The sequence below is a fragment of the Shewanella sp. BC20 genome (assembly GCF_003129585.1).
In the GTDB taxonomy this organism is placed as follows: Bacteria; Pseudomonadota; Gammaproteobacteria; order Enterobacterales; family Shewanellaceae; genus Shewanella; species Shewanella seohaensis.
The window spans coordinates 56142-152608 of sequence record NZ_NHRI01000013.1; the positions used below are offsets into that span (position 1 = coordinate 56142).

83 protein-coding genes and 4 tRNA genes (1 of these 87 only partly in view) are annotated in these 96467 nt (G+C 49.3%); 33 read left to right on the plus strand and 54 right to left on the minus strand.

The genetic code is table 11. The annotated features are described in order from the left end of the window. On the plus strand, positions 1-1052 hold the 3' portion of the coding sequence (locus CBX96_RS14060; protein ID WP_109287108.1) for an aminotransferase class V-fold PLP-dependent enzyme. It extends 73 nt beyond the left edge of the window; the window shows 1052 of its 1125 coding nt (coding positions 74-1125); its start codon lies off the left edge, out of view; it ends in the stop codon at positions 1050-1052. 136 nt (positions 1053-1188) lie between these two features. Here the strand turns inward: CBX96_RS14060 and CBX96_RS14065 are convergent, their stop codons facing one another. Further along, entirely contained in the window at positions 1189-1512 is a 324-nt protein-coding gene (locus CBX96_RS14065) for a YceK/YidQ family lipoprotein (protein ID WP_011621102.1), read from the minus strand. Positions 1513-1696: 184 nt separating this feature from the next. Next, a complete protein-coding gene (locus CBX96_RS14070) occupies positions 1697-2899 on the minus strand; it encodes a dicarboxylate/amino acid:cation symporter (protein WP_109287109.1) in 1203 nt (400 codons plus the stop codon). A gap of 404 nt (positions 2900-3303) precedes the next feature. Between CBX96_RS14070 and CBX96_RS21580 the strand changes: the two genes are divergently transcribed. Beyond that, positions 3304-3483, plus strand: coding sequence for a hypothetical protein (locus CBX96_RS21580; protein ID WP_181382208.1), 180 nt, complete (start codon positions 3304-3306; stop codon positions 3481-3483). A 128-nt stretch (positions 3484-3611) separates the two neighbouring features. On the opposite strand, the gene CBX96_RS14080 is transcribed toward CBX96_RS21580, so the two are convergent. Both CBX96_RS14080 and glnA read right to left on the minus strand, forming a co-directional pair. After that, complete coding sequence (locus CBX96_RS14080) at positions 3612-5849, minus strand: TonB-dependent receptor (RefSeq protein ID WP_109287110.1); 2238 nt, start codon at positions 5847-5849, stop codon at positions 3612-3614. 403 nt (positions 5850-6252) lie between these two features. Next, positions 6253-7662: a glutamate--ammonia ligase gene (gene glnA / locus CBX96_RS14085; protein ID WP_011715534.1), complete on the minus strand. Its 1410-nt coding sequence runs from the start codon at positions 7660-7662 to the stop codon at positions 6253-6255. 986 nt (positions 7663-8648) lie between these two features. Here glnA and typA point away from each other — a divergent pair. Next, positions 8649-10460 carry a translational GTPase TypA gene (gene typA / locus CBX96_RS14090; protein WP_011715535.1) on the plus strand — a complete coding sequence of 604 codons (1812 nt, stop codon included), beginning with the start codon at positions 8649-8651 and terminating at the stop codon, positions 10458-10460. A gap of 365 nt (positions 10461-10825) precedes the next feature. Here typA and CBX96_RS14100 read toward each other — a convergent pair whose 3' ends face one another. Continuing rightward, positions 10826-11833: an AraC family transcriptional regulator gene (locus CBX96_RS14100; RefSeq protein ID WP_109287112.1), complete on the minus strand. Its 1008-nt coding sequence runs from the start codon at positions 11831-11833 to the stop codon at positions 10826-10828. A gap of 138 nt (positions 11834-11971) precedes the next feature. On the opposite strand from CBX96_RS14100, the gene CBX96_RS14105 reads away from it, so the two are divergent. The 4 genes from CBX96_RS14105 to katG all read left to right on the plus strand — a co-directional run bounded on the left by CBX96_RS14105 (position 11972) and on the right by katG (position 16895). After that, entirely contained in the window at positions 11972-12733 is a 762-nt protein-coding gene (locus CBX96_RS14105; RefSeq protein ID WP_109287113.1) for an SDR family NAD(P)-dependent oxidoreductase, read from the plus strand. Positions 12734-12780: 47 nt separating this feature from the next. Beyond that, positions 12781-13287 carry a 2,4'-dihydroxyacetophenone dioxygenase family protein gene (locus CBX96_RS14110; RefSeq protein WP_109287114.1) on the plus strand — a complete coding sequence of 169 codons (507 nt, stop codon included), beginning with the start codon at positions 12781-12783 and terminating at the stop codon, positions 13285-13287. 9 nt (positions 13288-13296) lie between these two features. After that, positions 13297-14358, plus strand: a complete 1062-nt coding sequence (locus CBX96_RS14115; protein ID WP_109287115.1) for a zinc-binding dehydrogenase — start codon at positions 13297-13299, stop codon at positions 14356-14358. A 350-nt stretch (positions 14359-14708) separates the two neighbouring features. Next, complete coding sequence (katG, locus tag CBX96_RS14120; RefSeq protein ID WP_109287116.1) at positions 14709-16895, plus strand: catalase/peroxidase HPI; 2187 nt, start codon at positions 14709-14711, stop codon at positions 16893-16895. Between the two features lie 113 nt (positions 16896-17008). Here katG and CBX96_RS14125 read toward each other — a convergent pair whose 3' ends face one another. From CBX96_RS14125 to CBX96_RS14140, 4 genes are all read right to left on the minus strand, one after another. Then, positions 17009-18223, minus strand: a complete 1215-nt coding sequence (locus CBX96_RS14125) for a 4Fe-4S binding protein (protein ID WP_109287117.1) — start codon at positions 18221-18223, stop codon at positions 17009-17011. Between the two features lie 208 nt (positions 18224-18431). Further along, entirely contained in the window at positions 18432-20165 is a 1734-nt protein-coding gene (locus CBX96_RS14130; RefSeq protein ID WP_109287118.1) for a diguanylate cyclase, read from the minus strand. A gap of 245 nt (positions 20166-20410) precedes the next feature. After that, positions 20411-21064, minus strand: a complete 654-nt coding sequence (locus CBX96_RS14135; protein WP_011627465.1) for a DUF2959 domain-containing protein — start codon at positions 21062-21064, stop codon at positions 20411-20413. 29 nt (positions 21065-21093) lie between these two features. Further along, positions 21094-21315, minus strand: a complete 222-nt coding sequence (locus tag CBX96_RS14140; protein WP_011627464.1) for a hypothetical protein — start codon at positions 21313-21315, stop codon at positions 21094-21096. Between the two features lie 81 nt (positions 21316-21396). Between CBX96_RS14140 and CBX96_RS14145 the strand changes: the two genes are divergently transcribed. From CBX96_RS14145 to azoR, 6 genes are all read left to right on the plus strand, one after another. Continuing rightward, a complete protein-coding gene (locus CBX96_RS14145) occupies positions 21397-22410 on the plus strand; it encodes a virulence factor BrkB family protein (RefSeq protein WP_109287119.1) in 1014 nt (337 codons plus the stop codon). Between the two features lie 62 nt (positions 22411-22472). Then, complete coding sequence (locus tag CBX96_RS14150) at positions 22473-23429, plus strand: alpha/beta fold hydrolase (RefSeq protein WP_109287120.1); 957 nt, start codon at positions 22473-22475, stop codon at positions 23427-23429. Continuing rightward, positions 23426-24028, plus strand: coding sequence for a hypothetical protein (locus CBX96_RS14155; protein WP_109287121.1), 603 nt, complete (start codon positions 23426-23428; stop codon positions 24026-24028). Before CBX96_RS14150 ends, CBX96_RS14155 begins: the two co-directional genes overlap by 4 nt. Positions 24029-24043: 15 nt before the next feature. Beyond that, entirely contained in the window at positions 24044-24481 is a 438-nt protein-coding gene (gene dtd / locus CBX96_RS14160; protein ID WP_109287122.1) for a D-aminoacyl-tRNA deacylase, read from the plus strand. 39 nt (positions 24482-24520) lie between these two features. Then, positions 24521-24958 carry a thioesterase domain-containing protein gene (locus tag CBX96_RS14165; RefSeq protein ID WP_039978581.1) on the plus strand — a complete coding sequence of 146 codons (438 nt, stop codon included), beginning with the start codon at positions 24521-24523 and terminating at the stop codon, positions 24956-24958. Positions 24959-25091: 133 nt separating this feature from the next. Continuing rightward, a complete protein-coding gene (azoR, locus tag CBX96_RS14170; protein WP_109287123.1) occupies positions 25092-25688 on the plus strand; it encodes an FMN-dependent NADH-azoreductase in 597 nt (198 codons plus the stop codon). 60 nt (positions 25689-25748) lie between these two features. Here the strand turns inward: azoR and CBX96_RS14175 are convergent, their stop codons facing one another. The 3 genes from CBX96_RS14175 to CBX96_RS14185 form a co-directional block, all read right to left on the minus strand. Continuing rightward, positions 25749-25913, minus strand: coding sequence for a hypothetical protein (locus CBX96_RS14175; RefSeq protein WP_258294665.1), 165 nt, complete (start codon positions 25911-25913; stop codon positions 25749-25751). 36 nt (positions 25914-25949) lie between these two features. Further along, positions 25950-26273 (minus strand): rhodanese-like domain-containing protein, encoded by a 324-nt coding sequence (locus CBX96_RS14180; RefSeq protein WP_109287125.1) that lies wholly within the window; start codon positions 26271-26273, stop codon positions 25950-25952. Between the two features lie 95 nt (positions 26274-26368). Then, the gene (locus CBX96_RS14185) at positions 26369-26944 is read right to left on the minus strand and encodes a helix-turn-helix domain-containing protein (protein ID WP_109287126.1); all 576 of its coding nucleotides are present in this window, start codon (positions 26942-26944) and stop codon (positions 26369-26371) included. 127 nt (positions 26945-27071) lie between these two features. Here CBX96_RS14185 and CBX96_RS14190 point away from each other — a divergent pair, with 127 nt between their 5' ends. Further along, positions 27072-28259 carry a benzoate/H(+) symporter BenE family transporter gene (locus tag CBX96_RS14190; RefSeq protein WP_109287170.1) on the plus strand — a complete coding sequence of 396 codons (1188 nt, stop codon included), beginning with the start codon at positions 27072-27074 and terminating at the stop codon, positions 28257-28259. Positions 28260-28316: 57 nt separating this feature from the next. On the opposite strand, the gene CBX96_RS14195 is transcribed toward CBX96_RS14190, so the two are convergent. Next, the gene (locus CBX96_RS14195; RefSeq protein WP_109287171.1) at positions 28317-28772 is read right to left on the minus strand and encodes a GNAT family N-acetyltransferase; all 456 of its coding nucleotides are present in this window, start codon (positions 28770-28772) and stop codon (positions 28317-28319) included. A gap of 1109 nt (positions 28773-29881) precedes the next feature. Here CBX96_RS14195 and CBX96_RS14210 point away from each other — a divergent pair. Then, positions 29882-30682, plus strand: a complete 801-nt coding sequence (locus CBX96_RS14210; RefSeq protein WP_109287128.1) for a hypothetical protein — start codon at positions 29882-29884, stop codon at positions 30680-30682. A 340-nt stretch (positions 30683-31022) separates the two neighbouring features. On the opposite strand, the gene CBX96_RS14215 is transcribed toward CBX96_RS14210, so the two are convergent. The 23 genes from CBX96_RS14215 to recG all read right to left on the minus strand — a co-directional run bounded on the left by CBX96_RS14215 (position 31023) and on the right by recG (position 53572). Next, the gene (locus tag CBX96_RS14215) at positions 31023-31322 is read right to left on the minus strand and encodes a type II toxin-antitoxin system RelE/ParE family toxin (RefSeq protein ID WP_109287129.1); all 300 of its coding nucleotides are present in this window, start codon (positions 31320-31322) and stop codon (positions 31023-31025) included. 8 nt (positions 31323-31330) lie between these two features. Continuing rightward, the gene (locus CBX96_RS14220) at positions 31331-31573 is read right to left on the minus strand and encodes a type II toxin-antitoxin system Phd/YefM family antitoxin (RefSeq protein WP_011621139.1); all 243 of its coding nucleotides are present in this window, start codon (positions 31571-31573) and stop codon (positions 31331-31333) included. Positions 31574-31766: 193 nt separating this feature from the next. Then, a complete protein-coding gene (locus tag CBX96_RS14225) occupies positions 31767-32510 on the minus strand; it encodes a hypothetical protein (RefSeq protein WP_109287130.1) in 744 nt (247 codons plus the stop codon). Between the two features lie 10 nt (positions 32511-32520). Beyond that, the gene (locus tag CBX96_RS14230; RefSeq protein WP_109287131.1) at positions 32521-33774 is read right to left on the minus strand and encodes a beta-ketoacyl-ACP synthase; all 1254 of its coding nucleotides are present in this window, start codon (positions 33772-33774) and stop codon (positions 32521-32523) included. Next, positions 33775-34500 carry a 3-ketoacyl-ACP reductase FabG2 gene (locus tag CBX96_RS14235; protein ID WP_109287132.1) on the minus strand — a complete coding sequence of 242 codons (726 nt, stop codon included), beginning with the start codon at positions 34498-34500 and terminating at the stop codon, positions 33775-33777. It lies immediately after the preceding gene. Positions 34501-34625: 125 nt separating this feature from the next. Then, positions 34626-35165 (minus strand): hotdog family protein, encoded by a 540-nt coding sequence (locus tag CBX96_RS14240; protein ID WP_109287133.1) that lies wholly within the window; start codon positions 35163-35165, stop codon positions 34626-34628. 5 nt (positions 35166-35170) lie between these two features. After that, positions 35171-36388, minus strand: coding sequence for a beta-ketoacyl-[acyl-carrier-protein] synthase family protein (locus CBX96_RS14245; RefSeq protein ID WP_109287134.1), 1218 nt, complete (start codon positions 36386-36388; stop codon positions 35171-35173). Between the two features lie 98 nt (positions 36389-36486). Beyond that, complete coding sequence (locus CBX96_RS14250) at positions 36487-37227, minus strand: DUF3261 domain-containing protein (RefSeq protein WP_109287135.1); 741 nt, start codon at positions 37225-37227, stop codon at positions 36487-36489. A gap of 4 nt (positions 37228-37231) precedes the next feature. Continuing rightward, positions 37232-38539, minus strand: coding sequence for an NAD(P)/FAD-dependent oxidoreductase (locus CBX96_RS14255; RefSeq protein ID WP_109287136.1), 1308 nt, complete (start codon positions 38537-38539; stop codon positions 37232-37234). Then, the gene (locus tag CBX96_RS14260) at positions 38540-41062 is read right to left on the minus strand and encodes an MMPL family transporter (protein WP_109287137.1); all 2523 of its coding nucleotides are present in this window, start codon (positions 41060-41062) and stop codon (positions 38540-38542) included. Between the two features lie 9 nt (positions 41063-41071). Next, positions 41072-41890 (minus strand): outer membrane lipoprotein carrier protein LolA, encoded by an 819-nt coding sequence (locus CBX96_RS14265; RefSeq protein ID WP_109287138.1) that lies wholly within the window; start codon positions 41888-41890, stop codon positions 41072-41074. After that, a complete protein-coding gene (locus CBX96_RS14270; protein WP_011621149.1) occupies positions 41887-42321 on the minus strand; it encodes a thioesterase family protein in 435 nt (144 codons plus the stop codon). Before CBX96_RS14270 ends, CBX96_RS14265 begins: the two co-directional genes overlap by 4 nt. Further along, on the minus strand, positions 42318-43883 hold the full coding sequence (gene hutH, locus CBX96_RS14275) for a histidine ammonia-lyase (RefSeq protein ID WP_109287139.1): 1566 nt from the start codon (positions 43881-43883) through the stop codon (positions 42318-42320). The genes CBX96_RS14270 and hutH overlap by 4 nt, the downstream gene beginning before the upstream one ends. Continuing rightward, a complete protein-coding gene (locus CBX96_RS14280) occupies positions 43880-45700 on the minus strand; it encodes a glycosyltransferase (RefSeq protein WP_109287172.1) in 1821 nt (606 codons plus the stop codon). The genes hutH and CBX96_RS14280 overlap by 4 nt, the downstream gene beginning before the upstream one ends. Before the next feature lie 8 nt (positions 45701-45708). After that, positions 45709-46083, minus strand: coding sequence for a thioester dehydrase (locus tag CBX96_RS14285; RefSeq protein WP_109287140.1), 375 nt, complete (start codon positions 46081-46083; stop codon positions 45709-45711). After that, positions 46076-47440: an AMP-binding protein gene (locus CBX96_RS14290; protein WP_109287141.1), complete on the minus strand. Its 1365-nt coding sequence runs from the start codon at positions 47438-47440 to the stop codon at positions 46076-46078. The genes CBX96_RS14285 and CBX96_RS14290 overlap by 8 nt, the downstream gene beginning before the upstream one ends. Continuing rightward, entirely contained in the window at positions 47437-47985 is a 549-nt protein-coding gene (locus tag CBX96_RS14295; protein ID WP_109287142.1) for a hypothetical protein, read from the minus strand. The genes CBX96_RS14290 and CBX96_RS14295 overlap by 4 nt, the downstream gene beginning before the upstream one ends. Further along, positions 47985-48233 carry an acyl carrier protein gene (locus CBX96_RS14300; RefSeq protein ID WP_011621155.1) on the minus strand — a complete coding sequence of 83 codons (249 nt, stop codon included), beginning with the start codon at positions 48231-48233 and terminating at the stop codon, positions 47985-47987. Before CBX96_RS14300 ends, CBX96_RS14295 begins: the two co-directional genes overlap by 1 nt. A 9-nt stretch (positions 48234-48242) precedes the next feature. Continuing rightward, the gene (locus tag CBX96_RS14305) at positions 48243-48497 is read right to left on the minus strand and encodes a phosphopantetheine-binding protein (protein ID WP_011621156.1); all 255 of its coding nucleotides are present in this window, start codon (positions 48495-48497) and stop codon (positions 48243-48245) included. After that, positions 48484-49332: a 1-acyl-sn-glycerol-3-phosphate acyltransferase gene (locus tag CBX96_RS14310; protein WP_109287143.1), complete on the minus strand. Its 849-nt coding sequence runs from the start codon at positions 49330-49332 to the stop codon at positions 48484-48486. Before CBX96_RS14310 ends, CBX96_RS14305 begins: the two co-directional genes overlap by 14 nt. Continuing rightward, the gene (locus CBX96_RS14315; protein ID WP_109287144.1) at positions 49325-50062 is read right to left on the minus strand and encodes a beta-ketoacyl synthase chain length factor; all 738 of its coding nucleotides are present in this window, start codon (positions 50060-50062) and stop codon (positions 49325-49327) included. The genes CBX96_RS14310 and CBX96_RS14315 overlap by 8 nt, the downstream gene beginning before the upstream one ends. 359 nt (positions 50063-50421) lie before the next feature. After that, the gene (locus CBX96_RS14320) at positions 50422-51318 is read right to left on the minus strand and encodes a DUF3014 domain-containing protein (protein ID WP_109287145.1); all 897 of its coding nucleotides are present in this window, start codon (positions 51316-51318) and stop codon (positions 50422-50424) included. Positions 51319-51496: 178 nt separating this feature from the next. Next, entirely contained in the window at positions 51497-53572 is a 2076-nt protein-coding gene (gene recG, locus CBX96_RS14325; protein ID WP_109287146.1) for an ATP-dependent DNA helicase RecG, read from the minus strand. Positions 53573-53964: 392 nt separating this feature from the next. Between recG and CBX96_RS14330 the strand changes: the two genes are divergently transcribed. The 3 genes from CBX96_RS14330 to CBX96_RS14340 all read left to right on the plus strand — a co-directional run bounded on the left by CBX96_RS14330 (position 53965) and on the right by CBX96_RS14340 (position 57353). Beyond that, entirely contained in the window at positions 53965-54990 is a 1026-nt protein-coding gene (locus tag CBX96_RS14330; protein ID WP_109287147.1) for an ABC transporter substrate-binding protein, read from the plus strand. Between the two features lie 10 nt (positions 54991-55000). After that, positions 55001-56824 carry a GGDEF domain-containing protein gene (locus tag CBX96_RS14335; RefSeq protein WP_181382209.1) on the plus strand — a complete coding sequence of 608 codons (1824 nt, stop codon included), beginning with the start codon at positions 55001-55003 and terminating at the stop codon, positions 56822-56824. Between the two features lie 115 nt (positions 56825-56939). Continuing rightward, complete coding sequence (locus CBX96_RS14340) at positions 56940-57353, plus strand: YkgJ family cysteine cluster protein (RefSeq protein WP_011621163.1); 414 nt, start codon at positions 56940-56942, stop codon at positions 57351-57353. Here CBX96_RS14340 and CBX96_RS14345 read toward each other — a convergent pair. Beyond that, positions 57316-58155 carry an ABC transporter substrate-binding protein gene (locus tag CBX96_RS14345; RefSeq protein ID WP_109287173.1) on the minus strand — a complete coding sequence of 280 codons (840 nt, stop codon included), beginning with the start codon at positions 58153-58155 and terminating at the stop codon, positions 57316-57318. The genes CBX96_RS14340 and CBX96_RS14345 overlap by 38 nt on opposite strands. Positions 58156-58325: 170 nt before the next feature. Between CBX96_RS14345 and CBX96_RS14350 the strand changes: the two genes are divergently transcribed. Then, entirely contained in the window at positions 58326-59642 is a 1317-nt protein-coding gene (locus CBX96_RS14350) for a hemolysin family protein (protein ID WP_109287149.1), read from the plus strand. Between the two features lie 57 nt (positions 59643-59699). On the opposite strand, the gene ilvY is transcribed toward CBX96_RS14350, so the two are convergent. Next, entirely contained in the window at positions 59700-60572 is an 873-nt protein-coding gene (gene ilvY, locus CBX96_RS14355; protein ID WP_109287150.1) for an HTH-type transcriptional activator IlvY, read from the minus strand. A 196-nt stretch (positions 60573-60768) separates the two neighbouring features. On the opposite strand from ilvY, the gene ilvC reads away from it, so the two are divergent. The 7 genes from ilvC to CBX96_RS14395 all read left to right on the plus strand — a co-directional run bounded on the left by ilvC (position 60769) and on the right by CBX96_RS14395 (position 69916). Beyond that, the gene (ilvC, locus tag CBX96_RS14360; RefSeq protein ID WP_011621167.1) at positions 60769-62247 is read left to right on the plus strand and encodes a ketol-acid reductoisomerase; all 1479 of its coding nucleotides are present in this window, start codon (positions 60769-60771) and stop codon (positions 62245-62247) included. Positions 62248-62837: 590 nt separating this feature from the next. Then, on the plus strand, positions 62838-64511 hold the full coding sequence (gene ilvG, locus CBX96_RS14370; RefSeq protein ID WP_181382210.1) for an acetolactate synthase 2 catalytic subunit: 1674 nt from the start codon (positions 62838-62840) through the stop codon (positions 64509-64511). After that, positions 64508-64768, plus strand: a complete 261-nt coding sequence (ilvM, locus tag CBX96_RS14375) for an acetolactate synthase 2 small subunit (protein WP_011621169.1) — start codon at positions 64508-64510, stop codon at positions 64766-64768. Before ilvG ends, ilvM begins: the two co-directional genes overlap by 4 nt. Positions 64769-64848: 80 nt before the next feature. Next, the gene (ilvD, locus tag CBX96_RS14380) at positions 64849-66708 is read left to right on the plus strand and encodes a dihydroxy-acid dehydratase (RefSeq protein WP_109287152.1); all 1860 of its coding nucleotides are present in this window, start codon (positions 64849-64851) and stop codon (positions 66706-66708) included. Position 66709: 1 nt separating this feature from the next. Then, positions 66710-68353 (plus strand): threonine ammonia-lyase, biosynthetic, encoded by a 1644-nt coding sequence (ilvA, locus tag CBX96_RS14385; protein WP_109287153.1) that lies wholly within the window; start codon positions 66710-66712, stop codon positions 68351-68353. A gap of 134 nt (positions 68354-68487) precedes the next feature. Beyond that, the gene (locus CBX96_RS14390) at positions 68488-69621 is read left to right on the plus strand and encodes an alanine--glyoxylate aminotransferase family protein (RefSeq protein WP_088212618.1); all 1134 of its coding nucleotides are present in this window, start codon (positions 68488-68490) and stop codon (positions 69619-69621) included. 34 nt (positions 69622-69655) lie between these two features. Beyond that, the gene (locus CBX96_RS14395; RefSeq protein ID WP_239000481.1) at positions 69656-69916 is read left to right on the plus strand and encodes a hypothetical protein; all 261 of its coding nucleotides are present in this window, start codon (positions 69656-69658) and stop codon (positions 69914-69916) included. Positions 69917-70431: 515 nt separating this feature from the next. Here CBX96_RS14395 and CBX96_RS14405 read toward each other — a convergent pair. Then, complete coding sequence (locus tag CBX96_RS14405; protein WP_109287155.1) at positions 70432-71226, minus strand: hypothetical protein; 795 nt, start codon at positions 71224-71226, stop codon at positions 70432-70434. 204 nt (positions 71227-71430) lie between these two features. Next, positions 71431-71580 (minus strand): hypothetical protein, encoded by a 150-nt coding sequence (locus tag CBX96_RS21585; protein ID WP_181382211.1) that lies wholly within the window; start codon positions 71578-71580, stop codon positions 71431-71433. Between the two features lie 813 nt (positions 71581-72393). On the opposite strand from CBX96_RS21585, the gene CBX96_RS14410 reads away from it, so the two are divergent. After that, complete coding sequence (locus CBX96_RS14410) at positions 72394-72915, plus strand: DUF3592 domain-containing protein (RefSeq protein ID WP_258294680.1); 522 nt, start codon at positions 72394-72396, stop codon at positions 72913-72915. 102 nt (positions 72916-73017) lie between these two features. Here CBX96_RS14410 and CBX96_RS14415 read toward each other — a convergent pair whose 3' ends face one another. The 3 genes from CBX96_RS14415 to CBX96_RS14425 all read right to left on the minus strand — a co-directional run bounded on the left by CBX96_RS14415 (position 73018) and on the right by CBX96_RS14425 (position 76070). Further along, positions 73018-73791 carry a phosphatase PAP2 family protein gene (locus tag CBX96_RS14415; protein ID WP_109287174.1) on the minus strand — a complete coding sequence of 258 codons (774 nt, stop codon included), beginning with the start codon at positions 73789-73791 and terminating at the stop codon, positions 73018-73020. 117 nt (positions 73792-73908) lie between these two features. Beyond that, on the minus strand, positions 73909-75381 hold the full coding sequence (gene creD / locus CBX96_RS14420; RefSeq protein WP_109287157.1) for a cell envelope integrity protein CreD: 1473 nt from the start codon (positions 75379-75381) through the stop codon (positions 73909-73911). A gap of 161 nt (positions 75382-75542) precedes the next feature. Continuing rightward, the gene (locus CBX96_RS14425; RefSeq protein ID WP_109287158.1) at positions 75543-76070 is read right to left on the minus strand and encodes a hypothetical protein; all 528 of its coding nucleotides are present in this window, start codon (positions 76068-76070) and stop codon (positions 75543-75545) included. Between the two features lie 236 nt (positions 76071-76306). On the opposite strand from CBX96_RS14425, the gene CBX96_RS14430 reads away from it, so the two are divergent. Beyond that, complete coding sequence (locus CBX96_RS14430) at positions 76307-77473, plus strand: winged helix-turn-helix domain-containing protein (protein WP_109287159.1); 1167 nt, start codon at positions 76307-76309, stop codon at positions 77471-77473. Here the strand turns inward: CBX96_RS14430 and CBX96_RS14435 are convergent. The 3 genes from CBX96_RS14435 to CBX96_RS14445 all read right to left on the minus strand — a co-directional run bounded on the left by CBX96_RS14435 (position 77470) and on the right by CBX96_RS14445 (position 78577). Beyond that, the gene (locus CBX96_RS14435; RefSeq protein WP_109287160.1) at positions 77470-77835 is read right to left on the minus strand and encodes a hypothetical protein; all 366 of its coding nucleotides are present in this window, start codon (positions 77833-77835) and stop codon (positions 77470-77472) included. The genes CBX96_RS14430 and CBX96_RS14435 overlap by 4 nt on opposite strands. A 59-nt stretch (positions 77836-77894) precedes the next feature. Continuing rightward, complete coding sequence (locus CBX96_RS14440; RefSeq protein ID WP_109287161.1) at positions 77895-78227, minus strand: hypothetical protein; 333 nt, start codon at positions 78225-78227, stop codon at positions 77895-77897. Positions 78228-78322: 95 nt separating this feature from the next. Next, the gene (locus tag CBX96_RS14445) at positions 78323-78577 is read right to left on the minus strand and encodes an accessory factor UbiK family protein (RefSeq protein ID WP_011621181.1); all 255 of its coding nucleotides are present in this window, start codon (positions 78575-78577) and stop codon (positions 78323-78325) included. 215 nt (positions 78578-78792) lie between these two features. On the opposite strand from CBX96_RS14445, the gene rep reads away from it, so the two are divergent. Next, the gene (gene rep, locus CBX96_RS14450; RefSeq protein ID WP_109287162.1) at positions 78793-80808 is read left to right on the plus strand and encodes a DNA helicase Rep; all 2016 of its coding nucleotides are present in this window, start codon (positions 78793-78795) and stop codon (positions 80806-80808) included. Between the two features lie 29 nt (positions 80809-80837). Here rep and CBX96_RS14455 read toward each other — a convergent pair whose 3' ends face one another. Further along, positions 80838-83468: a diguanylate cyclase domain-containing protein gene (locus CBX96_RS14455; protein WP_109287163.1), complete on the minus strand. Its 2631-nt coding sequence runs from the start codon at positions 83466-83468 to the stop codon at positions 80838-80840. 208 nt (positions 83469-83676) lie between these two features. On the opposite strand from CBX96_RS14455, the gene CBX96_RS14460 reads away from it, so the two are divergent. The 4 genes from CBX96_RS14460 to CBX96_RS14475 all read left to right on the plus strand — a co-directional run bounded on the left by CBX96_RS14460 (position 83677) and on the right by CBX96_RS14475 (position 84103). After that, positions 83677-83753, plus strand: a tRNA-Arg gene (locus tag CBX96_RS14460). A gap of 52 nt (positions 83754-83805) precedes the next feature. Next, positions 83806-83881: transfer RNA gene (locus tag CBX96_RS14465), tRNA-His, on the plus strand. A gap of 15 nt (positions 83882-83896) precedes the next feature. Next, positions 83897-83973: transfer RNA gene (locus CBX96_RS14470), tRNA-Pro, on the plus strand. Between the two features lie 53 nt (positions 83974-84026). After that, a tRNA-Pro gene (locus CBX96_RS14475) sits at positions 84027-84103 on the plus strand. Between the two features lie 193 nt (positions 84104-84296). Here CBX96_RS14475 and CBX96_RS14480 read toward each other — a convergent pair. The 7 genes from CBX96_RS14480 to CBX96_RS14510 form a co-directional block, all read right to left on the minus strand. Beyond that, on the minus strand, positions 84297-86216 hold the full coding sequence (locus CBX96_RS14480) for an EAL domain-containing protein (RefSeq protein WP_109287164.1): 1920 nt from the start codon (positions 86214-86216) through the stop codon (positions 84297-84299). 8 nt (positions 86217-86224) lie between these two features. Continuing rightward, positions 86225-86932 carry a transglutaminase-like cysteine peptidase gene (locus CBX96_RS14485; protein WP_109287165.1) on the minus strand — a complete coding sequence of 236 codons (708 nt, stop codon included), beginning with the start codon at positions 86930-86932 and terminating at the stop codon, positions 86225-86227. A gap of 18 nt (positions 86933-86950) precedes the next feature. Beyond that, a complete protein-coding gene (locus CBX96_RS14490; RefSeq protein ID WP_109287166.1) occupies positions 86951-87559 on the minus strand; it encodes an OmpA family protein in 609 nt (202 codons plus the stop codon). After that, positions 87556-88971 carry a TolC family outer membrane protein gene (locus CBX96_RS14495; protein ID WP_109287167.1) on the minus strand — a complete coding sequence of 472 codons (1416 nt, stop codon included), beginning with the start codon at positions 88969-88971 and terminating at the stop codon, positions 87556-87558. The genes CBX96_RS14490 and CBX96_RS14495 overlap by 4 nt, the downstream gene beginning before the upstream one ends. A 26-nt stretch (positions 88972-88997) precedes the next feature. Continuing rightward, positions 88998-90380: an HlyD family type I secretion periplasmic adaptor subunit gene (locus CBX96_RS14500; protein WP_086904749.1), complete on the minus strand. Its 1383-nt coding sequence runs from the start codon at positions 90378-90380 to the stop codon at positions 88998-89000. Beyond that, positions 90377-92554, minus strand: coding sequence for a type I secretion system permease/ATPase (locus CBX96_RS14505; RefSeq protein WP_109287168.1), 2178 nt, complete (start codon positions 92552-92554; stop codon positions 90377-90379). The genes CBX96_RS14500 and CBX96_RS14505 overlap by 4 nt, the downstream gene beginning before the upstream one ends. Positions 92555-92643: 89 nt before the next feature. Then, positions 92644-96467: type I secretion C-terminal target domain-containing protein (locus CBX96_RS14510; protein ID WP_146194346.1), on the minus strand; the 3824-nt coding region annotated here is incomplete at its 5' end.

Below are 96467 nucleotides of genomic sequence, written 5' to 3' on the forward strand. Positions count from 1 at the left end.
CACTTAAATCGACCGAGCAAGCATTTAAGCAGGCATTTTTTGCGCCTTGGCAGGATTCTGGCCGCGAGCCTTGGGGCCAATGGTTGGGCGTCATCGATAACTTTACCGCGGCGCTGGCGAGCCTATTTAATGGTCTGCCGCAGGACTTTTGCCCGCAGGTGAATCTATCGAGCGCTTTGACCAAAATTGTGATGTCCCTTGATAGATTAACGCGAGATGGCGGCGCCGTGGTGCTGATGAGCGAGATTGATTTTCCCAGCATGGGGTTTGCCCTGAAAAAGGCATTGCCCACAAGCTGTGAGCTGCGCTTTATTCCCAAGGGCTTAGATGTCACCGACCCCAATGTGTGGGACGCGCATATTTGTGCCGATGTCGATGTAGTCTTTGTCAGCCATGCCTATTCTAATACTGGTCAGCAGGCGCCATTGGCGCAGATCATTCCCCTTGCCCGTGAGCGCGGCTGCTTGAGTTTCGTGGATGTAGCGCAATCGGCTGGGATTTTACCGCTGGATTTAGCCAAGCTACAGCCGGACTTTATGATTGGTTCGAGTGTGAAATGGTTATGCTCAGGCCCGGGAGCCGCGTATCTGTGGGTCAATCCGGCTATTCTGCCCCAGTGTCAGCCGCAGGATGTGGGTTGGTTTAGCCATGAAAATCCCTTCGAGTTTGATATCCATGATTTCCGCTATCATCCTTTGGCGCTGCGGTTTTGGGGCGGTACGCCTTCTATCGCGCCCTATGCGATTGCCGCCCACAGCATTGAATATTTTGCCAATATTGGCTCACAGGCGATGCGTGAACATAACTTGCGGTTGATGGAAAGTGTCGTCCAGACATTGGAATGTGAGTTGGTCTCGCCACGGGAAGCCGATAAGCGCAGTGGCACCTTGATCCTGCAATTTAGCGAGCGCCAAGCAACCATCATGGCGGCGTTGGCGGAGGCGAATATCAGTGTCGATGCCCGCAGTTTAGGAATACGCGTATCGCCACATATCTATAACGATGAGGCCGATATCGCGAAATTGCTTGAGGTAATAAAAGCCCATCGTTAATAGATTGAACAGGGCTTGCTCGAAGCGGCTACGAATGGGGTGCGCTAAGGCGACCTAGTTGCACCCTATGCCGATATGACATTACCCCTTAGCCTCACGGGTTGAGGCTAAGGTCATTTATGGCTGGCGAATATGTTTAAATACTGTAGTTATAGCGGCAGAACATAGACCGTGGGGTGCGAAGCTCAGGATTGCTTGGGGTGATCGCCAAATCGACGGGTAGCATCACTGCATCGACTACCAGTGAGCCGCCCATATCCACCAGTGTCAGTGGGACAGTAAACAGTAACAGAGGCGGAGCGGATATCGCGGATATCACCACACACTCCTCGCCATTATCGACAGCTGTTTGCACACTCGAAAAAGAGTGACCCCAGGTTGAATCTGCTCCCATTCTCGATGTTACCGCTGCGCATCCACTAAGATACCCGCATACAACTAACCAAGCCAACCAACGCATAACCACTCCATTGTTTATGTTTGAAAAACCGCATCGCTTCCATGTGGCTGACTCGTTTGATCGACTTCGCGTTCTGGTACTGCGGTAGCATAGCGGATTTTACTCGGCACAAATGTGCTCTGTTTCAATGGTTTGGCATTCTAGTCAGATAAGTTTCGTTGTCAATTATTCGGCAACTATAGCTCTATGGCTCAAGCCTTTTGCGATTGAGGCGTTCAACAATCTGGCTGGCATTGAGATCGTGGACGACGTTTATCACGGTGGAAGGTGCGTCGGTAATGGCGCCTATCACCACTAGAATGGGGATGGTTTCCATAGGTAACCCTAAGGTGGTGACGATAAAAATCTCCCCGAGGAAGGCGCCGCCCGGCACGCCACCAATGATGAAGGCGGACAGGACGGAGATGAGTATGGTCACCATAAACACATCGACCGTGAAATCTAACCCGAGCAGAGAGTAGATAAACACAATCTTCAGTGCGGTGATAATGGATGCGCCGCCCTTATTCAAATTCACCAGCAGCGGCAGGCTGATATCGGCGATTTCGGGTTTTATCCCCATCTTCAGCGCCGCCCTTAAGGTGACTGGCAGAGTCGCGAGGGATGAAGTCGTGCCTAATGCTGTCACTGCGGGTTCGAGGGCGTGGCGCCAAAATTGTCTAATCCCGTGCATGCCGCCGCCAAGCCAGGCATAGAAGGTGGAGCCGACGGTGAGGTAGATAAAACAGGCTACTAAAAATAATCCCACGGCGCGGGCAAAGGTCACCACAAGCTGCGGATCTTGACTCGCCATGGTGGAGGCAAAGTAAGCGCCAAGGCCGACGGGGGCGGCAAGCATAATAATGGCGACTATCTTCATGATGACGGTATTAAAACTGTCGAGCAGTGCCGAGACTTTACGGCCATCTTCACCCGATTGACCTATAGCGATTCCGGCAATCACCGACATGATGATAAGCGCCAAGATATTGGATTTGGAGAGTAATCCAGAAAAGTCATTGGTGGTCAGCAGCGCCACAAAATCCATCTTCCCCGAGGTGTCGCTAACGGTTTGATTAAGATCGAGGGTCACGCCTTGGGCTGGATCAAACATCAGTGACAGTAAGGTGATGCCGACGGCGGGAATAATCGCCATCAGAATCGAGACGCCCATAATCGACACTAAAATCGCCCCAAGCTTTTTTAAGTCCGTCATGCGGGCTATCGATGAGGTTACGCTGATCGCCACTAAGGGCACGATAATCATAAACAACAGATTTAAAAAGATTTGCCCTAGGGGCTTGAGCTTGAGCGCTAAGGATGGCCAATAGATGCCGATCATGCCGCCAAGTAATAATGCACTGAGCAGCACAATAGAGTCTTGATAGGGTTTGAGTTTTTGCCACATAGCTAAGCGCCTATTGTTATTTTTATCATTGTGTTGGTGAGTCATTAGGAGCGCCCAAATGAGAGGAGTCAATCATGCAGCATGGACATGCTCAAGCTAGCGAGTCATTCGCATAAGCGCAAGAAGGGATTGGAAATAAACTCTTTTTGGGTTTGGGGTTACGGGTAACAAGCGTGCTTGAGTCTATTCTGCATCTGATTTCGGACGATGTGACTCTTGTTAACATGATAGCTTCTGTTTAGGTGTATTAGCCGCACGGCGAGGGCACGTCAGTAGAAAGGTGTATTTACCTAGTTAGGCTCGTTTGTAACGTTGTGCCTCGTTCGTTTATTGATTAGCTTACGCAGTCTGGGTTTTATGCAAACACCCAAGGCCAAAATTACTAGTTAATCAGGATGAATCAAATGCTAAAAAAATGGATTGCGATACTGTTACCCGTTGCCGTATTAGGTTTGAGTGGCTGCGCCTCGGTCAGTGATACTGATACCGATTCGACGGTAGCAAGCAGCGCCGAGAAGAAAGTCAGCAAAAAAGATTGTAACAAAGTCATGACCACGGGTTCGCGCCTTGGTCGTTGCAGATAATCAGCTTGATCCTGCATGCATCAGCATAAAAAACGGTCCACTTGGGGACCGTTTTTTGTTTGTGGCATTTGCTCAACCCGCCTTAAGGGAAGGCTGAACACAAGTGATTGATGCCTTTTAGGCTGTGATCACCAACTCAGTTGATAATTGAGCGCAAAGGTGCGACCGCGGCCATGGTAGTCGAACATAGACTCAGGACCGTAGGTCGGACTGTAGAAGTACACCGCTCTTTGGCCCCACAGGGTGCTGTAGTCTTTATCGAGCAGGTTTTCGATGCCGTAGCTCAAGGTACCGACGGGTAAATCGATAGAGCCCAGTAAATCCAGCGTCGTATAGCTATCAAGCTCACTCGCTAGGCCATCGTTGGTTTTGAAGCGATAGTCAGATTCGGCGCTGAAACTGTGCTCAGCCTGTAAACGGATCTTCTGTGTGTCGCCGCGCCAGCCAATAAAGGCGGTGGCCTTAGAGGGCGAGGCATAAGTGACGGTTTCATCGATCCAGTTATTCTCATCCTTCACTTCACTGCGCACCAGATGCAGGTTGGTGCCGACTTGCCAGTCGGAGCTGATATCAAAGTTCAGTTGTGCCTCTAGGCCATAGCTGCGCTTATCTTGGTCTTTGACATTGATGGTCAGATCTTTGCTGTTGACCTCAATGACCTTGTCAGACACGGCATAATAGACGCTGGCTTGCGCCTGCCAACGGTCTGCAAGATAACGCCATCCCAGCTCCATGGAGTCGGTCTTGATCCCATCAAGGCGCGTATCATTGATATTGATGCTGTTTTGCAGCTGTAAGTAACCGTCGGCATCGGCCTTGTAGGTGCCGCGGCCATAGTATTTCGATAGGTCTGGCAGTTCAAAGCCTTGGGAATAGGCAAGCCAGAGTTGTTGGTCTTGGCTTAATTTAGCCACCAAGCCGAGATTGACTAACCCAATGTTATAGTCGGTGCTGCCGCCTTTAATGGCATCGGCTCCCTTGGCCTTGCCAGAGGCGATCGCCACCTGTTGGTTATAACCGATAAAATCATCAACGCTGTTTTCCATGTGTTGATAACGATAGCCTGCGTTTAGCACCAAAAAGCTATTCATCTCCCAACTGCTTTGGACAAATGCGGCAATGGATTCGACCGAAAAGTCGACATAACGGCCGGTAGTGAACAGCTCGCGCATCACTAAGCCGCCGTGTTGGTTGGCGGCATCGAGATCGAAGCTCATTTGGCTCGAATCAAAACTTTCTTTATCCCAATCCAGTCCCCAAGTGAGAGTGAGGCTATCGACGGGCTTGGATTCCACGACTGCCTTCAAGCCATAAATGCTGGTGTTTTGGGCCGATGCTGAGAAGTTGTAGACGCCGATGGTTTCATTGACATAGGGGAACGGGTGGAAATCCAGATTCTCTTTGCGATAAAAGCCTTGTAAATACAGGGTTTGACCAAGAAACCCATTCTGGGAGTAGGACAGATTCAGCAAAGTGCGCTCGGTGGCGGGGCTGCGGTCAGCGTCTAATCCCTTACGGGTTTCGAGCACTGAGGCATCGCCAGTGACGCCGGAGAAGTTCTCACCCATGTACAGACCATGTTCATCGTCTGAACCGTTGCGATAGTATTGCGCCATGGCACTGAGGTTGGCGTCATTGGCAAGCTGCCAATCCATATTCGCCATCAAATCATAACCTTGGGTGTACTGCATTCCGGTTTGGGTAATGTCCAGCATCACAGGGTTGCTGCTGCCATCAAACCATTGACCGTTTTCCTGCCAAGCGGCACTAAAGCGCCCCATAAGCGAATCACTGCCTCCGGTCACCGCCAGCGCGGTGCGGTAATCTAAATCATCACTGCTATTAAAGCCGGATTTGAATCCCGCTTCGGCTTCGAAGGTATCACTGCTGTCAGCTGCTTTTTTAGTGACAATATTAATGGCACCGCCCAGTGCGCCACCGCCATAGATAGCCGACGCGCCAGCGAGCACTTCGATGCGGGCAATATTGAATGGATCGATACTGTCGAGCTGACGGCTGATACTGCGGGAGGTGTTCATCGACACGCCATCGATTAAGACCACCATGGCGCGACCGCGAATATTCTGGCCAAAGTTGGTGCGCCCTTGGCTGGACACATCCATCGACGGCACTAAGGCGGCGAGCATTTCCTTAATACCTTTGCCGCTATCGGTTTGCTCGCGAATGCTGGCTTCATCAATGATCCACACAGTGCTGGAGAGATCGCTGATTTGGGTCGGTGAGCGGGTGGCGGAGACCACCATGCGCTCCATATCGTTTTCAGCGGCTGTTGCCACATTAATAAGCCCCAGTTGGCAGATAACTGCGGCGGCGACTAGGCTTATCGGCCCCATAGACTTAGGCATAGTATTCTCCATCAAAAACAACAGGTACATGAGAAGCCAAAAGGACAGCACTGTGGTGCCTTTCCTCGCGACCCAGAAAGCGTTTTTAATGGTTTGAATTCAATGCGCTAACTGAATATGAATGGAGAGTATTCCGTGTTTGGCTCCAAAAAAGACGCATTATTATAGTTGTAATCGAGAATCGTTCTTAATTGAATTTACAAAGCCTTTACTTTTTTATGCACCCAAAATCACGAGGCAACAACAAATGGACAGATAACAAAGAGGTCGGAGTGTATGTGTGTAGAGGTGTTGAATAGGCAGGGGAATACTTGGGAGTCACAGAGCGATAGAAACAAAAAAGCCCCGACAGAAGACCGTCGGGGCTGTTAGATGTTGTGCAGCTAATCGATGCCGTTAGCCATTACAGGCTGTAGTACATCTCGAACTCTAATGGGTGAGTTGTACGGCTTACACGCTCAGCTTCTGCAGATTTCAGTGCAATGTAAGACTGGATGAAATCTTCGCTGAATACACCGCCGCGAGTTAAGAACTCGTGGTCAGCTTGCAGGTTTTCAAGCGCGTTTTCTAATGAAGTCGCTACTTGTGGGATTTCAGCCGCTTCTTCAGCTGGCAGATCGTACAAGTCTTTATCCATAGCTTCGCCTGGATGGATCTTGTTTTGGATACCATCGATACCCGCCATCAGCAGTGCTGCGAAACCTAAGTATGGGTTTGCATGTGGATCTGGGAAGCGAGTTTCGATACGACGGCCTTTAGGGCTTGGTACCACAGGAATACGGATTGAAGCGCTGCGGTTACGTGCTGAGTAAGCTAACATCACTGGCGCTTCGAAGTGTGGTACTAAACGCTTGTAAGAGTTAGTGCTTGGGTTAGTGAAAGCGTTCAGCGCGCGAGCGTGCTTGATGATACCACCGATGTAGTACAGTGCAGTTTCACTTAAACCAGCGTATTTGTCGCCTGCGAACAGGTTCACACCGTCTTTAGACAGAGATTGGTGAACGTGCATACCGCTACCGTTGTCGCCAACGATTGGCTTAGGCATGAAAGTCGCAGTCTTACCGTAGGCGTGAGCCATGTTGTGTACTACGTACTTCAGAATTTGGATTTCGTCCGCTTTCTTAGTCAGAGTGTTGAAGCGAGTTGCGATTTCGTTTTGACCCGCAGTCGCCACTTCGTGGTGGTGAGCTTCAACCACTTGGCCCATTTCTTCGAGCACTAAACACATAGCGCTACGTAAGTCTTGTGATGAGTCAACAGGAGCTACTGGGAAGTAACCGCCTTTCACGAATGGACGGTGACCAGTGTTGCCACCTTCGTAGCTAGTGCCAGAGTTCCATGCCGCTTCTTTAGCGTCGATTTTCACGAAACAACCAGACATGTCAGTACCGAAACGTACATCGTCGAACAGGAAGAATTCTGGTTCTGGTCCAACTAATACAGTGTCAGCGATACCGGTAGAGCGTAAGTATTCTTCCGCTTTTTTGGCGATAGAACGTGGGTCGCGGTCATAACCAGTCATAGTGCCTGGCTCGAGAATGTCACAGCGGATCAGGGCAGTGGTTTCTTCGGTGAATGGGTCTAATACAAACGTGGTTGGGTCTGGCATCAGCACCATGTCTGATTCGTTAATGCCTTTCCAGCCAGCGATTGACGAACCGTCAAACATTTTGCCGTCTTCGAAGAAATCAGCGTCTACCTGATGAGCAGGGATAGATACGTGCTGCTCTTTACCTTTGGTGTCGGTAAAACGTAAATCAACAAACTTAACTTCTAATTCTTCAAGTTGCTTTAAAACTGATTCAACTGACATTCTCAAGTCTCCGGTAGGGTAAAGGGATGTCCCTTCTATAATCTTTTAACTCAAGTCGCGCTTGAGCCAAACTTACAAGCTATATAGCGATATCTATGCCAACAATTTAAGGTGTTGATAATCAAAGGCTATATATTTTAGTGCACAACAATTCACTTCGTGTTGCACTATATTGGTGCGTTTGCATGTGGCATTTTGGTGCATTAATCCATTTTGGTGCGCACCGTCACAACACCATTTTAGTGCAAGCAACTTGAGTGCAATCTCGCAACGCCTATTTATCCCGAACTCGTCGGCCCATTAAGCACAGAGGCAAGCCGGATTAATATCTCAATTCTGGCTTTTGACAAGATTCGAAACCAAACAAAGCACAACGAATTTAGCACATTAGTGTGGCGAGAGAACCGTGCAAGCTCACTATTTCAATCGCCCGCAATAATGTCACAAAACTGTGGCAACCTAAGCTGTTTTTCGCGGGGCGGTTATGGCTGGTTATATTGAATAGTGCTTAATTATCAGATCATTAAGAGCGTTGTTCGCAATGTGGAATAGAGTTTGTTGAAACTGAGGCCAAAGGAATCCGCAGAAACCGCTAACTGATGCCTGCTGCGCTTATTTTTATGGCCCACTCTGGCGCATCACGGCTTGATGGCGTGGATTGACTATACTTATGGCGGCTTTGGGCCGAGCGACAAAAGTACTACTGAGTGAAAAACAGTGAATTCAGCTGCTTAGCTTGGTTGATGACAAGATAAACTGGTGAATCGCCTGCGCATTAACGGTGCATTTAGGCTATTTGACTCGGGCAAGAGAGTACCTTTTGAGCACAGTGCTCAAAAAATTGTTTTATAAGTGTTCAAAAATAATCCTGTGCGGCGAGGCCGCTCTGGAGTAGAATGTCACGCTTTTTTATGGCGACTCAACGTAGATTGCTATAACGAATATTGAAATATCCCTATTTTTGTTTGATGGTAAGAGGTTTATCCGTGCTAGAGAATTTACGTAACATCGCCATTATTGCGCACGTTGACCATGGCAAAACGACCCTGGTTGACAAGCTGCTGTCGCAATCAGGAACCCTTGCAACCCGGGGAGAAGCTACTGAGCGGGTGATGGACTCCAACGATCTTGAAAAGGAACGTGGGATCACGATTCTGGCAAAGAATACTGCCATCAAGTGGAACGACTACCGCATTAACATCGTAGACACCCCAGGCCACGCCGACTTCGGTGGTGAGGTTGAGCGCGTACTGTCAATGGTGGACTCAGTATTACTGCTGGTTGACGCCGTTGACGGTCCAATGCCACAGACTCGCTTCGTAACCAAGAAAGCGTTCGCACAAGGCTTAAAGCCAATCGTTGTTATCAACAAGATTGACCGTCCTGGTGCTCGCCCTGATTGGGTTATCGACCAAGTATTCGACCTGTTCGACAACTTAGGTGCGACTGACGAGCAATTAGATTTCCCAGTTGTTTACGCTTCTGCGTTAAACGGCTTCGCAACGTTAGATCCGGATGAAGTTGGCACTGATATGACGCCACTGTTCCAAACTATCGTTGAAAAAGTATCTTCACCTGCAGCTGACGCTGAAGGTCCATTCCAGATGCAAATTTCTCAGCTCGATTACAACTCTTACGTGGGTGTTATCGGTGTTGGCCGCATCAAGCGTGGTAGCATCAAGACTAACCAACAAGTGACCGTGATCGGTGCTGATGGTAAGACTCGTAACGGTAAAATGGGCCAAGTATTAGGTTACATGGGCTTAGAGCGTACCGAAGTTGACGTAGCAAATGCTGGCGACATCGTGGCTATTACCGGTTTAGGCGAGCTGAAAATTTCTGACACTGTGTGTGCTGCAGGTAATGTTGAAGCGCTGCCACCACTGTCAGTTGACGAACCAACACTGACCATGACTTTCCAAGTCAACACTTCACCTTTCGCAGGTAAAGAAGGTAAGTACGTGACTTCACGTAACATTCTTGAGCGTCTGCAACAGGAATTAGTGCACAACGTGGCACTGCGTGTTGAAGAAACTGACAGCCCAGACCGTTTCGCGGTATCTGGCCGTGGTGAATTACACTTATCTATCCTGATCGAAAACATGCGTCGTGAAGGTTACGAATTAGCAGTTTCTCGCCCAGAAGTTATCTTAAAAACCATCGATGGCGAACTGTGTGAGCCATACGAGACCCTGACCGTTGACGTTGAAGAAGAACATCAAGGTACAGTTATCGAGAAGTTGGGTGTACGTAAGGCTGAGATGAAAGACATGCAGCTTGACGGTAAAGGCCGCGTGCGCGTTGACTTTATCATTCCAAGCCGTGGCTTAATCGGTTTCCAAACTGAGTTCTTAACTGCAACTTCTGGTACTGGTCTGATTTACCACTCATTCGATCACTACGGTCCGCACAAAGGTGGCGATATCGGTCAACGCGCTAACGGCGTATTGATCTCTAACGCGACTGGTAAGGCGCTGACATTCGCACTGTTCGGTCTGCAGGACCGCGGTCGTCTGTTTATCGGCCACGCTGCCGAAGTTTACGAAGGTCAAGTAGTGGGTATCCACTCACGTTCTAACGACCTGACAGTTAACTGTCTGAAAGGTAAGCAGCTGACTAACATGCGTGCTTCTGGTACTGATGAAGCTCAAGTACTGACTACGCCAATCACCTTAACTCTTGAGCAAGCGCTTGAGTTTATCGATGATGACGAATTAGTTGAAGTAACACCTAAGAGCATCCGTGTTCGTAAGAAACACTTAACTGAAAACGACCGTAAGCGCGCTAGCCGCGGCTAATGGTGGTTGTGTGGTCGCGATAAAGCGACTGCCCAGTGAATGAATAAGGCCCCGCTAAGGCAACTTAGCGGGGCTTTTTTATGCTGTATTTGAGCGGAGTTGTTAGGATTTTCTTTCTAGCGCGTGGCGCAAAATGGCAACGCCGCAGATGGTGCTTGAGATCAGTAAAATAAACTCTCGATAATAATTCTCTGTGGATATGGTTGAAGAATAGGCGGCACCAGCGAGTAAATAACCCACATTAAATAGCCCTAGCATAATTAAAATGGGGCCAAGAATTAGCCCGAACCAAAACCAAAAATCCTTTCGCTTGTGCATATGTTTTCCTAACAATTTAAGTAACTTAACAGCCTACACTACGAGCTTCAATCCTCAATTTGTCCCTTACGATATTGCTGCTGCCATTGCTTAGGGGAAAATCCTGTCCAAGTTTTAAAGTGGCGACTAAATACGGCGACTTCGGCATACCCGAGTTGCAGTGCGAGTTCGGTGATGGTTTGCGTGCCATAACTGAGTTGCTGCTGGGCGATGTTTTGCCGAACATCCTGTAGCAATTGTCGATAGCTTTGCCCCGTCTCTTTCAGCCTCGTTTGTAGGGTGCGTTCGTGTAAACCTAGCGCCGTCGATACCCGTTCGATACAACACTCTCCCGTGGGGAGCAACCGATGGATTAAGTCCCGTGCTTGGTCGGCAAGGTTGTCGGGGTAGCGGCTCTGTAAATATTGCAGGTGTGACTGGAGGTGGCGGTTAAGTGCCTCTTCATCGTGATAGTTACGCCCCAAGAGCTGTGAGGTTTTGAGCACCACGCCATCAAAGGCTTCACGAAAACGCACTGGCTGGATAAAGCGTTGTGGCTCTGGGCCGCTAGGTTTGTTCTGGCACAAATACAAAGGAATGTTGCTGATATTCATATTGAGCAGGCTCGAGACAAACATAGCCAGCTGCGCCACGCTCATTTGCATCAGTTGTTCTATGCCGCTAGGGCTGTGGACATTGATCGACAGCGCCAGTCGTACAATGTCAGTCTGTGGCTGTAGCTGCAATGACACCCCTGAGGCGTGTAAATACAGATAGTCATTCACTCGGGCAAGGGCATCGGCCACTGTGGCCGTGTGCGACACCAACATCGGCAGATCCCCAAGTACATGCAAGGTCTGTCGCTGTGCCAACATTAAGCCAAACAAGGGCTGCTGGCAGCGCTGGGCGGCAATTTCCAATAATTCGGCTAAGCGTGGATAGGCGATATAGGTGTTGGGATCGCGAAACTGCGCCTGCCGCAGCCCGGCTTGCTGGATCATTTCGATGGGGTTTTGCCCCAATTCTAGGACTAATTGCTCAAATTGAGCGACGGCACCACTTCGGACTAGGTACATGGGACGCTTAGTTCACTTTGTAATAAGACTCGTAAAATATCAAATTTGGCTCGTAAAAAGTCAAGATGCTGAGTAATTAAGCGTCTAAATTAACATCGTCTTAATAATTAAATGAATAAATACAAACAGAGGACAGCTATGCGTTTATTACATAAAACCGCCGTGGTGACGGGGGCTGCCGGGGGCATAGGGCAGGCCATTATTCGCAAACTGCTCGCCGAAGGGGCTAGGGTTGTTGCCGCCGATTTGTCCGTCGATGCGCTCAAGGTGTTTAACGATGTTCCCTGCGACAAGCTCGCGACTTTTAGTGTCGATGTGACTGATTACAGCCAAGTGGAGGCCATGGTCAAGCAGGCAGCTAAGCAGTTTGGTCAGCTCGATATTTTGATCAATAACGCCGGCATCGGTTTGGCTAAGCCGCTGTTACAGCATGATCCTATTAATGATTTTGAACCTGTCACCAATGTGAACCAAAAAGGCGTGTACCACGGCATTCTCGCCGGTGGCCGTCAATTCCAAGCCCAAGGTACTCGGGGCGTGATTTTAAATACCTCGTCAGTTTACGCGCAGCTCGCCTCAGAAATGACCTTCACCTACAACGTCAGTAAAGCGGCCGTCGACATGATGACCAAATGCGCCGCGCTGGAGTATGCACCGCTTGGTGTGCGGGTCTGCGCCGTGGCGCCGGGCCGTGTCGATACGCCTATGCTGCGCCAATACGAAGCGCTCGGGCTGTGGGAACACATTCGTAAAGAACAAATGCGTCAAGAATTTACCCAACCGAATGAGATTGCCGATGTGGTGGCATTTCTCGTCAGTGACGAGGCCAACTGCATCAATGGCTGCACAGTGAACGCCTCCGACGGCTTTGAAAACTTTAAATATCCACTGCTGGGGTAGTGGTAGCTCGACCCAACAACACAATAACAACAATGAGGAATGCAAACATGGCTCTACCAGAAGTGATTAATCATCAAGACTTTTTATTAACCATCAACACCAATGAAGAACAGATCATCAAAGATGCTTTACCGGGCGTTGATGTGTACCCGTTATTTTTAGACCCTGAAAACGGGGTTTGGGTGATCCGCGCTAAGTTTAAGCCGGGTATTACCTTACCTAAGCATTTCCACACGGGTGTGGTGCATTTCTATACCTTAGCGGGTCGCTGGAACTACCTTGAATACCCAGACCAACCGCAAACCGCGGGTAGCTACTTGTATGAGCCAGGCGGTTCTATCCACACTTTCCATTGCCCAGCGGATTCTGATGGAGCCGATGGGGTGATGGTGATTACTGGGGTGAACGTTAACTTCGATGCCGATGGTAACTTCATGTTTATTATGGATGCAGGCTGGATTGAGCAGGCGCTCTTGGCGGCAGCAAAAGCGCAGGGAATTAAGCCGCGTTACATCAAACCCGGTGCCTTAGCCCGCATGAGCGATGCAGAATAGGAGCCCGCTATGAGCATGATGAATGCCATTGTGATGCAGGATGGCGACGTCAGCCTGCAACGGGTCGAGCAACCTAAGCCGCAGGCGGGCCAAGTGTTAGTGCGTAGCCTCGCCTGTGGGATTTGTGGCTCGGACATTCATATCACTCGTCACTACAGCGAAGTGTTTGATTTTTATCGTAAGCTTGGGGTAATGCCCGAAGGTGTTGATAATCATGCCGCCGTGATGCTCGGCCATGAGTTTTGTGCCGAAATTGTCGAGTTTGGTCCACAGACTCATCAAGCCTTAGCGCTTGGCACTCGGGTGACGTCTGTTCCCATTCTGATGAGCCAAAATGGTGCGGGAGTGGGAGTCACTCCTGGGGTGAATGGGGCCTATTCTGAATATTTCATTCTCGATGAAGCCCTATTGATGCCTGTGCCTGAACATTTACCGCCGGAGGCCGTGGCACTGACTGAACCCTTAGCCGTGGGATTGCATGCGGTGAATCGGGGCGATTTGCAGGCCGAGGATGTGGCACTGGTTGTCGGCTGCGGTCCTATTGGTCTGGCGGTGATCTCTGCACTGCACTTACAAGGCGTGACAAAGATAGTGGCGGCGGATTTACAGGGCGATAAATTGCAATTAGCCCGTGAATTTGGGGCGACTCACACAGTGAACCCCAGTGAGCAGGACGAAGTCGCCTTCGCCGCCGAGATTGCTGCGGGTAAGCGATTGGTGATATTCGAATGTGTCGGTATCCATAGGCTTATCGAAGGCTTTGTGCAGCGTGCACCCGCCAAGGCGACGATAGTGGTGACCGGCATTCACACTGCCAATGCCAATATCAATTACGCCTATGCCACGGTCAAAGAATTGGATATGCGCTTCTCCTACTATTATCAGCCGGCGGAATTTGCCGCCTGTTTAGCGGAATTAGCCCAAGGTACTATTCCTTGGCGTAAGCTGCTCACGGGTAAAGTGGGGATGGATGGTGTATCGGGGGCATTCAAGCAATTAATGCAACCGAATCCACACATTAAAGTCGTGATAGAGCCTTGGCGAAGTGGCGAGCTTGAGACGCTCAGCTAATTGCTCGACACTTAATCAAATAAAGCCGCACATTAATGTGCGGTTTTTTTGTTCATTGTTAGCGTTTTTGATATCCTCAATTGGCTAATTTTTAATCCTGCATAGGCTCACAAAATAGCGACTTTTAGCCGATTTCGATTGTGTTTTAGCGAATGTAGCCTAGGGTTAATTGTTAGGCCAATCCCTAGTGATGGCATTGTCTTTGTTACCAAATTTGTTTTTTCTGCTGTCACAAGATTGCCAATAAGCCTTGGCAAACTGTGAAGGCTCTCGTTTCGACCGTAGTGTGTCTAGCAAGAGTTTTAGGGCGCGCTACTCCCGTTAGTGCAAGCTAAGTAAAGGAATATTCAATGGACAAGACTCAAAGCTCCCAAGGTAAATGCCCCGTGATGCATGGGGCAAATTCAGCGGTCGCCAGCAACAATATGGATTGGTGGCCTAAGGCACTTAACCTCGATATTTTGCATCAGCACGATAAGAAGACGGATCCTATGGATCCTAAGTTTAACTATCGCGAAGCCTTCAACAGCTTAGATCTCGCCGCGGTGAAGCGCGACCTCAATGCCTTAATGACCGACAGCCAAGATTGGTGGCCCGCCGACTGGGGACACTATGGCGGTCTGATGATCCGTATGGCATGGCACTCGGCCGGGACCTATAGAGTCGCCGATGGCCGTGGCGGCGCGGGGACGGGCAATCAACGCTTTGCTCCACTCAATAGCTGGCCCGATAACGCTAACTTAGACAAGGCGCGCCGTTTACTCTGGCCGATTAAGAAAAAATACGGCAATAAACTCTCATGGGCGGATTTGATGATCCTCGCGGGCAATGTGGCCTATGAGTCTATGGGCTTAAAAACCTATGGTTTTGCCGGTGGCCGTGAGGATATTTGGCACCCAGAGAAGGACATTTATTGGGGCTCTGAAAAACAATGGTTAGCGCCGACGGAAAATCCCAACAGCCGTTATTCGGGCGAGCGTGACCTTGAAAACCCATTGGCCGCCGTGATGATGGGACTGATCTATGTGAATCCAGAAGGGGTCGATGGCAAACCCGATCCTCTGCGAACCGCCCAAGATGTGCGTGTCACCTTTGCGCGAATGGCGATGAATGATGAAGAGACAGTGGCCTTAACCGCGGGTGGCCACACTGTGGGTAAGTGTCACGGTAATGGCAAGGCACAGGATCTTGGCCCAGAGCCTGAGGGTGAAGATCTTGAGGCTCAAGGTTTGGGCTGGCTCAACAAAAAAGGCCCAGGCATTGGCGCAAATGCCGTGACCAGTGGCCTCGAAGGCGCTTGGACGACTCATCCCACGCAATGGGATAACGGTTATTTTCACCTACTGTTAAATTACGATTGGGAATTGAAAAAGAGCCCTGCGGGTGCCTCGCAGTGGGAACCGATTAATATCAAAGAGGAAGATAAAGTCGTCTCTGTGGGCGATCCCAATCGCAAGTTTAATCCCATCATGACGGATGCGGATATGGCGATGAAGATGGACCCCGAGTATCGCAAAATCTCCGAGAAGCTTTATCAGGACCCCGCCTATTTCTCCGAGGTTTTTGCCCGCGCTTGGTTTAAGTTAACCCATCGTGATCTGGGTCCTAAGAGCCGCTACTTGGGGCCAGAAGTGCCAAATGAAGATTTGCTTTGGCAAGACCCGATCCCAAGCGTGGATTATCGCTTAGATGCCAGTGAGATTGTCGACCTGAAGGCGAAATTATTAGCCTCGGGACTCAGCGTATCCGAGTTAGTGGCAACGGCGTGGGACAGTGCCCGCACCTTCCGTGGCTCGGATTTCCGTGGTGGCGCCAATGGCGCGCGGATCCGCTTAGCACCGCAAAAGGATTGGCAGGCTAACGAACCCGAGCGGCTGCAAAAGGTGCTTAAAGTATTGACCGAGCTGCAGGCAGGCCTGAGTAAAAAAGTCAGCATCGCCGACTTAATCGTGCTGGGCGGCGCTGCTGCGATTGAAAAGGCCGCCCACGAGGCGGGAGTGAAAGTGACTGTGCCCTTTATTCCCGGCCGTGGCGATGCGACGCAGGACATGACCGATGTGGAATCCTTTGCCGTGCTTGAGCCCTTGCACGATGCGTATCGTAACTGGCAGAAAAAGGATTATGTGGTTCAGCCCGAGGAGATGATGCTCGATCGTACTCAATTGATGGGGTTAACCGCCCATGAGATGACAGTACTGGTTGGCGGAATGCGAGTGTTAGGCACTAACTATGGCGGCACGCATCATGGCGTGTTTACCGACAAAGTGGGTGTGTTAACCAATGATTTCTTCGTGAATCTGACCGACATGGCCTACAACTGGAAGCCTGCTGGCAGCAATCTTTATCAGATAGTCGAACGCAAAACTGGCGCAGTGAAGTGGACCGCTACCCGCGTCGATCTGGTGTTTGGTTCTAACTCGATTTTGCGTGCCTATGCCGAGGTCTATGCGCAGGATGATGCCAAAGAGAAGTTTGTACATGACTTTGTGGCCGCTTGGACTAAGGTGATGAATGCCGATAGGTTCGATTTGGCTTAGTCACTAGCGCTTAAACTAGGGCGTGTTGACGTTTCGAGACGGGACATTGTCAAAATAAAAGGTGCAGTCAAAGCTGCACCTTTTTTATGCCTACCTATATGTAAATCAAATCGTTAATGGCCGACTCGGTCAATCACTTGGATAAGCTCCATGCGGATACTGTCCGGTGTTTGGCTATGCCAGAATCCGGCTAAATAGGCGCCGAGTGGCAGGGCAAAAAGTGCCAATAATAACAAGACTAACAAGCCCTTATGGCTAACGCTGTGGCCAGATTTTAGGCTAAAACCGAGCGCCGCCGATTTAGGACAGGCGGCGACGCAGCGCATACAGGCTTGGCACTCGTCGCTGCGAACCGTGGTTTTGGTGTGCACTATGATGTTGGCTGGGCAGGCACGGGTACATTTGTCGCACTTCATGCCTTTAGCTTCGATCAGGCAATGTTGAGTATTGCGGCGGATCTTGAGTGGGCTGGCAAAACTTAAGATCCCAAGCATGGCGCCATAGGGACACAAGTAGCGGCAAAATCCTTGGCGACGCCACGCCGCTAAGGCGAGGATAAGCGCAAAGCAGGCTAAGGTGATGAGGCCTGGCGTGACAAAAAACAGCGCCATCTTAAGGTCGGCAATCTTGTGGTAGTTGCCCTGTAGATAATAGGGAATCGATTCACTAGGCATACCGATAACGATGTAAAACAGCCCCAGCAGCAATAAGTATTTCAGCATCCGCAGTGGCCAGTCTAACCATGCGGGCGGCGCCAGTTCGGCCTTGATAAAGCGCTTGCGTAAGGCGTAGAGATATTCGCCGGCAAGCCCTAATGGGCAGGCCCAGCCACAAAAGGCGCGTTTGCAGAGTAGGCCCGTTAGTAGCACGGCGGCGAGCATGACGGCTGCGGCGGGATGTGTTTGGTCCCACAGGTTGAGCGTCACTATGGCTTTTAGCTCAATGCCACCCGCGATTGGTAAGAAGGCATCGACAACATCTGGGCGCATCAACCAAGGCACTATGCCTTGTTTAAGCTGGATAGCATTGACGCAGTATTGGATCGCGACGATAAACAGTGAGAGCGCGAGCAGATGTTGGCAGCCTTCACGCAGGGTGTTGATTTTTATCTCGCCCTTTAATTCCTCTGGGGCAAACTTGTTGGCAATCAGGCACAGCGGTAAGGCAATGGCGAGGGCGAGCGCCAAAGGCCAGTAGAGGCTAATTGCCATGGCGCCAACACTCAGGAGTAAGGTGGCCACCGCTCCCCATTTTTTACCGCTCCAATAGCTTAGGGATGCGATATACATCAGGGCCAACATCAGGGTGAGAGATTCAATAAAAGTCATGTTAATACTGCAAATAGAATACACGTATTCAGTCTGAGTCGAGCTGACGGGATAAGTTTTTGAGCTAAAAGCGAAATTGTGCGGCAGATCCGATATTTACAGTATGCCGTGATAAAAGCGAGCGATAGCTCACAAAGCCGCTGGTTTACCCTATAGACCGAGTGAGCTTTGTAGAGTAGGTCATCTTGTAAGCCTTAGCTGCACAGGGTCAGTTAATACCTTCTTGCATCTCCAACAGATTGATTTTGCAGGATTGCACATTGTTACGGCCCTGATGTTTGGCGCGATACAGGGCATCGTCCGCCCGTTTGATTGTGTGTTCTAGGGGAAGGGCAAAATCAACGGCCGCTACACCAAGACTGAGGGTGACAGTAAAGACTTCTTGCGTCTCTGCCGTGAAGTTTAACGCGGCGACGGCGGTGCGGATCCGCTCGGCGCATTGGTGTGCTTCGGTGAGGGACACGTCATGCAGCAACATAATAAATTCTTCACCACCATAACGCGCCACAAGATCGCACTTACGCGCATGCTGTTTGAGTGTGGTGGCAATATCGATAATGACCTGATCGCCCATCAGGTGACCGTATTGGTCGTTGACCCGTTTGAAGAGGTCGATATCACAGATAATCACCGCCATCGGCTGTTTGGCAATGCTGGCCTGCATGTAGACCCGCTGCGCTTCTTTGTGGAAATGCCCCCGATTAAATAGCTGGGTGAGCGAATCTGTCGCTGCTTGATGCTTAAGCTCCTCCTGCGAGGCTTTGATTTCTTCGAGCAAACGAATGCGGTAGGCGATGATGAGGGCAAGCACTAGCGCCTCGAGCATAATGCCCACGCCAACACCGTGACTGGATAAATAATTAAACTCGGCGCGCCCTTTGTAAAACATCACGGCGAGACCACTAAAACCGACAAACAGGCTGTGGCCGAGAAGAAAATATTTAGCGATGGGATGCCGTTTTATCACCAGCGAAATCGTGACCGAGAGGGTCGTAAACATCATCAAGGCGGCTAAGCTGCTGGAGTAATGCAACGCGCCAGTGATGTTGACTACCCCATAACAAAACTCGGCCACTAACAGGGCGAGCACAAACACGAGGGCGTAATGCTCAAACCGATAATGTTGCCGGGTCTCGAAAATATCCATCATAAATAAAATCAAAAAGATGGGCATAGTCATCAGGGTGAGGTGCCAATACAGGCTCGCCGAGCCATAAAACTCGAATACTTCGGCGACCAGCCCGTAGGAGAGTGCAATCCAGATCCCGCCCGAGATTAAGTAGCAGGCGTAAAACAGATTGTCCCGCTGGCGGGAATACATAAATAACAATAGGTTGTAGATAATCAGCGCCAGTAGCATGCCCACCATAACCGCAATATCGGTAAAGCTACCCAGCAGCGCCCGTTGTGAGTGTTCCTTGTTGTATAAATCGATAGAAAACCATTGGTGAGAAAAGGATACGCTCTCGACGTATAAGGTTTTCTGTTGCAGTGGCGCGAGCGTGACCTCAAACACCGCAGCGCCGCCATAGAGCCAGCCATAGGTGCTGGGGTCGTCAAGATCCAGTATTCGCCGCTGCGTTTCTTGACCATCGACCATCTCGTACAGGCCAACCTGACGGTTGTGATAGGCGTAAGGATGGTGCAGATACAGGGTTTGCGGGTTATCACTGGTGTTAACTAAGGGGATTTTGGCCCAAGTTTTGATGGCCGCCGTGCCGAGGGATACGCTATTGGGGGAGTCGATAAAGGGCTGTTGAATCACTTCGGCAAAGGGCATGTTCTCCGAGGTATCGATAAAATACCCCATACGAAACTGAGTAAAACTGGCCGTATTCTCCTGCCATTCAATCTGGGTCGGCAGCGCTTTGGCCGTGAATGTCACCCAGGTGAGCAGCAAGGCCCCCAATGTGATTAAACGTATCCATGTCCCACGGCCCATACAGATTCTCTTTATTAACGTTGAGCTAACAAGTATGCCATAAAGTATCAGTGGCGTGCCGATAATGAAAAAAAATCAGCGAGGTTAGGGGATGTTATCGGGTTAAATAAAGCGGGATCAGATGGCGATGGATAAGAGTGGAAGTCGTAGTAAAGCAAGCGGTAAACAGCAGGCGTAATGAAAGGTTTAAGAGGGGATCGACCTTGCCAGCCTTTGGGGCTGACAAGGCAAGATGACGGCGAGCGTTAACCTTTCGAGTTTTCGAGGGCCTCGATAAACTTGGTCGACTCGTTGATCGACTTGTTCATCTCTTTGATAAGCCCAGAGATATCTGTCTGTAGGCTCGCAAATTCCCCTTTAATAGCGCCAATCGCTTGAGCATTCAAGTTATGCTTTAAATACAGCATGTTGTCTTTCATGGCGGTGAGAATGGGCGGCATTTTAGATTCGGCGCGGCGCATAGTTTTCATCAGTTGCTCGTAGGAACGGCGGGTTTCCTTGAGCTTGGTTTCACTGTTGCGGCGCAGACTGGCTTTGCTGATCTCGCCGATTTCGGCTTGCCATTCATCGAATAGCGCCTCGGCGACATCTTCGACTTTATTGATGCGATTACTCACGTCATCGGCGGCAGTTTGGGCTGACTCGTATTCATCTTTGGCCTTGTTGTAGGCCTTTTCGAGGTTGCCACCATCGTGGTTGAGCAGGGCTTGCATCTCCTCGAGTGCTGAACTGAACTCTTTTTGGGCATCCTCTTGGGATTCTTTTGCGGCCTTCACTCTGTCGACCATGATGTCGCGCTTGTGGTAGCCCACTTTTTCCATGGCGCCGTAATAGGCACTCTGGCAGCCCGTCAGCAATAGCGTTGCCGCCATCAGGCTTGAGGTGATCAATCTTTTCATTGGGTATTCCGTCACTGAGTCAAATGAAGTTAGTCGGCCTTAAAACGCGCCGCATCGATAATGCTCCAGAGGTGAAAGATAGCACCTATTACAGCAGGGACCACTAACCACCAGAGGGCATAGCCAACCACAGTGACCACGAAAAACAGCAATGCAGCCAAAATTCGTCCCTGAACCAGTTGACCTAGGCCGGGAAAGAACAGACTAGCGATAGCGGCGATAACATTGCCCGCAGATCCTTGTTGTGACATCAATTCACTCCTTAGACTTGTAAATTAAGTGTTTATTGTACGAAGATAACGAGTCAATACCAACAGAATCAAGAGAAACCCGTGACTAAGAAGATAGAACTGGCACAAATTCAAGTCTTATTCCTCGGGATCTGGCGCTTCCTGCTGCATTTACGTCAGCGTTTAGTGGAAGATCAAATCAATATTCGCGCCGGCCACTTAGCCTATGTCACCCTGTTATCCCTTGTGCCTATGGTGGCTGTGACTATGTCTATGCTGTCGGCTTTCCCTGTGTTTAAGGGGATCCGTGGCCAAATCGAAGCCTTCGTGTACGAGAATTTTCTGCCAGCGGCGGGCGATACGGTACAAGTCTATATCAATGAATTTGTTGGCAATGCCTCTAAGGGCACGGCCGTGGGGATCGCCGCTCTCGTGGTGGTAGCGATTATGTTGATCTCTGCTATCGATAAGTCGCTGAATAATATCTGGCGTACTAAGGAAAAGCGTTCTGTGGTCGTGGCCTTTTCCATGTATTGGATGGTGATTACCTTAGGTCCAGTGCTGGTGGGCGCGAGTCTAGTAGCTACCTCCTATGTTGTGTCGTTAAAACTGTTTGAGGGCGATACCTTATCTGGGGTTATGCCGCTATTTATCGAGCGTTTGCCTATGCTGTTTTCGGTGGCGGCATTCTTATTGCTCTATATGGTGGTGCCGAATCAGAAGGTGAAGTTTTGGCACGCACTATTAGGCGCGGTAGTGGCGGCCTTGCTATTCGAGCTGGGAAAAAAAGGTTTTGCCCTGTATGTGACTAAATTCCCAAGTTATGAGGCCATTTACGGCGCATTGGCGACCATTCCTATTCTGTTCGTTTGGGTCTATTTATCTTGGATGATAGTGCTGCTGGGCGCCGAAATTACCGCGGCCATGCCTGAGTATTTGGACTATGAGTCCAGCAGCGATGTTAATGAAACCAATCTCGATGGTGAGCCCTTAGCGGCGCAGGATACACCCGCCGTGGAGCCCGAAACTCCATCTGCCCAATCAAGCCAAGAGGTTGATACGAAGAGTGAACTTGCCGCAAACGCGCCGCAATCGACTACACTGGATAAGCCGTAGCTAAGTTGTAGCCATAGCTAAGTTGTCATCCACCAAGACATTCAGCGAGCCTTATCCCACCTATGATCACTGACGCCCATCAGCTTGCCCCTTTTATCTGCCGTGATTGGCTGATGATGGGCAATGGGCAGCAGTTGCATCTTGCTCAATATGGTAATCCGCAGGGGATTCCGCTGCTGTATTTGCATGGTGGCCCTGGTGCGGGCGCTAGTACAAGTGAACTGAGTTTATTTAACCCCGAGCACTACTGGATTTTACTGCTAGATCAACGTGGTGCGGGGCAATCGCTGCCTGCTGGCGAGTTAGAACATAATCATTTAAATGGACTTATCAGCGATATTGAGGCGATTCGCATTCATTTAGGCATAGAGCGTTGGTGCTTAGCGGGGGGATCATTTGGCGCCACCTTAGCCTTAATTTACAGTGGGTCATTTCCCCATCGAGTGATTGCCCAAGTGCTGTGGGCGGTGTTTATTCCCTCCAAGGCGGGTATTGAATGGCTCTATGCACCCTCGGGCGCAGCGCAGTTATCTCCACAGGCATACCGTGAATTTGCTGCACCTTCTATTGGAGTGGCGGATTTATTTACGCACTACCAGCAAGGATTGAACGCCCAAGATGAAGCAACACGTCATGAATTTGCCCGTCGCTGGATCCAATGGGAATTAACCCTAGCGGGCGTACCAACTGGCCTACCTAAGCGGCTTGCTGCGCCGCTATTGGCATTGGCTCAAATCGAGCAGCACTATGCACAAAATGATTACTTCAATATGTTCAGCGTATTACAGCGGGTGACATCGCAAGTCACAGCGCGTACCCTGCTATTACAAGGCACGCAGGATGCCGTCTGTCCGGCACGTTTATTAGCCGCATTTTTGGCAAAAATCGACAACCCTAGGATACAAATTCATACCATTGTCGATGGTGGGCATTCGCTGAATAGTGACATACTCTCACTTGCCGTCACACTCGAGATCCAAGCCATGTGGACTTGGATAAAGCGACAGGAGCTAGCATGAAATTAGCCGTTATCATTGCCACCATTTTAGGATTAACGGCCTGCGCGGCCACCTCATCTCCTACCCCGGAGTCTCAATCCTCATCTTCAGTGGTCGAGTCCTCTGAGGTGCGCGCTCCTGTGGCACCTAAAGTGGTGCAATTGGCGGGAATGACCAACGAGGCCGCCGCCGATACCTTGTATCAGGCCTTGCTCAATGCCAACTATTTAGCCACCAAAGTCGGGGCGGATAAGGTTGCGGTGCAATTTGGCAATAATGATTTTATGCTCGAACCCAGTATGAATGCTGCGGGAATTGACCGTATTCTGATGAACCGTTTTTATGCGGTGCATCCGCAGTTGCAGGCCAATCCTGAGTTGCCTGCGGTGATTGGCGAGCTGAATGCCAAGCTCAATTTTGCTAAATTCGTGCTACGTGAGCAGGGCGCGGTGATCCAAATTCAGGGCACTGTGACCTTTGCTGATAAGGTCGAAATCGAGGAACTTCGCCGCTTTATGCTGTGGACCGATGGCGGCTTGGCTGAAATCGCTAAGTCCTTGCCGGAGGGAATTGAGCAGTATTTGCGTCCCATCCCCTTGATGCCCCTCGTTAAGTCTTAATTTAAAGGAAAAGTTGTGATCGCGTTAATTCAAAGAGTCAGCCGCGCCAGCGTGGTGGTGGATAATCAAACCATAGGTGCAATCGATAAGGGCTTGTTAGTTTTACTTGGGGTTGAGCGGGAAGATAACCGCGAAAAGATGGAAAAATTAGCCACTAAGGTGATGAGTTATCGAGTGTTTTCCGATGAAAATGGCAAGATGAACCTCAACTTAACTCAGGCGGGTGGCTCGCTTTTAGTGGTGTCGCAATTTACCTTGGCCGCCGACACTGGCCGTGGCCTGCGCCCGAGCTTTTCGGGGGCGGGTACGCCTGAGCAAGCGCTTGGCCTGTATGAAGACTTTGTCGCCTTTTGCCGCGCGCAGGGCGTGACCACAGAAACGGGGCAATTTGGCGCCGACATGAAGGTCGAGCTAGTCAACGATGGCCCTGTGACCTTCAATTTACAGGTATAACCTACAGGACAGTGTGCCAACTGCAGTAAGGACATGCACATGGATGAATTATTAAATCAATTGCGCCAGACCTGGCACAGCACCATTCCCGTCAGCGAGTTTATGCAGATAGCGCCAGTTTCCTTTGTCGAAGGGGAGCTGCGCGTGAGTGCGCCACTGGCGCCGAATATCAACCTGCACAACACTATGTTTGCGGGCAGTATTTATACCCTTATGACCCTCACAGGCTGGGGCATGGTGTGGCTGCAACAGCAACTTCAACGGGTGGATGGCGATATAGTGTTAGCCGATGCCCATATCCGTTACATGGCGCCCGTGACCTGTGCGCCCGAGGTCAAAGTGCGTTGGCCTGAAACGGATTTAAGCCCGCTGCAACGGGGGCGTAAAGCCAAAGTCAAACTCGAAGTACAACTTTTTTGTGACGACAAACTCTGCGCCCAATTCGATGGTTTGTATGTCAGTGTGCCTAAAATGTAAAACCTTTCTAAAAAATCGAAATCAATCTCAAATTTTATCCGCTTTTTTTCTTTTTTATGGGCTAATAAACTAAGCCCATAGAGTCGAGAGCAAGTTGAAAGACTCTCAAGAATTTCAATTTTCGGAGCAGATTATGTCTAAAGTCCTAGTGTTAAAATCCAGTATTCTTGGCGGTTATTCACAATCTGCCTTGTTAGTTGACCACCTGATCGGTAAATGGGAAGACCAAGGCGCGACCATCACAGTTCGCGATTTAGCGGGTAAAGATGTGTTGCCAATGGTTGATGGTGAAATTGCCTCTGGCCTACGTGGCGGCGCTGAGTTAACCGCACGTCAGCAAGAGATGCTCGACCTGTCTAACGCCTTAGTTGAAGAGTTAAAAGCAAACGACACTATCGTGATCACTGCGCCTATGTACAACTTCAACATTCCAACTCAGCTGAAAAACTGGATTGATTTTGTGGCCCGTGCAGGTGTGACTTTCACTTATACCGAAAACGGTCCTAAAGGCTTAGTGGAAGGTAAACGCGCCGTGTTGATCACCACCCGTGGTGGTGCTCATAAAGATGGTCCAACGGATCACATTGTACCTTTCTTAAAAACCTTCCTCGGTTTTATCGGTATCACCGACGTGGAAGTGGTTTATGGCGAAGCGCTGAACATGGGTCCAGAAGCTAACCAAAAAGGGATCAGCGAAGCTAAAGCCAGTATCGATAAGTTAGCGGTTTAATTGTAGAAAGCATAAAAATGCCAGCTTAACAGCTGGCATTTTTGTTTACGCAGAATGCGATTATTCGCAAAGCTTGCAGCCAAGGGACATAGCGCTGGTTTCGATATAACGCACCTTAGTACTTGCTTGGCCACGGTTGCGACTCACGCTGTAGCGGGTTTCGCGAACCTCTTTGGGCAGGGGCAGTTGTTCGCCGCTAGTTGGGCGCGGGCACTTTGTTGTCATCTGCACCTCTTCACGCATCGTTGTTTGGCTTAGGCCTTAGCTTGGCTGGCAGCACACTAAATCTTTTAGCGAGCCACCATTGACCACACATTCAAAACCATTGGCCCTTAAAATATCGCAGCCCTTTTGGGCACGAATGCCTGCGCCGCAGTAAAGTACAAAGGGATGCTGTTTATTTTCGACCTGATGCAACCATTGGTCGAGTGTTGGCAGCGGTATGTTAATGGCCTGAGGCAAATGACCCGAGGCAAACTCCTCCGGTGAGCGCACATCGATAACGCGCGCACCTTGATCAATCAATTGCCAACATTTTTCACCGTTGCTGCTGCCAGATAATTTAGCCAGTAAAGATTGAAACATAGCTTTGCCTCTATGATTAGAAAATTTTAAATAAGTTTATTCTAATGAATTGTCGGGCGCAAGCGGCAATCTGTTGGGCGCTTGGCTTGTCGGCGTTATTCGGTGGCAGGCGCTTCCCTGTAGTAATGGATAAGATCATGAAACACCACGGGGTGATCGCTCAAGTTACGGTAACCGTGGGGTTTATCGGCGGCAAAGCGCACGGCCTCGCCCTGCTGTAATGGCTGCCACTGGCCATCGACTAACACTTCCATGGTGCCGCTCAGTACAATCACATGCTCGGTCACGCCCGCCTCATGGGGCTCGGAAAGGCGTTCATAGTGCGGCAATAGAGTGAGTTCAAACATCTCAAAACCAAAGCGTGGCTCAAAGGGAAATAGCGACGCCACTAACATGCCGTCGGTTGCAGGCTTTTGGCGTAATGCATCGGCGTTACGAAAGACCGCGCCTTGGCTCTCGGGCGTTGGCTCCAGAAAAGTTGAGAGTGAGATATTAAAACCGCTAGCGATTTTCCACAGGGTAGCAATGGTGGGGCTAGATTCGCCGCGCTCAATCTGGCCTATCATGGCCTTGCTTACGCCTGTCTCGAGTGCCGCTTTATCTAAACTCCAACCATTTTGGCTGCGCAGCTGTTTTAGGGTCGCGGCAAGATAGCTGTTGATGGTCTGCATTAGGTTATGACGCTTAAAAAATTATTTGTACGTTATAACGCACAGGTGCTATCTTGTCCATCTCGTGCGTTATAGCGCACAAGTAATTAATGATGAGATGAGCAAGGCAAAGGTAGGAGTAGGGATGATGTGGCGCGAAGCTTTGGGACTATCAAAAATATCGGCGGGCTTTATTGCTGTGCTGGTGGGCTACAGCAGTTCGGCGGTGATTATCCTGCAGGCGGCGGACGCTGTGGGCGCGACATCGGCACAAATGAGTTCATGGCTGTGGGCCTTAGGTGTTGGCATGGGGCTCACCAGTATTGGCCTGTCTCTCTACTATAAAAATCCGGTGCTTACGGCATGGTCGACCCCCGGGGCCGCATTGATGGTTAGCAGCCTTGCGGGATTAAGTATCCACGAAGCCGTTGGTGCCTTCCTGATCAGCTCTTTGTTGATCACCCTATGCGGCTTGGCGGGCTGGATGGATAAGCTTATTCGTATCATGCCGCAGTCAGTCGCTTCGGCCATGTTAGCAGGGATTTTACTGCAGTTTGGTTTAGGGCTGTTTCAAGCCATGCAGACTCAGCTGAGTCTAATCCTCTTGATGCTATTGGTATTTGTTGTGCTTAAGCCCTGGGCACCGCGCTACATTATGCTACTTACCCTCGTTGCGGGGATAGGGATGAGTTACCAATTGGATTTATTGCAACTCGATAAGCTTGAGCTGCAATTCGCTGCCCCAGTATGGATCGCGCCTGCGTTTTCTGTCACCAGCGTAGTGGGCGTGGCGCTGCCCTTATTTATGGTGACTATGGCTTCGCAGAATATGCCTGGAGTGGCCGCGCTCCACGGCCATGGTTATCGACCGCCTATCTCGCCATTAATTACCGTGACGGGTCTGATGGGCGTATTGTTTGCACACTTTGGTGGCTTTGCTTTTAACTTATCTGCCATTACAGCGGCGATTTGCATGGGTAAAGAAGCTGATCCAAATCCTGCGACCCGTTACTGGGCGGCTGTGTGGGGCGGTGTGTTTTACTTTATCACTGGCTTACTCGGCGCCACAGTCGTGGGGCTCTTCGCCGCGTTTCCGAAGGAGTTGGTACTCGCGATTGCAGGATTAGCCCTGCTTGGCACCATAGGTAACAGTCTGACAGCTGCGCTTGCGGATAACGACGAGCGAGAAGTGGCGGTGATTACGTTTCTTGTCACCGCATCGGGTGTGAGTGTATTGGGGATTGGCAGCGCCTTCTGGGGATTATTACTCGGATTTTTAATGCATTACTGGCACAAGCATCGCGCCTTAACCACAACTAAACAGGCAAAAGCTTAGCTGTGGCTAGGTCTAGACTGAGGTTTGCTACCTTAGTGAATTGATGTGTGCAGAGGCCTAGAGCCTTTTGGTCATAAACAGGCTATTGGGGTCGAGCACGTAATCGGCAAAGGGGCCGCACAGCTCGAAACCAAATTTAGCATACAGGTTACGAGCTGGCTGGAAAAAGGCCATTGAGCCTGTTTCTAAACTGAGGCGCTGCACACCTGCGGCTTTGGCATCATTGATCAAGTGCTGCAATACCTTAGAAGCTATTCCCTGTTGTTTGTAGGTGGCGGCGGTGCGCATCGATTTGATCTCCGCATGCTCGGCATCTAACCATTTTAGTGCACCGCAGCCTGCCAGATTGCGGCCATCCCACAGTGTCCAAAAGCGAATATTGGGTTGGCGCAGGCCATCAAGGTCTAATGCGTGCACACTCTCCGGTGGCGAGGTTGCCCGCATATCTTCAAGGTGCTCAGTTAAAAGTGCTGCAATTTCAGGCCCTTTTAGATCATCTAGTATTATTTTCATCATTGCTCTCAAGATTAAAATTCCCTGTGTTGTCACTTATCCATCATAGCGTTAACGTGCTTGGTTGTTTTTAGGGTTAAAACGCTGCGGTGACTAAGCAAAGGGTAGGCCAACATTTAGGGAAGAGGCTGATATCAGTCTTTATAGCAAGATAAATAACCTATTGTTTTATTTTGTTTTCTTTTCTATGGGCCTAGTAAATGCTAGAAAAGTCGCCCCTAGATCTTTCCCAACTTAGTTTGGATTTTTAGATGAAATCAAAGTCGTGGGGCTTCACCCCCTGATTTTTAATCAAGAGTCGACCAAGGAGGACTGCTCGTCTTATCAAAAACGTCCATGTCAAACTACCAGCTCGATATCCCTATCTCGCGCTCAAAACGGCCGTTGGTCTTCGCCCTTGGATGCTCCAAGACGCCCCTAACGGAGTTGAAAGCCCCTTGGGCATTCAGCGTCCTTATGCTATCGCGTCAGACGCTCGTCCCTGATTCGACTGACGCTATCTCGGCCTCCATGCCTCGCTCACGCAACGATCGCTAATGCCCTGCGGCAACTCCGAGGGGATGGTGTATTCCTTAGGCTCAGGTGTTATTGGTCAAATGTTGAATGAAAAAAGTTATGCCTGTCCGATCATATTCTTATTCTGGCTTTAGCCCGTCTCAGAAAAGTTATGCCTGTCCGATCTTATTTGGGGCTTCACCCCACACCTGACCAAGGAGGACTGCTCGTCCTATCCTCCTTGGATGCTCCAAGACGCCCCTAACGGAGTTGAAAACCCCTTGTGCAATTAGCGTCCTTACGCTATCGCGTCAGACGCTCGTCCCTGATTCGACTGACGCTATCTCGGCATCCATGCCTCGCTCACGCAACGAACGCAAATGCCCTGCGGCAACTCCGAGGGGGTGGTGTATTCCTTAGGCTTAGGTGTTATTGGTTAATGGTTAATGGTAATGAAGTAAAAGTTATGTCCGATCTTTTTGTTATGAATCTCGTTAAAGCAATTTTAGTCAGTACAGATTGTAGACAAACCCAAAGTGCATTATGTTGTTGATTTAAAATGGATGGCTTAAGCAAATAACAGGCTTATTTGACGTAGGAGATAGTTAAGAAATATGAATCTTAATAGGTACTGGTTCGGGGGCGTTGTAATCATTCCTTATGCCTACATGATGCTTTTAAAGCCTTGGATTGATGGAAGGGGGGACTGGCAGTATGTTCAAGCTGTATGGATGGATTGGCAGAGTCTAAATACTGGCGTTTTTGCTTTGATTGCAAGCTTCACTGCACTGTATGTAACCTCATACCGGCAGCGGCAGGAGGATGAAAAGAATAAAAGGCTTGCAAAAGCATTGCTAGTAAACATAGCTGAAAATGTCTATGAGTTTTGCCTACTTAATGCCTCTATTTTGCTGAATGCACGAGAAAGTGGTGATGAAGATAAGGGATATAGCACAGATAAATATGCATCAAAAGCATCTAGGGAATTACTCGAAGATTTAAGGTTCTCACTGAAATATCTTGATGATAAAAATACAGATTTATTATCTGATTTAATTGGTCAAATTACGAACGCAACATTCAAAATAAACCAACTCTACCGTCCTAACAAGTATGCACAAAAATCTCTTGCGAAAACTTGGCCAGAGGATATTGATCACGCTTTTAAAGAGCTCGGTTATCTATTGATCATCGTAGATAAACTGTTTCAGTTTGTACGTGGTGAAATCGGCATTTTAACGATGCCTATTCCTAATGAACACGAAAAAATAAGTGCCCTACGCGATCTAACAGACATGCATTCCGTTGCAGATGAGATGCTGAGGAGACGAATTAAGAATGAAGAAATATCTAGTAAAATGAAGCAGTATTTGGACGGAATAAAAGTACTAGAAGGGACAAAACCAAAAATTTGAGTTAACAGGCTAGTTCTAAGTTATTGTCGTTATTTTTAATTCATTAAATTTTATATTGAGAATTTAGATCTGGTCTTTTAAAGCTACAGATTACGCTGATGCCTAAAAGGCAAACCATGGTGATTGACGAGACGACCGTCCGCCCCATGGACGGGGCGGTCGAGCATCCAGGGATGGACTTGCTGTGTGTCGTTGAGTCAATACCATGGTTTGCCTCACTCCTTGGTGTGTTATCTGGCCAGCATCATGATTAGCCTCACTCCGCGGCATATCGTCGAGCCAGTACCGTAGTTGGCCTCACGCCTACTGCAAATACTTCAGATCTATGAAAGAGGTGGGGCTATTTCAGATGATTTTGGGGTAGCTGTGGTTGACCTAACAGGGCAACGATAAGGATAAAGTCGTCTTCTTTGGTGAAGTAGGCTGTGTGTTTACCGATAGAAAAGTAGAAACCGTTGGGGTAAATATCGTTGCAGCTTCTGCTTAATCCGGGGTTATTGGCTAACATTTGCAAACCGGAGATAAGGCTTTCTTTATATTTGTGCCACTGCGACTCAGAAAAGTGTTGAAGAGTGTAGTCTTTAATCTGTTGTAGGTGAGTCTGAGCTAACCTACTCAGTTTATAGCGTTTATTATTCATGTGAGTGGCTACAGGGCGTTAAGAAAATCTTCACCATCAACCACATTGCCCTTCGCTAAATCTTCTTTGGCTGCGTTGAAACAGTGCTTCAGATAGTCGGCTTTCATCGCCTCAAGCTGTTCGTAATCGTGGATAGACATGACCACAACCGCATCTTTACTGTTTTTGCTGATCTTGATGGGTTCGCGTTGAGCGTTTAGTAGCAACTCACCAAAATTTCGTTTGGCGTCATTAGCGGTTAAGGTTTGCATGAGTTAAGCCCCGTTTTGGAAATACAGTGGCAGTATAGTTTATTGAGCGAAATGGTCAAAATGATTAAATCGTGCGATTTGTGCTAATGATGGGCTATCTTGATTCGCTGGATGATGACTTGCCTACAAATGAGATCAAAAAGCCGAGATGATTCTCGGCTTGTTATTAAGGCTTTTACTAACTCAAAAGCGATTAGTAGTACTTCTTCAAATAGCTTTCAGCATAGCTTTTCAGCTTTTTGTTTGGGTTGTTGTTGGCAATGTTTTCAATCACTTCACGATATTGGGTATTACCCGATGCGGCGAGGGCCTTGGCCATATTGGCGTAGGTGTCGATGGCTAACTTGTCGTTGCGCATAAGGCGTGGATTTTTCAGCTCAACGCTAAGGCGCTCTAACAGAAAGTCATCGTAGTTTTGATCATCCATCATACGTTTGGCTGCTAGGCGCATTAGCTCTAAATCATTGCTTTTAAAAGCGTTAGCATAGGCATTGTTTTTAGGACTTTGTTCGGCCACATATTGGCTTTTATCCGCTAAAATGGCGTTCCATGTTTTGTATTGGTCAAGATTTTCAAGTGCTTGGGTAGCGTACTTCTTTAGCTTCTTATGGTAGCTGCCATTGACTATGTTGCTGATGGTCGCGCTGTATTTGTCATTGCCCGAGTAACCTAAGCCTTTGACTAACCAAGCGCTGTAGTCGATGGCGTTTTTCTCGGTGGCGAGGGGCAGGGATTCGATTAGTTTGGCCTCTAACACATCGTAAATGGCGGGATCGGATAATCCGGCAATCGTCAGAGCCTCGATGGCTTGTTTTTGCTTAAATTGATTGTCGCCTTTAAAAATTTCTTGATAGGTTTCAACCGTATAATCCTGCGCCCACACCGGCGAGGCCAGTAAACTGATACCGAGTAAAATGCTTGCAACTAATGGTTTCATTGATATGTCCTTATGTCGTTTTCCAGCGTTTAAAAATCAGTGAGGTGTTGATGCCGCCAAAGGCGAAGTTATTGCTCATCACATAGTCGGTGTCGAGCGTACGTGGCTCGCCGCGAATGTAATCGAGCGTGGCACATTCTGGGTCGATATTGTCGAGATTAAGCGTAGGGGCAAACCAGCCCGCATTCATCATTTCGATACTCACCCAAGCCTCTAGCGCACCGCAGGCGCCTAAGGTATGGCCGGTGTAGCTTTTAAGGGATGAAATCGGCATATCCGCACCGAATACCGCGTGGGTCGCATGGCTTTCGGCAATATCACCGCGGTCGGTGGCGGTGCCGTGGGCATTGACATAACCAATGGCGTCGGGCGTAAGCGCCGCATCCTTAAGGGCTAAACGAATGGCGATTTCCATGGTCTCGCTATTGGGCTGAGTCACATGCTGGCCATCGGAGTTAGTGCCAAAGCCGACGATCTCGGCGTAAATCTTCGCGCCGCGCGCTTTGGCGTGTTCTAACTCTTCAAGTACTAGCGTACAAGCGCCTTCGCCAATCACTAAGCCATCCCGCTGGGCATCAAAAGGGCGTGGCGATAATTCTGGCGTCGTGTTTTTCGTGCTGGTCGCAAACAGCGTATCAAAGACTACGGCCTCCGTGGGGCAGAGTTCTTCGCCGCCACCCGCGAGCATTAAGGTTTGCCGACCATATTTAATCGCTTCATAGGCGTAACCTATGCCTTGGCTACCTGAGGTGCAGGCGCTGCTGGTGGTGTGAATGCGCCCTTTAAGGCCAAAGAAAACCCCCACGTTTACCGCTGTGGTGTGGGCCATCATGCGGATATAACTAGTGGCGGTAACGCCTGACATATCGCCAGTTTTCAGCATATCGCCAAAGGCGACCAGCGGATCGGTACTGCCGGTAGAAGAACCATAGGCAATGCCCATCTCTCCCGAGGTGACGATAGGGTCGTCCAAGAGTCCTGCATCCATCAGTGCAAGCTCGCTGGCGCGAGTCGCCATAATCGAGACGCGCCCCATGGAGCGGATCTTTTTGCGGGAATAGTGGCTAGGCACCTCAAAGTCAGTAATGGGCGCAGCAAGGCGGGTGTTTAGTCCGTCGTATTTATCCCATTCGGCCATCGTCACGACACAGTTTTTTTGTGCCTTAAGGCTGCTTGCGATACTCGGCCAGTCATGGCCTAGGGCACTGATGCCACCGATACCAGTAACGACGACTCGTCTGCCTAGGGGATTACGCTGCGTCATTTAGATCATGCCTCCATTCACCGAAATCACTTGGCGCGTGATATAGGCAGCATCGTCCGACATTAAAAAGGCGGCTAAGGCGGCGATTTCATTGGGTTTACCCATGCGGCGCATCGGCACTAACTGCTCGACCATATCCTTAGGAATATCCGCCACCATATCGGTTTCGATTAAGCCTGGGGCGATACAGTTTACGGTAATCTTACGTTTGGCCAGCTCTAAGGACAGCGCCTTAGTGGCGCCAATCAGCCCAGCTTTAGAGGCGCTGTAATTGACCTGACCACGGTTGCCCGCGATACCTGAAACGGAAGCCAAGGTGATGATACGGCCACCCTTGCGGCCTTGTACCATAGGCATAACGCAGGGATGAATCACATTGTAAAAACCATCGAGGTTAGTGTGGATCACGCTGTCCCACTCGGTTTCGCTCATCGCTGGGAAGGCATTGTCACGGTTGATGCCCGCATTGAGTATCACGCCATAATAGGCGCCATTGGATTCGATATCGGCCTCAATGGCGGCTTTTACGGCGGCGCGGTCGGCAACATCAAACTTTAATAGACTGACGTTCACCCCAAGAGCGCTAAGTTCTGCGGCGCTGGCATCGGCTGCGGCCTGATTGCTGTGATAATGCAGGGCGATATCGTAGCCCGCTGCGGCCAGTTTAAGGGCGATGGCTTTGCCAATACCGCGGCTCGAACCTGTGACTAATACTCTGTTATTCATCTTTATTTCTCCACCCGTGATGCTTGATGATGAGTTGTTTATGCATCAAAGGGCTAAATCTTTTTGTAGTGCGACTGACGTTGCGTCGGTTTTAAGCTTGGCGCTTGTGAGCGCTAGGCCAGACATTAAGCCTGACTGGAGGCGATATACGCTTGAGTGTCCTGGGGTTGGAACACGTTCACATTGGCCTCGGCCACGAGTTGTGGTGTTTGCTCCGATCCTGCCTCGGGCAACAGATAAATCTGGCAATCGAATACCGCCAGTCCCGACTCTTCTTGATAGAGGCGTTTAACCTGAGTGCGGTAGCGGCGGTTGAGCTCGTACTGCGCTGTGTGTAAGGCTAATTTACGCGATCCCAATAAAAAACCCACTCGGATTTTATCGTGGCGCAGTTTGGCCTCTACACCGGCGAGGGCAGCGATGCTCTGCGCCATGTATTCTATGCCCACATAATTGGGAACGGCCTGACGTTGCTCGTCAAAATAAGCACACTGAGGAGTGATCTGCACTTCAGTTTCGAGTGCATCCTGCTGATGGTGAATAATCTTATCAATCAAGATCATCGGCGCGCGGTGCGGAATAAAATCGGCAATATTCTGCTCGGCTAATTGTTGCAGCCACATCGGCTCGGCGGGTGCCATTGCAGTGTCAGTAGAACTGGACATAAAACTTAAGCCCCTTTACGGCAAAAAATCAGGCTGGCATTGCTGCCCCCAAAGGCGAAGGAGTTGCTCATCACATAGTTAAGCTTGCCATGTTCGGCGCATTGCTTGGGCGCGACTAAGGCTATGCTGGGATCCTGTGGATCTGGCTGCCCATCATACCTATGGGGAGGCAGGGCAAGATGGTGATTATGGGGTGAGAGCAGTAAATAACAAAATGCGGCTTCAATCGCGCCCGCGGCACCTAAAGTATGGCCAACCAGCGGTTTGGTTGAGCTTGCGGGTGGTGGCGTGTCGCCAAATACCGAGAGTACGGCGCGGCTTTCCATCGCATCATTTTTAGGCGTTGCTGTGCCATGTAGGTTTATATAATCAATCTGTTGCGCCGAAATCTGTGCATCATCAAGCGCGGCCTGCATGGCGGCAATTGCTCCCGCACCTTCGGGGTGCGGCGCCGACATATGGTGTGCATCGCTCGACTCGCCAATGCCTGCAAGCAAAACGCAGGCTTCATTTGCTGTGTTGTCTGTCGCCAAGGTCAGAGTAAATAGCGCGGCGCCTTCACCGATATTGATGCCATCGCGATTGGCGCTGAAGGGATTGCAATGTCCCTTGGAAACCGATTCTAAGGCATGAAATCCGTTGACTGTCAGTTGGCACAGGCTGTCGATACCGCCGACGATCACCATATCGCACAGCTTGGCCTCGAGTAGGCGTTTGGCGCTGGCAAATACCTTGGCGCTGGAGGAGCAGGCGGTCGAAATAGTGTAGCAAGGGCCTTGGAGCTCAAATAAATGGCGTAAAAAATCGCTGGTGCTGCCGAGTTCCTGCTGGAAATAATGATAATCGGCGGGGAAGTGGCCGTGTTGATTGCGATAGGCCAAAGCGGCTTCGCCCTTCGAAATCCCCGAGGTGCTGGTGCCTAAGACCACGCCGATGCGGTAGGCGCCAAACTCACCTTTGGCTTTCTCTACGGCATCGCGAATTTGCAGTGCGGCAGCAAGGAGTAACTGATTATTGCGACAATCGAATTGTGCCAGCGCGGCAGGAATGGTCGGTAACGACTCAGTGACGGGCGCAACCAGTGTCGACTCCCCAAATAGCAGAGTATCACTGGTTTGCATGGCACTGGTATCGCCTGCAATCAAGCGGGCTAACACCTGCTCGGGCGTTTGCCCTAACGGGGTACACAATCCAATTTGTGTAATGGCGACTCTGTTGTTCATTGCTGCTTGCTATACCTATGACCTTTGATGTGAGCAAGGCTAAAGGCTCATATCGATTGGCTGTTAACGGGTGCCTCTATGGCATGGTCAAAAGACGATTAAATGGGTTGTATCTCTAACTCAAACTTTGCCTGTGGCATGGTCAAATTAATGTGTGCCTGCCAAGGGGCACCGTCGGTCTGTTGTTGATAACGAATTTGTATCACTTGAGTCTGGCTATCGCTGCGACTGATAAGCGTATCTTGGCTATAAAACTGGCGACAGGGAATTGCGTCACACAGTCCTGTCACTAACTCGCCGCCCTCTAAATGGCTTTTAATACTCTGCTCCGGCCAATAGATGAGTTGCATCATCGCCATCAGATATTCGGCCTTAAACTCGTCCCCTAGCAAGAGACTCTGTTCACTGCTGAGTGTATTCCCATCGTAAACCAAGGTAAACAATGCCTGACCTAGGGGCGCGAGCCCGACCAGTGTCATCCGTTCCCCTTCGAGTTCGAGCTGGGTGAGTAGCTCGTGGGTGTTATCGCCCACCTTAATGCTCACCTTCTGACTAAAGGACTGGGGTGAGGATACCCCAGCTTTGCTGTCGTTTTGCTGACTCTGGCTTTGAGTCTGGCTTTGGGGCGCATTTGCCTGCGGCTTGGTGAGCGGTTTCTCGACCGCTGGGCCAAAATCATGGGGGAGTGGCGCTAAGCAGTAACGCATATCTTTCGCCAAACCGACACAGGTTTGCCGATAGAGCAGCTCGCTGCATCCCATCAAGCCTAGGCTGATCAGGAGCAAGCAAAACGTCGCAATGGCTTTGGGGCGACCGTTGGCGTTAAGGCTTAAGCGCATCGAATTACACCTCGGCTAATTCGCTAATAGCGGGCTCGGCGCTGAGTTCGGCTTCCTGCCGACATAGCTCGACCACCATATTCAGGCGTCGCTCGGAATCTTTTACAAAGGGATTTTGCACATCCCAAGCATAGCCCGCCAAAATCGAGCAGATCATCTGTTTGATTTTAGGATTCGGATTTTCGTAAAAAATCACATCTTGGAAGCGCCCATCGTACCAAGCCTGCACATAAGTGCGGAAGGTGTTCACCCCTTGCATTAACGGCGCCGAGTACTCGGCGGGCCAATCTACCGTATCGCCATCAAGCTGTTTAAGCACGCATTTCGCCGCCATCGATGCCGATTGCATGGCAATCGTCACGCCCGATGAGAATACCGGATCGAGAAACTCGCCCGCGTTGCCCAGCAGGGCAAACTTGTCGGTGGCGAGGCGCGATACGTTGGCAGAATAGCCCTTGAGTGTCGCACAGGGCTGGGCGACCTTGGCATTGGCCAGCAATGCTTTCAGGCCGGGTTCTTCTTTAACTATGGTCAGAAGCTGCTGCTCTAAATCGCCTTCTAGGCGCGCGAGTAATTGCGGCTCTGCCACGACGCCGAGCGAGCAACGGCCGTTGCTGAAAGGAATTAACCAGTACCAAATATCCTGATGCTGCGGATGTACGCTAATTAAAATCTTATTCCGGTCGAAGTTGGGATCGCTGATGTTATCTTCCACATGGGTGAAGATAGCGCTGCGGGTCGGCAGCGACGACGGCGTTTCGAGGTCGAGTAGTCGTGGTAGTACTCGGCCAAAACCACTGGCATCGAGCACATATTGCGCCTCAACTTGGTACAGCTCACCTTGATCGTTACGCACGCTTAAGCGCGGGTTGGCGCTTAAATCGATTGCCTCAACGGTTTCACCGTAACGGATTTCCACCCCAAAGCTTGCTGCGGTATCGGCGAGCAATTTGTCGAAGTTTGCCCGTTGCACTTGGAAGGTTGTGCCCGGCCCTGGGGTAAATTTGTCGGTAAAGTCGAAGGTGGTATACACCCCATCGCGACGGAATGCCGCGCCATTTTTATATTGGAATCCCGCCGCATTCAGCGCCTCTAACATGCCCGCTTCTTCAATAAATTGCATGCAGCAGGGCAGTAGACTCTCGCCGATAGAAAAGCGTGGAAAGTGTTGTTTTTCTAGCACTAATACCCGTTTGCCTTGCTTATGCAATAGGCTAGCGGCAATCGAGCCCGAGGGGCCTGCGCCAATAATGGCCACATCGACGGAAAGGGAGTGAGACTGTGCGGAACTTGCTGCAGTGGATGTGGACATTTAAATAACATTCCTTGTAGGTATCGAGACCTTGTTGGTGGTTAAAACCTGACTGGTGGTCAAAATCAATGGCGAAAGTACAAAGGTAAACCCTATGCCGAGGGACAGGGTTAATCCAAAATAATGAATAGCTTGGGTTTGGCTAAAGGCGAGTAAGCCAAAGGCCAATAGGGTCGAGCAGGCGGACATAAACACCGCCATCATCACTGCCTTGCCATGTTGCGCAGCGGAGGCAAAGAACAAACTGTAATCTATCCCAATCCCGAAGACTAAAATCAGCGCCAGCGCATGAAACAAGCTTAAGGGCGAGCCGACTAAGCCTAAAATGGCCAAGGTGAGTAAGGCGGCCAGCGCGGGTACGGCGACCACAAGGGCGGCTCTTTTAACGCCAAAGCTCAGGCTAAATAGTAAGAGGGCGATAACGAGTGCTAGCCCCAATAACTTCAGGGTAAGCAGGCGATAATGTCCCATCACGGTGGAAATATCCGCGACTTTATCAATAAGCTGCACCTGCGGATCCTCGGCAAAGCGCGCCTTGAGGGCCGCAATATCTTCAATACCACCAAGCAGCACTATAGCGCCATGGCTATCATTCCCTAGGTTGGCATTATCTAGACTGGTCGCTGACTCTGTTGAGTGCTCAAGCTGTGCGAATCCCTGCGGTGCAAGCCAGAGTGGGGCTAGCTGTTTGCCTAGGCCCAGTTCGAAAAAATCCGCCGGGGTGATATAGCTATCCTTGGCGGCAAGATAGGCGGCAGAAAGCTCGGGTGCTAGGCCGTCATCTAGGCCAATGCTGTTTAGCACTGTGGTTAATTGCGACTGGTAAATCTTGCTCTGCAATTGATACGCCGTATCCTGCTTTTGCTTGCTTGGCAGATAACGGCTGAGGCTGACATAGTCGCCCAGCTCTTGCTGCTTAATGGCGGCATCGAGCTGCGGACTGAGGGCTTCGAGTCGTTGCAGTAAGGCTTCTTCGCTGGAGGCGCGCACCAATAAAAACTGGTTATCGGTACCACCACTGAGGAGTTTTCTGAGCTTATCTTCAGGCTCTGTCACGCTCGCAGGGCTTTGTTGTAAATGGCGAATATCGTCATCCACCTTAAGTTGGCTGATACCCAGCAGACAAACACCTACGAGCAGTAAGGTGAATAGACTCAATCCCCATGGCGACACCAGTTTGTTTGAGAATCCGGTGAGTTTCGCAAGATAAGCCTGTGCGAGGGTTAACGGGCGTTCTCCCGAAGGCAACTTGCTGCCCGCCAATAATGGATAGGCGAGCACTAACGTTAGGTAGGCGCCGAGTAAGCCCGAGGCGCAGAAAATCGCTACCTGCTGCATGCCGGGAAACGGCGCTAAACCGATACCGACATAGGCCAAGGCGCTAGTGATAAAGGCGAGTGACACTGTGGGGAAGATATAGGCCACGGTCGCCTGCGCGCTACGCTCATTATCACTTAACCGCTCGCAGTAAAAATGGAAACTGTAGTCTATGGCAATCCCTATCAGGCTAGTGCCAAAGACGAGAGTGAGTAAATGCAGTTCTCCGAACACGCTTAAGGTAAAGGTCACCGCCAGCAGCAGGCCGCTACCTATGGTCACCATCGCCAGCAAGAGTGGCATCACGGAGCGAAACGCCAGCCAAACCAATAACACTACGCCAAGCAAAGACGCGAGACCGAGAACAGAGATTTCACTCTTCGCGGTATTGGTGGCTTCTATGGCATGGAATAGTGCGCCCGCCTGTAACACTTTAACGCTGGTGTATTGGGCGCTGACGGCATTCAGCGCTTGAGTGAGTGCCGCTTGCTGGCGTAACTGCGCATTAGGGTTAAAGGCGCTTTCGGTGCCTTTTGCCATCACAATGGCGGCCACGCCTTCACTGCTATTAACACCTTGTTTGGTATCAACACCTTGGTTGGGATGTGCAAGTAAAATCCCTTGGCTAGCGCTCAGCTTCGAACTAGGCGCAAGGGCGAGCAAATTGTCGGGAAACAACAGCAAAGGATCTTGGGTCAAGAGTTGGCTATTGGCATAACTAAAGGCGTTGTAGAGCTGCTGAGTGGCCGAGGCGATTAAGTGCTCGAGGCCATCATGGCTTAAGGCATCGGTTTGCTCTGGGGTGAGCAGTTTAAAGCGATAGGGGAAATAAAATTGTCCAAGGGCTTCACCCATCTGTAGATCGGCGCTGCGAATATCGGTAAAAGCGGTATGTTGAGTCTTAAGCTGCTCCATCAGGAGTGTTGCCGCCGCAATCGCTTGAGGTTCGTCCTCGGCAATCAGAGCGAGATACACTTGATCGGCGAGTGTCGACTCCACTTGTTCGAGGGCGCGCGCCGTGAGTGCATCCTGCTGCAGATGGGGCAACATGGCGAGAATATCGCTTTGTACCTTAGCCCCATTTTGCCACAGTTGTAGCGTCCACAGGCTTGCCGCCAGCATCAAACACAACCAAATAGCGAAGCGCCATTTAGTCGAGGTTTGCATCAGGCTATGGCCAATACGCGTGGCAATCTTGGGCGCCATGATTCTGCCTTACTCCCTTGAACCCGCGTCTTTAGGAATCGTCTGGCTGATGGCATATTGGGCTAACTCAGCCTCACTCAGAGGACCTTGGCGCAGCTCGCTAAAATCGATACGGGTGATATCCTGCGGACTCACACTCGGATTGGCGCTGAGTAGCACTAAGGCGTGTAGAGTATCACTGCCTTCGAGCACCATGTGGGCGATGGCCTTCTTCATCAGCGGATCTTTTGGGGTTAATCCCAACTGCCAGTTTGCGCCGCCTGAACTTGAGTCTTGTTGTTGCGACTTGCCTTGCGCCAACGGTTCTTGGGCTAAAAAGTGCAGTTCGAAGTTTGCACTTAAACCTGAAATATCGCCGCCCAGCATGGCATTCACTAGACTCGGTAATAAATCCCCCATGGCCGCCGCGCTTGCCGAAGCATCGGCTTGGCTGATTTGCACTCGCCCTTGGCTATCTTTTTGGATCAGTTGCTTATCTTTTAAAATTAGCAGGGATTCGAAGGGGCTAAGTTGTTGCCAGATCAGCCCTTGTACCTTGTCGAACACAAACTGGCCTTGGCTCACGAGGGGCTTTTTCAGCACTTTAAGCTGGCGCGATTGCACAAAGTGGCCGCGCACCGTCTCGCCAAGATTGAGCTTTTGGCTAAGGGCGAGCAATGCAGCGTTATCTGTGCCTTGGGCAAATAGCGTTTGATATTGGTTCGAACTTGTGAGGTTCGAATCGGTGAGGCTCTGCGCCTGTACCGAGCCAAACAGCAGTGTGCAGCTTAAGAGTAGGTTTTGGCAGAACCCTAGCCACCACTTAGCTCGTGCGAGGAAGGCAATCATTCGCTATCCGCCTTTGCCAGCAGCGGGGCGATTTTGCTGCGAAATATCTCTGGCGTCACAAAGCACATTTCTTGGCTCGTCATATCCACCGCCGCCTGAATGGTATAGCCCTTGGTAATTCGCTCACCGGTTGCCGTATCACGGATTTGATAATTGATTTTTAGACGATTTTCCCACTCGACCAACTCGGCGCGCACGGTAATGTTTTGCTCGAAGGTGCTGGCTTTAACGTATTTGATCTGCAAATCAATAATCGGCCAAGCGTAGTTCGAGGCCTGCATTTGGCGATAGTTGTAGCCTAACTCGTCGAGTAATTTGCAGCGGGCAATCTCGAAATAACGCAGGTAATTACCATGCCAAGTGATCCCCATAGAATCCACATCGTGGAAGGGGATCTGCATGTCCATTTCTATGCTGAGCAAGGCTTTCATCGGCACACTTCCCATTCGCCCGCTTGGATTTTCGCAACGGTTTGGCGCAGCACGGCTTCGAGCGGTCTGTCTTCGACTAATGGCTCAAAATCGGCGCGCACTTGGGCGAGTGTGGTCGCCAGCGAAGGGGTCAGCGAAGCTTCGTCTAACTCATTCTGTTTGATACGCAGACCAATGCCTTGAGTCATGGCGAGTAGGGCTGCTGCGGCGACTTGTTCTGTCAGCTGTAATACGCGCATACAGTCACGGGCGGCGATAGTGCCCATGCTGACTTTGTCCTGGTTATGGCATTCGGTTGAGCGAGAGAAAACGCTCGCGGGCATAGTGTGCTTGAGCGCCTCTGCCGTCCAAGCTGATACGCCGATTTGCACCGCCTTAAAGCCATGGTTGATGGCGCGGCGTGGCCCAGTTGAACCCGAAAGGTTAGCGGGTAAACCGTTGTTAAACTTAGGGTCCATCACTAATGCCATTTGGCGGTCGATGAGATCGGCGATGTTGGCCACAGTGTTTTTCAAGGAGTCCATTGCAAAGGCAATGTGTCCACCGTAGAAATGGCCGCCGTGGAGAATATGCTCGCCTTCACCATCGACTATGGGGTTATCGTTGGCGCTGTTAACTTCGGTTTCGATAAATTGGCGCATAAAGGGCAGTGCATCCTGCAATACGCCAATGATGTGCGGCGCGCAGCGGATGGAATATCTGTCCTGCAGACGATCTGAATTGCGGGGATGAACATGGTGGTTCAAATCTTCCCTAATCCAAGCCGCGATTTGGTTTTGCCCCGGATGGGGTTTGGCGGCAAACAGAATATCGTCGAAATGGTTCGAGTTACCTTTGAGGGTTAAGGACGCCATGGCGGTAATGCGGCTGGCTAAACGCGCTAAATATTGTGCGCGATCAAAGGCTAAACAGGCTAATGCCGTCATCACCGCCGTGCCATTCATCAGGGCTAAACCCTCCTTGGGGCGCAGCACATGGGGCGTGATGTTCAGCTCGCGGTAAACTTCTTGGGTGGCTCTGCGCTCACCGTTATAAATCACTTCGCGCTCGCCAACTAGCACGGCGGCCAAGTAAGACAATGGCGTTAAGTCACCGCTGGCACCAACCGAACCTTCCTCTGGGATCACTGGCACTATATTGAGATTAAGCAAGGTTTCGATGCGCTTTAATAGCTCATAGGTCACGCCGGATTTACCAATGGCGAGGGAATTTAAACGGCAAGCCATCACGGCACGCGCCTGCATCACGCTCAATACTTCACCGAGGCCACAGCCATGGAAGCGGGATAAGTGCAGTGGTAACTCATGGACTAAGTCGAGACTCACGTTGACAGTGCAAGAGTCGCCATAGCCAGTGGTGACGCCGTAAACCACACCTTCTTCGTGAAGCAGGCTATCGATAAAGCGGGCGCCCTTTTGGATATACGCTTGGTAATCGGCATCATCACAGAGTTTGACTTTAGCACCCTTAGCAACGGCGACGACTTGCTCTAATGTGAGTAACTGACGGCCAAATTCGATTGGCGACTCAGCGGTTGTCGTGTGAGTAACTGCGTGGCTCATAAATGCTCTGTCCTGTCTGTAGTGCGCTCCTGCTCCGGGAGTGCTGCTGTCGTTTGTGGGGCGGGTGTCGCGCGGTTGACCTTGCTATCGTCCCGCCAAAAATCAAAAAAGTTAAACCACTGCAAAGGCTCACGCCTTGCGTAGTGTTCGAGGCGTGAGCTGTAGTTATGCACCGCCTGTTGTAGTCTTTCCATTCGCCCAGCACGTGGCCCTTTGAGGCTGTTGCTAAAGTGCTCTAAATGCACGCGATATCGCCCTTGTTCGCGCAGGCAGAACATCAAGTACACCGGGCAATCCAAGAGACCGGCCAGAATAAATGGCCCCTGCGGGAAGGCTGCCTCTTCACCCATAAATGGCGCGTATACCACGCGTCCTTGGGAGTGGGATGAGGTTCTATCGCCAGCAATCACCACTAACTCACCGTCTTCAATCTTTTGCTGCAGCAGCATAGAGGTGGCGGGGTTAAGCTCGGTCACTTGGATCAAATTCAGCGTGCTATCGGGGTTTAATTGCTTGAGTACATTATTAAAGTTTTCGGCATGGCTAGTTAACACCATGACATTCACTTTGACCTTACGCTGGTGGATTGAAATCGCGCGGCACAGTTCGAGATTGCCCAAGTGAGAAACCAATAACACCGCGCCTTTGCCGCTTTCTAGTTGATCAGCCAGCACTTGGCGGTCGGGAAAATCCACTTGGCTTAATTTAATGCGGTCGCACCAGGCATCGATTCTATCGAGCGCGGCATTACCAAAGGCGAGAAAGTGGTTCAGGCTATCGCGCCAGCCAACGGGCTGATTCAATTGGGGGTGTTGCGGCTCGAGGCGTTGCACGCGGCGCAGAAAATCTAACGAGGCCTCGCGGCTGACTTTGCCCGTTAGGAAGAAATAGCAAATCACTGGATACATAATGGCGCGGCACAGCCAATGGCCGCCGAAACGGTAGCTTTCGACCAACAGTTTTATGCCCCAATAACTGCCGCGCTCCTTCATCCCCGACCAATGGGTTGAGGCTTTATCGTTTTGGGGTGATTGAGCCTTCTGTTTACGGCGCAGCAGTTGTGGAAGGCGTTTTAACATGCCGAAAAATAATCGGGTATGCAGCTTAGTTATGCGCACATTGTCGGCCACACCTTGAAAGTGGCTGACGCCGTTTTCGGGATAAATGACTTTAGTGGGGTGAAACAGGATTTCCACCCCTTGCCAGTAGAGTTTGACTAGGATTTCGATATCAAAATCCATCCGCTCCGTGAGGGCGTGCTGGCTCAATAGACGCTCGGTGGCGGCTAAGGGATACACCCTAAATCCGCACATAGAATCTTGAATATCAAAGCTTAAGGTTTCGACCCATACCCAAAAGTGGGTGAGGTAACGGCCATAGAGTCGTCCCTTGGGGACGGACTCGTCGTACTCGGGCTTGCCCGAGATCAGCGCATCCGGCTTGGCCTGCGCCTTGGCGAGCATGGCGGGAATATCGCTCAAATTATGCTGGCCATCGGCATCGACCTGTAGCACATGGGTAAAGCCATCGCGATAGGCGCGGCGAAGCCCTGTCATCACAGCCGCACCCTTACCGCGGTTGTAAGGGTGTTGCAGCAGGGTCACCCAATCGTGTTGCTCCGCCAAGGATTGCAGCAGATAACGGGTCTCATCGTTGCTGCCATCGTCAATCAAATAGCAGGGCTGATTGAGGGCGGCGAGCTCGGCTAAGGTCTGGGCGATCGCAGCGCTATGATTGTAATTAGGGATCACCAGCGCCAACTTGATTGGCGCCGTGCCCATTAAATCACTCGGCGGGACTAACTTGGTGTCGCTCATACCGTCGCTCACAGGGATGCTCCATCATCTTGCTGACGAGCAAAGCTGATTCGCCCGGAGGCATAGCGGTGGTCGCCATCGCTGTAGGCAAAGGTTAACTTCTCTTTGGCGGCATTATGGCTAATGACTAAGGTGACTTCCTGCCCTGGCAGAATAAGCTGTTGAAACTTTAACACTTCTAAATTAGCAACCGCAGCGTTGTAACCAAAATGCTCGCAACCTAAGCGCACGGCCCAATCCAGTTGGGTCACGCCGGGGAGCACGGCTTGCTCGGGAAAATGGCCGTTAAAATATTCGAGATCGGCGGCGACAAAGAGGCGCAGTTCAATACTTTCTGGGCCGATCTCTGATGCGAGGATCGGCGGTAAACTCGACTTAATCATGGTCAAATAACTCAACTAGCTGGGCGACGACGCGCTTGCCCTGAGTGTTTAACGGTAAGGTTTCGGGGTAACGCCAGCGGCGCGGTAAGGTCACGCGCTCGAACTGAGTCAGTAGATGCGCTTTTAACGCGTTGTTGATACTCAGTTTTCCCTGTTCTTGGTGCACACTTCTGCCTAATGGCGACAGGGTGATCACCGCCCCTAACTGGGATTTAAACTGGGGTAATACGACTAAGGCGGCCTGCTCGACATAGGCGTGGCTACAGAGCAAGGTCTCCATTTGCGCCAGCGAAAGACGTTTTTCTTCAATCTTAACGATGCGGTCGAGTCTTCCCTTGAGCCTGAATTGGCCATTGGCCGTCGGCTCAATTTTATCTTCACAACGTAACCATTGATCGTCGGCCAAGTAGGGTGACTTAAGCAGCAGGGCGCCATCGTCAGCGTCTTGGTCTATGGTAATTTGTTCAAACACTTGCCATGGTTCGTCGGCCTCCTGTTGGCGACGATAGGCGATACCGCCAGTTTCGGTGCTGCCGAATATCTCTATGGGTAAATGGCCATAGCACTGGGCAACACCTTGGGCGGCGGTGAAACTTAACGGCCCGCCGGAGCTAAAAACTAAGCTAGGTGATCGCAGTTGGCGTTCGTGCTCTAGTGCCTTAGGCAAACGAGATAATTGCGCTGGGCTACTGATGAGGCACAGATTCGGTAACAGTGCGGTGTAGTAGCTTAAGGTCTCTGGGTATTCGATCTGCTCGCTTAAAAAAGGGCGACTGGCGGCTAATGGCCAGAGGATCTTAAACAACAAGCCGTAGATATGCTGATGGGAAACGGTCGAGACCACACTGCAATGGGGCAAATGCTCGGCGAAGGTGTGCTCAAGCACTGTCACCTCGGCATCGAGCTGCCTTAGGCTCTTGCGAATCGCCTTGGGCTCACCACTGCTGCCCGAGGTAAAGAGCACTAGTTCACCGAAGGTGTCGCTCTCTGGCCAAGGTTTGGTGGGCAGACTCAGCTCTTTATTCAGCAGGATAAAGGCGTGACTCTCGCACAGCGGCTTGTCTGACAATATGCCTTCAAACTGATGGGTCAGTTCACTCAGAGTGCCAGTTTGGGTGTTGGGCGGCAGAATAATTTCCTTGCCCGCCAAGAGTGCGGCACATAAACCCACGGCAAACAGATCGCTGGTATCACTCGCCAGTAACCATTTTTGTTCAGGCGCTTGGCGCAGCTGCTCGTAAAAATGCGCAACCTGATTGGTAAACAGGGCACCTGTGACTATGTCATGGTGATTAAAGCTGATCAGTTGTTGGGCGAATGGCCCTTGGGTTAACCAGTTTTTGAGTAGTTGTGTCATGTATTCTTCAACCAAAAGCTGCGATATAACCATTCCCCACCGAGGAGCAGTCCCATGAGTACGTATGCAATCAAACCGTTATACAAGGTCCAAGTTGCTAGGCTGGTAAACACGGCGGTATAGGCCGCCACAGTGCCGTTTAGGATAAATAAGCCACACCAAAGCAGGGTGACTTTTTTAAGATAACCTATGGCTTCATCCGGCAAGTCGGGCTCTTTGAGCCGTGCGAGCCGTTCAATCATGCTCGGGCCTTGGTATAGCGAGTAGCTAAACAGGGCTAGCATGGTGAGGTTTATCACCACGGGGTAATACAAGAGCCAGTCGCTGCGTTTGGCGACAAAACTGCCCGCCGTGAGCGCAATCCCAACAAGCAAAGGCAAAACTAAGGTTTTAACCTTTTGCTTTTGCAGCATTAAACGCACTACCAACAAGAGGCATAGCACTAGGGCTATTGTGCCTGCTGGCAGATAATTCAGTCCTAAATACACGGCGACTGGATAAGCAATCAGCGCGAGTGCGGTTAGTACTTGTAGCAGGACACGCATTAGTCTTTAACTAGGCCTTCAATGGCGTTAACGACATCGTTGACTGTGCGCACAGATTTAAACTCGTCGGGCTGAATTTTCTTGCCCGTGAGCTGCTGCAGCTTAATCACTAAGTCGACGGCATCGATGCTATCCAGATCTAACTCTTGATAGAGATTCGCCTCTGGCGTAATCGCATCAGCATCGATTTCAAACTCATCCACCAAAATCGTGGTCAACATAGCGAGGATTTGTTCGCGGTTTTGCATCTTCCTCTCCTATGGACGTTGTGATTCGATGAAGTTAGCTAGGCTGGCGACGCTGTAAAAATGCGCCTTAGTGCTATCCGAGTTCGCTTCGATTTTCACATCAAATTTTTTCTTGATGGCTAAACCAAGCTCGAGCGCGTCGATCGAGTCGAGTCCGAGTCCCTCACCAAATAGCGGTGCATCTGTATCGATATCATCAATACTGACGTCTTCTAAGTCGAGGCAGTCGATGATCAACTGTTTAATTTCGTTATGTAAAGTCATAATTATTTTCGAGTTGTTGTTGATAATATTGTTCAAGGTCCCGGGTTAATTGCCGAGCCATTTTCGCATGCTCACCCAAAGGGGCTTGGTAGCCTTGGTGAGAAATTGTGTTGCCGATTTCGACGGCCATACCCATGGTTTGCCTTGGGATCTCATACCAAGGTTGTTCCTTTGTCAAACCACGCACATTAGTGCGCAAAACCACAGGTAAAATATCGGCTTGGGTGCGGATGGCGATATTGGCAGCACCGCGGGCAAATTCGTTAATGCTGGCGCCAAATACGGTGCGCGTGCCTTCGGGAAAGATAATAAGATTCGTGCCGCGGGCGAGCACTTCGCGGCAATCTTCGAGCATGAGTTCGGCGCCGCGATTGGGGATATATCCCGCGCAGGAGACGACGCCACGTAAGAAGGGATTGCGCCATAGGCCCTGTTTAACGATACAGCCCGCATTGGGCATCAAGCTGATTAATACCACCACATCGACTAGGCTCGGATGATTGGCAATCACTATCACGCCCTTGGCATTTCGCAGCAGCTCGGCATTATGGGTGCTGACTCGGATAACTCCCGCCCAAGTCAACATGGCCACAAAGCCTTTAAACATAGTGTGCACGGCTTTTTGCACGCGGATAATCCGCGCCTCGGGCGTGCCCGGCCAAAAACGCAGCAGAGGCAAGATGGTTAACGAGCTTAACAGTCCACCGAGACCAAAGGCGATGTAGCAACTGACGCCGCCGAGCCAACGGGGAATATAGTTGATTCCCGCGCGGCGTTTTTCAGGCAGCGTATAAGCGACATTAAATTCGGCATTGTGTGGCACTGGATTAGGCATGCGTTAGGCTCCAGTGCCAGTGTGACAAGCAGCCGTCAATATCCTGTGAGGTTGCCAGCGCATGAATCAACATGCCATAGGATAGCGGCGTGGCGTTTTGTTGCTGCTCTGCTGTCAGTTGGCTTAGGGTGAGGGTGACGGTTGCACTCTCATCTGTAGGCGCTAGGGTCAATCCTAGGGCTAAGGGCAACTCAAACTCTTGAGTAAATTCATCATAGACTGGTGGGACGGGATCGTCGCCAAACACCAACAACAGTGGCTCGGGCGATTGGTGCAGCTGGGCGAACGCTTCTACCATGGCTTGGGAAAGGGTTTCTGTGCCCGCGGCAATCGAGGTCGAAGGGGCGGTGTTATTGGCTAAAATGCCAAAAATACCACTGCCAGTGTTATGCACCGACTGACTAAAACCTAAGGGGGAAAGCGGTTGTTTTTCAATAATATCTTCGAGCAGGCCAATGGTGCGGTGCAGCTCGCCGTGGCGAGAAGCAAATATCGAGCGACAGTTAGACGCGGCCTCACATTGGAAGCTGACATCCAGCATCATCTTGGTTAAACGGCTAAAACGTCTGCGCTGCATGGCGGGGACTTGGGAAAGGGCTGGGGAAATCCCCTCGAGGTCATTTTCTTTGCTTGTGTCAGCCGAGTGCTTGCACCAAGTTTGCCAGTCATCACGCTGTGGATACTTTGGCGCCCATGCGCCCCAAGAAAGGATGCTGAATCTGAGTTGCACTACTTTGCCTCGACACTATTTAAAGCTGTCTTAGTTATCCCTAACTAAGCGAAAATTTTAATGAATTGATTGGCTTATCGCTATTTTCTCGCTGGATTGACGAGCACAATTCCCCCGTTTATTGAGTGGCTTATTCTACACTAAGTCCTTAGTTTTAATGAAGCCATTTGCATTGTGATGGTTAACAAAATGCAATCAAGTTCGAATTTATCACCCAAGAGTAACATTCGTTGCAGCTGAGGTATTGGGAGGATAGAGGATAAAACCTTGGACTGAACCTGAGTTGAACAAGTCTATAGGTAGTATTTTTAAGATACAAAAAAGGCGCACTAGGCGCCTTTTTAGACAAGCTTGGAGCATTATTGGGCGAGTTGGTTTTCCAATTTACGCAGCGCCGCTTTGACTTTACGGGTGTTTTCAGGCCCCATGCGGATCATCAGTTTTTGCGCGCTCGGCAAGGCCTCTAAATTAGGATCCACAAAGCGGTAGTTCACGCTGATTGAACTGAGCTCAATAGGCTCTTCGATGATAGGGGCGGCCAGCATGATTTTAATGGCTTGCAGCATTCGGTCATTGAACTTGGCGTTGCTGTAACCTAACTCGGCAAAGGCCTCATCAAACAGCGGTGTGAGCTGTTTGTAAGTGTGCATTAAGCTTGCTTCATCCATGCTGGCAAGTACAGTCGCGTAGGCATCGTATCTGTGGTAACTCTCTGGATTTAAATACACTTTGCTAGTGATTTCAGACACAGTGAATAGCTTTTCTGGGCCTTTGACTGGGCTGACTTTGCGGGCGAGATCGCCTTGGGCCAAGTTGTCCACGAACACCACAAACTGACGGGCCAAATCTTGGTTCACTAAAGAGGAACCGACCACGTTGTTATTGATGATCGCTAGCGCTTTTTGATGCACAAAGGCATCGCTCTCAGGCAGGCTAGGGACGACTTCTTCAGGAATCGCAGGCTCGGTTGGCGTGACGACGGTTTCGGTTTCCGGCGTGGTCACCGCTGGTGCTTCATTTTCCACCGGCGCAGTTTCAGGCTCTGTGCTTGTCTCAAGCGTCATAGGTTCAGATGAAGGCGGCTCAGGCAGCACTATCGGCGCATTGGGGATGAGCTTGGGTGAGTCATCTTTAGTGTAGTAATAATAACCTCCCGCAGAGAGCAGCACGACGAGCACAATCGCAATCAAAGCAAAGCGATTACTGCTTGAAGAGGTTTCTTGAGGTGTAATTCTATCATCTTGATTAACTTGCATTTTACATCCTTCGCTTAAGTGTCAAGGTAACGGGGTGAATACATGCAGCTAACATTTAAAGTGCAAGTGCCAACGAGTTGTCGGTGGCAGGTTCATTGTGCAAGTTTCCACGCGCTTGTCCATAGTGGTGAGCTGAACAGGCTGAATTTATTTTACCTTGAAGGGGTTAGCTTAAGGTTTAGGCCTGAACGTATTGTTGCCTGTGTCCAAGCCAGCGATGAATAATGGCATCGACCGATTCTGGTGCCTGTGACATCACATGGCTCGCCAGTTTTTGGATATGTGGGATAAGCGCCTGATCGCGGACAAGGTCGGCGATTTTCAGCTCGGCCAGTCCCGTTTGCTTAGTGCCCAGTACTTCGCCCGGCCCACGGATCTCTAAGTCTTTCTGTGCAATCACAAAACCATCATTACTTTGCCTGAGCACATTTAACCGCTGGCTCGCGGTTTGGCTCAATGGCGCCTTGTAGAGTAACACACAATGGCTCGCCACGGCACCGCGCCCTACGCGGCCCCGCAGCTGGTGCAACTGTGCAAGGCCCAGTCGCTCGGGGTTTTCGATAATCATCAAGCTGGAGTTGGGGACGTCGACGCCGACTTCAATCACTGTGGTTGCCACCAAGAGATGTATGCTTCCCGCCTTGAAGTCGGCCATAATTTGTTGCTTTTCAGCACTTTTCATCCGGCCGTGGACTAAACCTATGCTCAGTTCCGGCAGCGCTTGGCGCAATTCTTCGGCGGTATCTTCCGCCGCTTGGCACTCAAGGACTTCGGATTCTTCAATTAGAGTACAGACCCAATAGGCTTGGCGTTTATCAGTGACTACGCTGTTGCGGACGCGCTCGAGCACTTCATTGCGACGCGAATCGGGAATGGCGACTGTGGTCACGGGCGTGCGGCCGGGTGGCAACTCATCGATAATCGAGGTGTCCAAATCGGCGTAGGCTGTCATGGCTAAGGTTCGCGGGATTGGGGTTGCTGTCATAATCAACTGGTGAGGATGAAAACCTTGGTTGATGCCTTTTTCCCTGAGTCCCATCCGTTGGTGAACCCCAAACCTGTGCTGCTCGTCAATGATGATCAAGGCTAGTTTGTTAAAGGTTACCTGTTGCTGGAAGATGGCGTGGGTACCAATCACCATTTGCGCCGCGCCCGATTCAATATCGGCTAAGGATTGCGCCCGCGCCTTGCCTTTAAGTTTGCCTGCTAGCCATCCGACTTTTAATCCCAGAGGCTCAAACCAGGCTGCAAAGTTTGCTGCATGCTGCTCGGCGAGTAATTCGGTAGGCGCCATCATAGCCACTTGGTAGCCATTTTCGATGGCCTGCAGCGCGGCGAGGGCGGCGACTAAGGTTTTACCCGAACCCACATCCCCTTGAACTAAGCGCATCATGGGGTGCGGTTGCTCTAAATCTTTACCTATCTCGGCGACGACCCGCTGCTGGGCGCCCGTCGGTTTAAAGGGCAATGAGGCGAGAAAGGGATTCAATAGCTGGCCGCTGGCGTGCATGGTCACGGCGGCGTCGAGATTGCTGCGCTGCCTGAGTCGGAGCATGCTGAGGTTATGGGCGAGCAGTTCTTCTTGCACCAGCCGTTGCTGCGCCGGATGTTGGCCGAGCTCTAAGTCAAATTGTGATATTCCAGCGTGGGGGCGATGTAGGGTTTGCAGCGCTTGTTTTAAGCTCATGCTGTTGGGCTGCAAATTGGTGGGTAATAACTCGGTCAAACCGCCGTCTTCTAATAATTCGAGGGCTTGCTCGGTGAGCTTGATCCAACTCGCCTGTTTGAGTCCTTCGGTAGTGGGATAAATCGGCGTAAGGGTATCGCTTAAATGAATCTCTTCACCGGGATACACAATTTTGTACTCGGGATGGACGATTTCTGCCTGATGATTACCACGGCGAATTTCACCGTAGGCGCGGATCATTAAACCATTTTGCATTGCATTGCGTTGCGCCATCGAAAAGTTAAAAAAGCGCAGGCTCATGCTGCCGGTATTATCCCGCACATTGCACACCAGCATGCGTTTGCGGCCTTGAATGATTTGCGTCGACTGGATTTCGGCTTCAATGGTGCCGTAATTTCCCGGCATTAAGGCGGCAATAGGATAAATTTGAGTGCGGTCTTCGTAGCGCAGGGGTAAGTGAAACAGCAGATCTTGTACTGTTGTGATGCCGAGCTTTGCGAGTTTTTCCGCCACCCTTTTGGCGACGCCTTTGAGGTCGGTGATCGGAACAAGATCCAATTGCTGCAAGTCGTTAGCGCTCAATCACTGTGAATTTATACATATACTAACAGAGTATAAGCGTAAGGCAATCTTGGGCTTGACGCTGGCCAAAGGATAAATGGCGATGGGTTAACTGGTGGGGAGGCGTTACACCAAAAGAATGAACTTATCCGTTAACATTTAAGTTATCTTATTAAAATTAAAATGAATATCCTATAATTGGTTGCGCTGAACTTAGGCAAAAATAAATATTCTTAGTTACCAAGTTCACTTTTTATTATTTTGTGGTTTAATCAAATAATTGGTTACCAGCGACATGCTTTGGTAATTATGCGGTAACAAGGTTGTGAATCGAAATAATAAAGTGACCTCCAGTGACGGAACACATTTGGGGAAACACCGTCGAGGAGAACTCGCTTTTGCGTCTATGGTATTTGAGTTGTTTATTTATAGGCCTGCTGTGTTCCACATCGCCTGCATGGGCCAAATTAGAAGTGGCTTTTTTTAACCCTGGCGCCGCAACGGATAGCTTTTGGGGTGATGTCGATAAATTAATGCAAGTGGCTGCCACTCAGCTGGATATTAATTTAAAAATAACCCATTCAGACCGTAATCATTTTAAAATGATTAACCAATTAGAGGTATTATTAAGCTCTACCTCATCCATCCCTAGCCATATTATTTTGGTAAATGAGAAGCAGTCAGCAATAAAAATGTTGCAGTTGCTCTACCACTATCCCATATATGTGCAGCTGATATTGAATGATATTTCAGTGGCCGAGCGAGAAACCTTATTAGCGGATCCACATTGGCAAACCTATTTATTACCAGCCATTATTCCCGATAATTACGCGATTGGTGCCGAAACGGCCAAAACCCTATTAAGTGGTTTAAAGGATGAAAACGCGAAGGTTTTATTAATTTCGGGAGATAAGTCGACGCCCGCCTCAGTACTGCGCACCCAAGGCGCCAATGACTACTTTTTTATGCAGCACAATGCCACTGTGACTCAAACCGTCTATGGCCAGTGGAGCCAAGATATTGCCTACGGGCAAACCTTAACTTTGCTTTCCCGCTATCACGATTTAAATCTGATTTGGACGGCCAGCGATAATATGGCTATTGGAGTACTAAAAGCCTTGCGGGAAAAAGGACTTCAGCCCGGGCGTGATGTGTTGGTGAGTTCAGTGAATACCTCCGCAGAGATTTTACAGCTTCGCCAATCACAGCAGGTCACTACATTGGGCGGCGGGCACTTTTTAGCGGGCGCATTGGGGTTAGTGCAGCTGAAGCATTATCAAGCAACCTCGCAATATTATCCCTATGCGGACATACAACTTTTTAGTGTCCTTAATCCGGATTCGGAGTTTTATCGGCTGTTAGTCGCTAGGGATTGGGCGGGGATTTTTAAGACACAGATTTTGGATAAGTTGCCACAATCATAAATAGGTATCCATGAAGCATCGTAATCATTCCATCAGTCACAGAATGACGCTCACAATTATTGGGGTGAGTTCGTTTTTTGCTGTCCTGACTATGTTGGTACAGTTGATATGGAACTATCAGGAGAGCATAGATAAAACCACGGCGGATATTCGTGAATACTCCGAATCTATCTTACCCAGCGTGGCTAAGTCGCTGTGGGATGTTGACCATAGTCTGTTATCGGATTTGCTGTCTGGCCTTGGGATGATGCCCATGGTGGCGAGCGTGAATTTAGAAAGTATCGACGGCGTTGCCATGCAATTGGGTAAGTCGATTCATTTGGATAATCGTCGGCAAACCCTGTTTCACTATCCCATTAACTATCAAGATCAGCAGATTGGCATGCTGACGGTCGGTTTAGATACGGACACGCTCTATTACGAGTTGTGGCAGCAATTGATCATCATAGTATTAGGCAACGGGCTGAAAACGCTGCTGATGATTTACTTGATCCTCTCTTTGGTGCGCTTATTAGTCACCAATCGCCTCTCGGCGCTGGAGCGGTTTGCCAATCAAATTAACCTGCACTCCCTCCCTAAGCTCAATGTGCCCATGAGTGTGATGCAAAGCCCCGATGAGATTGGCCATGTCGCCCAATCGCTACAGGCCATGTATCAACGCATCCGTAATGATTTGGCAATCAATAAACGCCAGCAACGGGCGCTGCAACAACAGCAAAACCAGTTAGCGAAACTGGTGGATGAGCGGACTCAAGAACTCAATTGGCAATCCAAGGCAAACCAGCTGTTAGCCGAGATGTCATTGCAATTTTTAACGACAGACACCTCTCGATTAGATGAATACTTGGCCGATGTCTGTGGCCGCATTGGTTGCCTATTTGATGTTGAACGGGTGAGCATTATTGAATTTACCCAGCAGCACGCCCGTTATCGGAGTTTTTGGAGCTGCGAGTCGCAGGCGGGCAAGGTCCAAGATATTTCCATCGACAGTGTGGCTGTGTTGGCACAAAAATTTACCTCAGAGTCGACCTTAGTCATTGAGTCAGTTGCTGAACTGGCGGATGAATCGCCAAAGGAATATCAAGCCTTGTGCTCGGTCGGCATCTGTTCAATTGCCGCCTATGCGATTAAAAATAGCAATCAACTCTTGGGGTTACTCTCGTTTTCTATGGTCAGTCGTCCATTAAACTGGAACGTGCAAAAGAAGGTAATGCTGACGCAATTTGCCGCGGCACTGAACGAATTATTACTGCGTGAGGAAAAAGAGCGACAGATGCTCAGCCTGCAACAGGCTTTAGTGTCGGTGAATGCTCAGCTGCGGGTGATGGCCGACACCGATGAATTAACAGGATTAAGCAACCGCCGCCCCTTCACTCAAACCCTAGAAACCTTGCTCCAGCAAGACACTCCCTTCGGCCTGCTCATGTTGGATGTCGATTACTTTAAGAGCTACAACGATACCTACGGCCACCTTGAGGGCGATGCGGCGCTTAAGCGAGTGGCGCTGGGGTTAACTCAGAGCGATATCTTGCCACAGGAGAGTTTGCTTGCCCGTATTGGTGGTGAGGAGTTCGCGATTGTTCTGCAACAGATTTCACCAATTCAATTGGAGGCGATAGCCAACCAGCTCTGCTACCAAGTGGCCGCCTTGGAGATCCCCCATAAAAGCTCCCCAAAGGGCAAGATCACCCTCAGTATTGGTGGGGTGTATTTTCCTAAGGAGAGCCAGGATAGCTTAACGTTGTCGGAGGTACTGCGCCGTACCGATATTTGTCTGTATCGCGCTAAAGATCAGGGGCGCAATACCGTGGTGATTGATTCGAACCATAAGTGACTGTTAATTGAGGCACGGCACCACAGCTTGTCTTGAGCACGGCGCGGCGCCGATTTATTTCTGCTTTTGGCCTGCTATAATTGCCGCCCTTTAATTTCTAACTCTAGGTTCTGGCGTGTCAAAACGGGGCAAAAATACGGCAAGTGCAGTGTCGATTTTCAATATCGATGATTTGTCCACTTGGCAAAAATATCGTAAAGGCTTGTGTGATAGCTGCCATGCAACCTGCTGTACCCTGCCCGTTGAAGTCACAGTGAGCGACTTAGTGCGCATGGCCTTAGTGGACGAGTTTGAAGCCGAGGGCGATCTCAAGGCCATCGCTAAACGTCTGCAAAAAGCGCGCATCATCGACAACTTCAACCACAAAACCGCCATTTTTACCTTGGCTCGCATGGCGAACGATGATTGCCTGTACCTCGACAGTAAAACCCGTCGCTGCACCATTTATCATCAACGCCCCGAAACTTGCCGCAATCATCCGCAAATCGGCCCTAAAGCGAATCACTGCCCTTATCGTCCCCGTGAGTAAGCTTTTGAATATGGAATTGGTACAGGGCTTCGAGTTGATGGCTGTCTCGCATCGCTTGCACCTGCCGATTAAATTCACGCGCAATCAAGTCTTTATTGATTGAACGTTTTGAGATCAGCATATAAAAAGGCTCCTGCTGCGTATTGGGTGACACCTTAGAGGTGAGCGTCTTAGGCAGTTCGCCCGACTGGGTTAAAGCGAGGCTGCCAGCTAAAATTTCCTTACGTGCTAGAAAGAATTTGCATCTGCGTTTAAGCAGCATTTCCGGCAAATGCTGTAGAGCGCGAATTTCATTGATGGGCGTTTCTTTGCGCCAGCCAAAGTTGTCGTAATTGAAGCCTTTAATGCCGCAAACCGTGCCAAAATCAGCCAACTGATTGATATCATTTATATGAAATTGCGGGTCTAGTTCTGCTTTCAAATAAAAATAACTGGGGGTGAGGTAATAATAAGCAATAGATGGGATATAATCAGTCGCCCTTTGTCGGTTGAGCGATGCGCTCATTGCGGCATCTATGCTGCCATTTTGAACGTCCTTCAAACAGCGTAACCAAGGCAAAGCCTGTACTTCATAATCAATTCCAATGGGTTTAAAGGTGCGTTCTAGCAGGTCGATATCGTAGCCGCTAAGCGTGGAAGTCTTAATGCCATCTTGCCGAATAAAATAATTAAACGGTGGATATTCAGTCTCTTCGACACAAAAGCGTAACCTTAATGGGGAAAGCTCGTCGGCACCATAGGCAGCAGGCGAGAGCAGAATCACGCATAATAAGGCGATTAGCGGATATAATAAACGCATCATACTTTTTAAGCGCAGTGGCGATTTTTTAAAGTGTAGCAAAGGGCTTAGCGACCGCAGGGTTCTTTATTGCCACAGGCTAGAGCCGCTTTATTGGGAAAAATTCAACTGATCCGCGAAAATCACTGCGCGGGTTGGTGCAAGTAAGTCTAGTGTGAAACAAAAGGTGTTACATGAGTCTCTTAGATAACGTGATGATTATATTGTGCTTAATTGCCGCGAGTTGTTTCTTTTCCATGTCAGAAATTGCTTTGGCCGCATCACGGAAAATCCGTTTACGTCAGTTAGCCGATGAAGGCGATGTCAGAGCTGAAAAGGTGCTGCATTTACAGTCGTATCCCGGCAGCTTTTTTACTGTGGTGCAAATTGGCCTGAATGCCGTTGCCATCATGGGCGGTATTGTGGGTGAATCTGCATTTCGTCCGTATTTTTATCAATTCCTTTCACCTTGGTTAGCCGATCCTTGGTTGGGTCAGGTGAGCTTTTTGATGTCGTTTTTACTCGTTACCAGTGCCTTTATTTTGGTGGCCGATTTAATGCCTAAGCGTATTGCGATGGCGATGCCTGAGCAAGTTGCCTTGGCTGTCGTTGGCCCTATGAGTTTCTGTATCGCGATCCTTCGTCCATTGGTGTGGTTTTTCAATGGCATGGCTAGCGCGATTTTTAAGTTGCTGCAAATCCCCACGGCTAGAAATGATGAAATTACTTCCGATGATATTTACGCGGTAATGAACGCGGGGGCAGAAGCCGGTGTACTCGATAGGGGAGAGCAACAGATGATGGAGAACGTGTTTGAAATGCAAACCGTTTCAGTCACTTCTGCGATGACGGCCCGTGAGAGCTTAGTGTATTTCCTGCTGCAAGACAGCGAGGAGGATATCAAACGTAAGATTGCCGAAGATCCTCACACTAAGTTTTTAGTCTGTGATGGCCAATTGGATATGGTCAAAGGTTTTGTAGATGCGAAGGAACTGCTGATCCGTGTGATTAACGGTGAAAAAATTACCTTAAAAGACAACAGTCTTGTGCATACCTCGCTGATTATTCCTGATACCTTAAGCCTGTCCGAGGCGATGGAATACTTCAAAAACAGCCGCGCCGATTTCGCGGTGGTGATGAACGAATATGCCTTGGTTGTAGGGATTGTCACCACCAACGATCTGCAACGGGCTGTGATGGGGGCTTGGTCGCTACACGAGAGCGAAGAGCAGATTATCGCTCGCGACGGCAATTCTTGGTTAGTCGATGGGGTCACGCCGATTACCGATGTGATGCGCGCCTTCGATATTGAGGAATTCCCTCACAGTCAAAATTATGAAACCATCGCCGGTTTTATGATGTACATGCTGCGTAAAATTCCTAAGCGCACCGACTTTGTTAACTATGCCGGTTACAAGTTTGAAGTGGTGGATATCGACGCCTACAAGGTCGATCAACTGCTGGTAACTCGTATCGATGGCAACGATAAGTTGATGTCGCCAGATACCTAATCTTATCAAAATTATAAAAACGGGACTCAGTCCCGTTTTTTATATCGCTACTAAAATTTAGATCGCTTCTAAAAACGCATTCACTATTGGATCGTCTAAGCGTTTGACCTTGCAACAACAACCCAGCTCAAAAGGGGCAATACCCACGGGGGAGGCTAATAGCTGGATCCTATCCCGCACCGGACTGTTATTGATCACTACCTCTGGGGTGATGCTCACGCCACACCCGAGCGCCACCATGGATGCAATCGCTTCCTGCCCCGACACCTGCGCATAAATATTGGGGCTTATTCCCATCTGTTTGAACCAATTATCGGCGCGGCGGCGCCCAGGGCCATGGTCGGGAATGATAAAGGGCACCCGCGACCAGTCGATGGGGGCTTGGCTTATCTGTTGCTGCACCGCGCAGCGCATGGTTGGCGCGATTAAGGACAAAGGCACATCGTCAATCTTGGCGAAATGCAAGGTGGCAGGAAAGGGATCCGGCAGCGCGGCAATGGCAATGTCGGCGCGATTTTGTTGCACTTCGGCCAGTGCATTGGCGGCATCCCCTGTGGTGAGGGCAATCTCAACAAAGGGATGTTCCTGCCGAAAACGTTCCAGCAATTGCGGTAAATGGCTGTAGGCGGCAGTTACTGAGCAATAGAGATTTAAGGTGCCGCGCAGCACGTCCTGTTTGAGATCGATACTGTGCCGCAGGTTGCGCCAATGGTGCAGGGTTTGCTCGGCGAACAATTTAAACTCGCGCCCCGCGAGGGTTAAGGTCACGCTGCGATTATCCCGTTCGAATAATTTGGCGTTCACTTCTTCTTCGAGCCGCTGCAAGGCGCGACTTAAGGTCGAGGGACTGACGTGCATCTGCTCCGCCGTCTTGGCGAAGTGCAAACTGTCACATAAGTGCAGGTACAATTTGAGGGTGCGTATGTCCATAACCTCGTCCTATTGGCCGCTTATCAAGGCTGTTGTAACCGAAAATGACATTGCATAAAACGCAATGTGAGGTTTCGAATATATCATTTTAAGCAACGATAGCCATAGGTTATAGTGATTTCAATCACAACCAATCATTAACAATAGGTTGATATTGGTTGAGTCCCAAATTCCCGACTTAAAGGTGGTATCTCAGATGGCTAACTATTTTAACTCTCTGAATTTACGTCAACAATTAGAACAGCTTGGCCAATGCCGTTTTATGGATCGCTCCGAGTTTAGCGATGGCTGCAATTACATCAAAGATTGGAATATTGTTATTTTAGGTTGTGGTGCTCAGGGTCTTAACCAAGGTCTGAACATGCGTGACTCTGGGCTGAATATTGCCTACGCCCTGCGCCCAGAAGCCATTGCCCAGAAACGTGCCTCATGGCAAAAAGCCACCGACAACGGCTTTAAAGTGGGCACCTTTGAAGAGCTGATCCCAACGGCGGATTTGGTGTTGAACTTAACGCCCGATAAGCAGCACTCCAATGTGGTTAGCGCTGTGATGCCGCTGATGAAACAGGGCGCAACGCTGTCTTATTCCCACGGTTTTAACATCGTTGAAGAAGGCATGCAGATCCGCCCCGATATTACAGTTGTGATGGTAGCGCCTAAGTGCCCAGGCACCGAAGTGCGTGAAGAATACAAGCGTGGTTTTGGTGTACCAACACTGATTGCCGTGCACCCAGAAAACGACCCTAATGGCGATGGTTTAGAGATTGCCAAAGCCTATGCGAGTGCCACAGGCGGTGACCGCGCTGGCGTGTTGCAATCTTCCTTTATCGCCGAAGTAAAATCGGATCTGATGGGCGAACAAACCATTCTGTGCGGTATGTTGCAGACGGGCGCTATCTTAGGTTACGACAAGATGGTGGCCGATGGTGTTGAACCTGGCTATGCCGCTAAGTTAATCCAACAAGGTTGGGAAACCGTGACCGAGGCGCTTAAGCACGGCGGTATCACCAACATGATGGACAGACTGTCTAATCCAGCCAAGATTAAAGCGTTTGAAATTGCAGAAGATTTAAAAGAAATCCTGCAACCCTTATTCGAAAAACATATGGATGACATCATCAGCGGCGAGTTCTCCCGCACTATGATGCAAGACTGGGCCAATGACGACGCTAACCTACTGCGTTGGCGCGCAGAAACCGCCGAAACGGGCTTCGAAAATGCCCCAGTTTCGAGCGAGCATATCGACGAGCAAACCTATTTCGACAAGGGGATTTTCCTGGTTGCGATGATTAAAGCCGGTGTCGAATTAGCCTTCGATACTATGGTGTCGGCGGGTATTGTTGAAGAGTCAGCCTATTACGAATCACTGCACGAAACGCCGCTGATCGCTAACACCATCGCCCGTAAACGTCTTTACGAGATGAACGTGGTGATCTCGGATACCGCAGAATACGGTTGTTATCTGTTCAACCATGCTGCAGTACCTATGCTGCGTGACTATGTCAATGCCATGTCGCCAGAGTATTTAGGTGCGGGTCTGAAGGACAGTTCTAACAACGTCGATAACCTGCAGTTAATCGCCATCAATGATGCGATTCGCCACACCTCAGTTGAGTATATCGGTGCGGAACTTCGTGGTTATATGACTGATATGAAAAGTATTGTTGGAGCTTAATTGATAAAGGCCTGGCCCCTAAGGATGTGGGGCTCGGCGTGACAAATTTATTCCTGCTTCGTAGGTTGTCGAGCGGGCAAAACCGACATGGGTTAGTTGGCGATAAGGTTCACTAACGCGCGTTTGTTAACGTTTCACTTTGTTGTTTTGCATTGTCTCGGCAGGGAAGCTGAATTTTTTTGACATTAGATATTTTTTTATTGTGTTTGGCTGTCGCTTTATGGTAAAGCTAATAACTCGCGGCGGGACAAGGTTCCCAAGGCAAGCATCGCTCAGGCTTAAAAGTGAGTAGCGATAAGAATTTCAGCGATACACATACAGAACACCGATTAGGAACCCATATTGATGTTTAACCAAGCTGCCAAGCTCATTCTCGTGATTATTACCGTAGTGATTATTAAATCACAGCGGGGGCGGCGCATGGCAAACTGGTAGACCTAAAAGGTTAAAAGTTTCGAAAGAACCCCCCGCTCCGAAAGGACCGGGGGGTTCTTCGTTTTCAGGCCCTAGGTTTTGGAAATGAGGTTTCGAAATAGCACAAATTACGAGTCGATTTTCGGCATTTCAGGATTAAGGTAGCGAGAGAAAGTATGGAACCAGGGCAGATGATTAGAGGCGCAGACGCAGTCATAAAAGTGTTGGCAGCACATGGTGTTACCACAGTATTTGGTTACCCAGGTGGTGCCATTATGCCAATCTACGATGCCCTCTATGGAAGCCCTGTCGAACATCTCTTAAGCCGCCACGAACAAGGCGCCGCCTTTGCCGCCGTAGGTTACGCCAGAGCCAGTGGTAAAACCGGTGTGTGCTTTGCGACATCTGGCCCAGGTGCCACTAACCTAATCACTTCGCTTGCCGATGCGCTTTTAGATTCTGTACCTGTTGTCGCTATCACGGGTCAGGTCTCTACCGCCGTGATTGGCACAGATGCGTTTCAAGAAATCGATGTATTGGGCATGTCCTTAAGCTGCACTAAGCACAGCTTTATGGTGACGGATGTAAACGATCTTATCCCGACCCTGTATCAAGCTTTTGAAATCGCGGCATCGGGTCGCCCTGGCCCAGTGCTGGTGGATATCCCTAAGGATATCCAAATCGCTCACCTTGAATATCGCACTCCCTTGCTGGCGGTGACCAATGAGCCACAGGCGAGCGCCAGTGAGATTGAAGCGGCCCGCGCCCTGTTAGCAGAGGCTAAGCAGCCTATGCTGTACGTGGGTGGCGGTGTGGGTATGGCGGGCGCGGTCGATCAACTGCGGGAGTTTATCAAAGCCACGGGTATGCCATCGGTCGCCACGTTAAAGGGCTTAGGCAGCATCGCCCACGGCACCCCGGGTTATTTAGGCATGTTGGGTATGCACGGCGGAAAGGCGGCCAACCTCGCGGTGCAGGATTGCGATTTATTAGTGGTTGCTGGAGCGCGCTTCGATGACCGAGTGACAGGCCGTTTAGCGACTTTTGCCAACAAGGCTAAAGTCATCCATTTGGATATAGACGCCGCCGAGCTAGGCAAATTGCGCCAGCCAGATGTGGCCATCGCCGGTGATTTACGCCAGATTTTCCCCGCCCTTGCTATGGCGCTGAACATCAGCCCTTGGCAAACAGAGGTTGAACATCTTGCCCGTAAACATCAATGGGATTATCAACATCCCGGCAGTTTAATTTATGCCCCCGCTATGCTGCGCCGTTTAGCCAATAAGCTGCCCGAAGACAGCGTAGTGTGCTGCGATGTGGGCCAGCATCAAATGTGGGTCGCCCAGCACATGTGGTTCCGCCGCCCTGAAGATCATTTATCCAGCGCAGGTTTAGGCACTATGGGCTTTGGTTTACCCGCCGCCATCGGCGCCCAAGTGGCTCGTCCCGATGCAACTGTGGTCACAGTGTCTGGCGATGGTTCTTTTATGATGAACGTGCAGGAGCTGACCACCATCAAGCGCCGCAAATTACCAGTGAAGATCCTGCTGATCGACAACCAAAAATTGGGGATGGTGAAGCAGTGGCAACAGCTATTTTTTGAAGAGCGCTACAGCGAAACCGATCTGTCAGACAACCCCGATTTTGTGCAACTCGCCTCGGCCTTCGATATCCCCGGCCGCACGATTTTCTCTTCCGACGAAGTGGAAGAGGCCTTAACCGAAATGTTAGCGGCTAAGGGACCCTATTTGTTACACGTAGCAATCGACGATGCTTTTAACGTTTGGCCACTGGTGCCCCCAGGCGCATCAAATAGCGATATGATGGACGAAATGGAGAAACAAACATGATCCACTCCCTAGAATTAACGGTTCAACAACGCCCAGAAGTGATAGAGCGTGTTCTACGTGTGACTCGTCACCGTGGTTTTACGGTCACCCAAATGCAAATGAGGATGAACGACGATGCGAGTCTATCGCTGGATATGGAAGTGGACAGCGAGCGAGCCATCGAGCTGCTCAGCAATCAACTGAATAAATTGATTGATGTCACTCAATGCAAGGTCTTGTTACCGCTAAACTTGCAACAACAAAAAGTACACGCATAAGCATCCAGTGGCTGCGGACATTAGCGCTGCAGCAAGGCCCTTAGGGCACGATTTTCGATTTGAGATAAGGGATAGAGTCAATGCCAAAGTTACGCTCAGCAACCAGTACCGAAGGCCGCAATATGGCGGGTGCCCGTGCGCTATGGCGCGCCACAGGGGTGAAAGACAATGATTTTGGTAAGCCGATTATTGCAATTGCCAACTCCTTTACTCAGTTTGTTCCCGGCCATGTGCACTTAAAAGATATGGGCTCTCTGGTGGCGAGCGCCATCGAAGAGGCGGGCGGTATTGCCAAGGAATTCAACACCATCGCCGTCGATGATGGTATCGCCATGGGCCACGGTGGCATGCTCTACAGTCTGCCTTCGCGGGAGCTTATCGCCGATAGCGTCGAGTATATGGTCAATGCCCACTGCGCCGATGCGCTGGTTTGTATCTCTAACTGCGACAAAATCACCCCCGGCATGTTGATGGCGGCGCTGCGCCTCAATATCCCTGTGGTATTTGTGTCGGGCGGGCCGATGGAAGCGGGTAAAACTAAGCTGTCGGACAAGCTTATTAAGCTCGACTTAGTCGATGCCATGGTGGCCGCGGCCGACTCGAGTGTAAGCGATGAAGATAGCGCTAAAATCGAACGTAGCGCTTGCCCTACATGTGGCTCCTGTTCGGGCATGTTTACCGCTAACTCGATGAACTGTTTAACCGAAGCTTTAGGCCTGTCGCTGCCGGGCAACGGCTCCATGCTCGCGACCCATAGCGACCGCCGCGAACTGTTTTTAGAAGCGGGCCGCCGCGTGATGGCGCTGACCAAACGTTACTACGAACAAGATGATGCCTCTGCACTGCCGCGCAACATTGCCAGCTTTAAAGCCTTTGAAAACGCCATGGCGCTAGATATCGCCATGGGCGGTTCGTCTAATACTGTGTTGCACTTATTGGCAGCTGCGCAGGAGGCTGACGTGGCATTCACTATGGACGACATCGACCGTATGTCGCGCCAAGTGCCGCACCTTTGTAAAGTGGCGCCGTCGACCGCTAAATACCATATGGAAGATGTGCACCGCGCCGGTGGCGTGATGGGTATCTTAGGCGAGTTAGACCGCGCCGGACTACTGCATACCGATGTGCCACATGTTGCTGCCGATGCGGGCGGCAATCTCAAGTCGGTGCTCGCCAAGTACGATGTCATGCAAACCCAAGATGACAAAGTAAAACAATTCTTTATGGCAGGACCTGCGGGCATTCCCACCACTAAAGCCTTTAGCCAAGACTGCCGCTGGCCATCGCTGGACGATGACAGGCGAGAAGGTTGTATCCGTAGCCGCGAGTTTGCCTTCAGCCAAGAGGGCGGTCTGGCCGTGTTATCGGGCAATCTGGCCGACAATGGCTGTATCGTTAAAACTGCCGGTGTGGATGAGTCTAACCTGACCTTTATCGGCAGTGCTCGGGTGTACGAAAGCCAAGATGATGCAGTCGCTGGCATTTTAGGTGGCGAAGTGGTGGCGGGCGATGTGGTCGTCATCCGTTACGAAGGGCCAAAAGGTGGTCCGGGTATGCAAGAAATGTTGTACCCCACCAGTTACTTAAAATCCCGCGGCTTAGGCAAGGCTTGCGCGCTGATCACCGACGGCCGCTTCTCAGGTGGAACCTCTGGTTTATCCATCGGCCATGTGTCGCCTGAGGCGGCGGCGGGCGGCACGATTGCCTTGATTGAAAACGGCGATCGCATTGAAATCGATATTCCCAAGCGCAGTATCAAGCTTGCGGTGAGTGATGCCGAGTTAGCGGCGCGCCGTGAAACCATGCTCGCCCGTGGACCAATGGCGTGGAAACCACTTTCGCGTCAGCGTTATGTGTCGATGGCACTTAAAGCCTACGCCATGCTTGCCACCAGTGCCGACAAGGGCGCGGTGCGCGATCGCAGTAAGTTGGAGGACTGATATGTTATCTCTCGCAGCATCGCAAACGGAGCAGGCTGAGGCGCAGGCCTCTCAGTCGAAGCCGGCCACTTCTGCCTTAGAAAAGAGTCAGCTTGCGCAAAGCTACCTGCAAAAAATCCTGCTGTCGTCGGTTTATGACGTTGCGAAAGTGACGCCACTCTCCAGCCTTAATAAACTCTCGGCGCGTTTGGGCTGCCAAGTATTTTTAAAGCGTGAGGATATGCAACCTGTGCATTCCTTCAAGCTGCGCGGCGCCTATAACCGCATCGCCCAGTTGAGCCAAGCCGAATGTCAACGCGGCGTGGTGTGTGCCTCGGCGGGTAACCATGCCCAAGGCGTGGCCATGTCGGCGGCCAGTCGTGGTGTGGATGCGGTGATTGTGATGCCCGAAACTACGCCGGATATTAAAGTCGATGCGGTGCGCCGTTTGGGCGGCAATGTGGTGTTGCACGGCCAAGCCTTCGACCAAGCCAATGGTTTTGCGATGGCAATGGCGCAGCAGGAAGGTCGGGTGTATATCGCCCCCTTCGATGACGAAGCCGTTATCGCAGGCCAAGGCACAATCGCCCAAGAAATGTTGCAACAGCAGCGCGACCTTGAAGTGGTATTTGTGCCCGTGGGCGGTGGTGGCTTAATTGCCGGGATTGCTGCTTATTACAAGGCGGTGATGCCACAGGTCAAAATCGTTGGGGTTGAACCTGAAGATGCGGCCTGCTTAAAAGCGGCGATGGAGGCGGGCGAGCCTGTCACGCTGGCGCAAGTTGGCTTGTTTGCCGATGGTGTTGCGGTTAAACGTATCGGCACTGAGCCATTTCGCTTAGCTAAGTGGTTTGTGGATGAAGTGGTGACGGTAACGTCCGACGAAATCTGCGCCGCCGTTAAAGATATTTTTGAAGATACCCGCGCCATTGCCGAACCCGCAGGCGCTTTATCCTTGGCTGGGCTAAAAAAATATGTCAGCACCAATACCACTGGCGAGAGTGGTAAGGGGGAGAAAGTCGCGGCGATTTTAAGTGGCGCAAATGTGAACTTCCACAGCCTGCGGTATGTGTCGGAGCGTTGCGAGTTAGGTGAGCAAAAAGAAGCCGTGCTGGCGGTTAAAGTGCCCGAGCGTCCCGGCAGCTTTCTGCGTTTTTGTGAGTTGCTCGAAAAGCGGGTGATGACCGAATTTAATTATCGCTTTAGCAGTCGCGATATGGCGGTGGTATTTGCGGGTATTCGTTTGACCAAAGGCCATGGCGAATTAGAGCAGATCATCAATACCTTAGAAGATAACGGCTTTGAGGTGCAGGACTTATCCGGTGATGAAACCGCGAAATTACATGTGCGTTATATGGTCGGCGGTCATCCACCGGAGCCGTTAGAGGAGCGCCTATTTAGCTTCGAGTTTCCTGAGCATCCGGGGGCGCTGCTGAAGTTTTTAACTACCTTGCAGAGCAAGTGGAATATCAGTTTATTCCACTACCGTAATCACGGCGCGGCCTTTGGCCGAGTGCTGGCAGGTTTTGAAGTCCCCGAGGGCGATGCCTTACCGTTTCAGCAGTTTTTAACTGAGCTGGGATTTGTCTATCAAGAAGAGACGCAAAGCCCTGCTTATCAGCTGTTTTTGAATGCTGGAAAAGGAAAAAAGAACCTGCCTTTGTAATCACTTAGCTTTAGGTGACAACTTAGGCTAAAGGAGGGGCGCACAGGCGCCCCTTTTTGTGGTAGTTTGGTTTAACAAATCAAGAGTGAATGCTCTAGTAATCAGACCTCGACCCTACGCATTAAGGAGACATGATGTTACCTGCACCGCATTTTTCTGCCTTTAATCCGCCTCGCCGCATTTTGATGGGGCCAGGTCCATCGGATGTTTATCCTGAAGTATTAGCCGCGCAGGCAAGACCGACCGTTGGTCACCTAGACCCATTATTTGTTGGTATGATGGATGAGCTTAAGAGCCTGATCCAATATGCGTTTCAAACCAAAAATGAAATGACGATGGCGGTGTCTGCCCCCGGCAGTGCGGGCATGGAAACCTGTTTTGTGAACCTAGTTGAACCCGGCGAAAAGGTGATTGTCTGCCGTAACGGTGTGTTTGGTGAGCGTATGCGCCAAAACGTCGAGCGCGTCGGTGCGATTGCCGTGGTTGTGGATAACGAATGGGGCACGCCAGTCGATCCTGTTGCCGTTGAGGCGGCACTTAAGGCTAACCCCGATGCTAAGTTTCTCGCTTTTGTGCATGCCGAAACCTCAACAGGCGCATTGAGTGATGCTAAAACCCTGTGCGCGCTGGCAAAACAATACGGCTGTTTATCCATTGTCGATGCGGTGACATCCCTCGGCGGTGTGGAATTAAGAGTCGATGAATGGGGAATCGATGCTATTTATTCTGGCAGCCAGAAATGTCTCTCCTGTGTACCGGGATTATCGCCTGTGTCTTTCTCGCCTGCTGCGGTAGAAAAGCTTAAAAACCGTAAAACGCCGGTGCAGAGCTGGTTCCTTGATCAAAGTCTGGTGATGGCCTATTGGACCAGTGCCGGCGGTAAGCGCAGTTATCACCACACCGCGCCCGTTAATGCGCTTTATGCCCTGCATGAGTCGCTGCGTTTATTGGCCGAAGAAGGTTTAGAAAATGCGTGGAAGCGTCATCAAGATATGCATTTAGTGCTGCGCGCTGGCCTTGAAAAACTCGGCCTGAAATTTGTGGTCGCCGAAGCTTCACGCTTGCCGCAGCTTAATGCCATTTATATCCCCGAAGGCGTCGACGATGCCGCCGTACGCGCGCGTCTACTCAAGGATTACAACCTTGAAATCGGTGCAGGCCTTGGTGCACTTGCGGGTAAAGCTTGGCGCATCGGTCTAATGGGCTTTGGTGCCCGTCGTGAGAATGTCGCGCTCTGTCTGCGCGCCCTAGAAGAGGTGCTGAACTAATATGTCAGTTTCGCGTATAAGGATGTTACGCAGAGTGAGTTTGCGCTCAGTGAGTTCACGTTTATTGATTGGCGGTTTGATTCTGATCTTAAGTGGTTGTGCCTCCAGCAATATGAGCAATACCAGTTGTGATTTTGTGCGAGGCACTGCTGGCAATCAGAGTCAACGCGAGGCCAGCGGTGATGATAGCAATGCTCGGCAGATGGATGTGGGCATTGGTATTTTAACCGCGATCTTCGGCAGTATTAGCCGAGCACTTTCTTCCGATGATAAATCGGATGAAAAGTGTGTTTAATCGGTGAGTTTTAGTCGTCTTTGATAGTTTATAAATCCCTGTAATGCGGGGATTTATACTTTTCTACTAGTTGTACTTAGTTGATGTTTTCTGAATTCATCCAGAATAATGTTCCGCGTGCTCTAGAGGATTCTTGGCTTTAAAGTTGTACTTTATTAAACATACTTGCGGCCTTACGGCCGAGGTGAATCAAGGTCGTGGGGCTTCACCCCACACCCGACCAAAAGGGGAAAAGCGCCTGTTCCCCTTTTGGATATCCCCCGGCGTCCCCAACGGAGTTGAAAGCCCCTTGGGCATTTAGCGTTCTTATGCTATCGCGTCAGACGCTCGTCCCTGATTCGACTGACGCTATCTCGGCCTCCATGCCTCGCTCACGCAACGAACGCAAATGCCCTGCGGCAACTCCGAGGGGATGGTGAACTTCTGTGATTTCAGTGTCGGACAGTTAGTCCCAAAAGAGTTATGACTGTCCGCTATTTCGCTCGTCGCGGCTACGCGCGGCCTATCCCTATTTATTATATTTTTACTGGTGCTATATGCCTAAAACCATAATACATAAGCCCAGACGCAAATAAACAAAATGTTCCACCAAGCCAAACGAACCATTGTGTATTTCCTGTTATGAGATTCCATGCAGCAAATATAGCCATCAAAAAATACGTTAATGATCCAACATATTTCATAAATAGACGGCTTGCCAATAAGACACCCACTTGCTCACCAAAGAAAGGAAATCCGCTTGATATAGTTGCTTTAACCTGAGAGCTGGCTACCTTTTCTATGGACCTTGAACCTTTGATTTTTCCTTCAATTTTAATTGGAACACTTGACGAACCATTATGAATGACTTGAACAACAAAATATTCTTCATAGTCCAGAAAATCAAAATTTAATCTATAGGTATTGGAGATTTCTTCGATTTTCTGGACTGAAACAGAATTTGACTCTTCACTAACACTGATAATTTGAATATCTAAAACATCAACGCCCTCGGGGATATAAACCCTCACCGGATCTCGTTCTACCAAGTCAGACTTATCAATTGTCTCTTTTCCGTCGTTCCAAAATGCCAATTTTGTTACGGTTATACGCTCTTGGACAGAGCCTTTGTAGCGTACCTCTAAGCCATCAAGTGAATTATGTAGTCCCTCAATAATCGTGTTGCTCGATTTTTCGAAGCAAGGAGTTTTGTTTTTTTGAGCCTTAAAGTAGAAAACAACTGCGAGAACGATCCCCAACACTGCCAAGGAAAAACTACCCAGCGTCACAATGGGATTGGTTGCTAGCGACTCTAAAGTTATGTTCTCCATCTGTATCCTCGTATAAATCCAACACCTCACTAAGCATTGAACGAAGCGAGTCTGTTTTAAGTGTTTCGTTATGTAAGTATTTGAGCGCCAAACTCAATCCGTCAGGTGAGGGTAAGACGCTACTAATTTCAAATTTATTTTCTAGGTTGCCAAGCTATCAGTCTTGACGTCTGGAGCGAATTGCTCAGATTTTTGAAGGTTTGGTTATTTGCGGAGAAGCTTGCTTGCCTTGGATAGCATAAGTACGGCAGCGGCAAGATCTCTAATCGCAGCAGCATTATCAACTGCAACCTGAACCAAGTTTACAAAATCAACCGTTATGAAGACTTGTAAACTAAGGGTCAATTCAATCATAGATTTCCTAGTATTTGTATGGCTTTTGCCAACACATCTACCAGATGGTGTATTTCAGTAAGTTGGTGTTCAGACCTCCTTGTTGGAACTGCATGGAACAACACATTTGGAATGGTTAAGCTCAAGGTGTGTTGAATTTAAGTTTTAGGTTGGGTTACTTACATAAGTTCTTAGTATTTATGCGCTGCGCTATTTGCAGGGCATAAATCTCTTATTGGACTTTGCCGCTGCCACATCCATGTCAATTGGTATAAATGATGCTATAGGAATTTGTTTTTTTGCGGTAGCGGTTTTTTATACAACTTGATGGGTAATTACTTGATATCGTTTTAGCTTTCTCATGCTTTTACGCTCACTTCCGGCTGATTGTTGACCTTGATTGACAGCATTTGGCCTCGCATTCAGGCTAACACTCATACTACATTTTCTTATTGGCTAGGGGTTGATATCAGATATGGGCAGAACTCTGTAGCATTACTAAAATAGGGTCAGTGTTCTAACGAATTAACGAGCCGCCCATTGTTAAATTTACAGAATGGTGTTTATAGGAATAGGGCGGATTACTGTGGGGGTTGGCAAGATTAAGCACTGGCATGTAAGTGACCGTTGGCGGCATGGATGCCGCCGTCGAGCACACAGGGATGTGCTTGCTGCGTGTCACTGGAATGACTGTGCTTAATCGTTTATTGGGGGAATAATGGCTGAATATATTTGTTCCTTGATAAGTCCTTTATAAGTTATTAACAGAGAAATAGAATTCAATCTTAATGGTTTTTCGCTCTATTTTTTTTTTGGTGTTAAATGCACAAATTAATGTTGTTTCTCGTTTTTATCCTATCTATTCCTGCCGTAATTATTGGCGCATTTGTCTTCGAGGATATTGGCGGTCAGCTGTTAATCTCTTGGTTTTCTTTGGTGCTTGGGCTGATTGGGATTGGTGGGATATTAAGATTTAGGCAAGAGCAGCTGTTAGCTTATGAGCTGGTTGAAGGGACGGTTGTTTCGCTGCAAGAGAATAATCGATATAGCGACGAGCCTGAGCACTTTAGGGATCAGCAAGTGTTTATTAATCCGGTGATTGAATATTTTTGGCGAGGGCAGCGCTATACCAGTGGCGCGCTGATGAATTATAACGAGCATGCCTACAACCGCTTTGGGCCGAAGATAGGCGATAAGGTGAGCTTATCTGTGCCAATCCAACACCCTGAAGCCGCTATCGAACACAAGTTCCTCGCAAGATACAGTCATTTGATTATTGGTGTGATGGCGCTTTTTATATCAGCTGTCTTGGCCGCATTGCTGTTGACGGATGTCGTGGCATTTACGCATGGCTGAAGTGATTGCTCGCTTGGACTCATCCTAACAAAAACGGCATCTACATAAGTTGCAGATGCCGCCTGTCGCGCTGAGTTAGCCCTTGAGTTGGCTTTATACTTTTTAACCGCTGGACTGCTCTTTACTTCTTGGTCTGAACTTTTCCACTAAAAATACACTTAAGCTGCTAATGATGGCGGCGAGTACAGTGGAGAAGAGCACATCCTGCGGCCAGTGCATGCCGAGTAACATGCGGCTGAGGCCCATCAATAATCCCCAAGTAAATAACGTGTTGGCAAATAGCGGCAAACCTGCGAGTAGCAAGTAATAGCTGGCGGTGAGCACTAAGGTGACTGCGAAAATCGTGTGGCCTGAGGGGAAGGAATAGCCGATTTCATCTTCCCAATGTTGGTGAATATTAGGCGCGAGTTTGACCTCTGGCTCCATGGTGTGTAGCTCGGTTAGTGCTTCTGCGATGGCCTGTGAACGCTCTGGCTTGGCTAATTGATAAAAAGTGTGTGGATTGAGTTGTGCTTCCTCTGGGAGGCCTTGGTCGGACAGATATACTAGGTTCGGTCTTGGCTCTTTAAACAAGGCTTTAAGGGTATGACTGGTACTCAGGCTGATAACTTGGCTGAGGCTAATGGCTAAAAACAGGCTAATAAACAGCGCTTTTGGCATATGGCGATAGGCGAGTGCTAGTACCACTAACACGGTTGCCACTCCATAGGGCGCCGTGCCTGTGGTGGTGAGCCAATATAAGGCTTTAGCTAGGGGCGATTGCAGGTCGATTAGCGGAAATAATTGATTTTGAGTGAGTAACAGTAAGCTTGGTATGGTTGCCAACAGTAACCAGACAAGGGTTAAACGACGTAGAAGATAGGCTGGATGAGTCAAAATATTCGCCTCCGAGTAAACCACATAGGCTACATGCCACGTTTGGGCTTGCCAATAAAAAAATCCCGACAGCAAAAAGTGCGCTGTCGGGGGTCTTCAAGGGTGGAGCGGTAGGTGCTATTGCACCGTATTCTTGGGTTGATGGCGGGTCACGAACATCAAAATCAGTAAAACTACGAGTAACAATCCGGTGCCCATCAGCAGAGCGTAATCTTCTAGTTGCAGTATCGAGTACAGCACCGCATACAAGCTCACCAGCATAGTGCCGACAATTGCACCACGCTTAAGGCTAGCGGTGGCACTGCCCACATAGGCGGAGACCGACAGCACTGGAATACAGGCGGCGATTAGATACGCTTGCAGGAAGGCAAGGTGCTCCGAGAGTGACAGTAATAGCAGGTAGAACAGGGCCATGGCGCTGCCAACCAACATGTATTGCACTGTGCTCAGGCTGGTCTTTTGACCCAGCTCGAAGATAAATAACATGATAAAAGTCAGTACGATAAATAGCAGACCGTATTTGACTGAGCGCTCAATCTTGCCGTAATGGGTCACAGGCTCAAACAGCATGGCATTAGCCACCACTTCCGTAAGCGTTGACTGGTTACTCTTAATAAATTCTTGCGGGTAGTTGCGAGTTAAGTGACTGATATTCCAGCTGGCAGTAAATCCATTGGTGGTGATTTCACGCTCGGCTGGGAGCAGGCCCTTAAAACTCGGGTGCGGCCAATCGGCATGGATATTCAGCAGGGTTTGTTCGCCTAATGGCAGGGCGCTAATCGACTGAGATCCGCGCAGCGTCATCGCAAAGTTCACACTAAAATCACTCGCTTCACCGACTTGGATCCCTTGGTTAAAACCTTTTTCTAGACCACCAGTCGTCAAACCTGTGCCCGACATCAGTGAGCCAGAGAGTAAGACTGAATCGCCCGTAACCTCAATTTTTTCTACCTTATCAATTGCTTGATTCGATGATACCCCAAAGACTAAACGGGCATTTTGATTATCGAAGGCGATAAGGTTAGGAATATCGTAACGGTTTAAGCGAAAGTCAGCCTGCCCATTAAGTGCTGCGTTATACACCAGAGATTGATAAATGCCGCGGGTACGGAAATCATGTTTTAGGTCTAAATCGAGGCTGAGTTTTTTCGGCAGGATCACCAGCTCGTCCTGATAGGTGCGCTTTACTTCGTGGCGAGTTTTGCCGTCGTTACTGACTTCTTCCTGCATCACAAAATAGCTGTAGGGGATGACCAACGCTGGGCCTGAGAGCGTTTGTTGCTCGCCCCATGAGCGGCCGATTTCATCGACCACACTGTGGTACAGGGCTTCGCGATCGGACGTCATGTCCATGATGATCCCAAGCGGTAGCAAGGCCACAATCGATAGAATGCCAATAGTTAAGGCTTTTAATAGCGTGGTGTTTTTCAATGCCGCTCCCTTTGCTGTGGCAGGCTGTTCCTGTGCTGACATATCTGTTCCTTGATCACGATTGAGTTTTTTAAGGAGTGCGCGCGCCACTAAATAAATTGCGCCGCCAAATAGCGCCAAACTCAGTAACGTGAGCACCCAGAAAATAATGTTAAACATGGATTTCATTCCCTATGAAATACGCGCGAGTCGCCACGGTATTCTGTGGGCTAACTCGATATCACGGCGGCTATTAAAACAGATTTGCCCGCAGGAGTTGCGGGCAAGTTGCTGATCAATAGTGGCAAAATTATGGCAATCGCCCAGATTCGAGCTAAATCCTAGGTCGCGGCTCGGGGCTTTTTGCCAAATTTGGGGTGTTTGGCCTCAAAATCATCTTCCTTGCGGATATGTTTAAGTAGCGTTTCAAGACATTCCTTAAAGATGTCGGTTTCTTCCGAATAGACGGGAGCATGGTGTGAAAACCATTGGTGTTTTTCACGCTCACGATTATTGGCGTCAGGCCAAATACGTAACTCATACTCATCGCCAATCACGACAATCGCAAAGTCGACGGCGCCATTGGTAAAAGTAATGCACTGGGGTAGATATACGGGCGCTTCACCTTTGAATAGCTCGTACCAAATGGCTTCGTTACGCCAAGAGACTATGGGCAAAGGCGCTTTGATGGAGCAGCCAATGGAATGATGCTGGTTAAACAGGACGGCCTGAATATCCTCCATGGCAAAAGGTTGTAAATCGCCATTCTTTTCAGCGAGTGAGTAAAGCATATTCATCAAAAATGGCAGCTTAGTGCCATTGCCAGTTTTGCGGCCGCAGAGTTTGGCTTCGCGGTAATAGATATTCATTCATCAATCCTTAATGACGGGCTAACCTTGGATGAGCGCGTTGTTCGTCTCAAGGTAAAGCGATAGCCCTTAGTGAGGAAATGGCTTATGTTAACTCAAGTTGCCCGTGAGCTGGCGAATTCACGTTAAGTTTGCGAAATATCCGACAAAAGTGAGACAACCATCCCTTGGATAATAAGCCGATAATGGCATCAATTTGGGGTGGTTATTCACGGTTACTGGCCTTTGGAGAGTGCATGTCGAGCCCTTTTTCACCCCGCGAGTGGTTACAGCTAAATATGCAACAGCAAGGTTTACTGCAGCCTCAGGCTTCAGTTAGCGAGCTGATTAGCCGCCTTGGTTATGTGCAAATCGACTCTATCAATGTGGTCGAACGGGCACATCACCATGTGTTACACAGCCGGATGCCGCAGTATCAACCGCAGATGCTGGATAAGGCGCTGGCACAGGGCGAGATTTTTGAATATTGGTCCCATGCGGCGGCCTATTTACCCATCGCCGACTACCGTTTTAGTTTGCAACGTAAACAACAACTGCAAAATGGCGGCAAACATTGGTTTGAGCCAGACGATAGGGTGATGCAGGAAGTGCGTGCCCGCATTCGCGCCGAAGGTCCACTTAAAGCCAGTGACTTTGAGCATACTGAAGGTAAAAATGGCGCCTGGTGGGACTGGAAACCCGCCAAAAAGGCGCTAGAGCAGTTGTTTATGCGCGGCGAGCTAATGGTGGTGAGGCGGGAGAAATTTCAAAAATGTTATGATCTTACCGAGCGAGTGCTCCCAAGTCATACCAATACCCAAGCACCGAGCGAGAGCGAATTTGCCCGCCACTTGATTGAGCGTTATCTCGATGCCCATGCCTTTGGTTCAGCGGCACAAATCGCTTATCTGCGCAAAGGTATAAAAGCGCACGTGTCTGAGCAATTAGCCGCTATGCAGTCTCAGGGTGAGTTGGCAAGCTTTAAGGCCGAAGGGCAATGGTATTTTTATCGTCCCGAGCTGCACATAACCGCTGCGATGCCCAACCGAGTCTGGCTACTCAATCCCTTCGATAATCTATTAATTCAGCGGCAACGATTAAAGCAATGGTTTGATTTTGATTATCAAATTGAAGTCTATGTGCCCGCCGAAAAACGCCAATATGGCTATTACTCCCTCGCAATTTTGTGGCGTGACCGCTTCGTGGGGCGAGTGGATGTGAAAGCCGAGCGGCAAAGCGGTTTACTGCTATTACAACAGCTGACCTTAGAAGCTGGATTCGATGGCATGGATGATGACTTCTGTGCGGCATTTGAGGCGGCAGTCACTGAGTATGCGCGCTTTAATGGCTGTAGTCGCTGGAAACTGGTGAAGGCTAACCATAAGGCATTTAAACAACTATACGCACGGCAGCAGAAGATCTAATCGGGATCTTTGTCGTTATCTGGGCATTTGTTTTTAGATGGTACATCCATCCAGCGAAAGCACAGGTACAGCAATGCCAAAAAGATCAGTGGCAGTGCGGCATAGCCTAAGGATAATGAGCTCTTCTCTCCGCGCGCGAGCCAGTAGCAGGGAATGTACACTAAGGGATAAGCAAGGGTTCCCCATAGAAAACTCTTATTCATCAGTCGATAAAACCAATGCACTTTAATCGTGGTTTGGCTGGCAAGTCCCATCAGGCTGGCGAGGACTACAAAGGGATAACTGAGCAGTGGCAGGCCGCCAAGGAGCAATAATCCCCAAAGCAGATAGTCTTGATAGTGTGTGCTGATTGCGATATCCATGGTCTTCTTCCCTGACGATTCGAATTCGAGCGCTTAAGTCTAGGCGCCCACAACTATTCTTACTCGGTAAGCCCTTGCTGCATCTTAAGCCAAAAACGCTGCTGACAGAGGTTGCTAAAGGATTTTTGCTGCGGCGAAATCGCGATATTGGCGGTGACGACTCGATAACTCAGCCAATAATCGGCACAAACCATGTCTGACTCATCAGCCTGGATATCTTGCTCGCTTAACAGGCTGACCACAACCCCGTTATCAAAGTGATACAGGGTTAAGGATTCGCAAATTTCAGCATTGTCATCCCGATAACTGTGCTGCTCTTGGGTGTGGCTCACCACTGAAACCGGGCTTGGAAAGCCTTCAATAGCAAGGATATAGCTGGCGAGTTGTTGCATGATTTCCCTAAGTGACTCAATGCTTGAAGTGTTAAAAACAAAAAAAGCACAGCTGCGCTCTCGCTAACTGTGCTCTTTCACACATGCATTATCAGTTAGTCCGCGGCGTTCAGCTTTTTCTCAAGCTCGTTAACTTGCGCCTGCAGAGCTTCTAACTTCTCGCGGGTTTTCAGTAGTACATGCTGCTGTACTTCAAATTCTTCACGGGAAACCAGATCTAACTTGAGCAATTGATTTTGCAGCACTTGCTTGCTGCGCTCTTCAAATTCACCGGCAAATTGCTTAAGACCGCTGGGCAAACTATCGCTCAGTTGCTTCGCCATTTCTTCGATTTTCTTTGGATTGATCATAATCTTGTCCGCCTCTTTGCTGAATGGATGAATTGTAACTCAGTACGTTAGCTTTCAAAAGTAAAGCCGCGGATTGGGCCGTGCTCATCGCCACGATTGCGCGCTTTGTCACGGCGGTGTGATAACGATTGCAAGGGGATTTGTTGGCCTTAAAACCTTAGCTTCTGCTATGATCCCATCCCCCTTCTGAAGACTTGTTTGGATATTGCGCGAAGATGAAACTCAATCCTGCCCAAAATGATGCTGTTCATTATGTTTCGGGTCCCTGCTTAGTATTAGCGGGCGCGGGCAGTGGCAAAACACGCGTAATTATCAACAAGATTGCCTACCTAGTGCAAAAGTGTGGCTACAATGCACGCAATATCGCGGCGGTAACTTTTACCAACAAAGCCGCGCGCGAGATGAAGGAGCGGGTCGCTCAGTCTATGGGGCGCAAAGAGGCTAGAGGTTTGTGGATTTCGACCTTCCACACACTGGGGCTTGAGATTGTAAAACGTGAGCATAAAGTGCTGGGATTAAAGCCAGGGTTCTCGTTATTCGATGATCAAGACACGCTTGCGCTCCTTAAAGAGCTGACTCAAAAAGAATTACAGGAAGATAAAGACTTACTTAAAGCTCTTGCGGGGGCGATTTCCAACTGGAAGGGGGGGCTGATTATTCCCGACCAGGCGCGCAAACAGGCAAAGGATGAACAACAGCAGTTGTTTGCCATGTTGTATCAGCGTTATGCCCAGCATATGAAAGCTTACAACGCCTTAGATTTTGATGACTTAATTCTGCTACCGACCTTATTACTAAGGCATCACGAGGAAGTGCGTACGCGCTGGCAAACCAAGATCCAATACCTGCTGGTGGACGAATATCAGGATACCAACACTTCCCAGTATGAAATGGTCAAGTTACTGGTGGGCGAGCGGGCGCGTTTTACCGTGGTGGGGGACGACGACCAGTCCATCTATTCATGGCGCGGGGCTAAACCGCAGAACTTAGTGTTGTTGGGCAAAGATTTTCCCAAGCTTAAGCTGATTAAACTCGAGCAGAATTATCGGTCTAGCCAACGTATTTTGCGGGCGGCTAACATCCTTATTGCCAACAATCCCCATGTGTACGATAAGTCGTTATTTAGCGAGTTGGCTTATGGTGAGCCGATGCGAGTGCTGTTTGCCGCCAATGAGGAGCAAGAAGCTGAGCGTGTCGTTGCTGAAATCATTCGCCACAAGTTTGTTGGTCGTACCCAATTTGGTGACTACGCGATTCTGTATCGGGGGAACCACCAGTCTCGCCTGCTCGAACGGGCGCTGATGACTAACCGTATCCCCTACAAGTTAAGTGGCGGTACCTCGTTTTTTGCCCGTGCTGAGATTAAAGACATCATGGGCTACCTCAAATTAGTGGTAAATCCCGACGATGATAACGCCTTTTTGCGGGTAGTAAACTTGCCTAAGCGCGGCATTGGTCCATCGACCTTAGAGCGTTTGGGTAACTTCTCCAACGAGAAACATATCTCCATGTTTGAGGCGATTTTTGACCCTGAGCTGAATCATCATTTACCGCCTAATGCCATGTCGGCCTTGTATCAATTTGGCCGTTTTATTGTCGATACCGGGGAGCACGCCGAACGAGGCGAGCCAGTTGAGGCGGTAAAACAATTGATCCGTAAGATTAATTACGAAGACTATTTATACGAGACCAGTACCAGCGCCAAGGCCGCCGAGATGCGGATGAAAAACATCTCCGAGCTCTATCGCTGGGTGACGGAAATGCTCTCGGGGGATGAGTTAGAAGAACCCATGACCTTGCCTGAGGTGGTTAACCGCTTGACGCTTAGGGATATGATGGAGCGTAACAGCGAGGATGAAGGCGGCGATCAGGTGCAGTTAATGACGCTGCATGCCTCTAAAGGGCTGGAATTCCCCTTCGTGTTTATGGTGGGGGTTGAGGAGCGCATTCTGCCACATCAAACCAGCATAGATGAAGATAACGTCGACGAGGAACGTCGTCTGGCGTATGTGGGGATTACGCGTGCTCAGCGTGAGCTGTGGTTTACTCTTTGCCGCGAGCGTCGCCAGTTTGGTGAAACCATGCGCTGCGAGCCGAGCCGTTTTCTGCATGAGTTACCGCAGGATGACCTTATTTGGGAGAACCGTAAACCGCAGCAGACCGAGCAGGAGCGCATGCAGACGGGGCGCAGCCATATCTCAAATTTAAGGGATATGTTTAAAAAACAGTAATCACAAGATTCATCATGTGATTACTGCATTCAGGCACAGACCTGTTGTGTGGTGTCTGACAATAAAAAAGGTGAGGCTAAGGCACCGCCTTGGCCAAAGCGATAACCTAATGCGTGGAAGATTTTTATCTGCTCGGCGGACTGTAGCCCATCGACAAAGGTTTGTAAGTCTAGGGTCGAAGCCGCTTTCTGGTAAGCCGACATCAGCTTAATGTGTTGCTCATCCTGCAATTGTTTGGTTATGTTGGCATCGAGCTTTAAACCCTTGATGGGTAAGAATAACAAACTATTTAATGAGCTGTGGCCACTGCCGTAGTGGCTGATCCCCAAGTTCACGTCCAGCTTTTTCAACAACTCAAAGCCATTAATGTGATTCTCTGTTTCCAGCACTAAGGCCTTTTCATTAAAAAACAGCCATAGCTGTGGCAGCGCAAGCTTAGTCTGCTTTAGGGCGTTTTTGAGTCCACGCAGCGCGTGCTTATGCTTTAGATGTTGGCTCGACAGCATAAGGTGTAATTCGACTTTATCGCCTTGGCTGGCAAGAAGTTGATGATAACTCTTATCCAGCAAGCTAATCGTATACTTATCCAGTTCGACCATCAGGTTTGCTTGTTCGGCTAACTGGCTGAGGATCTCCTGTGGAATTGTGCCCCACTGTGGATGTTCCCATGTCAAACGGCATTCTAATGCTTGGGTTTGCTGCGTCTGTAAATCGACAATCGGCCAAAACTGCAGTTGTAACTCACCGGTTTGCAATGCCTGTTTAAAATCATTCTCGAAGGCAATGTCCTGCATCTTTTGCTGAGAGGCGCTATCGTCGAAGATGACATAACAGCCTTTGCCATTCGCCTTGGCTTGGTACATGGCAGTGTCGGCATTGCGCAGCATAGACTCACTGGTATCTAGCTTATTGCCGCTGATGGTGATGCCAATACTGGCGCCCGAGTGAAACTCGATTGCCCCTAAAGTATAGGAGAGTGAGATTTTTTGAATGACCCGCTCGGCAACATCACGGGCATCGTTAATACCATTAATGCTATCGAGCAGGATAACAAATTCATCGCCGCCGAGTCTGGCTAAGGTATCGTTACTGCGAATACAGGCGCGTAGGCGGGTAGCGGTTTCAATTAAGAACCTATCCCCCTCTAAATGCCCCATAGTGTCGTTGATTTGCTTAAAGCGATCGAGGTCGATAAAGAGCAGGGCAAACTGCTCTAGGCTATGGCGCCGCACGTGCTTTATGGCTTGGTTGAGTCGCTCCATAAACATGGCGCGATTTGGCAGCCCTGTGAGCGCATCGTGCTTGGCATCATGCACTAGCTTGGCTTCCATATTGCGGCGTTGGCGGATTTCTTTTTCAAGATCCTTATTCAACTCGGCAAGAGCCGTGGTGCGGGCCGCGACTTTTTCTTCTAATTCTTCATAGCTGCGGCGCAAAGATTCTGCCGTTAGCTTTTTCTCGATGGCCGCGCCGATATGCTGGGACACAAAAGTCAGCAATTCCAAATCTTTAGTTTGGTAGTTTTGGGTCATGCTGAAGCTGTAGATGGTCAAGGCGCCACGGACTTCGTCATGGATAAACAGTGGAATACCTATCCATTGGTGCATTGTTTGGGTGTGGTTTAGTGCGGGGGCTTTAGCGTAAAGTTCGCCAGAGCTGATTAAGTCATTGATATCATTTTGGTCGAGTAATAATGGGCGCTTATGTTTAAGCACGTACTCGGTCAACCCATCCTGCAAGGGCCTTGAACCTGGATGTTGATTACCTAATTGCGACACGTAAAACGGGAAGGTTAAGTGAGTGCCTTCTTCATTCAGCAGGGCGATATAACAGTTATTGGCAGGAATAAGATGGCGAATCACATTATGCAACTGGGCATAGAAGTCAGGGTTATCTGAGCCTGAGCTTGCAAGCTCAGCAATCTCAAATAACGACTTTTGCAACCGCTCGGCTCTGCGGCGCTCGTATACTTCTTGCTTGAGTTTATCGTAGGCTTGGCTGAGTTCCTTGGTGCGTTGCTGAATGGCTTGTTCTAGTTGTTCTTGGTGTTTAAGCCTTTCCATCACGCCGGCAATGTGATGGCAAATAAAGGTCATTAACTCGACCTCGATATCGCCGTAACTCACATTGGTATCATAGGTTTGCACTACGAGTACCGCGGTCACTATGCCTTCATGTTTAATGGGAACGCCTAGCCACAGGTGACATGGTGAGCCGAGATTGACTATCTCGCCCGCTTGAACCAGTTCGTCAACTTTAGCCTCATCGCACAATACGGTTTCGCCGGTGCGAAAGACATAGCCCGTTAAGCCCTGTTGTAGCAGTGTGGATAGCGATTGCTCGGGATAGAGTTGAGCAGGGTGGGCGTCTTTTTCATCGGCGAAGAAGGGAACCGAAATGTCCCCGCTATTCACATCTAGAGTGGCAATAAAAAAATTATCGGCAGAGATCAGTTGCTTTAGGTGGTGATGCACACCTAGATAGAATTCTTCGAGGGAAGGAACCTGAGTCGCAATATGGGATAATTCGAGTAACGCATTTTGAACGACTTCGGCACGCTTATACTTATGCGCCAAATATTTGAGGCGATTAAGTCTCTTTTTTAAGCGTTCAACCTCATGAGCTCGAGGCGGGGTAGTTCCATCTTCATCCCTAAACATGATACTCACTAATCAGTTCTGCGTTAATTGTTTACCAAACGTTATAATTAACATGAAATACCGTAACATCCAAGGCATATTTACGATGGTGTTTCGTTGAAAAAGCATGCGAATGTATCAAAACTTGAGCAGTCAGTAAAAAAAGTGCAAAACAGCTATAGACTCAAGGGCTATTTGTCCATACTATATGCGGCGCTAACCAAGGCGAGCGCCCATAGCTCAGCTGGATAGAGCGCACCCCTCCGGAGGGTGAGGCCGAAGGTTCGAATCCTTTTGGGCGCACCATCTCTCCGAATGAGTTGTGAGCTTGAGGTTAGCAGTAAAGTGAAATTCAGTGGTGATTGTAGCTCAGTTGGTAGAGTCCCGGATTGTGATTCCGGTTGTCGTGGGTTCGAGCCCCATCAGTCACCCCATTTCATTTAACATCTCGGTGATTAGCGCAGTCCGGTAGCGCATCTGGTTTGGGACCAGAGGGTCAGAGGTTCGAATCCTCTATCACCGACCACATTCTTCGCATAACTAGCGCGTTTGATTTTTCAGGCAAATAGTTAACAGTTACGGTGATTAGCGCAGTCCGGTAGCGCATCTGGTTTGGGACCAGAGGGTCAGAGGTTCGAATCCTCTATCACCGACCAATTACATTGAAGCCTCAGAATTCCTTAGGAATCACTGGGGCTTTTTTGTATCTGTCTCTCGGCTGTATGCCTCTGTTCAAGCCTTGCGAGCAGTCGTAATTGCACGACATAGTTGTGGCGTCCCAAACCAAGCGATTCTCCCCGCTCAAATAATTAAGGCTCCCGTAGGAGCCTTAATGCAAAGATATTCGACTTAGTCGATATTCTCTGGTGGAACGATAAAGCCTTGATAGGCGTCAGTTTTAAGCTCATTAAAGCGTTCTAACTGCGCTTTCTCTTGGATACCTGTCACTATCACCTGAATATCCAATCCTCTGGCGACATTGATAATGGCGCGGCAGAGCTCGCTATTATGTGAGGCCTCGTCATAGTAGGAGAAGGATTGGTCGAGCTTGACGTAACTTGGTCTTAGCTCTTGAAGGTACGACATTGAGCCAAATTGGCGACCAAAGTGGTCGATACCAAATTTAGCGCCATTATCACGAATAATATTGCATAAGAGCACACAGGACTCTAAATCGCTGTAGACACCTGCTTCGGGGATTTCAAAGCAGATGCGCTCGACCTGTGGCATGCTGCGCAGGAAGTGATTGAGCCAGTCATGGAACTGGGTATCACTAATACTCTGATGTGTCAGGTTGATTGCCAGTGGCTCATAGTTACGCTCAAGTAGTTTTTGCTCATACACTGTCTCAATCAGGCACTTGTCGAGCAGAGAGCCGAGTGATAGCAGTTCAATATAGGGCATAAACTGGCCAGCGTGGGCCACCTTATCACCCAACTCAAGTTGACAGTAAAGCTCGCGCTGGGCGACACCATCGCCATTACAAAATTGGATAGGCTGCCAACGGAACTTAAACTTCTTATTGCTGATGGCATGACTTAAGTTGTCGCGCCACTGTTCACGGGTAAACAGCTGTTGCTCTGTTGTTTCGAACCAATGGAAGGATTTATGTTCCTTCAGGGCTTTTTGCAACGCGTTATCCGCCTGCGCCAGAATATCTGACACCTTCATCTGACCGATGCGTTCAGCGACACCGATGGCAAAGTTCTCATTAGGCTTACAGCCAGCTTTAGAGATTTCTTGGTTGATGGTGCGGATCAGGGTTTGCAGGTACTTACTGATTTGATCGTGCTCGACATCGGTAACGAGGAAAGCAAATTCAAACGCGGCAATACGCGCTACCACGGATGGGGTGATCTCATTGAGTTGTTGAACCAGTTTTTCGGCTAATAGGCGAATGGTTTCATCCCGAACCTGATAGCCATATTTGCTATGCACTTCTTCGAGCCAGTCGAGCTTAGCTAAGAATAGGGCGCCACTGCTCGGTTCACTTAACCAACCATTGAGGCGACTGACCACATATTGGCGGTTAGGCAGTCCTGAAGCAGGATCGGTGAGGTTCTTCTTGCGTAAAGAACCGACTTCTTCATCGAGTGATTGGAACAATTGCTTGAGCTGGGCTGACATGCTGTTGAATGCGGTAACCAAGTCCTTGAGTTCAGTGGTCTTAGGCAGCGGCATATCGGGGCCAAACTGGCGGGCGGCAATCTTTTTGGCATGGTCTGATAAGGCATGCAGTGGTTTTAAGATCCAGGTTAAGCCTAATCTCGCAGTAAAAATGGCGACTAAAAAGAGCAATGAGAAGGCGATAATGGTATTAGACATGATTCGCCATAATTCATGGTAACCAAAACCTGGGTGCGCAGTAATTTCTAGCTGAGCGAGCTGTAACCATCCTGAGGTGATAGTGCTTTCTTTTTTGATGGTTTTAAACAGGTTGAGATTGATGAACCATTGAGGCACGTCTTCAATTTTGAGAGGGTTGTTCCATTCTTGTTGTTTGCCATCAACCATCCAGGTCAGCTTAATGTTCTTGTAATAGCCGCCCTCAAAAATCACATTGACTAAGGTTTCGGCTGCGGCGGTATCGCCTGCTTGCAGTGCTGGAGTAAGCATGAGTCCAAGCGAGGTACTGGTATTGTTTAGATCCGATTCCATTTGCTTGGTCAAAAAGCTTTGTGTCTCAGTAAATTGCACATAGCCAAGGCTTGCAACAACCAGCAAGAAGAGGCTAAAAAGCAGCGAATATATCTGTCTAAACAGTGTCATCTTTGGTGCTACTCCAGTTTTAATTTGGGCTGCCTGAGTCGGTCAACCCCTAACCTATGGTTAAGGTCATTCCATTTTTCGAGTCGTGTCGACGAGCCTGCTAACACACCTCGTCCCTGTTCTTTATTTAGCCATAACTGTTTACCGTTAAAGCTGTAAACAGGGATGAGATCTTTACGCTGAGTCGCAGGTTTAATGACATGGTCGAGGTTATCGAGAACTAAAGGGACTGACGAAGGGGTGTCATAGTAAGCCAACACCATATGATACTGATTCACGCTCGTGGCCTTAACCATAGTGATCCGCATCTTATCTTCGGGCACGCCTAATTGGAGTAGCGTGAAATATTTGGCAATGGAAAAGTCCTCACAGTCGCCACCATTTACGCCAATAAACTCCATTGGAGTCGCCCAGTAGTTTGATTCTCCCCATAACTTGATGTCATCGACGAAGCGGAATAAGTTAAAAAAGTTGTTCACTTTTAAAAGTTTATCTTTTTCGTCGAGCGTGCTGGCTTCAGCCACCACTTTAAACCAAGCTCTTGCACGCATACCCGCGCGCTCACCATAACGCTTCTCCAGCGTTGAGGTAATTTTGGCTTCATCCAGCTTTTGGGTCGGGCTGGCATATAAACAGCCGACCGCAAGCGTAGAGGCGATTAGGCTTAAGCGACAGGCGCGCAAAAACGAATTGTAATCCCTTAGCCTGCCGTTCATAGCCTATTCTGTTAGCCTTTATTTAGTGGGTTCATCGACAGAGTAAATCGTCCATTTCATATCTGTCGTCGTATCATCACCGGTCACTTCCGCTACTACGCGGCGGTTACGGGTTTCAGCTTCTGGTGTGCGTTCCAATACCAGTGGGCGACTTGGACCGTAGCCTACGGCCGTGAGTCGAGATCTGTCGATACTGAAACGGTCTGCTAGCACAGCTGTTACGGCATCAGCACGTTCTTGAGAAAGTACGGCGTTTCTTTCATCTGTCCCAGTGCGGCTAGTGTGACCTTCGATGGTCACTTTAGTCGTGGGATATTGACGTAAAAACATCGCAATTTCTTCAATCTGTGGATAGTACTCTGGTGCAATATAAGCAGAGTCGTTTGGAAATAATACATTGATTTCCTTACGCTCATTAATTGCTTTTACTTGACCGCAGCCATAATTATCAATGCTTGCACCTTTGGCGGTGTCGTTGCAACGCTCACGAGCTTCAATCACACCATCACCATCCTTGTCGGACAGATCATAGGCCTGAGTCGTGGTCATTTCTTCAATATTAACGGTATCCCGCATGGAACAACCAGCTAAAAGCGCCACGCTCATAAATAGGATTAGGGTTTTCATTGGTTAGCTCCTCCCTCGTAGTTGCGCTCACCACGCCATGCTTCTGGGCGAGTGACTTTTAAGGAGTCAAGTAAACGTCCAGTAGAGTTGAGTACACGATATTTAGCAATGATTTCATCGTATTCGGCTTGTAAGTAATCCTTACGTGCTTCAAACAGCTCGTTTTCGGTATCGAGTAAGTCGAGTAAGCTGCGTTGACCCAAGTTAAACTGTTGGGCATAGGCAGATTGGGTGTCTTTTGCTGCCATCACATGGTCGCGGATATATTGCTTCTGTGGGGCCAGCATTTCATAGGCGTTCCACGCCAAGTTCACGCCTTCAACCACTTCACGCTGCGCGCGTTGACGGATTTCTTTGGCTTCACCTAACTTGTAGGCCGTTTCTTTTTCGCGGGCGAGGTCTTTACCGCCTGAGAACAGGTTGTATCTTACTCTTACCATAGCAACCAGATCGTTGTTGTAGCCGCCAACGTTTTGGCTGGCTAACGCGCTAACGCCGTCTTCACCGCCCACATCGTTGTTCCAGTTACCATTTAACTCTAACGAGACTTGTGGATAATAACTGGCTTGCACCGACGAACGTTCGTTCTCGGCGGCACGAATATCATTGGCTGCGGATTTTAAAATCGGGTGGTTTTCCTGCGCGTCGGCAAGACCCGAGTTAAGATCTTTCGGCAGTAAGTCAGCATCCGGTACAGGTTGGATCAAATCAACAGGATCAGCCGCAATCACACGAATAAATTGTGCTTTGGCATCGAGCAGATTATTACGTGCAGAAATCACGTTCGCATTAGCACGTGCAAGACGGCCGGTAATTTGCGAGAGATCCGCAGTCGAACCTAAACCAGAATCGGTACGTTGTTTGATTTGCTCATAAATATCTTTGTGGCTGTTGAGGTTTTTCTCAGCCAATTTGAGCACTTCATCGGTGCGCAGATAGTTGAGGTAGACCTTACTGACATCAAGTGCCATGTCTTCTGCTGCGGCAAGAAGCGCCCACTGGTCTGCACTGGCTTCAAAGCTATAACGATCAACTTCACTGCTGGTATAAAAGCCATCAAATAGCATTTGCTTTAAGCTCACACCAAACTCACCACGGTTGAGTTCAGCAACTCCATCGCTATCAACATCACCCACGTTTGGACGTCGACGGGTCGATATACTGTCTGTTTGTTCATAGCCATAGCCACCAGTAATGTCAACGGTTGGCATATAGCCCGCAATCGCTTGATTCACTTGCTCTTCTCTGGCTTTGAAGCGGTTAAACGCAACGCGCAAGTCAGGGTTTGTATCGAGTGTATGTGCTACCGCTTGTTCGAGCGTTTGGCTGTGAGCCGATAACGGTAACAGGATAACTGATAATACAATCGCTAGTTTTGAACATTGAAATTGTTGTCTAACTGAAGTATTCATTGCAAACCTCCCGGTTTATAACAGGCTTAACGCTCTCTGAGCGCGGTATCCTTAGCCCTTAAAATTGGATTTAAAATGTACTCAAGAATGGATCTTTGTCCGGTGATAACGTCAACGGTCGTTAACATTCCCGGAATAATTGGCATCTGTGTGCCATCGTCTTTTACTAAACTGGATTCTTCTGTTCTTACCTTTATAAGGTAGAAGCTATTTCCTTCATCGTCCTGTGAAGTATCGGCACTAATATGCTCGACTGTACCTTTTAGACCACCGTAGCGCGTAAAATCATAGGCCGTGACTTTGACGACCGCGGGCAATCCTGTGTGCAGAAACGCAATATCCTTTGGTAAGATCTTTGTTTCAATCAGCAGTTGGTCCTCTGAGGGAACGATTTCCACGATATCGACACCAGGCTGAACAACACCTCCTAAGGTATTGATATGCACAGACTTGATGGTACCGTTAACGGGAGAAGTAATAATCGCTTTACTTACCTTGTCCTGTGCACCTACTTGGGCCTCGTTCATGCGTGACAAGCGTGTTTGGGTTTCGTTAAGCTGCGCACGGAGATCGGCGGCATAAACGAATACGGCTTCACGGCGCTTAAGAATCGCTTCGTCTAATGCGGCCTTCAGCTTAGGTCTGAGTAATCGTAAGGAGTTAAGCTCACCTTGGGCATCGTTAACGGCACGCTCAAGCTTGAGTAATTCGACTTCGGGCACGATGCCTTTTTTGGCGAGTGGCCGAGTGAGCTCGAGTTCCCTCGAAATCAACTGCATACTGGTCGTTAAGGTGGTGGTTTTTGAGGCGAGATCATCAATTTCCTGCTGTCTTTGCTGGATTTGACGTACCAGAATTTCCAACTGGTTACTCAAGTTGTCTAAGCGGCCGTTGTATTCTTCCTGCTGTCTTTTCACTAGTGCAGGTTCAGCCTCGATTAGGCTTTCAGGAAAGACTAGGGCTTTCTTGGTGACTTTAACTTGTTCACGCCAGTCTGAGGTCATGTCTGAAATCAATATGCTGTCTAGCTCAGCCCGCATACGGATAGCATTGGTTTTTAAACCAAAAACCTCTTGTTCTTGTTGAGCAAAGTCGGAGCGAAAACGTGTGTCATCTATGCGAACCAAAGGTTGGCCTTTAGTGACGACATCGCCTTCTCGCACATACAGCTCCTGCATGATCCCGCCATCGAGACTCTGGATCACTTGCACTTGCGAAGAGGGAATGACCTTACCCGAACCTGTGGTGACTTTATCCAACTTGGCAAAGCCTGCCCATAATAGGAAACAGACAACCATTGCAGCCAAGGCCCAAATAATGAGTCTGTGCCCGCTGGGGGCATCAGTCATCATGGCGCCATAAACATCATCCACCATATCCAAATCGTTTGCGGTTAGATTTTTACTCATTTTTTAGGGCCTCCAGTCACTAGGCCAAAATTGAGTTTTTCTAACACTTCGGCTTTAGGACCGTCGGCAACTACATGGCCACGTTCCAGCACAATAATTCGGTCAACCAGTTGTAATAAATGCATTTTGTGAGTGATCAACAGTAAAGTTCGGTCCTTACTGACATTTTGCATAGAGCGAATAAATTGCTGCTCGGCACGCGCATCCAAACTGGCTGTGGGTTCATCCATTAACAGTACTGGTGGATCGTTAAGTGTGGCACGGGCAAGGGCAACGGTTTGTCTTTGACCGCGGCTCAGTGACATGCCGCCTTCGCCCACCTGCTGATCCAGACCCTCTGCTTCTAAGTGAGTGAACTGGCTAACACCGGACAGTTGGACTGCACGGATCAGTTGATGCTCGGTCACTTGGCGAGTACCGAATAGAATGTTATCTCTGATAGTGCCATGGAAAAGGGTGACGTCCTGCGGCAGATAGCCAAAGTTACGGCGCAGATCGCTAGGATGAATTTGCGCCGAGTCGACGCCATCGTAACGCAGGCTTCCGGTTGTGGGTTGAAATAGGCCAACCAAGAGTTTGGCTAGGGTGCTCTTGCCCGAACCATTGCGGCCAATAATAGCGATGCGTTCACCTGGATTGATGGTGAGCGTCATAGGGTAGAGCACAGGTTTTTCTGAACCTGGGTAGCTAAAGCCTACGTGATCGGCGTTGATTTTACCCATCAAACGTTGTTTGCTGACTAGGTGGCCCTTGTTCTCGAATTCGTCTTCTTGCACCATTAGTTCGTTGAGCTGGCGCAGTGCGCTGGCGGTATGGTTCGCGCGGGTCATCAAACCGGCTAGCTGTGCCATCGGTGCTATGGCTCGGCTCGATAACATTACAGCGGCAATAATCCCCCCCATGGAAATGGCATTATCGGCAACGCGGTATACCCCTAAAATCACTACGCATACAACTGTAAATTGCACAATGAAGTTAGCCATATTGGAGACTGAGTTGGAGAGTTTTTTCGATCTTAATTGCCAGTTAGCACTATGGCCGATCATTTGCTGCCAGCTGCGCTGAACAATCCCTTCCGCGCCGTTGGCCTTAATCGATTCCAGAGCAGAGAGGCTTTCGATCAGATGACCGTGTTTTAAGCTGGAGAATTTATTACCTTCTTCAATCGCAGCTTTTAGCTTAGGTTGGGTATAAAGCGTAAAGCCGATAATAATCAAACCACCCACCACGGGAATAACCGCTAAATCCCCCGCCACAATGTAGATAATGATGAGGAAGAAGAGTGCAAATGGTAAGTCGACCAAGGTTGTGATGGTCGCCGAGGTTAAAATTTCTCGAATATTATCAAACTCACCCAGTTGCTTGGCCATGCCGCCAATACTCGGTGCTCGCCGCTCAAGCGGGATACCAATCGCTTTCGCAAACAGTCGTGATGACACTATGATGTCGACTTTTTTACCTGCAACATCAATCAAATAACTTCGAAGTTGTCGCATGATTAAGTCAAATAGGTAAGCGATAGATGCACCTATGGCTAATACCCATAGGGACTCGAAGGCTAGGTTAGGCACAACCTTGTCATACACATTCATGATGAACAGCGGGGAGACTAACGCAAAGATGTTGACTAGCACCGAGGCGATTAACGCATCTCGATAAATGGGCGCGGAGTCTTTTAAGGTTTGTACTAACCAGTGGGTTTTATTGTCGTGTAAGTAAACGTCGAACCCCATATCGCCACGGTATTCCTGTTTTACGAGGAATAAATAGCCGACATATAAGGTTTCAAGTGACTCTATTGTGAGTACTTCTTCACCGCCGGTTTCAGGCAGTTGGATAACCGCTCTATCGGACTCGAGGTTGAGTTCACGTAGGATACAGGCTTTCTTGTCTTTTAAGAGCAAAATACATGGCAGCAGTATCGGGGATATTTCGTTTAACCCTTTGCGCGACAGTTTTGCTGCTAACCCAGCACGAGATGCCGCTTGCGGTACTAAATCGGGAGTTAATGCTGCCCCAGACAAGGGCAGACCTGCCGCAAGTGAATCACTCGAGCAAGGATTTCCAAAGTGTTCAGTGAGCAACACTAAACAATCAAGTAGAGGGTCGACTATTACCCGCTGTGAAGCGGAAATAGTCCACTGCTCAACTTTTTCTGAGGCTGTAACAGGCACCTACTTATCTATCCTTTGATTTTTATTTTATTATCAGAAGTATGGGTCATGATGGCCTATATTTCTATAGGCCATATGAACTGATTTTATTAAGGAGTGATATTGTTATGTAAGTCCGTCAGTGGTGCGACACCCTGTGGTGCTTCAAGTGTCACAGGTGGTGCCGCATCGATGATCAGAGGGCCGTTACCATTAGTACCCAGTAGTCCATTGATGACCCCTGCATTGTCGGTTGCACTATATTCGCTAAACAGATTTACCCCATCCAGTACGATATGTTGGTCGAATTCGCCATCCTTGTTTGCATCAATATCAATGACAGTTGAACCATTGTTATCTAAGCTAAACTGCAGATAGCTTTCTAGAGTATTAGCGGTTTCTCCTTGGAGTAGGTCGCTAAGATCCAGCTTATCTTGACTCACATTAAAGTCCATGATGTGGTCTGTTCCTTGGTCTGCATCTGCGTAACGCCATACAAAGGTGTCTGCGCCACTATCGCCACGTAGAACGTCATCACCGAGACCTCCAATCAAGGTATCGTTACCTTCGCCACCACGCAGACCATCAATACCTGCGCCACCTATGATTAAATCATTACCAGCACCACCATAGACCATCTGGGTGCCTTCACCACCATAAACAGTATCGTCACCCTCACCGAGATTAACTGTATCTGATTTAGGTTGAACCTCATTTAGCACGTTTCGTTTCAGGTGATCATCGTTATCCACAATGGTATTGTGAGACATAAATCTGCTATTAAGTACATCCTGCTGTGACAGTTGATTGCTCACATTGGGTAAAGCGCTACCAGTTTCCACTATATTATTGGCAGTCGAAATGCCCAGATCTACAAAGTCGTTGCTGGCGCCAGCTTTAACATGTAATGCGGTATCCAGACTAATTGTGTCGTTTATGGTCTGAGAGGCGACGGAGCCATGACCGCCAAGGGACACAGCGAATAATCCTTTTTCTCCTATCCATTCGTTTAGCTGGAATGAATCCACACCTTGACCACCAACATAAACTGTTTCATCTGGTTGCGGCGGTGCAATCGGTTGACCATTAACCGCATTTACACTGATATTAAGTTCTGCAGAGCTTAAATCACCATCACTATCCCTAATGGTATAGCTAAATTTATCCACTGCATTATCGGGTATGAGGCTGCCTACGGTGGTCACCTGATAGGTATATGTTCCGTCGCTATTGAGTGTAAGCGTACCGTAGGTCCCTTGTAGGACAAAGCTACCGTTGGACGCAGAGGCATTGCTACCATAGTGTGACAGTGCGTAGATTTCCATATTGCCATCGGCACCTTGGATATCATTGTGGAGCACATTGCCGTGAATTTCTGGTAGTTCGAAGCCATCACCAGGGATCAGTTTTACCACTAATGGGAAGCTGGTCGATCTGTTTTCAGCCGTTTGAATGCTGGTCACAACATTGCCGTTATTATCTAAGAATCCCATAACCTGCAGAGTGTAACGAGCACCATCATAAATAAATACCGCAGATGTATTGGCAACGGTGACGATGTCGGGTGGGTTGTAGCCGTTCCCCCCCGTTTCATTATGGTCAAACTCAAGCGTAACTTTGGCTGGAACACCATTAATCATTAAGGTGACTTCAAGTGTTGCCTTAGTTATTGCAGAAGCTCCATAGATAGGGTAATTAAGGTGTGTGAAAGTCCCTAAAATTATGTTTTGATTTAAACCAACATCTCCTACCTGAATATTGGTATTTTCATCAAAGTTATAGCCGGAGCGCTCTCCCGAACCCACATTACCCCAACGAATCCTGTCGTGGGCAGTATCATCATCATTACTGTCGGAGGTTGTTACATCGGAATAGCTTGATTCGGCTGTCCACTTTGTCCATGCTGCCGTAACTCCGCGCACTTCAAAGCTATCAATCGGTACATTTACCTGATTTGTATCGTTGACAGCGATGTGTTGACTATCAGCAACAGATACAGTTACATCGGCTTTAACTGTCTGGCCGCTAGAGTCGGTTGCGACAACCTTAATGCCACTCACTGATAGCGAATCATAATCTATATTATGTGGCAGCCTGCCAAGGAGTTCAGCTTCAACAACAACAGAACCTTCTTTACCTGCTTCAATTGCGTTCCAGTCAAGTGTCAGTTTTAGCAAATCACCTCTGTCAGGCATTGAACCAATTAAAACGCCATCCACGATTCTCCAGCTCATCGGTTGACGTATGCCCGCAACATGGATATTGCTTGTGTCAGTACTAAAGCTGACATTGTTAATATTTTTATCACCTGCCTTGAAGACTAGGGTGTCGGAGTCTGTATCCATTACATCGGTTAACGACTTGGTCTCAACTAAGCTGGCAAAAGCGACTGGCGTGATAACACTAGGGGAGCTAGGTGCATTCAGTGTAACGCTAAATAGATTGTTATTGTCAATGTCACCATCACTATCTACGATATTCGCATTAAAATTCAGGACAGTGCCAGTTGGGTCAACTTCCAGTGTTGAGGTCGTCAGACCGTGTAGGTTGAACTCCTGTCCATTAGGGGCGGTTGTTAAATCAATGCGTGATATAGACTCCCAACCTTGAGCTTCGATCAGTGCTGGCAAGGTGGCACTAGTGCCCACTAATGTAATGGTAGCTGGATCGCCATTTGCGTTAACGCCATGAAGTATTATGGTCACTTCGCCTGTATAGATGGCGCCACTATTATAGGTGAACACGAACGTTTCTACTGCGGATATCGGAGTACTAAAGGTTAATGTCAGTAATTCACCATTACCTATATCTTTCCCTGAACCCACACCGTAACCATTTGTCGATGAGTTGACTGTATCAGCCACACCGTTTGTTGTGGCGGTTAGGGTAAATGCTGTAGATGCAGGTGTCGTCTTGGTTATTGCACCGCTCTCATTGACATACAGGATGTAGTTATTGCCGCCGATATTGGTGGTGAAATTAACCCCCATTTCAGTTTCCGTTGTAATGGGCGAATGAATTACTAATTCATAAGTCCCACTATTAGGATTGAGCTCTAACGTAAACATCAGCTCTTGAGTGCCTGTACCAGCCCAACCAGTTTGGGGATTGCCGCTATCGGTGTAAGCGTACAAGGTATTAGGATCACTTTCTGAAACATAATAATAAATAGTTTCACTATCACCAGTGGTTTGATTTGACGCGGCAAACCAGGTGGCGGGTTCACCGGCAGTCCAACCTGTAATATTGACACTGAGGTCGGCAGTATAGCTGGTATCAGCCCCTTTGACGGGATCTGTAAAGTAACCAGTAATTACTTCATCACTAATATTGTCACCTTCAGAGTCGGCGATATCTGCAACGACAGAGTCATCGACGATGCGAATATCGAGTGTTGCGCTGTCTTTATCATGATCAATATCCTCAACTACTACCTCGAAGCTATCGGTAAATCCACTATCAGTTGCACCAGCGTCATCATCATTATCTACAGCTTGGTTTAAAATGTAGGTATAGCTGATTGTACCGCCAGTCGCATCACCACTGAAACCGGTTAATAGCAGCGTACCGTAGTCGGTATTGATAGTGACTGGCGTGCCAACGCTTAATGCTTGAAGGTCTCCTAAATCAAGGGTTTCCCCTCCAATAGTCACTGTCAATAGACCATCGTTACAGGTGAAGCTGAAATTGCCTGTTTGTGTGAGTGCTCCATTATTGGGAGAGGTGCCAGAATCAAGGTTGGCCTCGTAAACAGTTTTATCTGTTCCATCTAGCCCGATAATTTTTACTTCGTCGTTAACCGCATCGACCCCGATAGTGACGGTGGCGGTGTTGGAGGAGGCACTGCCGTCGGTGATGGTGTACGTGAAGCTATCGCCCGCGGTGCTGTTCGCATTTGGCAGATAGTCCGTGGTGCCATCAGCCTTAATGAATA

Excerpts from the sequence above, each read along its gene's own strand:
- CBX96_RS14235 (WP_109287132.1), bottom strand. The coding sequence starts at position 34,500 with ATGAATAACAGAGTATTAGTCACAGGTTCGAGCCGCGGTATTGGCAAA.
- CBX96_RS14065 (WP_011621102.1), bottom strand. The coding sequence starts at position 1,512 with ATGCGTTGGTTGGCTTGGTTAGTTGTATGCGGGTATCTTAGTGGATGC.
- rep (WP_109287162.1), top strand. The coding sequence starts at position 78,793 with ATGAAACTCAATCCTGCCCAAAATGATGCTGTTCATTATGTTTCGGGT.
- katG (WP_109287116.1), top strand. The coding sequence starts at position 14,709 with ATGGACAAGACTCAAAGCTCCCAAGGTAAATGCCCCGTGATGCATGGG.
- CBX96_RS14410 (WP_258294680.1), top strand. The coding sequence starts at position 72,394 with ATGTTGTTTCTCGTTTTTATCCTATCTATTCCTGCCGTAATTATTGGC.
- CBX96_RS14455 (WP_109287163.1), bottom strand. The coding sequence starts at position 83,468 with ATGTTTAGGGATGAAGATGGAACTACCCCGCCTCGAGCTCATGAGGTT.
- ilvG (WP_181382210.1), top strand. The coding sequence starts at position 62,838 with ATGGAACCAGGGCAGATGATTAGAGGCGCAGACGCAGTCATAAAAGTG.
- CBX96_RS14100 (WP_109287112.1), bottom strand. The coding sequence starts at position 11,833 with ATGTACCTAGTCCGAAGTGGTGCCGTCGCTCAATTTGAGCAATTAGTC.
- CBX96_RS14225 (WP_109287130.1), bottom strand. The coding sequence starts at position 32,510 with ATGAAACCATTAGTTGCAAGCATTTTACTCGGTATCAGTTTACTGGCC.
- CBX96_RS14290 (WP_109287141.1), bottom strand. The coding sequence starts at position 47,440 with ATGACACAACTACTCAAAAACTGGTTAACCCAAGGGCCATTCGCCCAA.
- CBX96_RS14310 (WP_109287143.1), bottom strand. The coding sequence starts at position 49,332 with ATGCCTAATCCAGTGCCACACAATGCCGAATTTAATGTCGCTTATACG.
- CBX96_RS14285 (WP_109287140.1), bottom strand. The coding sequence starts at position 46,083 with ATGATTAAGTCGAGTTTACCGCCGATCCTCGCATCAGAGATCGGCCCA.
- ilvM (WP_011621169.1), top strand. The coding sequence starts at position 64,508 with ATGATCCACTCCCTAGAATTAACGGTTCAACAACGCCCAGAAGTGATA.
- CBX96_RS14500 (WP_086904749.1), bottom strand. The coding sequence starts at position 90,380 with ATGAGTAAAAATCTAACCGCAAACGATTTGGATATGGTGGATGATGTT.
- CBX96_RS14180 (WP_109287125.1), bottom strand. The coding sequence starts at position 26,273 with ATGTTTCAATCTTTACTGGCTAAATTATCTGGCAGCAGCAACGGTGAA.
- CBX96_RS14300 (WP_011621155.1), bottom strand. The coding sequence starts at position 48,233 with ATGCAAAACCGCGAACAAATCCTCGCTATGTTGACCACGATTTTGGTG.
- ilvY (WP_109287150.1), bottom strand. The coding sequence starts at position 60,572 with ATGGACATACGCACCCTCAAATTGTACCTGCACTTATGTGACAGTTTG.
- CBX96_RS14215 (WP_109287129.1), bottom strand. The coding sequence starts at position 31,322 with ATGAATAATAAACGCTATAAACTGAGTAGGTTAGCTCAGACTCACCTA.
- CBX96_RS14115 (WP_109287115.1), top strand. The coding sequence starts at position 13,297 with ATGAGCATGATGAATGCCATTGTGATGCAGGATGGCGACGTCAGCCTG.
- CBX96_RS14195 (WP_109287171.1), bottom strand. The coding sequence starts at position 28,772 with ATGAAAATAATACTAGATGATCTAAAAGGGCCTGAAATTGCAGCACTT.
- CBX96_RS14480 (WP_109287164.1), bottom strand. The coding sequence starts at position 86,216 with ATGACACTGTTTAGACAGATATATTCGCTGCTTTTTAGCCTCTTCTTG.
- CBX96_RS14190 (WP_109287170.1), top strand. The coding sequence starts at position 27,072 with ATGTGGCGCGAAGCTTTGGGACTATCAAAAATATCGGCGGGCTTTATT.
- CBX96_RS14175 (WP_258294665.1), bottom strand. The coding sequence starts at position 25,913 with ATGACAACAAAGTGCCCGCGCCCAACTAGCGGCGAACAACTGCCCCTG.
- CBX96_RS14165 (WP_039978581.1), top strand. The coding sequence starts at position 24,521 with ATGGATGAATTATTAAATCAATTGCGCCAGACCTGGCACAGCACCATT.
- CBX96_RS14140 (WP_011627464.1), bottom strand. The coding sequence starts at position 21,315 with ATGTCACAACAAGGATCTGCGGGCAATGTTATCGCCGCTATCGCTAGT.
- CBX96_RS21580 (WP_181382208.1), top strand. The coding sequence starts at position 3,304 with ATGCTAAAAAAATGGATTGCGATACTGTTACCCGTTGCCGTATTAGGT.
- CBX96_RS14185 (WP_109287126.1), bottom strand. The coding sequence starts at position 26,944 with ATGCAGACCATCAACAGCTATCTTGCCGCGACCCTAAAACAGCTGCGC.
- CBX96_RS14280 (WP_109287172.1), bottom strand. The coding sequence starts at position 45,700 with ATGAGCGACACCAAGTTAGTCCCGCCGAGTGATTTAATGGGCACGGCG.
- CBX96_RS14240 (WP_109287133.1), bottom strand. The coding sequence starts at position 35,165 with ATGTCCAGTTCTACTGACACTGCAATGGCACCCGCCGAGCCGATGTGG.
- hutH (WP_109287139.1), bottom strand. The coding sequence starts at position 43,883 with ATGAGCCACGCAGTTACTCACACGACAACCGCTGAGTCGCCAATCGAA.
- CBX96_RS14255 (WP_109287136.1), bottom strand. The coding sequence starts at position 38,539 with ATGTCCACATCCACTGCAGCAAGTTCCGCACAGTCTCACTCCCTTTCC.
- CBX96_RS14405 (WP_109287155.1), bottom strand. The coding sequence starts at position 71,226 with ATGGAGAACATAACTTTAGAGTCGCTAGCAACCAATCCCATTGTGACG.
- CBX96_RS14260 (WP_109287137.1), bottom strand. The coding sequence starts at position 41,062 with ATGGCGCCCAAGATTGCCACGCGTATTGGCCATAGCCTGATGCAAACC.
- CBX96_RS14305 (WP_011621156.1), bottom strand. The coding sequence starts at position 48,497 with ATGACTTTACATAACGAAATTAAACAGTTGATCATCGACTGCCTCGAC.
- CBX96_RS14135 (WP_011627465.1), bottom strand. The coding sequence starts at position 21,064 with ATGAAAAGATTGATCACCTCAAGCCTGATGGCGGCAACGCTATTGCTG.
- CBX96_RS14250 (WP_109287135.1), bottom strand. The coding sequence starts at position 37,227 with ATGCGCTTAAGCCTTAACGCCAACGGTCGCCCCAAAGCCATTGCGACG.
- CBX96_RS14110 (WP_109287114.1), top strand. The coding sequence starts at position 12,781 with ATGGCTCTACCAGAAGTGATTAATCATCAAGACTTTTTATTAACCATC.
- CBX96_RS14440 (WP_109287161.1), bottom strand. The coding sequence starts at position 78,227 with ATGCAACAACTCGCCAGCTATATCCTTGCTATTGAAGGCTTTCCAAGC.
- CBX96_RS14495 (WP_109287167.1), bottom strand. The coding sequence starts at position 88,971 with ATGAATACTTCAGTTAGACAACAATTTCAATGTTCAAAACTAGCGATT.
- CBX96_RS14485 (WP_109287165.1), bottom strand. The coding sequence starts at position 86,932 with ATGAACGGCAGGCTAAGGGATTACAATTCGTTTTTGCGCGCCTGTCGC.
- CBX96_RS14265 (WP_109287138.1), bottom strand. The coding sequence starts at position 41,890 with ATGATTGCCTTCCTCGCACGAGCTAAGTGGTGGCTAGGGTTCTGCCAA.
- CBX96_RS14435 (WP_109287160.1), bottom strand. The coding sequence starts at position 77,835 with ATGGATATCGCAATCAGCACACACTATCAAGACTATCTGCTTTGGGGA.
- CBX96_RS14425 (WP_109287158.1), bottom strand. The coding sequence starts at position 76,070 with ATGAATATCTATTACCGCGAAGCCAAACTCTGCGGCCGCAAAACTGGC.
- ilvA (WP_109287153.1), top strand. The coding sequence starts at position 66,710 with ATGTTATCTCTCGCAGCATCGCAAACGGAGCAGGCTGAGGCGCAGGCC.
- CBX96_RS14210 (WP_109287128.1), top strand. The coding sequence starts at position 29,882 with ATGAATCTTAATAGGTACTGGTTCGGGGGCGTTGTAATCATTCCTTAT.
- CBX96_RS14125 (WP_109287117.1), bottom strand. The coding sequence starts at position 18,223 with ATGACTTTTATTGAATCTCTCACCCTGATGTTGGCCCTGATGTATATC.
- CBX96_RS14430 (WP_109287159.1), top strand. The coding sequence starts at position 76,307 with ATGTCGAGCCCTTTTTCACCCCGCGAGTGGTTACAGCTAAATATGCAA.
- CBX96_RS14350 (WP_109287149.1), top strand. The coding sequence starts at position 58,326 with ATGAGTCTCTTAGATAACGTGATGATTATATTGTGCTTAATTGCCGCG.
- glnA (WP_011715534.1), bottom strand. The coding sequence starts at position 7,662 with ATGTCAGTTGAATCAGTTTTAAAGCAACTTGAAGAATTAGAAGTTAAG.
- CBX96_RS14335 (WP_181382209.1), top strand. The coding sequence starts at position 55,001 with ATGAAGCATCGTAATCATTCCATCAGTCACAGAATGACGCTCACAATT.
- CBX96_RS14270 (WP_011621149.1), bottom strand. The coding sequence starts at position 42,321 with ATGAAAGCCTTGCTCAGCATAGAAATGGACATGCAGATCCCCTTCCAC.
- CBX96_RS14070 (WP_109287109.1), bottom strand. The coding sequence starts at position 2,899 with ATGTGGCAAAAACTCAAACCCTATCAAGACTCTATTGTGCTGCTCAGT.
- ilvD (WP_109287152.1), top strand. The coding sequence starts at position 64,849 with ATGCCAAAGTTACGCTCAGCAACCAGTACCGAAGGCCGCAATATGGCG.
- CBX96_RS14150 (WP_109287120.1), top strand. The coding sequence starts at position 22,473 with ATGATCACTGACGCCCATCAGCTTGCCCCTTTTATCTGCCGTGATTGG.
- CBX96_RS14130 (WP_109287118.1), bottom strand. The coding sequence starts at position 20,165 with ATGGGCCGTGGGACATGGATACGTTTAATCACATTGGGGGCCTTGCTG.
- CBX96_RS21585 (WP_181382211.1), bottom strand. The coding sequence starts at position 71,580 with ATGATTGAATTGACCCTTAGTTTACAAGTCTTCATAACGGTTGATTTT.
- CBX96_RS14220 (WP_011621139.1), bottom strand. The coding sequence starts at position 31,573 with ATGCAAACCTTAACCGCTAATGACGCCAAACGAAATTTTGGTGAGTTG.
- CBX96_RS14230 (WP_109287131.1), bottom strand. The coding sequence starts at position 33,774 with ATGACGCAGCGTAATCCCCTAGGCAGACGAGTCGTCGTTACTGGTATC.
- CBX96_RS14080 (WP_109287110.1), bottom strand. The coding sequence starts at position 5,849 with ATGCCTAAGTCTATGGGGCCGATAAGCCTAGTCGCCGCCGCAGTTATC.
- CBX96_RS14245 (WP_109287134.1), bottom strand. The coding sequence starts at position 36,388 with ATGAACAACAGAGTCGCCATTACACAAATTGGATTGTGTACCCCGTTA.
- CBX96_RS14105 (WP_109287113.1), top strand. The coding sequence starts at position 11,972 with ATGCGTTTATTACATAAAACCGCCGTGGTGACGGGGGCTGCCGGGGGC.
- CBX96_RS14295 (WP_109287142.1), bottom strand. The coding sequence starts at position 47,985 with ATGCGTGTCCTGCTACAAGTACTAACCGCACTCGCGCTGATTGCTTAT.
- CBX96_RS14390 (WP_088212618.1), top strand. The coding sequence starts at position 68,488 with ATGTTACCTGCACCGCATTTTTCTGCCTTTAATCCGCCTCGCCGCATT.
- CBX96_RS14155 (WP_109287121.1), top strand. The coding sequence starts at position 23,426 with ATGAAATTAGCCGTTATCATTGCCACCATTTTAGGATTAACGGCCTGC.
- CBX96_RS14320 (WP_109287145.1), bottom strand. The coding sequence starts at position 51,318 with ATGCAAGTTAATCAAGATGATAGAATTACACCTCAAGAAACCTCTTCA.
- CBX96_RS14345 (WP_109287173.1), bottom strand. The coding sequence starts at position 58,155 with ATGATGCGTTTATTATATCCGCTAATCGCCTTATTATGCGTGATTCTG.
- CBX96_RS14490 (WP_109287166.1), bottom strand. The coding sequence starts at position 87,559 with ATGAAAACCCTAATCCTATTTATGAGCGTGGCGCTTTTAGCTGGTTGT.
- ilvC (WP_011621167.1), top strand. The coding sequence starts at position 60,769 with ATGGCTAACTATTTTAACTCTCTGAATTTACGTCAACAATTAGAACAG.
- creD (WP_109287157.1), bottom strand. The coding sequence starts at position 75,381 with ATGTTTAACATTATTTTCTGGGTGCTCACGTTACTGAGTTTGGCGCTA.
- CBX96_RS14445 (WP_011621181.1), bottom strand. The coding sequence starts at position 78,577 with ATGATCAATCCAAAGAAAATCGAAGAAATGGCGAAGCAACTGAGCGAT.
- azoR (WP_109287123.1), top strand. The coding sequence starts at position 25,092 with ATGTCTAAAGTCCTAGTGTTAAAATCCAGTATTCTTGGCGGTTATTCA.